This is a genomic window from Paenibacillus haidiansis, assembly GCF_036553665.1.
Classification (GTDB): domain Bacteria; phylum Bacillota; class Bacilli; order Paenibacillales; family Paenibacillaceae; genus Fontibacillus; species Fontibacillus haidiansis.
The window spans coordinates 1-115,343 of the sequence record NZ_JAZHPZ010000003.1 but is presented as its reverse complement, the minus strand read 5'-3'; the positions used below and the strand labels follow the sequence as shown (position 1 = coordinate 115,343).

General features: G+C 50.3%; 112 protein-coding genes, 5 pseudogenes and 1 other annotated feature (1 of these 118 running past the window's edge). Of the genes and pseudogenes, 51 read left to right on the top strand and 66 right to left on the bottom strand.

Features of this window, described 5'->3' with window-relative positions; translation table 11 throughout:
* Positions 1-630, bottom strand: partial view of a helix-turn-helix domain-containing protein gene (locus tag V3851_RS07655; RefSeq protein ID WP_331845933.1) — the 5' portion only. Its footprint begins 231 nt before the window's first position; the window shows 630 of its 861 coding nt (coding positions 1-630); it begins with the start codon at positions 628-630; its stop codon lies off the left edge, out of view.
* A gap of 217 nt (positions 631-847) precedes the next feature.
* Here V3851_RS07655 and V3851_RS07650 point away from each other — a divergent pair, with 217 nt between their 5' ends.
* The 7 genes from V3851_RS07650 (at position 848) to V3851_RS07620 (ending at position 14,397) form a co-directional block, all read left to right on the top strand.
* Positions 848-2,551, top strand: coding sequence for an ABC transporter substrate-binding protein (locus V3851_RS07650; protein WP_331845932.1), 1,704 nt, complete (start codon positions 848-850; stop codon positions 2,549-2,551).
* Between the two features lie 102 nt (positions 2,552-2,653).
* Positions 2,654-3,079: a ferritin-like domain-containing protein gene (locus tag V3851_RS07645; protein ID WP_331845931.1), complete on the top strand. Its 426-nt coding sequence runs from the start codon at positions 2,654-2,656 to the stop codon at positions 3,077-3,079.
* Between the two features lie 314 nt (positions 3,080-3,393).
* On the top strand, positions 3,394-3,957 hold the full coding sequence (gene ahpC / locus V3851_RS07640; protein ID WP_331845930.1) for an alkyl hydroperoxide reductase subunit C: 564 nt from the start codon (positions 3,394-3,396) through the stop codon (positions 3,955-3,957).
* Between the two features lie 14 nt (positions 3,958-3,971).
* The gene (gene ahpF, locus V3851_RS07635) at positions 3,972-5,501 is read left to right on the top strand and encodes an alkyl hydroperoxide reductase subunit F (protein ID WP_331845929.1); all 1,530 of its coding nucleotides are present in this window, start codon (positions 3,972-3,974) and stop codon (positions 5,499-5,501) included.
* 345 nt (positions 5,502-5,846) lie between these two features.
* A complete protein-coding gene (locus tag V3851_RS07630) occupies positions 5,847-6,974 on the top strand; it encodes an NAD(P)/FAD-dependent oxidoreductase (RefSeq protein ID WP_331845928.1) in 1,128 nt (375 codons plus the stop codon).
* A 167-nt stretch (positions 6,975-7,141) separates the two neighbouring features.
* Complete coding sequence (locus V3851_RS07625; protein WP_331845927.1) at positions 7,142-9,745, top strand: LuxR C-terminal-related transcriptional regulator; 2,604 nt, start codon at positions 7,142-7,144, stop codon at positions 9,743-9,745.
* 257 nt (positions 9,746-10,002) lie between these two features.
* On the top strand, positions 10,003-14,397 hold the full coding sequence (locus V3851_RS07620) for an S-layer homology domain-containing protein (protein WP_331845926.1): 4,395 nt from the start codon (positions 10,003-10,005) through the stop codon (positions 14,395-14,397).
* A 391-nt stretch (positions 14,398-14,788) separates the two neighbouring features.
* Here the strand turns inward: V3851_RS07620 and V3851_RS07615 are convergent, their stop codons facing one another.
* A complete protein-coding gene (locus V3851_RS07615; protein WP_331845925.1) occupies positions 14,789-16,933 on the bottom strand; it encodes an alpha-amylase family glycosyl hydrolase in 2,145 nt (714 codons plus the stop codon).
* 479 nt (positions 16,934-17,412) lie between these two features.
* On the bottom strand, positions 17,413-17,922 hold the full coding sequence (locus V3851_RS07610) for a GNAT family N-acetyltransferase (RefSeq protein WP_331845924.1): 510 nt from the start codon (positions 17,920-17,922) through the stop codon (positions 17,413-17,415).
* Between the two features lie 141 nt (positions 17,923-18,063).
* Between V3851_RS07610 and V3851_RS26945 the strand changes: the two genes are divergently transcribed.
* From V3851_RS26945 to V3851_RS07580, 7 genes and pseudogenes are all read left to right on the top strand, one after another.
* Positions 18,064-18,303, top strand: coding sequence for a LysR family transcriptional regulator (locus V3851_RS26945; RefSeq protein WP_414859281.1), 240 nt, complete (start codon positions 18,064-18,066; stop codon positions 18,301-18,303).
* Positions 18,189-18,932 (top strand): LysR family transcriptional regulator, encoded by a 744-nt coding sequence (locus V3851_RS07605; RefSeq protein ID WP_331845923.1) that lies wholly within the window; start codon positions 18,189-18,191, stop codon positions 18,930-18,932. The genes V3851_RS26945 and V3851_RS07605 overlap by 115 nt, the downstream gene beginning before the upstream one ends.
* 252 nt (positions 18,933-19,184) lie before the next feature.
* Positions 19,185-20,018, top strand: a complete 834-nt coding sequence (licT, locus tag V3851_RS07600) for a BglG family transcription antiterminator LicT (RefSeq protein ID WP_331845922.1) — start codon at positions 19,185-19,187, stop codon at positions 20,016-20,018.
* 119 nt (positions 20,019-20,137) lie between these two features.
* Positions 20,138-22,048, top strand: coding sequence for a beta-glucoside-specific PTS transporter subunit IIABC (locus V3851_RS07595; protein ID WP_331845921.1), 1,911 nt, complete (start codon positions 20,138-20,140; stop codon positions 22,046-22,048).
* Positions 22,049-22,087: 39 nt separating this feature from the next.
* Positions 22,088-23,551, top strand: coding sequence for a glycoside hydrolase family 1 protein (locus V3851_RS07590; protein WP_331845920.1), 1,464 nt, complete (start codon positions 22,088-22,090; stop codon positions 23,549-23,551).
* 50 nt (positions 23,552-23,601) lie between these two features.
* Positions 23,602-23,877, top strand: coding sequence for an HPr family phosphocarrier protein (locus V3851_RS07585; RefSeq protein WP_331845919.1), 276 nt, complete (start codon positions 23,602-23,604; stop codon positions 23,875-23,877).
* Positions 23,878-23,945: 68 nt separating this feature from the next.
* Positions 23,946-24,302: pseudogene (locus V3851_RS07580) on the top strand (putative PEP-binding protein); the annotation flags it as partial.
* A gap of 175 nt (positions 24,303-24,477) precedes the next feature.
* Here the strand turns inward: V3851_RS07580 and V3851_RS07575 are convergent.
* From V3851_RS07575 to V3851_RS07505, 15 genes and pseudogenes are all read right to left on the bottom strand, one after another.
* A pseudogene (locus V3851_RS07575) lies at positions 24,478-24,939 on the bottom strand (YfbR-like 5'-deoxynucleotidase); the annotation flags it as partial.
* A 111-nt stretch (positions 24,940-25,050) separates the two neighbouring features.
* Positions 25,051-25,185, bottom strand: a complete 135-nt coding sequence (locus V3851_RS07570) for a CD1375 family protein (RefSeq protein WP_331845918.1) — start codon at positions 25,183-25,185, stop codon at positions 25,051-25,053.
* On the bottom strand, positions 25,185-25,367 hold the full coding sequence (locus tag V3851_RS07565; RefSeq protein ID WP_331845917.1) for a hypothetical protein: 183 nt from the start codon (positions 25,365-25,367) through the stop codon (positions 25,185-25,187). Before V3851_RS07565 ends, V3851_RS07570 begins: the two co-directional genes overlap by 1 nt.
* Positions 25,364-27,232 (bottom strand): Ig-like domain-containing protein, encoded by a 1,869-nt coding sequence (locus tag V3851_RS07560; protein ID WP_331845916.1) that lies wholly within the window; start codon positions 27,230-27,232, stop codon positions 25,364-25,366. The genes V3851_RS07565 and V3851_RS07560 overlap by 4 nt, the downstream gene beginning before the upstream one ends.
* Positions 27,204-28,274 (bottom strand): reverse transcriptase domain-containing protein, encoded by a 1,071-nt coding sequence (locus V3851_RS07555; protein ID WP_331845915.1) that lies wholly within the window; start codon positions 28,272-28,274, stop codon positions 27,204-27,206. Before V3851_RS07555 ends, V3851_RS07560 begins: the two co-directional genes overlap by 29 nt.
* Before the next feature lie 255 nt (positions 28,275-28,529).
* On the bottom strand, positions 28,530-28,877 hold the full coding sequence (gene avd / locus V3851_RS07550) for a diversity-generating retroelement protein Avd (protein WP_331845914.1): 348 nt from the start codon (positions 28,875-28,877) through the stop codon (positions 28,530-28,532).
* A 233-nt stretch (positions 28,878-29,110) separates the two neighbouring features.
* Positions 29,111-29,422, bottom strand: a complete 312-nt coding sequence (locus tag V3851_RS07545; RefSeq protein WP_331845913.1) for an inorganic polyphosphate kinase — start codon at positions 29,420-29,422, stop codon at positions 29,111-29,113.
* Entirely contained in the window at positions 29,409-29,735 is a 327-nt protein-coding gene (locus V3851_RS07540) for a hypothetical protein (protein ID WP_331845912.1), read from the bottom strand. The genes V3851_RS07545 and V3851_RS07540 overlap by 14 nt, the downstream gene beginning before the upstream one ends.
* Positions 29,732-30,463 (bottom strand): hypothetical protein, encoded by a 732-nt coding sequence (locus V3851_RS07535; RefSeq protein WP_331845911.1) that lies wholly within the window; start codon positions 30,461-30,463, stop codon positions 29,732-29,734. Before V3851_RS07535 ends, V3851_RS07540 begins: the two co-directional genes overlap by 4 nt.
* A gap of 6 nt (positions 30,464-30,469) precedes the next feature.
* A complete protein-coding gene (locus V3851_RS07530; protein ID WP_331845910.1) occupies positions 30,470-31,606 on the bottom strand; it encodes a baseplate J/gp47 family protein in 1,137 nt (378 codons plus the stop codon).
* On the bottom strand, positions 31,603-32,013 hold the full coding sequence (locus V3851_RS07525; RefSeq protein ID WP_331845909.1) for a DUF2634 domain-containing protein: 411 nt from the start codon (positions 32,011-32,013) through the stop codon (positions 31,603-31,605). Before V3851_RS07525 ends, V3851_RS07530 begins: the two co-directional genes overlap by 4 nt.
* On the bottom strand, positions 32,013-32,291 hold the full coding sequence (locus V3851_RS07520; RefSeq protein ID WP_331845908.1) for a hypothetical protein: 279 nt from the start codon (positions 32,289-32,291) through the stop codon (positions 32,013-32,015). The genes V3851_RS07525 and V3851_RS07520 overlap by 1 nt, the downstream gene beginning before the upstream one ends.
* 12 nt (positions 32,292-32,303) lie before the next feature.
* Positions 32,304-33,056 carry a serine/arginine repetitive matrix protein 2 gene (locus tag V3851_RS07515; RefSeq protein WP_331845907.1) on the bottom strand — a complete coding sequence of 251 codons (753 nt, stop codon included), beginning with the start codon at positions 33,054-33,056 and terminating at the stop codon, positions 32,304-32,306.
* Between the two features lie 13 nt (positions 33,057-33,069).
* Positions 33,070-33,693, bottom strand: coding sequence for a transcriptional regulator (locus tag V3851_RS07510; protein ID WP_331845906.1), 624 nt, complete (start codon positions 33,691-33,693; stop codon positions 33,070-33,072).
* A 10-nt stretch (positions 33,694-33,703) separates the two neighbouring features.
* Positions 33,704-35,998 (bottom strand): phage tail tape measure protein, encoded by a 2,295-nt coding sequence (locus V3851_RS07505; RefSeq protein ID WP_331845905.1) that lies wholly within the window; start codon positions 35,996-35,998, stop codon positions 33,704-33,706.
* Positions 35,999-36,073: 75 nt separating this feature from the next.
* Between V3851_RS07505 and V3851_RS07500 the strand changes: the two genes are divergently transcribed.
* Positions 36,074-36,313: a hypothetical protein gene (locus V3851_RS07500; protein ID WP_331845904.1), complete on the top strand. Its 240-nt coding sequence runs from the start codon at positions 36,074-36,076 to the stop codon at positions 36,311-36,313.
* Positions 36,314-36,531: 218 nt separating this feature from the next.
* On the opposite strand, the gene V3851_RS07495 is transcribed toward V3851_RS07500, so the two are convergent.
* From V3851_RS07495 to V3851_RS07340, 32 genes are all read right to left on the bottom strand, one after another.
* On the bottom strand, positions 36,532-36,873 hold the full coding sequence (locus tag V3851_RS07495; RefSeq protein ID WP_331845903.1) for a DUF6848 family protein: 342 nt from the start codon (positions 36,871-36,873) through the stop codon (positions 36,532-36,534).
* Positions 36,874-36,934: 61 nt separating this feature from the next.
* Entirely contained in the window at positions 36,935-37,369 is a 435-nt protein-coding gene (locus V3851_RS07490) for a hypothetical protein (RefSeq protein WP_331845902.1), read from the bottom strand.
* Between the two features lie 3 nt (positions 37,370-37,372).
* Positions 37,373-38,797 carry a DUF2586 domain-containing protein gene (locus tag V3851_RS07485; RefSeq protein WP_331845901.1) on the bottom strand — a complete coding sequence of 475 codons (1,425 nt, stop codon included), beginning with the start codon at positions 38,795-38,797 and terminating at the stop codon, positions 37,373-37,375.
* Positions 38,790-39,020 (bottom strand): hypothetical protein, encoded by a 231-nt coding sequence (locus tag V3851_RS07480; protein WP_331845900.1) that lies wholly within the window; start codon positions 39,018-39,020, stop codon positions 38,790-38,792. Before V3851_RS07480 ends, V3851_RS07485 begins: the two co-directional genes overlap by 8 nt.
* On the bottom strand, positions 39,007-39,522 hold the full coding sequence (locus V3851_RS07475; RefSeq protein ID WP_331845899.1) for an SON protein: 516 nt from the start codon (positions 39,520-39,522) through the stop codon (positions 39,007-39,009). Before V3851_RS07475 ends, V3851_RS07480 begins: the two co-directional genes overlap by 14 nt.
* Positions 39,523-39,525: 3 nt before the next feature.
* A complete protein-coding gene (locus tag V3851_RS07470) occupies positions 39,526-40,026 on the bottom strand; it encodes a phage virion morphogenesis protein (RefSeq protein ID WP_331845898.1) in 501 nt (166 codons plus the stop codon).
* 2 nt (positions 40,027-40,028) lie between these two features.
* Complete coding sequence (locus V3851_RS07465) at positions 40,029-40,481, bottom strand: gp436 family protein (protein WP_331845897.1); 453 nt, start codon at positions 40,479-40,481, stop codon at positions 40,029-40,031.
* A 43-nt stretch (positions 40,482-40,524) separates the two neighbouring features.
* A complete protein-coding gene (locus V3851_RS07460; RefSeq protein ID WP_331845896.1) occupies positions 40,525-41,412 on the bottom strand; it encodes a Mu-like prophage major head subunit gpT family protein in 888 nt (295 codons plus the stop codon).
* 64 nt (positions 41,413-41,476) lie between these two features.
* A complete protein-coding gene (locus tag V3851_RS07455; RefSeq protein ID WP_331845895.1) occupies positions 41,477-41,872 on the bottom strand; it encodes a hypothetical protein in 396 nt (131 codons plus the stop codon).
* 27 nt (positions 41,873-41,899) lie between these two features.
* Entirely contained in the window at positions 41,900-42,928 is a 1,029-nt protein-coding gene (locus tag V3851_RS07450; protein WP_331845894.1) for a phage protease, read from the bottom strand.
* Between the two features lie 112 nt (positions 42,929-43,040).
* The gene (locus V3851_RS07445; RefSeq protein ID WP_331845893.1) at positions 43,041-43,784 is read right to left on the bottom strand and encodes a phage head morphogenesis protein; all 744 of its coding nucleotides are present in this window, start codon (positions 43,782-43,784) and stop codon (positions 43,041-43,043) included.
* Entirely contained in the window at positions 43,781-45,346 is a 1,566-nt protein-coding gene (locus tag V3851_RS07440) for a DUF935 domain-containing protein (RefSeq protein WP_331845892.1), read from the bottom strand. Before V3851_RS07440 ends, V3851_RS07445 begins: the two co-directional genes overlap by 4 nt.
* A 14-nt stretch (positions 45,347-45,360) precedes the next feature.
* Positions 45,361-47,127, bottom strand: a complete 1,767-nt coding sequence (terL, locus tag V3851_RS07435) for a phage terminase large subunit (protein WP_331845891.1) — start codon at positions 47,125-47,127, stop codon at positions 45,361-45,363.
* Positions 47,120-47,671, bottom strand: coding sequence for a phage protein Gp27 family protein (locus V3851_RS07430; protein ID WP_331845890.1), 552 nt, complete (start codon positions 47,669-47,671; stop codon positions 47,120-47,122). Before V3851_RS07430 ends, terL begins: the two co-directional genes overlap by 8 nt.
* Entirely contained in the window at positions 47,671-47,994 is a 324-nt protein-coding gene (locus V3851_RS07425) for a hypothetical protein (protein WP_331845889.1), read from the bottom strand. Before V3851_RS07425 ends, V3851_RS07430 begins: the two co-directional genes overlap by 1 nt.
* Positions 47,981-48,259: a hypothetical protein gene (locus tag V3851_RS07420; protein ID WP_331845888.1), complete on the bottom strand. Its 279-nt coding sequence runs from the start codon at positions 48,257-48,259 to the stop codon at positions 47,981-47,983. The genes V3851_RS07425 and V3851_RS07420 overlap by 14 nt, the downstream gene beginning before the upstream one ends.
* The gene (locus V3851_RS07415; RefSeq protein ID WP_331845887.1) at positions 48,259-48,681 is read right to left on the bottom strand and encodes a guanylate kinase; all 423 of its coding nucleotides are present in this window, start codon (positions 48,679-48,681) and stop codon (positions 48,259-48,261) included. Before V3851_RS07415 ends, V3851_RS07420 begins: the two co-directional genes overlap by 1 nt.
* Positions 48,682-48,756: 75 nt before the next feature.
* The gene (locus tag V3851_RS07410) at positions 48,757-49,110 is read right to left on the bottom strand and encodes a Mor transcription activator family protein (RefSeq protein WP_331845886.1); all 354 of its coding nucleotides are present in this window, start codon (positions 49,108-49,110) and stop codon (positions 48,757-48,759) included.
* Between the two features lie 45 nt (positions 49,111-49,155).
* Positions 49,156-50,055 carry a DUF1906 domain-containing protein gene (locus tag V3851_RS07405; RefSeq protein ID WP_331845885.1) on the bottom strand — a complete coding sequence of 300 codons (900 nt, stop codon included), beginning with the start codon at positions 50,053-50,055 and terminating at the stop codon, positions 49,156-49,158.
* Positions 50,056-50,070: 15 nt separating this feature from the next.
* Positions 50,071-50,277, bottom strand: coding sequence for a hypothetical protein (locus V3851_RS07400; RefSeq protein ID WP_331845884.1), 207 nt, complete (start codon positions 50,275-50,277; stop codon positions 50,071-50,073).
* Positions 50,264-50,515, bottom strand: a complete 252-nt coding sequence (locus V3851_RS07395; protein WP_331845883.1) for a hypothetical protein — start codon at positions 50,513-50,515, stop codon at positions 50,264-50,266. Before V3851_RS07395 ends, V3851_RS07400 begins: the two co-directional genes overlap by 14 nt.
* Positions 50,512-51,387, bottom strand: coding sequence for a hypothetical protein (locus tag V3851_RS07390; protein ID WP_331845882.1), 876 nt, complete (start codon positions 51,385-51,387; stop codon positions 50,512-50,514). The genes V3851_RS07395 and V3851_RS07390 overlap by 4 nt, the downstream gene beginning before the upstream one ends.
* Positions 51,388-51,439: 52 nt before the next feature.
* The gene (locus tag V3851_RS07385; protein WP_331845881.1) at positions 51,440-52,294 is read right to left on the bottom strand and encodes an ATP-binding protein; all 855 of its coding nucleotides are present in this window, start codon (positions 52,292-52,294) and stop codon (positions 51,440-51,442) included.
* Positions 52,179-52,553 (bottom strand): hypothetical protein, encoded by a 375-nt coding sequence (locus tag V3851_RS07380; RefSeq protein ID WP_331845880.1) that lies wholly within the window; start codon positions 52,551-52,553, stop codon positions 52,179-52,181. Before V3851_RS07380 ends, V3851_RS07385 begins: the two co-directional genes overlap by 116 nt.
* A 236-nt stretch (positions 52,554-52,789) precedes the next feature.
* Entirely contained in the window at positions 52,790-53,194 is a 405-nt protein-coding gene (locus V3851_RS07375) for a regulatory protein GemA (protein ID WP_331845879.1), read from the bottom strand.
* 9 nt (positions 53,195-53,203) lie between these two features.
* A complete protein-coding gene (locus V3851_RS07370) occupies positions 53,204-53,716 on the bottom strand; it encodes a host-nuclease inhibitor Gam family protein (protein ID WP_331845878.1) in 513 nt (170 codons plus the stop codon).
* A complete protein-coding gene (locus V3851_RS07365; protein ID WP_331845877.1) occupies positions 53,704-54,060 on the bottom strand; it encodes a hypothetical protein in 357 nt (118 codons plus the stop codon). Before V3851_RS07365 ends, V3851_RS07370 begins: the two co-directional genes overlap by 13 nt.
* Before the next feature lie 11 nt (positions 54,061-54,071).
* Entirely contained in the window at positions 54,072-55,043 is a 972-nt protein-coding gene (locus V3851_RS07360) for an ATP-binding protein (RefSeq protein WP_331845876.1), read from the bottom strand.
* 16 nt (positions 55,044-55,059) lie between these two features.
* Positions 55,060-57,003 (bottom strand): Mu transposase C-terminal domain-containing protein, encoded by a 1,944-nt coding sequence (locus V3851_RS07355; RefSeq protein ID WP_331845875.1) that lies wholly within the window; start codon positions 57,001-57,003, stop codon positions 55,060-55,062.
* A gap of 126 nt (positions 57,004-57,129) precedes the next feature.
* Positions 57,130-57,468 (bottom strand): hypothetical protein, encoded by a 339-nt coding sequence (locus V3851_RS07350; RefSeq protein WP_331845874.1) that lies wholly within the window; start codon positions 57,466-57,468, stop codon positions 57,130-57,132.
* Positions 57,469-57,484: 16 nt separating this feature from the next.
* The gene (locus tag V3851_RS07345) at positions 57,485-57,700 is read right to left on the bottom strand and encodes a helix-turn-helix domain-containing protein (protein ID WP_331845873.1); all 216 of its coding nucleotides are present in this window, start codon (positions 57,698-57,700) and stop codon (positions 57,485-57,487) included.
* On the bottom strand, positions 57,657-58,058 hold the full coding sequence (locus V3851_RS07340) for a hypothetical protein (protein ID WP_331845872.1): 402 nt from the start codon (positions 58,056-58,058) through the stop codon (positions 57,657-57,659). Before V3851_RS07340 ends, V3851_RS07345 begins: the two co-directional genes overlap by 44 nt.
* 260 nt (positions 58,059-58,318) lie before the next feature.
* Between V3851_RS07340 and V3851_RS07335 the strand changes: the two genes are divergently transcribed.
* Positions 58,319-58,768 carry a helix-turn-helix domain-containing protein gene (locus V3851_RS07335; RefSeq protein ID WP_331845871.1) on the top strand — a complete coding sequence of 150 codons (450 nt, stop codon included), beginning with the start codon at positions 58,319-58,321 and terminating at the stop codon, positions 58,766-58,768.
* Positions 58,769-59,290: 522 nt separating this feature from the next.
* Here V3851_RS07335 and V3851_RS07330 read toward each other — a convergent pair.
* From V3851_RS07330 to V3851_RS07315, 4 genes and pseudogenes are all read right to left on the bottom strand, one after another.
* Positions 59,291-59,467 (bottom strand): annotated as a pseudogene (locus tag V3851_RS07330) (YfbR-like 5'-deoxynucleotidase); the annotation flags it as partial.
* Positions 59,468-59,684: 217 nt separating this feature from the next.
* Positions 59,685-60,185 carry a glutathione peroxidase gene (locus V3851_RS07325; protein WP_331845870.1) on the bottom strand — a complete coding sequence of 167 codons (501 nt, stop codon included), beginning with the start codon at positions 60,183-60,185 and terminating at the stop codon, positions 59,685-59,687.
* 194 nt (positions 60,186-60,379) lie between these two features.
* Positions 60,380-60,598, bottom strand: a complete 219-nt coding sequence (locus V3851_RS07320) for a TetR/AcrR family transcriptional regulator (RefSeq protein ID WP_331845869.1) — start codon at positions 60,596-60,598, stop codon at positions 60,380-60,382.
* A gap of 265 nt (positions 60,599-60,863) precedes the next feature.
* Positions 60,864-61,802 (bottom strand): AraC family transcriptional regulator, encoded by a 939-nt coding sequence (locus V3851_RS07315; RefSeq protein ID WP_331845868.1) that lies wholly within the window; start codon positions 61,800-61,802, stop codon positions 60,864-60,866.
* Between the two features lie 190 nt (positions 61,803-61,992).
* Here V3851_RS07315 and V3851_RS07310 point away from each other — a divergent pair, with 190 nt between their 5' ends.
* Together V3851_RS07310 and V3851_RS07305 are read left to right on the top strand one after the other, a co-directional pair.
* Positions 61,993-62,730 (top strand): SDR family oxidoreductase, encoded by a 738-nt coding sequence (locus tag V3851_RS07310; protein ID WP_331845867.1) that lies wholly within the window; start codon positions 61,993-61,995, stop codon positions 62,728-62,730.
* Between the two features lie 134 nt (positions 62,731-62,864).
* Positions 62,865-63,908 (top strand): cysteine peptidase family C39 domain-containing protein, encoded by a 1,044-nt coding sequence (locus V3851_RS07305; RefSeq protein ID WP_331845866.1) that lies wholly within the window; start codon positions 62,865-62,867, stop codon positions 63,906-63,908.
* Between the two features lie 63 nt (positions 63,909-63,971).
* On the opposite strand, the gene V3851_RS07300 is transcribed toward V3851_RS07305, so the two are convergent.
* On the bottom strand, positions 63,972-64,415 hold the full coding sequence (locus V3851_RS07300; RefSeq protein ID WP_331846309.1) for a spore coat protein: 444 nt from the start codon (positions 64,413-64,415) through the stop codon (positions 63,972-63,974).
* A gap of 547 nt (positions 64,416-64,962) precedes the next feature.
* Between V3851_RS07300 and V3851_RS07295 the strand changes: the two genes are divergently transcribed.
* The 5 genes from V3851_RS07295 to V3851_RS07275 all read left to right on the top strand — a co-directional run bounded on the left by V3851_RS07295 (position 64,963) and on the right by V3851_RS07275 (position 71,046).
* A complete protein-coding gene (locus V3851_RS07295) occupies positions 64,963-67,110 on the top strand; it encodes a peptide ABC transporter substrate-binding protein (RefSeq protein WP_331845865.1) in 2,148 nt (715 codons plus the stop codon).
* Between the two features lie 75 nt (positions 67,111-67,185).
* The gene (locus V3851_RS07290; protein WP_331845864.1) at positions 67,186-68,148 is read left to right on the top strand and encodes an ABC transporter permease; all 963 of its coding nucleotides are present in this window, start codon (positions 67,186-67,188) and stop codon (positions 68,146-68,148) included.
* 40 nt (positions 68,149-68,188) lie between these two features.
* Positions 68,189-69,088, top strand: a complete 900-nt coding sequence (locus V3851_RS07285; protein ID WP_331845863.1) for an ABC transporter permease — start codon at positions 68,189-68,191, stop codon at positions 69,086-69,088.
* Position 69,089: 1 nt separating this feature from the next.
* Positions 69,090-70,076: an ABC transporter ATP-binding protein gene (locus V3851_RS07280; RefSeq protein WP_331845862.1), complete on the top strand. Its 987-nt coding sequence runs from the start codon at positions 69,090-69,092 to the stop codon at positions 70,074-70,076.
* Positions 70,066-71,046 (top strand): ABC transporter ATP-binding protein, encoded by a 981-nt coding sequence (locus V3851_RS07275; RefSeq protein ID WP_331845861.1) that lies wholly within the window; start codon positions 70,066-70,068, stop codon positions 71,044-71,046. The genes V3851_RS07280 and V3851_RS07275 overlap by 11 nt, the downstream gene beginning before the upstream one ends.
* A 55-nt stretch (positions 71,047-71,101) precedes the next feature.
* Here the strand turns inward: V3851_RS07275 and V3851_RS07270 are convergent, their stop codons facing one another.
* The 3 genes from V3851_RS07270 to V3851_RS26940 all read right to left on the bottom strand — a co-directional run bounded on the left by V3851_RS07270 (position 71,102) and on the right by V3851_RS26940 (position 72,118).
* Complete coding sequence (locus V3851_RS07270) at positions 71,102-71,587, bottom strand: DinB family protein (RefSeq protein WP_331845860.1); 486 nt, start codon at positions 71,585-71,587, stop codon at positions 71,102-71,104.
* Between the two features lie 131 nt (positions 71,588-71,718).
* On the bottom strand, positions 71,719-72,036 hold the full coding sequence (locus tag V3851_RS07265; protein ID WP_331845859.1) for a LysR family transcriptional regulator substrate-binding protein: 318 nt from the start codon (positions 72,034-72,036) through the stop codon (positions 71,719-71,721).
* Positions 71,990-72,118, bottom strand: coding sequence for a hypothetical protein (locus V3851_RS26940; RefSeq protein ID WP_414859280.1), 129 nt, complete (start codon positions 72,116-72,118; stop codon positions 71,990-71,992). Before V3851_RS26940 ends, V3851_RS07265 begins: the two co-directional genes overlap by 47 nt.
* A 251-nt stretch (positions 72,119-72,369) precedes the next feature.
* On the opposite strand from V3851_RS26940, the pseudogene cls reads away from it, so the two are divergent.
* From cls to V3851_RS07250, 3 genes and pseudogenes are all read left to right on the top strand, one after another.
* Positions 72,370-73,810, top strand: a pseudogene (gene cls / locus V3851_RS07260) (cardiolipin synthase).
* A gap of 163 nt (positions 73,811-73,973) precedes the next feature.
* Positions 73,974-75,011: an ABC transporter substrate-binding protein gene (locus V3851_RS07255; protein ID WP_331845858.1), complete on the top strand. Its 1,038-nt coding sequence runs from the start codon at positions 73,974-73,976 to the stop codon at positions 75,009-75,011.
* Between the two features lie 10 nt (positions 75,012-75,021).
* Positions 75,022-77,085 carry an iron ABC transporter permease gene (locus V3851_RS07250; RefSeq protein WP_331845857.1) on the top strand — a complete coding sequence of 688 codons (2,064 nt, stop codon included), beginning with the start codon at positions 75,022-75,024 and terminating at the stop codon, positions 77,083-77,085.
* Positions 77,086-77,162: 77 nt separating this feature from the next.
* Here V3851_RS07250 and V3851_RS07245 read toward each other — a convergent pair whose 3' ends face one another.
* A complete protein-coding gene (locus tag V3851_RS07245) occupies positions 77,163-78,293 on the bottom strand; it encodes a glycosyltransferase family 61 protein (RefSeq protein ID WP_331845856.1) in 1,131 nt (376 codons plus the stop codon).
* 213 nt (positions 78,294-78,506) lie between these two features.
* On the opposite strand from V3851_RS07245, the gene V3851_RS07240 reads away from it, so the two are divergent.
* The 3 genes from V3851_RS07240 to hfq all read left to right on the top strand — a co-directional run bounded on the left by V3851_RS07240 (position 78,507) and on the right by hfq (position 81,151).
* The gene (locus V3851_RS07240; RefSeq protein ID WP_331845855.1) at positions 78,507-79,517 is read left to right on the top strand and encodes an ROK family protein; all 1,011 of its coding nucleotides are present in this window, start codon (positions 78,507-78,509) and stop codon (positions 79,515-79,517) included.
* Between the two features lie 82 nt (positions 79,518-79,599).
* Entirely contained in the window at positions 79,600-80,799 is a 1,200-nt protein-coding gene (locus V3851_RS07235; RefSeq protein ID WP_331846308.1) for an MFS transporter, read from the top strand.
* A gap of 112 nt (positions 80,800-80,911) precedes the next feature.
* The gene (hfq, locus tag V3851_RS07230; RefSeq protein WP_414859279.1) at positions 80,912-81,151 is read left to right on the top strand and encodes an RNA chaperone Hfq; all 240 of its coding nucleotides are present in this window, start codon (positions 80,912-80,914) and stop codon (positions 81,149-81,151) included.
* Between the two features lie 70 nt (positions 81,152-81,221).
* Here hfq and V3851_RS07225 read toward each other — a convergent pair whose 3' ends face one another.
* From V3851_RS07225 to V3851_RS07215, 3 genes and pseudogenes are all read right to left on the bottom strand, one after another.
* On the bottom strand, positions 81,222-81,863 hold the full coding sequence (locus V3851_RS07225; protein WP_331845853.1) for a DUF2306 domain-containing protein: 642 nt from the start codon (positions 81,861-81,863) through the stop codon (positions 81,222-81,224).
* 27 nt (positions 81,864-81,890) lie between these two features.
* A pseudogene (locus tag V3851_RS07220) lies at positions 81,891-82,458 on the bottom strand (type 1 glutamine amidotransferase family protein).
* A gap of 16 nt (positions 82,459-82,474) precedes the next feature.
* A complete protein-coding gene (locus tag V3851_RS07215) occupies positions 82,475-82,681 on the bottom strand; it encodes an SHOCT domain-containing protein (RefSeq protein ID WP_331845852.1) in 207 nt (68 codons plus the stop codon).
* A 209-nt stretch (positions 82,682-82,890) separates the two neighbouring features.
* Between V3851_RS07215 and V3851_RS07210 the strand changes: the two genes are divergently transcribed.
* Together V3851_RS07210 and V3851_RS07205 are read left to right on the top strand one after the other, a co-directional pair.
* Entirely contained in the window at positions 82,891-83,601 is a 711-nt protein-coding gene (locus tag V3851_RS07210) for a response regulator transcription factor (protein WP_331846307.1), read from the top strand.
* Entirely contained in the window at positions 83,579-84,913 is a 1,335-nt protein-coding gene (locus V3851_RS07205) for a sensor histidine kinase (protein ID WP_331845851.1), read from the top strand. The genes V3851_RS07210 and V3851_RS07205 overlap by 23 nt, the downstream gene beginning before the upstream one ends.
* 16 nt (positions 84,914-84,929) lie before the next feature.
* On the opposite strand, the gene V3851_RS07200 is transcribed toward V3851_RS07205, so the two are convergent.
* The gene (locus V3851_RS07200; RefSeq protein WP_331845850.1) at positions 84,930-85,364 is read right to left on the bottom strand and encodes a MarR family winged helix-turn-helix transcriptional regulator; all 435 of its coding nucleotides are present in this window, start codon (positions 85,362-85,364) and stop codon (positions 84,930-84,932) included.
* Between the two features lie 246 nt (positions 85,365-85,610).
* On the opposite strand from V3851_RS07200, the gene V3851_RS07195 reads away from it, so the two are divergent.
* From V3851_RS07195 to V3851_RS07170, 6 genes are all read left to right on the top strand, one after another.
* A complete protein-coding gene (locus tag V3851_RS07195) occupies positions 85,611-86,591 on the top strand; it encodes an aldo/keto reductase (protein ID WP_331845849.1) in 981 nt (326 codons plus the stop codon).
* A gap of 203 nt (positions 86,592-86,794) precedes the next feature.
* Positions 86,795-87,085, top strand: coding sequence for an RNA polymerase sigma factor (locus tag V3851_RS07190; protein WP_331845848.1), 291 nt, complete (start codon positions 86,795-86,797; stop codon positions 87,083-87,085).
* Complete coding sequence (locus tag V3851_RS07185; RefSeq protein WP_331845847.1) at positions 87,078-87,224, top strand: hypothetical protein; 147 nt, start codon at positions 87,078-87,080, stop codon at positions 87,222-87,224. Before V3851_RS07190 ends, V3851_RS07185 begins: the two co-directional genes overlap by 8 nt.
* 214 nt (positions 87,225-87,438) lie before the next feature.
* Positions 87,439-88,185 carry an ABC transporter substrate-binding protein gene (locus V3851_RS07180; RefSeq protein WP_331845846.1) on the top strand — a complete coding sequence of 249 codons (747 nt, stop codon included), beginning with the start codon at positions 87,439-87,441 and terminating at the stop codon, positions 88,183-88,185.
* 16 nt (positions 88,186-88,201) lie between these two features.
* The gene (locus tag V3851_RS07175; protein WP_331845845.1) at positions 88,202-88,555 is read left to right on the top strand and encodes a type 2 periplasmic-binding domain-containing protein; all 354 of its coding nucleotides are present in this window, start codon (positions 88,202-88,204) and stop codon (positions 88,553-88,555) included.
* A gap of 437 nt (positions 88,556-88,992) precedes the next feature.
* The gene (locus V3851_RS07170) at positions 88,993-89,886 is read left to right on the top strand and encodes a hypothetical protein (RefSeq protein ID WP_331845844.1); all 894 of its coding nucleotides are present in this window, start codon (positions 88,993-88,995) and stop codon (positions 89,884-89,886) included.
* 52 nt (positions 89,887-89,938) lie between these two features.
* Here V3851_RS07170 and V3851_RS07165 read toward each other — a convergent pair whose 3' ends face one another.
* Entirely contained in the window at positions 89,939-90,772 is an 834-nt protein-coding gene (locus tag V3851_RS07165; RefSeq protein ID WP_331845843.1) for a nucleotidyltransferase domain-containing protein, read from the bottom strand.
* Positions 90,773-90,970: 198 nt separating this feature from the next.
* On the opposite strand from V3851_RS07165, the gene V3851_RS07160 reads away from it, so the two are divergent.
* The 5 genes from V3851_RS07160 (at position 90,971) to hprK (ending at position 96,048) form a co-directional block, all read left to right on the top strand.
* Positions 90,971-91,561: a TetR/AcrR family transcriptional regulator gene (locus V3851_RS07160; protein WP_331846306.1), complete on the top strand. Its 591-nt coding sequence runs from the start codon at positions 90,971-90,973 to the stop codon at positions 91,559-91,561.
* A 77-nt stretch (positions 91,562-91,638) separates the two neighbouring features.
* Positions 91,639-92,847 carry an MFS transporter gene (locus V3851_RS07155; RefSeq protein ID WP_331845842.1) on the top strand — a complete coding sequence of 403 codons (1,209 nt, stop codon included), beginning with the start codon at positions 91,639-91,641 and terminating at the stop codon, positions 92,845-92,847.
* Positions 92,848-93,090: 243 nt separating this feature from the next.
* Positions 93,091-93,732 (top strand): FusB/FusC family EF-G-binding protein, encoded by a 642-nt coding sequence (locus tag V3851_RS07150; protein ID WP_331845841.1) that lies wholly within the window; start codon positions 93,091-93,093, stop codon positions 93,730-93,732.
* A 212-nt stretch (positions 93,733-93,944) separates the two neighbouring features.
* A complete protein-coding gene (locus V3851_RS07145) occupies positions 93,945-95,006 on the top strand; it encodes a suppressor of fused domain protein (RefSeq protein ID WP_331845840.1) in 1,062 nt (353 codons plus the stop codon).
* A gap of 124 nt (positions 95,007-95,130) precedes the next feature.
* A complete protein-coding gene (gene hprK, locus V3851_RS07140) occupies positions 95,131-96,048 on the top strand; it encodes an HPr(Ser) kinase/phosphatase (protein ID WP_331845839.1) in 918 nt (305 codons plus the stop codon).
* Positions 96,049-96,079: 31 nt separating this feature from the next.
* Here the strand turns inward: hprK and V3851_RS07135 are convergent, their stop codons facing one another.
* Positions 96,080-96,826 (bottom strand): EcsC family protein, encoded by a 747-nt coding sequence (locus V3851_RS07135; RefSeq protein WP_331845838.1) that lies wholly within the window; start codon positions 96,824-96,826, stop codon positions 96,080-96,082.
* Between the two features lie 475 nt (positions 96,827-97,301).
* Between V3851_RS07135 and V3851_RS07130 the strand changes: the two genes are divergently transcribed.
* From V3851_RS07130 to leuA, 9 genes are all read left to right on the top strand, one after another.
* On the top strand, positions 97,302-98,153 hold the full coding sequence (locus tag V3851_RS07130; protein ID WP_331845837.1) for a hypothetical protein: 852 nt from the start codon (positions 97,302-97,304) through the stop codon (positions 98,151-98,153).
* A 38-nt stretch (positions 98,154-98,191) separates the two neighbouring features.
* Positions 98,192-101,455: a hypothetical protein gene (locus tag V3851_RS07125; RefSeq protein ID WP_331845836.1), complete on the top strand. Its 3,264-nt coding sequence runs from the start codon at positions 98,192-98,194 to the stop codon at positions 101,453-101,455.
* A 20-nt stretch (positions 101,456-101,475) separates the two neighbouring features.
* Positions 101,476-107,601, top strand: a complete 6,126-nt coding sequence (locus tag V3851_RS07120; protein ID WP_331845835.1) for a hypothetical protein — start codon at positions 101,476-101,478, stop codon at positions 107,599-107,601.
* A gap of 163 nt (positions 107,602-107,764) precedes the next feature.
* A complete protein-coding gene (locus tag V3851_RS07115) occupies positions 107,765-108,688 on the top strand; it encodes a tyrosine-type recombinase/integrase (RefSeq protein WP_331845834.1) in 924 nt (307 codons plus the stop codon).
* Between the two features lie 116 nt (positions 108,689-108,804).
* Positions 108,805-109,584: an S-layer homology domain-containing protein gene (locus tag V3851_RS07110; RefSeq protein WP_331845833.1), complete on the top strand. Its 780-nt coding sequence runs from the start codon at positions 108,805-108,807 to the stop codon at positions 109,582-109,584.
* Positions 109,585-109,820: 236 nt separating this feature from the next.
* Complete coding sequence (locus tag V3851_RS07105; RefSeq protein ID WP_331845832.1) at positions 109,821-110,831, top strand: helix-turn-helix transcriptional regulator; 1,011 nt, start codon at positions 109,821-109,823, stop codon at positions 110,829-110,831.
* A gap of 114 nt (positions 110,832-110,945) precedes the next feature.
* Entirely contained in the window at positions 110,946-111,740 is a 795-nt protein-coding gene (locus V3851_RS07100) for an SDR family NAD(P)-dependent oxidoreductase (protein WP_331845831.1), read from the top strand.
* A 166-nt stretch (positions 111,741-111,906) separates the two neighbouring features.
* Positions 111,907-112,677, top strand: a complete 771-nt coding sequence (locus V3851_RS07095; protein ID WP_331845830.1) for an isocitrate lyase/PEP mutase family protein — start codon at positions 111,907-111,909, stop codon at positions 112,675-112,677.
* A gap of 49 nt (positions 112,678-112,726) precedes the next feature.
* Positions 112,727-112,993, top strand: a binding site (T-box leader).
* An 80-nt stretch (positions 112,994-113,073) separates the two neighbouring features.
* A complete protein-coding gene (gene leuA / locus V3851_RS07090) occupies positions 113,074-114,750 on the top strand; it encodes a 2-isopropylmalate synthase (protein ID WP_331845829.1) in 1,677 nt (558 codons plus the stop codon).
* A 75-nt stretch (positions 114,751-114,825) separates the two neighbouring features.
* On the opposite strand, the gene V3851_RS07085 is transcribed toward leuA, so the two are convergent.
* Positions 114,826-115,224: an IS3 family transposase gene (locus V3851_RS07085; protein ID WP_331845828.1), complete on the bottom strand. Its 399-nt coding sequence runs from the start codon at positions 115,222-115,224 to the stop codon at positions 114,826-114,828.
* Positions 115,225-115,343: the final 119 nt, after the last annotated feature.

Genomic DNA, 115,343 nt, shown 5'->3' with positions numbered 1-115,343 from the left:
CGACTTGGCCGCGATTTCCTCCAGGGTGATCGGCTGGAGATAGTGGTCCTCGATATATGAAATGGCACCGGCCAAATGCATCAGTCCGCTGTCGGCATCCTTCTCCAAATGATCGTACTGCCGGGATAAATAAACGACGAGTTCCATAAAGCGGGAAGCCAGCATCGTCTGATAGCCCTGCTGCTTGGCTTCGTATTCCTCGATCATGAAAGAAATGAGCGAAGAGACATACTCCAGGCTTGAAATCGACATATTCAATTTGCTTTTATAAGGATTAATACTGCGATAGAACGGTTCCAAAATAAACAACGCCTGATAACCGTTCAAGGTCCGCAGATCGGGGCCGGCGGACTTAAGTATCTCGGGCTTGAACATAATATTGCAGATTTTAAAATCGTAAGGCTCTTTATAGGCATGCTTCGTTCCGCCGTTGATCACAAAGACATTTCCCTTCTTGATGAAGGATTCTTCGTTGTTGACGATATGGGTGGCATGTCCGTTCAGCACGATGACCAATTCGGAGAAATCCACATGATGATGATAGGAAGTGTCCTCTTCATGCCCTCCATACTGAATGAAAAAGGGGAAATGCTCATCCGTCGTAAACCAGTTCAAATATACATCGCTCAAAATAATCCCACCCGACCGTGTTGGCTAATGTCTATATCATGCTATTGAATGACTTAAAAATCAAGGTTCGCCGTGGAAGCGTGCGATAGAATGATGAATGCAAGCATGTGAATCGCCTGCGGGAGTGATGCCTCTCAAATCATTGGCCAATAGATTTGTAAGCGCGTTCAATAGGGCGGGAAAATTAACAGCGATGCATAAGGGGGATTGAGTGGTTATGAAGAGAAGCTTGAGCAAAAAATTAGCAACCTTGGCGCTGGCGAGCCTGCTGCTCATAATGGCGGGCTGTGGCGGTTCAGGGAATAATTCCGCGAGTCCGGCAAATGAGAACAGCGGGGATGATACGAGTCCGATTACGTTCACGTTTTTTGGAGCGGATGCGAGTCCAAGCTGGAACAACATGCAGGATGACGTGGGGAAAGAAATCACAGCCAAGACCGGGGTTACCCTTGACGCGGAATACGATGTAGGCAGCGGCGGGGGACAAAGCAAAATCGCCCTGATGGCGGCGAGCGGCGATGTTCCCGACCTGATTTACGCTAAAGGCGAACTAGGCAAGCTGGTGGATGCCGGACTGATCTTGGATCTGACGGAGCTGATCGACAAATACGCGCCCAATATCAAAAAAGTCATGAGCGAAAATATGAACCGCATGAAATACAGCAACGAAGATCAGGCTATTTATTCGATTACGACGAATATCGGAGTCGACCAGCAAAACTTTGATGTTACCAATGGTTTTCAAGTTCAACATCGCGTGCTCAAGGAACTCGGTTATCCGGAAATCAAAACGATTTATGATTATGAAAACGTACTCAGGGAATACGCGGAGAAACATCCGATGACGGACGGGCAGCCTACGATTCCGCTGACCTTGAACGCCGACGACTGGAAAATTATGATTACGATCACCAATCAAGCCAATAACACAACGGGCGGCATGAATGACGGCGAATATCATGTCGATCCCGAAACTTATGAAGCGATGCTTCACTATAAGCGCCCGGTAGAGAAAGAATATTTCCGCTGGTTAAACAAGCTTTACAATGAAGGATTGCTCGATAAAGATACCTTTGTCCAAAAAGAAGACCAGTACAAAGCCAAAATCGCCAGCGGCCGCGTGCTGGGCCTGACTTCGGTGGACTGGGAATACGCGGACGCCGAGAACGCCTTGAAAGCCGCGGGCAAATACGATTACACATACGCGCATTTTCCGGTGACGATGGGCGAGCAATATAAGGATCACGCTATGCAATCTTTCGGGGTTGACGGATACGGGATCAGCATCACGACCGCCTGCGAGGACCCGATCCGCGCGATCAAGTTCCTGGATTGGCTATCCTCGGAAGAAGGCCAAGTGCTACGAAACTGGGGGATCGAAGGCAAGCATTATAACGTTGAAAACGGCACCCGTGTCATTCCCGCCGACGTGCTCGATAAAAAAGTCAATGATGCGAGTACATTCGCCAAAGAAACGGGCATCGACCTGTACTCCGTCTTTGGAGTCCGGTACGGAGATGGCGTGAAAGATTCCACCGGCAATTACTATACGACCAAATTTCCGGAACAAATCATTGCGAGTTATTCGGACGTCGAGAAGGAAACATTGGCCGCCTATAACGCCACAACCTGGAAGGATCTGTTCCCAAGCGAGGACGAGTTGCCCGTTAAAGAATGGGGGGCATTATACAATATGCAGGTTCCGACGGACGGAGATTACCAGGTCATCTCCCAGAAGACTCAGGACATCGTTCGCAAACGGATTCCGGAAGCGGTTCAGGCCAAACCGGCTGAATTTGACAAAATTTACGACGACTTTATCGCCGAATTGAACGCGGTCGGCGCCGAGAAGATGGAGAAGGAATATACCGAGCTGGTGAAGGCGAGAGTAGAGCTTTTCACCGGCAAGGAAATTCAATAATAGAACGGAATCCGAAGTTTGGCACCTCGAATGCCATGGTACATCCGCCTATCTTGTTGAATACATTGAATGCGATAATTCAATTAAGATGGGAGTGTTTATATGTATTATTATTACTATCGTAATAAAGAAGCCGTCATCGGCATGATCCGGGAGTCCATTGCAGGGGAACGAAATGACGAGCTTTTCTATGATTATCTGATCAAAGCGGCACCTACCGAGCAGGAGAAGGAAGTTATCAGACGTATTCGCGACGACGAAAGAAAGCACCGCCGCATGTTCAAAACCATTTATACGCAATTGACCGGACAACTGCCCGTGGAGAAGCAAGAACCTGCGGAAGCATTGCCTGCAACCTACCTGGAGGGATTGGAAAAGGCACTGCTCGGCGAGTTAAGGGCATTTGAAAGATACAGAACCATTTATCTGCAGATCGGCCCCGAATATCGCGACTGGATATTTGAAATCATGACCGATGAAATCAAGCATGCCGGATATTTCAATTGGCTTTATACCAAAAATAAATAGCTTCATAAACCTAAGATCAAAGCAAACAGCAAAGCAGCCCCCTTTGGGCTGCTTTTACCTCTGCCAGGGGCAGTAAGCAGGCGGAGAGATTACTATAATAGAAAACGCTGAAACCGGGTGGTTTATTTTCGATCCGGATTGAATAAGAATTTAAAAGAGAATTTGTTCACATAATGGTCAAACTGTCTTCATGTATTCTTCATGCAAAAATGGGTAAGTAATGATATTATTTAAATTAACAGCAGATGATAATCATTCTAAACTGCTAATGGTTCTCAATTAAATATTAAAATTAAACGGGAGGAATTTAAACTATGTCACTGATTGGAAAAGAAGTACTGCCTTTTAAAGCGCAAGCCTACCAAAACGGCAAATTCTTGGAAGTAACCGAAGATAATTTCAAAGGCAAATGGAGCGTTGTATGCTTCTATCCTGGAGATTTCACCTTCGTATGCCCGACTGAACTCGGCGACTTGCAAGAACAATATGAAACATTGAAATCCCTTGGTGTCGAAGTTTATTCCGTATCGACCGATTCCCACTTTACACATAAAGCATGGCATGACTCTTCCGAAACGATCGGTAAAGTCACTTACATCATGATCGGCGATCCTTCGCACGTGATCTCCCGCAACTTCGACGTTCTGATCGAAGAAGAGGGCGTAGCTGACCGCGGTACATTCATCATCGATCCGGACGGCGTTATTCAAGCGCTTGAAATTAACGCAGGCGGCATCGGCCGCGACGCCAGCGCGCTGATCAACAAGATCAAAGCCGCTCAATACGTTCGCAACAACCCAGGCGAAGTTTGCCCGGCAAAATGGCAAGAAGGCGGAGAAACACTGAAACCTAGCCTTGATCTCGTAGGTAAGATCTAAGGAGGGGATAAGCGGTGTTGGATGCTGATATCAAGCAACAATTAAACCAATACCTTCAGCTCCTTGAAGGAGACTTGCTAATCAAAGTTAGCGCCGGCTCCGACGACGCATCCAAAGACATGCTGGCTTTCTTGGACGAACTCGCCGGCATGTCCTCCCGGATTACGGTGGAACAAGCTCAGTTGGATAGAACCCCGAGCTTTAGCGTAAACCGGGCCGGTGCGGAGGACAGCGGAATCGCCTTTGCCGGCGTTCCGCTTGGACATGAGTTCACTTCGTTGGTCCTCGCTTTGCTGCAAGTCAGCGGACGGGCGCCGAAGGTTGAAGATAGCGTTATTGATCAAATTAAGAGTATTCAAGGCAAATATGTCTTCGAATCTTACATCAGCCTGACTTGCCATAACTGTCCTGATGTCGTTCAAGCATTGAACATCATGAGTGTCCTGAATCCGGGCATCTCGCATACGATGATTGACGGCGCCGCCTTCAAGGACGAGGTGGAAAGCAAGAACATTATGGCGGTTCCATCCGTTTACCTGAATGGCGAATTTTTCGGCAGCGGGCGGATGTCGATTGAAGAGATCGTCGCCAAAATCGCCGATGCTCCCGATGCTTCGGTATTCACCGATAAAGAGCCTTTCGACGTACTTGTTGTCGGTGGCGGTCCGGCCGGCGCCAGCTCCGCGATCTACGCGGCGCGTAAAGGCATCCGCACGGGTATTGTCGCCGAGCGTTTCGGCGGCCAAGTGCTGGATACCGTCGGTATCGAGAACTTAATCGGCATCAAACATACCGAGGGCGCGAAACTCGCGGCGAACCTGGAAGAGCATGTGAAGGAATATAATGTGGACATCATGAAGAACCAGCGTGCCAAAGGGCTGGAGAAGAAGGAGTTCATCGAAGTTGAACTCGAGAATGGCGGTGTGCTGAAGAGCAAAACCGTGATCCTGTCCACCGGCGCCCGCTGGCGGAATGTTAATGTTCCGGGCGAAGCGGAGTTCAAGAACAAAGGCGTTGCCTATTGCCCGCATTGCGACGGCCCGTTGTTTGCCGGCAAGCATGTTGCCGTCATCGGCGGCGGCAATTCCGGGATCGAGGCGGCGATCGACCTCGCGGGAATCGTCAGCCATGTAACCGTGCTTGAATTTGCGCCTGAACTGAAGGCCGATTCCGTGCTGCAGGACCGCCTTTACAGCCTTCCGAACGTAACGGTGATTAAAAATGCTCAGACGAAGGAAATTACCGGAACCGATAAGGTCAACGGAATTACCTACGTCGAGCGCGACACCGGTGTTGAACAGCATATTGAACTGCAAGGCGTGTTTGTGCAAATCGGTCTCGTGCCGAACACGGATTGGCTCGCAGGTACGCTGGAACGCACACCGATGGGTGAAATCATCGTCGACCGCCAAGGCGCGACGACGATCCCCGGCGTGTTTGCTGCGGGCGACTGCACGAACAGTCCTTATAAGCAAATCATTATTTCGATGGGCTCCGGCGCAACCGCAGCCTTGGGCGCTTTCGATTATCTCATCCGGAACTGAGAGTTCTTAGAGACTATGGAGCTTTGATTATGTACTAGCGCAGGTTTCGAGGTTGAATTACCTCGGGACCTGCGCTTTTTGGCTTGGCGGCCGAAGAAGGATGCATGAACGATTTTTAACGGACATTCATGACCATTAGAGGAGTAAACTTTGAAATTTTCGGATATTAACGGACGCGGATGACCGTTAGAGGTGATTTCACCCGAAAAAACTTTGTTTATTTGCCTTTAACGGTCATCTATGTCCTTTAAAGCCGGGATAATATAAACCGAAGCCTCTAATGGTCATAGATGACCGTTAAATTTCCTGAATATTACATTACATCATTAAGGAAGGGATGCATCCATGAAGAGAGTCATTGTCGTTGGAGCCGGAATTGCCGGGGCTTCGGCCGCGTACCACTTGGCCGGCCTGGGGGCGGATGTCCTGGTCGTCGACCGCAAAGATAAAGGCCAAGCGACCGATGCCGCCGCAGGCATCATTTGCCCTTGGCTGTCACAGCGGCGCAATCAGGCGTGGTACCGGCTGGCGAAAGCGGGCGCTCATTTTTACCCGGGGTTGATAGAAGAACTGATAAGCGAGGGCGAGACGGAAACGGGTTACGCCCAAGTAGGCGCGCTCAGTATTCATGAAGACTTGGAAAAGATCGGAAAAATGGAGGAGCGGGCTCGGGCAAGAAAACCGGATGCGCCGGAAATCGGTGAAATCACGCGAATGAATTCCAAGGAAACTCATGAGCTGTTTCCCTTACTGGCTGAAGGCTATCACTCCGTACATATCAGCGGTGCCGCCCGCGTCGACGGCCGTGCACTGCGCGACGCGCTCTTAAGGTCGGCGCAAAGACGGGGGGCCGTGCTGCTGAACGGGGATGCCGTACTGCAATATCGGACGAACCGCGTAACGGGCGTTGAAGTCGGCAATGAACAGTTCCCGGCTGACGCGGTTATCGTTTGCGCGGGGGCTTGGGCGAACGAACTCCTGCGGCCTTTGGGCATCGATTTCAAAGTCCGCTATCAAAAAGCGCAAATCATGCATTTGCAAGTTCCCGGGCGGCAAGATACAGGCACCTGGCCCGTTATCATGCCGCCTTCCGATCAATACTTGCTGGCGTTTGACCGGCAAAGGATCGTGATCGGGGCGACGCATGAAAACGAGGTGGAGGGCTACGATACCAGAGTAACCGCGGGCGGGATGCAAGAAATTCTGAATAAAGGCCTGACATTAGCGCCGGGATTGGCAAACGGCACTTTTCAGGAAGTAAGAGTCGGCTTCAGACCTTTCACGCCGGATTTCCTCCCGGTAATCGGACACGTCCCCGGCTGGGACGGCCTGCTCACGGCAAACGGACTGGGAGCGTCCGGGTTGACGATGGGGCCGTTTATCGGCGGCCAGCTCGCCAAACTGGCGCTTGGAATGGCCGCGGACCCCGATCTGAACGATTATGATGTTCGAAAAGCGATGGACAAATTATAAAACCGAATTGAATAGGCCGAGATCGTCGTCTGGTTTTCCGGATAATGGAATGATACTATTTACATATAATAGTATTTACTAAAAGAGAATCAGTCTTAAAGAGTAAGAGACGAAATGCAAAGCGGTTCTTGGTGGAGGATTTATCGTGTAAGGAGGGGCGAATGCCATTGACAAGCGAAACACGGGGTCTGCTCTTGTCCAAATTGAAGTTGCCCTCGTCCCTGTCCGAAAACTTGCCGCGTCCGCGGCTTGTTAAAAGGCTGAATGAGGGGTTGATCTGCAGGGCGACTTTCCTAACCGCCCCAGCCGGCTACGGGAAGACGACCTTGGTCGGACAATGGGCCAGCCAACTTGACGGACCGGTCGGGTGGATTTCCTTGGATGAACGGGATAATGATCTGGTCCGGTTTTGGAATTATGTGATCAAGGCGATGGAGCCGGTATGGGCGGAATCCGGCGCCAACCTAAGCATAGCGATGACAACGCTTAGCCCCGGTCTATATGAGCCGTTCATAGTTTCCTTGTTAAACGAGTTGAACAGCTTTAACAGCTTCAAGCAGAAGAGTCCCCCGTTTGTCCTGATCTTCGATGACTGGCATGCGATTCATAACACGGATATTCTGGAGTCCGTATCTTATTTCCTCGAATATTTGCCGCCGGGCGTGCATCTTTGCTTCGCATCCCGCAGCACGGGGAGCTTCCTCAAGGCGAGATGGATCAGCCGGGGCTGGGTCCGGGAGATTGGGGCGGGACCACTCTGCTTTGATTTTCAGGAAACGGCGGAATATTACCGTTTGACCGAGAAGAGAGAGCTTCACCGCGATTTGATCGAAGGCATTTTGCGGCAGACCGAAGGCTGGGTGTCGGGTCTTAAGCTGTACTCGCTCGCGATTCGCTCCGGCGGCGGGCCGGGGGCGATGATACCGCGGCACTCCCTGAACGGAAGCGTCGAACAATTATTGTTCGAGGAAGTGTTCGATTCGTTAGCCGACCCGATGCGGCGGTTTCTGCTGGATATCTCGGTTTTACGGCAAATGAATCATCCGCTCTGCGTGGCGGTGGCCGGGGAAGACGGTGCGGGCAGGCTCGAGGAGCTGATCTCGCTGAACCTGTTTGTGATTCCGCTTGATGAGCATGGGAGCTGGTACCGGTTCCACCATCTGTTCGGCGAGTTTTTGCGCAACCGGCTGGAACGGACGGCTCCGCACAGAATAAACGTACTCTATCAATCCGCCGCCGCCTGGTGCGAATCGCAGGGGCTGCTCGAGGAAGCGGTCGATTACTATTTGGCCGGAGCAAGCTACCCGGAGGCGATCGGTCTGCTGGAGCGGATGAAAAGCTTGCTGATCCGCAGGGAATTTTCCACCATGAAGGTTTGGCTGCAGGCGATCCCCGACGATTTGCTGATGCGTCATCCTTACCTTTATTTCTCCTACACCTATTCTTTACTATGGGGACAAGAACCCGACCTGGCGGAACGTTATTTGCAGCAAGCCGAACGGCATTGCGAAGCTAACGGGAACCTATGGCAACCGGAGGACAAAAACCGCTTTTTGGGCTATCTGTATTATGTAAGGAATTTTAAAGCGACCCAATACGATATGGATATGAACAAAGGACTGGAATATATCCGTCTCTCTCTGAAATATAGCCCGCAAGGAACGGATCTGATCTTCGCCTCTCCACAAATGCCGCTTTGTCCGTCCATTTACAGGTCCTATAACGGCAAGCGGGGCAAGCATTTGCCCCGGCAGCTGGCGGATTCGTTCTTCACCAATATGATCGAATTCATGAAACAAATGGGCCTGCAAGACTCGATTTTGGTGTGCTATGGCGAGCTCCTTTATGAACGCAATGAGCTGAAACTGGCCGAGGAGTATATTAAAACGGGACTGTACGGCCGCAGTCAGGCTCATTTTCAACCGGAAAAGGTGTATGTTCCCGCTTGCCTGTTCCTGTCCCGGATCGGCAAAGCGCAGCGGGACATGTCCCAGGCCGAGCAATGGCTGGAGGAAGCTTACCGGAGGGCGGTAAAAGACGGCGCCCAAGAAGCTCTGATCCTGATTGAAGCGGAAATGGCCTTACTTTGGCTGGACCAGGGGGACGGTTCGAAGGCGGCGGAATGGCGGGAGCGCTATGGGATTTCCCCGGAGGATCCGGTATCCGTCTATCAGTTGTTTGTTTATATCTGTCTCGTTAGATTGCTGATAGAAACGGGAAACATCCGGGAAGCCTGGAGTTTATCCGAACGATTGCTGTCCGTTGCGATCAAGGGATATCGCCCGATGGATGCCCTGGATCTCCTTATTTTACAGGCGATGATGCTGCGTTTGGAGGATAGGCCGCAAGAGGCGATACTCAAGCTGGAAGAAGCGCTTAAGTATGCGGAGCCCGATGATTACGTCCGGGTGTTCACGGATAAGGGCGGAACGGTAGCCGAAATGCTGGCGGACTATGTGGAGCACCGGCAAAAAGGGAACCTGCGCGACAAAAACGCGCCTACGCTTAGCTTTGTGCGAAAAATTATGATGGCCTTCGAAGGGGCCGGCGAGCAAGCTTTTCCCGGGAGAACTACATTGGAAATGCTGCTTACGCCGCGCGAGCTTACGATTTTCCGCTGCATGGAAGAAGGAATGGACAATAAGGCCATCGTCGATACGCTGGGCATCGGCATGGGAACTTTGAAGGCGCACATCAACCATATTTACAGCAAGCTGCAGGTAAAAAACCGGATAGAAGCGATCAAGCGCGGCAAGGAACTGCAGGTTTAAATCGGATATATGAAAATAGGATACGGACAGTCTCGCTGTTTAGCGGGGCTGTTCTTTTTTTGTGGCGGGTATAACCGGGCCTATAACCGGGGTTAGATTCAAGGGCTCGTAAAATTTAATATAATTTTTCGAGGCGGCATAAGAAATTAGAGAAAGGAGGAAGAAACGGTTTGAAACGATTTTGCGGTTTATTTATGACATTGGCTCTTATCCTTGGGGTATTCCCTTACCCATCTGCGGCGGAGGGGGACTCAGGTATGACCGGCGACGGATCGGCCGACAATCCTTACGTGATTACCACGCTGAAGCAATTGAACGATGTGCGTAATGATCTATCCGCCCATTATATACTCGGCGCGGATATTGACGCCTCGGAAACGGCGGCGTGGAATAACGGCGAAGGATTTGTCCCGATCGGCATCAATGCCTTGGGTAGCGGCGCCTACGCCTTCGAAGGCGTATTGGATGGCCGCGGATATGTGATCCGTAATTTGACCATCGATTGGTCGGGGAGCGAAAGTGTCGGTTTGTTCGGAACCGTCGGCAATAACGGAGTTATCCGGAATGTCGGCCTGGCCGGAGGAACCGTCAAGGGAAGTGGCACCGGTACGGGCGGACTGGTCGGATATAACCAAGGTACGGTGGATAACTCGTACAGCAGCGCCAAGGTATTCGGTAACCATTATACAGGCGGACTGGTCGGATTCAATGATCGCACAGGCGAAATAACGGATTCCTATGCGACCGGGAACGTCACGGCCAGCGGTTACGATGCCGGAGGATTGACGGGGGAAAACGCCGGCGACATCGAATTTTCCTACGCCTCGGGTGAAGTCGGCGGTACTTATAACGTCGGAGGGCTGGCGGGTAACAACGCGGCCGGAGTCATTAATCAATCCTATGCCGCAGGCAAAGTTGCCGGCTATAGTAACATAGGCGGGCTGATCGGGACTATGCATGGCGGTAACCTAAACGACGCTTATGCGATCGGCGACGTAAACGGGTCCCTGGGGGTTGGCGGTCTAATCGGGCAGACGATAGATTTAGGCGTGATTAAGAATTCCTATGCCTCCGGGTACGTCAGCGGAATTAATTTTGTCGGCGGGGTCATCGGGCACAATAGCAGCGCTTATTTCCTGAACATTTATTGGGATGCGGATACAACCGGGCAAGCTGCAATGTGTGGATCCGACCCTCACTCGGGATGCGGCGGAAACGGCTTAACGACATCGCAGGCTTTGACCCAGGCGAACTATACCGGTTGGGATTTCTCGAATGTGTGGTACATGGCCGGCGGAGCGACCCGGCCGTTTCTGCGGTCGGAGTGGTCCGCCGAGATCGCAAATGCCCATCAGCTTCAGTTGATTGCACTAAATCTGGACGCTGATTACAAATTGGCCGAGGATATCGATTTCGGCGATACATTTGTTGACGGCAGCTCGGATATGTGGGCGACAAGCGGCAGCAGCGGCGGCGGCTTCATCCCGCTAGGAAGCACCCTTAACGGATGGTCCTCTTTCACGGGCAGCCTGGACGGACAAGGGCGCACCATTACAGGGCTCTATATAAACGGCAATGTCTACCCTGGTGGAAATGCCGGATTGTTCAGCTCGATTTACGGCGAGGTGAGCCGCCTTCATCTGATCGACGGCCAAGTCACTGGAGGTAACCGCATCGGCTTGCTCGCGGGGGATAACGGGACAAGCGGGCGAATTGCCGATGTCCATGCATCCGGAGAAGTCACCGGGGGGATTTTCGCTGCCGGCGGGCTAATCGGTTACAACGTTGGCTCAATCGGCAATTCCTCCTGGAACGGCAGCGTTCAAGGCATGAGTGCGGTTGGCGGACTGGTCGGATGGAACAATTCGGGAAGCGTTCTCAACGAGGTAAGCGCGATCGGCAGAGTGGGCGGTATCAGCGACATTGGCGGACTGGTCGGCAACAACGCCGGGATCATAAATCTGTCTTATGCCGACAGCAATACGAGTGGAACCACCATTGTCGGGGGACTTGTCGGAAGAAATGCCGCCGGCGCGATGGTCTCCCAATCTTTCGCCTCGGGGAACATTACCGGAAGTGATTCCGTCGGCGGGTTGGCCGGCACCAACATCAGTAATATTTTCAATTCGTATGCGACCGGTTCGATTCAGGGTTCTTCCAATATGGGCGGACTGGTGGGGCAAAATACCGGTATTATCCAAAACGCCTACGCCGTAGTGACATTCTCGGGCGGGGACGAAATCGGCGGTCTTGTAGGGTTGAACATCGGGTTGGTAGGAGCAAGCTTCTATAATACGGAAACGACCGGAAAGTCCGATACCGGCAAAGGCGAACCGCTATCGACAGCGGCTATGAAGCAAAGTGCCGCTTACGGCAGCGGCTGGAATTGGGGCGGATTATGGGGAATTCAAGAAGGGAAATCTTACCCTTTCCTGCAGGGAATCGATGCTGCGGCCCAACCCGATATCGCGTCTCCGACCGTCGTGGACGCGATGATATTGGGCGAGCACCCGGATCAAATTGCGCTGACTTTGGATGAAGAAGTTGAGGCTTCCGGTGGGTCGGGTCTTTCCGTTATGGCCGGAGGAGAGGCCGTTCCGCTGACGCGGGTAGAGGGGACGGGGAGCAAAACGCTGGTTTTGACTTTAACTCAAGCGATGGATCCGGGGCGGCAAACGTTTCTGTCCTATGATAACGGAGTTGGAAGTATCGCCGATCCGGCAGGGAACAGATTGCTCGGTTTCGAGAATATGCCGGTTGAATTCATTCCGGACGCCGATACCGAGCCGCCAACAATCGAAATTTCGATGACGAAGACGGACGGAAGCGGGTATATGGACGGGGAATGGACCAATCAAAGCGTCGGCGTTCATGTGGAGGCATACGATAGCGGCAGTGTCACCTCGGTTACGTATTCGACGGATGGCGAAGCGACATGGAATCCATACTTCGATGACATCGTTCTGAATGAAGACGGTACTTATCATCTTGCATTCAAAGCGGTTGATGCGGCGGGAAATGAGGCGGCAGAGCGGCGTACGGTCAACATCAGTACGTCGGGCATCCTGTTGACGCCTACCCTGGTCAACGCGGACGGAAGCGAGTACGCGAATGGGGAATGGGCGAACGCCAGTGTCACCGTCAGCGTATATGCCAAAGCGGGCGACCTGGGAATCGCGAGCTTTACCTATTCGCTGGATGGAGGAGATTTACAGCCGTATGCAAACAGGGAACCTATAGCGATTTCGGACGATGGCGTTCATAATCTTCGCTTCGAGGCGGAGGATGAGGCCGGGAACACGCGATCACTGGAAATCGCGGTGAACATCGACAAGACGCCGCCATCGGTCGCCTTGAATCCGGACGGCCGCGAAACAGCGTCGGCGTCGGCTGCCACGGCAGTCACGGTTTCGGATACCTTAAGCGGACCGGATGCTTCCTCGCTGCAATATGTCTGGACGACGTCCGGCACCGCGCCAACCGAAGGTTGGGCTCCGTTTGTGAACGGATCGGTCCTGAAGATCGATAATGCGGATGGCGACTGGTTTGTGCATGTCCGGGCGCTCGATCGGGCCGGCAACGAAAGTAAAGTTTCGTCCAGGCGGTTCCGCTTGAGCGGCCAAGAGACGAATGAACCCGGTGGGAACGAATCGGACCGTTCAAGTCACTCTGGCGGAAGCCGGGCATCCGGCAGCGTCTATCCGGTCGGTTTGGAAGGAAGAAAGATCGATTTCCCGGGGGGCCGGCTCATTATCCCTGCCGGAGCGCTGAATCGCCAATTCAATGTGAACATTGACGAATTTGTCGGGATCGGCTCGCTTCCATTTGAAGATGGAGAGCGGTTGATCGGCAAAGTGATCGAATTGAAGCTGGATGCGGCCGAGAAGTTCGACAAGGCCGTTACGGTCCATCTATTCTTCGATCCTGAATCCGTTCGGAAAGAAAACGAGGAACTCGGGCTTTATCGGCTGGACGAGGAGGCGAAACGCTGGACCAGGCTGGATCAGGTTGACGTGGACTGGGAGCAAGGCATGGCCGGTGGCAAGACCGTCCTTTTCGGAAAATTTGCCATCATCGCCAGCGGGAAAGCGGAAGAGCAACACCCCGAGCTTCAGACGGGCAGCCGATTTACGGATGTCCAGAGACACTGGGCCCAAAATTATATTGAAAAGCTCGCTGATACGGGGGCGGTAAACGGTTTTCAGGATGGCAGCTTCCGGCCGGACCACAATATCAGCCGGGCCGAATTTGCCGCGATCCTGGTTCGGGCGCTTAACCTGACCGATACGGAAGGCAAGACGTTCACCGACACAAAGGGCCATTGGGCGGAAGAGGCCATTGGTGCGGCTTATTCCCACGGGATCGTTAAAGGCTATGCGTCCGGCAATTTTGGGCCCGATGATCCGATAACGCGAGAGCAGATGGCAGTGATGCTTGTCCAGGCTTTGCATTTGCCTGATCCTGCCTCAGAGACGTCGTTTGCCGATCAGGACCAAATCGCCGGATGGGCACGAAATTCCGTCATGGCGGCGGCAGGGGCCGGGCTGTTAAGCGGTTACCCGGACAACACGTTTATCCCCGAAGCCCAAGCTACCCGTGCCGAAGCCGTGGCCGCGATCTGGCGTGCTGTTGAAGATTGGAAACGACTGTAACGACCAGTCGTAAAGCGTTAGATAGGAGAGTGCGGGTTATCATGAAGATAACCTGCGAATTAGACAACCAATCAAGCTCATACCTTTACAAAAAAGGGTGAGGGTGAGAACCATATTGAAACTATACAAGAAGCAATGGATCATTATTTACACCATAAAAGGATCAACCATCAAAAAATTCATACTGATTGATCTCATTTTAGGGACCGGGTTGTATTATGCCGCCAAAATGAATTCTTCAAGTATACTGGTTGCGAGTATAGCAAGTTTTTTGGGAACTGAAAGTGTTAAAAGGTTAAGAAGTTAGACGTGGGAAAAGATGAAGACATACATTAGCCAATAGAAGGCCGGCCTATTATTCAAGGCCGGCCTTCTGTATACTCGGTAGATTTTAATTTTGCCAATCCACCGTTACCGTAGCTACACCGCTGGACGGCGTCGTATACGTATGATTGTTTCCGCCTTCCCAGGTCACCGTACTGCCGTTGACCTTAATGAATTTGAACTGCAGCGCCGTATTTGCCGGGACGCTGACGTCGAAATACCATGTCGGGTAGGAGGCTTCGACGACATTGTACATCGGGCCGATCGCACTCGCGGTGTTCCAGGCGCCAAGCTCGGCGACATTGCCCACCAGGTATACATTTGTTCCATAGGTTGTGGTCGCATTGTTGACTTTGAAGCGGACGGTCACCTGATCGGCGGTCAACACGTTGAAATTGTTGAAGTTGCCGCTTGTAACATTTGCGGCCGTTTTGACCGAAACGGTCGTTTTTCCGGCGGTTACGCCAGGGATCTTCACTTTAATTTGCGTGTCTTCCCAGCTCACGATATTCGAACCGGTGACAGCCGTAGTTCCGAAGTAGACCGTCCCCTTCGCCGCGCCAAAGCCCCGGCCGTCGATCGTTACCGTGTTGCCCGGCTTGCCCATCGTCGGTCCGACATTGGCGACGATCGGCGAAGTCTCGGACGCCGTGTATTGCCAAACCGCCGTGCCTCCGGCCGCCAGCGTAAAGTTCGTGACGGCGCCGCCGGAGCCGACGGTAATGGAATTGCCGCTTAACAGCCCGCCCAGCGTGTCGGTGTAAGTACCCCCCGGCAGCGAAGTCAGCAAGCCGGAAATCGGATACGACGTCGAAGTGTTACGGTTGATGGCGATAAGGGCGACGCTGCTGCCGAATTTGCGTTCATAGATGAACACGTCGTTATTGATCCAGCGCTCCGTAGTCGTCCCGTAAGCTAGAGCGGGGTTGGATTTGCGCAGCGGCGCCAGCGCTTGTATTACCTTATAGGCCGTCGTATTGGTATCGAACGAAGTCATCATCGCCCGGTTATTGGGATCCCCGACGCCGGTCATGTATTGCTCGGTACCGTAGTAAATCGCCGGCACCCCGCGGGAGGTCAAGGTGAGCGCCAGGGCTTGTTCGGTCGGCCGTGTACTGGCGCCGGCCACCTGGAAGCGGTCCATGTCATGGTTGTCGATGAACGTCACCATATTATTAAGATAATTATAGCTGGAGGCGGTGGAGTTCAGCACCGAATTGAGATCGTTCATCGTTTCGCTCTTGTCTTTGAACACTTCGCGCACTTCCTGCGCGAAGGCGAAGTCAAGCAGGTTCATGCCGCTGTTGTTGGCGAAGTTCATATTGTCCGCGCTCGTTTCGTCTACGCCCAGGAACCATTCGCCGAACGTAAACACCGGATGCGAGCTGCCGTAGATGGAAGAGACGTAGCTTTTTTGCCAGCCGAACGGCATATGCTTCACCGCATCGAACCGGATGCCGTCAACCCCCATGTTCAGCCACAGCTGAATCGCCTCTTTAAAGTAGTTGTCAGTGGTGTTGTTGTTTTGATTGATATCCGCGAGGTCATAGAGGTTGCGGTAAATGCCGTCTTCGATCGTGGAGAAGTCCGTGCCGCCGTTGTGGTGGAACAGACCGCCGGAATCGCTGCCGTAAGTCCCGAGCAGCGAGCCGTTATTGTAGAGCGCGCCGTTTTCGGCGAAGCTGGAGTCGGTGGACGAAGCCGGGCTGGTGTGGTTCGGCGCAAAATCGATGATCACCTTCATATTGTTGGCATGCGCCGTGTTAATTAGGTTTTGAAAATCGGTAAAGCTCCCGAAGGCGGTATTGGTCTTTTTGAAATCGCGGGCCCAATAACCGTGGTATGCCGTATTGTTCACTCCGGAATAATTGATGACTGCGGTGATGTTCTCCACGGGCTGAGAAATCCACAGGGCCGTGACCCCCATACCGGTGAGATAGCCGTCATTGATTTTGTCGATAATGCCTTGCCAGTCTCCCCCAAAGTACAGCTTCAAATTAGAGCGATCGCCGCTGAAGGCCGAGCCGGTCGGATTGTTGGACGGATTGCCGTCCGCGAACCGGTCCGTGACGATTTGATAAATGACGTCCGTGCTGTAATTCAGTTTGTTATCGACGCTTGTATCGGGCGAAGCCCATGCGGGAAGCGAAGAACCAAGCAGCAGGCTGATAGAAAGTGACAGGGTGGCCAAAAACTTTGAATACGATTTCATAAACCAACTCTCCTTTCTAATTTTAGCATCTTGGAAATCGGGCCTGCTCTGCTTTGAGGAAAACGGTTGCGCACCCGCTTTGCGAAGCACGGCAGGTAAATCTAACAGAAACGGCTACTCACTTCTGCGAAATCTGCCGTTTGACACAGATCTTGCATCGGTAGCGGTTTAACTCTCAAGGCTACAGATGCTGCAAACAGCGGGGTGTCCAAGATTTTAACAGCAGCAGGGAAATCGTTTGCACAAAACGTCGAAGAAACCGGTTTCATTACAAAAATACCATTTCGTCCCAGAAGAAGTCAATACCTATTATGTTAATTAATAACAAAAGAGCTATGTTACCATGTTACTGTTGGTTGTTCATCGACGCATAATAGAGAAGGGTTACGGTGGACCGGAAGATAGAATTTCAGGTCAATATAAAACAAGGAGCAAACTGTAATCGGCAGTTGCTCCTTTTTTCCCGCTTTCATAAGGAATTAATCCAAACACTTGTAATATAGATTGGTCGCATCCAGTTTGCCGTCCGCGGATTTTGCAAAGCGTGGAATAGTTCCGCCCTTCATATAGCCGAGGGATTCATACAGCAAATTCGACGGATCGCCATCTCTCGTATCGAGCACGATTAAATTTCGAGCTTCCTGTCTTGCATGCATTTCGGCTGTTTGCATAAGCGACCTTCCCAACCCTTTTCGCCTGTAGTCCGGAGCGGTCATCAGCTTGGCGATTTCGGCCCGGTGGAGGCCGTTTTCTTTCGTGCACAAATGCAATTGTACGGTCCCGACTATGCGGTCTTTCGACCGGGCAATCCATAATAATACCTCGGGCTGATGAACATGACCCCAGTATTCGGCTGCATTGGACCGTTTCAGCGGCGGCAGAAAACCGAGGGACGCCCCGCCGTCAACCACATCGACCAGAAGTTCGGAAAGTCCGTCGATATGCTCACCAACCGACGAAATCCGCTCAATTTTGAAATCCTTCAACATTTTCCGCACCTCTTTCTAACTTTGAAGTCGTATAATCGGACAGCTTCCGATAGTCAAATCATATCTAAACCAATATAATTTGTATAACGAATCTTACATATAGCAATAATTAATAAAACGAATTATTAAGGGGATCGGGCTATGGATTTTTTTCAACTCGAAGCATTTCTTGCGGTCTGTCAAACCCTCAATTTTACAAAAGCCGCCGAACATTTGCATATTTCGCAATCTGCGGTTACCGCCAGAATCAAATCTCTCGAGAATCCATGGGAAAAGCTTTATTGCTGCGGGATAACCGGAATGTCAGTATCACTCAGGCGGGGCTTGCCTTTCTTCCGTACGCGGAACGAGTGGTCCGGTTGTTTCAGGAAAGCCGGCTGACCCTCTCTGAACAATTCGAGCATTATATCGTGTTAAGCGGACCGGGCGTTGTTTGGCACTATCGTTACCTTGAATCCATATTGGCTTTTAGGCGCTGCCATCCGAACGTTGCCGTTAAATTTCTCAGCTATATCGATGCAAGCTACATGATCCGTGATCTCCTTCTCGACGGTACGGTGCATGTGGCTGTCAGATATGACCCTGCCGATCACCCCAAGGTTTCCAAAGTACTGTTGTTTGAAGAAGAAATTATTCTCGTATCCAATGAAAAGGGCAGAAGGGTGAATAAAGCGGATTTCCGTTCCGCGGATTACTGTCATACCGAGTGGGGCGGGCCTTTCCCGGAATGGTTTGCCGAAATGGTCGGACCCGGGTATATTCCCGCCCTCCAGACCGATCATTCCTCGATTATGCTGACGATGCTTCTTCAAGAACGTATTTTCGGATTCATGCCGAGGTCGGTGGTCCAGCCGTATCTTGACAACGGTTTGCTTTTTGAGGCCGATTCGGATATCCATCCGCCGGCCGTAAGTGTTTACGCAAGTTATCTTACCGAAAAACAGGAACAGCCCAGCGTAAGATTCGGCTTGCAATTGCTCGGCATTCAGCTTTCAACGGAATTGAACTAACAGAAAGGGGATTAATTGCCTAACGGATGAAGCATACTATGTTTGCAGCAGAATAATTGCATCGGAACGGTACGGGTCAGGGATATTTTGCCATTAATTTATTGTGGACAACGCTTTCACGATATGATATCTTTGTGTCGAGGCTTGTTACCGGTAACGCGGGCAAAACCACAATAGATGCAAGTACATTTGTGCTTGATCTCTGTTGTCGGTTTTGCCCGCTTTTTATTTTCCTCAAAATAGGTGGTAGCTATGATTATCAAACAGATTTTTAATAACAATATCGTTAGCTCGCTGGATGACAAGGGAAGAGAGCTCCTGATCCTCGGCCGGGGCATCGGGTTCAACAACCATGTGGGCGACGAGATCCAAGAAAGTCAGGTTGAGAAGGTCTTCCATCTTCAGGATGAAGCTATCTATGAAAAATTCAAGGCGACGCTGATGAACACGCCCATCGAGATATTGCAGGTGACCGACGATATTGTCAGTCTAGCCCGCATGCAGCTCGGCAAAAATATCAGTGACGGCATTTACATTTCGTTGTCGGACCACATCCATTTTGCCATCAAGCGGATGAAAGAGGGCATGATTATCCGCAATCCCTTGTCTTGGGAAGTGCAGCACTTCTACAATGCAGAATATGATGTGGCCAAAGAGTCGATCACGCTGCTGCGCGAGCGCCTGGGCATCGATTTTCCGAAAGAGGAAATCAGCAACATCGCCCTGCATTTCGTCAACGCGGAGATCAACGATTCCATGAACGATGTGGCGCATCTGATGCAGCTACTGCAGGAAATTTTGAGTATTATCAAATACCATTTCCAGGTAGATCTTGACGAAGACAGCGTCAATTACTTCCGGTTCATCACCCATTTGAAATATTTCGGACAGCGGGTTATCACCCATACGAGCCACGATGATACGGAAGAGTACCTGTATGATATAGTGCGCAAAAATTATCCGCAGACATTTGCCTGCATTGAGAAGATCGAGAGCTTCATTATGAAAAATTACGGATACCGCATGACGCATTCAGAGCAACTCTATCTGACGCTGCATCTGGAACGTTTGATGAAAAGGAAATAAGGCCATGGGCTTGTTACTGTTCAATCAGGCAAAACCCGAATGAGAGAGGCGACGGAATACTTCCGTCTTGTCTTTATCGTTCGGGTTTTTGGATTAACAAATAATATGGAGGGGTCAGCTTGAACTACCAAGAAACGGCAAAAAAAATCGTTGAAGGAGTCGGCGGTAAAAGCAACATTAATTCCGTTTATCATTGTATTACCCGTCTGCGCTTTAACCTGAAGGATAACGACAAAGCCGACAAGCGAGCGCTGGAAGGGCTCGACAAAGTTATGGGCACCAACATTGCCGCCGACCAATATCAAGTGATTATCGGCAATGACGTCTCCAAGGTGTTTGACGCCTTGGTGAAGGAATATCCGGAGTTGCAGGAGAAGAAAGCGGCTGAAACAAGCGAGAAAAAGTCCAAAAACGCGATCTCGAGGTTGTTTGACTTCATTGCAAGCGTATTCGCTTCCATTCTCCCGGCCATTGCGGGTGCGGGTCTCTTAAAAGGATTTATCGCTTTGTTTGTCTCCCTGGGCTGGATGACGGCCGGTTCCGATACGTACCGGATCATTTCGGCCATCGGCGACGGCGTCTTCCATTACCTGCCGATGCTGATCGCTTTTAGCGCGGCCCGTAAATTTAACGCCAACCCGTTCGTCGCCGCCGCGGTCAGCATGGCGCTGATGTACCCGGATATCACAACGCTGCTGTCGAGCGGCGATCCGGTTTCTTTCCTGGGAATCCCGGTTACGCCGGTAACCTATGCGTCTTCGGTTATCCCGATTCTGCTGTCCGTTTGGCTGTTGTCGTATGTGGAGAAAGGCTTTAACCGCATTATTCCGGCTTCGTTAAAGCTGTTGTTTGTGCCTTTGCTCAGTCTGCTTGTCGTTGTGCCGATTACGCTCATTGCCATCGGCCCGCTCGGCACTTTTGTCGGCGATGCTCTTTCGGGAGGCATTAACTGGCTGATTATCAAAGGCGGTTTGCTATCGGGTATTGTGCTTGGCGGAGCCATGGCTCTGATTGTAATGACGGGGATGCACTATGCCCTGGTTCCGGTGATTCTGGGCAATCTGGCGACGGCCGGATTCGATAAATTCCTGCCGCTGACTTATATCTCCAACATGGGACAAGCCGGCGCGACCGTCGGCGTTTTCTTCCGGGCCAAAGACAAAAAGCTGAAATCGCTGGCCCTGTCAACCTCCTTAACCGCGCTGATGGGCGTAACGGAACCGGCGATGTATGGTGTGAATATGCGCTATAAGAAACCGTTCTTGGCCGCTATGATCGGCAGTGCGGCGGGCGGGGGCTTCGCGCTCATGTTCGGCGTCAATGCTTATGTACTTGCAAGCAACGGAGGGATTCCCGGCATACCGGCATTCATCGGTCCTACTTTCTGGTATGCCATCGCAGGCATGGCTATAGCTTTCGTGGTATCGCTCATCGCTTCCGTTATTCTCGGCATCAACGAAGAAGCCGGTGCCGGTGGTGAGGTCACAAAGGAGAGCGCAAGTGACAATGCAACGAACAGCGCAACATCGGAAGCCGCTTCGGTTGTAGTGGTGGAAGACGAGCAAATTGAAGTTACGAATGAAACGATCGTTTCCCCGATGCAAGGGAAAGCGATCCCGCTGACTGAAATGGACGACCCGACCTTCGGCGAAGAAATGATGGGCAAGGGCGTCGCGTTCGTACCTGTAGTCGGAGAACTGGTATCTCCGGTCAACGGAACGGTTAAAAATGTGTTTAAAACCAAGCACTCGCTGGTCATTCGCAGCGAAGAGGGGGCCGAATTGCTGATTCATGTCGGCATCAACACCGTGAAGCTGCGCGGCCAGTATTTTGAGGCGCATGTCAAGGCAGGTGACGTTGTGCGGGCAGGCGATAAGCTGCTGACGTTTGACCTTGTGAACATCGCCAAGGAGTACGATATTACGACCGCGATGGTGGTAACCAACACAGCGGAGTATACGAAGGTTGAACCGGTGAAGCTCGGGGAAATTTCCATGAACCAGCCGGTGCTTAAAGTGGAAGTTCAGTAAGTTAAATATCATCCGATTTCATTGAAGGAGCTGATAACTGTGAGTACTGTCAAAGGATTCCCGGAGCATTTCCTGTGGGGCGGGGCCATCGCGGCCAATCAGGCGGAAGGTGCGTTTGACGCAGACGGCAAGGGCCTGTCGACAGCGGACATGGTGCCCTATTTTGAGAAGAAGGATTACGTGAATCTGAAAGAATTGATGCATGTCACGAGCGAATCCATCGAGAAAGCGATGGCGCACAAGAGTGCGGCCGGATACCCGAAACGGTACGGCATCGACTTCTATCACCGGTACAAGGAAGATATTGCGCTGTTCGCCGAGCTGGGCTTCAAGGTATTTCGCCTGTCGATCAACTGGCCGCGGATTTTTCCGAATGGCGACGACGCGCAGCCGAATGAAGCGGGCTTGCAGTTCTACGATAATGTGTTCGACGAGCTGCGGAAATACAATATCGAACCGCTTGTTACGTTGTCGCATTACGAAATGCCGATGGCGCTTGTGCTTAAGTACGGGGGCTGGGCCAACCGCAAAGTCGTTGACTTCTATGTGAAATATGCCGAGACGGTAATGAACCGTTATAAGGACAAAGTAAAATACTGGCTTACATTCAACGAGATCAATACGACACTGATCGAGCCGTTCACCGGAGGCGGGATCGTGGAGGACCGGTACGACAATTTCCTTGAGGCGTCCTATCAGGCGCTGCATCATCAATTCGTAGCGAGCAGCATGGCCACGAAGCTCGGCCGGGAGATCAATCCTGAGTTCCGCATCGGTTGCATGCTGGCGCGCATGATTCATTATCCGGCGACGAGCAGCCCGGATGATGTGCATCAGGCGCTGGTGGACAACCAGTTCAACCTGCTGCACACCGATGTTCAGGTGAGAGGGGAATATCCTCCGTTCCTCGCCCGCTATTTTGAGGAAAATGGAATTCATCTTATCAAAGAACCCGGTGATGATCAGCTCCTGCGCGAGAATACCGTGGACTTCATCTCCTTCAGCTACTATACTTCGCTCGTATCGACCGTAACCCCGGAGAAATATGGAGTCACGGGGGGCAATCTGTACAGTACCGTCAAAAATCCACATCTCGAACGCAACGAATGGGGCTGGCAGCTTGATCCGGTCGGGCTGCGTACCGTGCTGAAAGAGATGTATGACCGTTACCGCATTCCGCTGTTCATCGTCGAGAACGGGCTTGGGGCCAGAGATACCGTCGAAGCGGACGGATCGATCAACGACGATTACCGGATCGACTATCTGCGTCAGCATCTTACGCAGGTCAAGGAAGCGATTCTGGACGGGGTGGATGTGATGGGGTATACCATGTGGGGGGCCATCGACATTATCAGCGCGTCTACGTCGGAAATGTCCAAACGTTATGGGGTCATTTACGTCGATCAGGACGATCAAGGTAATGGTACGTTGAACCGTTACCGCAAGAAGAGTTTTGCCTGGTATCAGAAGGTGATCCGGACGAACGGTGAAGACATGCTGTGAAAAAGATTCTTATCTATATATAAAATGTAAGAAAGCGAGTGGAGCGTATCATGCAAAAAACATTCAGAATTATCGACGAAGACGGAATTCACGCACGTCCGACGACGGCACTTGTGAATACAGCCAACAAATTCAAGGACGCAGCTTCCTTCGCGGAAGCGGGCGGCAAGAAAGTGACTCTGAAGTCCATTCTCGGTGTGTTGTCGTTGGGTCTGGAAACCGGCGATATCCTTACCTTGATCACGGAAGGGACGGAGGCTGCCGAAGCGCTCGATGCGTTGCAGGAAATCATGATCAAGGAAGGACTGGGAGAGCTTCATGAGTAGAATTTCAGGCATCGCGGCCTCCGCCGGAATCGCTATCGCCCGTGCCTTTATCCTGGAGCAATCGAGGAGGCACTAACGACCTGATTCAATACACGATGGCGGCCGACCGGATGAACGAACAGGTATCCTACCTCTATCAGCCGTACAATCCGGCGATCCTGCGTTTGATCAAGCATGTGATCGACGCGGCACATGCCGAAGGCAAATGGGCAGGCATGTGCGGCGAAATGGCCGGGGACGCTACGGCAATCCCGCTGCTGTTAGGCCTGGGGCTGGATGAATTCAGCATGAGCGCCACCTCCATTCTCCCGGCGCGCAGCCAGATCGCGAAGCTGTCGACGGCCGAAATGAAGGAACTGGCAGCCAGGGCACTGCAGCTTGGCACCGCCGAGCAAGTGGCCGAGCTTGTCCAAAGCATTCAATAATTTATTTCTTTTAACCCCGTTAATTTTCTACTATGCACTTTCCAATTAAATCATAGCGGCTCCCGTTTAGGGAGCCTTTTTTGTGAATGACCATGCCTTGTCAAAAGCGGAAATTTAGCGGATACGGGCAAAGATAATAGAAGAATTGAAATATAGAAGAGAAAAAAGGGGGGCGTTACGATGCCAATGCCTCGTTCGTAATCTTCTTGATATCTATGGGAGAAAGGGACCCTTCACTGACCAGATCGGGTAAAATATGCTGCAGGAAATAGTCGACGCAATGCAGTTTGATTCCTTTAATTTTGATTAGAGCATTCCGGTACATCACGGCGAACTCCTTCTCGGTATTTCCCCGTACCAGCTCCGTATAGGCTTCGTAAATCTGATCCAGTTTATCCGCCACTTCCAGTATTTGTCCCTCAACGGAATCGTCTTTGCCCTCGCGCAGCTGTCTGCGGAAAATAGCTTTAAATTCCTCCGGAATATGCTCGTCGATAAAATGGGCGACCATTCCTTCTTCCACTTTTTGCAGCATAGCCCGAAGCTCCAACGAATAGTGCTTCACAGGCGTTTTGATGTCGCCGATAAATATTTCGCCGTAATCATGACTGCTCGTAATTTCGTAAAGCTTTTTGTAGCCGCGCAAAAAATTTGGCAAACTTTCTCACGAATTTTGGCAAAAATTTCAGCCTTTTTAGACGTAATGAGAGAGTGGCCAGCGACGGCTCACCCTCTCATTATCATTCCCTCAAACTTGATTGTCTAGCTCGGCGAGATATTCGGTCACAGGAGCTTGGTATTCTGGCGGAAGTGACTCGATCGTCCTTCTGCCGCCTTTGACCAGCATCGCGTAAGCATGAACCATGTACGCCTTGACCTCCATCAGCTATTGCCTCCCTTCAGGGCAGCCAGTTCGTCCTTGAGCCGTTGATTCTCCTCCTGGACAGCCGCAAGTTCTTCGCCGATTGTGGCGATCGCCTCATACAAGTCAAGCAGCGGGGCGATGGTTTGCTGCTCCTTGTCGGACTTAATCTCCGAAATTGGCTTTGGGTTTACGATAATCATTCAAACGCACCTCCAAACCCTCGAATTTCTACCGGCCCTGTGTACTCGGGGTACTTCGAAATCCGGAAGCGAATACTGATCCCCCAGCGTTCTGACGTTTTAATCTCGTTGGTAAAGTTGAAAAGCCGATTAATCATGACTTGGGCGGTCATGTCCTCCCACGTTGGCGAGTCGTCGAAAGCGTTGTTGCAGACTTCTACATGGGCGTCAGCGCCTTCGATGTTCCAGCTTGGGGTAATCAGGATCTTCGTGGCTCTGCTGTCCGTTTCAAACGGGTTTTTGAGCTCGAATAAAATCTCCGTCTCATGTTTGGTGAATGAATACGATCTGATCGATGTCGCGGCATTAGAGTCCGTCGCTTCAACTGTCAGGACATGCGATCCATTCGGGAGCTTGATCCAATCATCGAATGAAAGTGTGACCTCATTGTCCGCTCCGAGTGCAGCCACAAAGGAGTTAAACATGACGCCGTCGATCTTCTCCTGAACAACTACAGTGTCGCCCTCTGCATCAGTGATGGCGTAGCTTCGAGAGAATGGAGCTGCAATCGTCCCGAGATCCTCGTCGGCTCCAGAAATCAATGGAGCGGTATTAGTGCGCCGGAATGTATAAGTTCTGTATGCCACGCCGCCAGCCGGATCACGGGCTTCGATCGTGATGGTATTGGTGGAATTTAGTTCTAGGGCGTATACTGCCGCATCGGCAAAATCAATAGTGATATTTTGGCCTTTGGGGGCATTATTCAGCGTCCTTAAAATGTTACCGTTCAACTTTTCCGTGACTGTGACTTCGTCGCCGTCGGCGTCGTTCACCTGGTAGATCACTTGAAACCCTTTGTTTTTATCTCCCAAGCTTTGATCTTGCCCCGAAATCGTCGGTGCTGCATTCGTCCGGGTGAATGTAAGTGTTCTTGTTGCCGTTCCGCCTTTTCCATCGGAAGCTGTTATGGCGATCGTATGAGTCCCTAACGCAACCGAATTGATGCTGACATTGATCGTATAATTGAAGGATCGCTGGGCGGCGGGGATCGTCCGGATCGTTTGGCCATCGAGCTTTTCAGTAACCGTCAACGTATCCGCTGCATCCGTGTCATTTACCTGATACGTAACGCTGAAATCGGCGTTTTTGTTGCCCAGGTTTCGGTCTGAGTCAGAAATCAGCGGGGCAGTATTCAGAACTTCAAGGACGGGCCGCCAGCCCACGTTGACGCCGCGATTGGACGACGTGCCGAAGTCCCAGTAGCGGGCCGAGTAGTAGCCGCGACTCGCGCGGTAAGAGGCGTTCCCGGTGTACGTTTCCTGCGCCCACGAATACATCCCCATCCAGTTCCAAGTTTGGTTGTGAGAGCTGGCCTGATCTGTTGTGTTCAAAGTGGTATCTAGGTCGTAAGAGGACGGGGTTGGGAGACCGGTGATCGCTTCCTCACGGGTGACGAACCGATCCCATTCATTGTTTGTCGGCGTGCCTCCGGCATACGAATTTCCGTTTCTGTAGTCCGATCCGCCTGTCATCAGTCTGCAAAGGTATTGCTGTCCGTCGATGGTGATCGTCTTACCGGTGACAAGGCTCTGTCCGTTTAGATCGTCCCAGCTGACCCTCGCAAGGATAACACGGTCGGCGACAAGCAGCGTCTTCGTTCCGTCTTTGATTTTATGCCAACGCAGCTTTTGCGAAGAAGTTGAGGGGGTATTCCCGATTGTCCATTTTGACATGTCGGTCAGGGTGTTAAAATCCGGAATATCCCCAATGCCAATACCGCTAATCGGTTCGCTGTCAATCCTCCATGGTCTTGTGGGTCTGTTCTGAATTGCTCCGTTTTTGTACAGGCCGCCTAACTCAACTAAACCCAAGTATTCTGCTGCCAAATTGATTCTCTCCTTCCAGCTTGATATAAGGGTACTTTGCAAAAATCCTCTTGCAGAGGTTATAGCTGTTCGAGTGCCTTGCGTGTCCCAGCCAGCTATTGACCGCCTGTTCGATCCGCTTGAGCTCGATTTCGTTGTTCTTCAGCTTTCTGTCCATTGCTCTCATTCGCCGCTTCATGGCTCGCTTTGATTGATCCCGAACAAGCCGGTGCGTCGTCCATATCTTGAATCCAAAGGCATTCACGCCTTGTCTTAAAGGGAATATCTTCGTTTTGGCATTCGTCTCCAGATTCAAGCGTTCTTTTAAGAACGTGGACGCTTTTTGCAGGCAATCCCTGGCTTGCTCTTTCGTCGGGAAAATCATGATGATGTCATCCATATACCGCGCATACCATTTGACGCCGAGATATCGGACGCAATACTGGTCCAGCTCATTCAGATAAATATTGGCGAAGTCCTGGGACGTCACATTGCCGAGCGGGATTCCGACTTCTCCTTCCGGGCTGGAGTCTATGATGTCATCGAGCAGCTTCAGCATGTCGGGATCTACGATCTTCTTTCGCAAGATCTCCTTGAGAATGCTTCGATCGATGGAATAAAAGAACTTTTTGACATCAATTTTGAGAATCCATCCGGTTTTATAACGCCATTTGCATAGGCGGAGGAAATGCTGAACATGATCAACGGCTGCGTGCGTTCCTTTCCCAACCTGGCAGGCGAATGAAGTTTTAATAAAGATCGGCCTGTACACTTGGGAAAGCACGTTATGGACGGCGAATTGAACAACCTTGTCCCTGATCTTCGGAGCGCTGATCATCCGCTCCTTGGGTTCATATACCTTGAATCGGATGTATTCGCCCACCTTGTACTGTCCGCTGCGCAGATCCTTCCAAATGTCGATCAGATGCTTCTCCCGGCACATATCGAACAGAATGGCTTCCTTCTTGTATTTCTTCGAGTCCTTCAGCACGTTAAAATAGCTGGATTTGATATTTTGAAAATCCGTAACCTTCTCGAACAGATCATGATGTTTTTTCGTCATTTCGGCATCCCTTTCTCTGGGCTTGGCAAATACGACTTGTCCATGTGTTTACACCGTAGCGGTGAAGGATTGGCTCTCCCTTGAAGTCAAGGACTGCCGATGCAGCCGTAGCGACATCGGACGAATACCTTACAAGGCGGGCCGCCAGCCCACGTTGTCGTTGCGATTGGACGACGTGTTGTTGTTCCAGTAGCGGGCCGAGTTGTAGCCGCGAATCGCGCGGTTAGAGGCCATACAGAGCCAACCCTATTGGTGCTATTTATTCATTCGGTGAGACTTGATTAGGCCGCCAGTAATCTTTCCCAGCTCCGAGATCTTCTCCTGCAATTCAAGCGCCTTGCGTTCAGTGATGTACTTCTGACCCCGGGCGATGCCGAACAGCACAAGCAAAAGCTTGAGGTCGGCATCGACCTGGTGCAGATATTGAATCTTGCCGTCAGCCTTCAATGAATTGTAAGTCATGGAGTTTCGAATGATCCGGTAGCAGGCTTGCTTCAGCTCTTGGCAAAGGCTGTACTTCTCAGCCTTTGGAAAGTTTCTCAGCAGGGGATAGATCGAATTTAGAAATACCTCCGCTTTCTTTTGCAATACGAGTGGCTGCATGGAGTAAACACCTTTTTCCTCGAATAGATTCCAATACTTCAACATCGCCGAAATAATCACAACCGTATTCCGTAACGCGAATGGTGGCCACCTCATTTGTACCTGTGACGATCCCCGATATGACCAGTTCGTCCTCGCCAAGAGCGTCCGACATCGGGCAAGCACATTCCGGAAGGAGCTCCTGAAACAGGTTGGAAATGAGGCAGCTCAGTTCCCTTTTGGTGCAGCCAACTTTATACATATATCTTCTTGGCCGCCGTGTCGTATATTCCGGTGGAAAGCTTGATGCTGTCCAGATTTGCGAAGTTCTCCAGGAATACGTTACTGGTCAAATTGTTCAGCGATGCGTTCTTCAGGATCTCGACTTCGGATCTCAAATCCCCGATCAAGGTAGCGTGTTGGTTCGCCGCTTCGGTCACACTGGCGACGCCTTCTTCGATATTGTTCAATGGCCGTGCTGCGATCGGCGTCCCTTCTTGAATGACTTCCCCGGTAGACATGTCCACAATGTGGTCCTGCCAAACCGTGCGATTATAATCCAACATCGGTGTCATCCTCCATTTCTACAAACTTGTATTTGAATGCTACATAAAGGCCTTTGGAAGCCGGTTTGACGAATGCTCGATCGGCTAGAGCCACCACGTCGCCGTCACGATCAATAAGCCTTATTTGCCCCATAGTTCCCGAGACGGAATCATCAAAGTACACGTACACCTTTACGGTTCCGTCGTCGTCAATGCTCGTCCGGAAGAGGTCGATATTCTTCACTGATCCGTCGATTTCGTAGGCAGCCCCGGCCAGCGAATCGACAAACCGTGTTGCCTGTTTACGTATGCCAATAGGGGTCAGAGTCTTCATTCGCTTTCATCCCTTTCCTGGTAGAATTTTTCCGAAGCCAGGATCGTGCCGGTCAGCGGATAGTATGTTTCGGAGACTTTAAATCCGGATTGATCCGCGCGAACCGACGCGAACAACTGGCCAAGATTGCTTTCAGATGACCATGTCCCGCAGATAATCGTGTTGCAGCGCGGGAATTCAGAATACCCGCTTCGAAAAGCGGAATTCACCTGGATCAGACTTCCCTCCTGGATGCCGTAGCTCGGCAGCGATCTGGCCGGTTTAACCTTCATGACCTCTTTATCGATCACGGATATGTCATTGATGCCGCTGGGGGACTGGCTTCCGAGGTAGATAATGAATTCGGCCCAGCGCTCCGGATCGAGAAGGTAATAGGGCTCGATGAATGATTGATCGTAGCCCATGGATCTAAGGGCAAGCAGGATGCCTTCCCTGGTTCCGGCCTGCTCGGCGATCACGTTCTTCATCATGAGCCGCATCCGGTAACTCTCGACTTCCTCGCCCTTCAGGCGGGGCATATCTCTTTCGCGGCCATGCTCACCCAGCATGAGCTCCGATGCCGAAATGATCATTGACTCCTCGCGGACTCGGAAGAGATCCTGCTTCGTCTGATCGAATAGCTTGCCGATCACCTTCAGGAAAATATAAAACTGGTTGTTCTTCTTGATGACTTTCTTCAAGGGGGCAAACAGCAGATAGAACATGTAGTCCACAAACTTCTCAAACATGGTCCGCTACCCCCTAATGACTGTCACATCGACCGTTCCAAGCACGATGACCTCGTTGTTCCCCAGGACAACGTCCTCCGTTGGAGTTGTGACTTTCACGTTCTTACTGATACTGATGTCCTTCCGGATCTCGAAGATGATGTCGGCGTGATTGAGCTCGTTCAAGTTTCGGCCTTTTTTGATTTGCATCAGATCCGTCAGGATGGCCGTCGCCTTGGCTTTGACTTCATCGTCGGAATCGGCAGCGTCGGACGGTATCCAGATTGTCAGAGCGATATCCTGCGTGACCGTGTTGGACGGCTTCGCCAGGACATTGTCGTCCGGTCCCTTGATTTTGTCAGCCGCCGCTTGCACCTCCGCAAGCAGGCCATCACTCGGCGCTCCGGCGGTCCCGGTGACGATGATATCCACGGTTCCTTGGCCGCGCGGATGAAGGTCATCCACCTGAACAAAGAGCACGCCAGGGATCGCTTCGCAAACCGATTTGTACTTGGCTGCAATAGGGAGAGTCGAAAGCTCGGACCAACTGTTCAGCGTGCGCGCCCGAAGGCTTTCAATGTCCTCCAAGTCGCTACCCTCGCGAGAGATCCAATCGGCTTCATTCATGATTTCGTCGATCCCTTCAATATGCGTCAGGGAGCGCCGGATCTGACCCGGCGGCACGTTGTAGGCCGAGCCCACTTTCTCAGCTTCCACCGGTACGCGATAGGCGAGGGCATCCGCTGGCATCGTGACGTTCTCTAGGACAACGAATCGGAGCTCCTCGCCCATGATGTCCGCTTCGGTTTTGAAAATATCGCCCTTGGCGATCCGGATCGCTTCACCGGCTGCCGCACGCTTCAGCGTAACATTGCCTCTGGTCTTCACCGGCTGCTTGCGCTTCTTGGAGAAGTCGGCAGCCTTCAGCTCCAGCCAATCGCCTTCAGCGTGAGAAACGAACATATTGTTTAAGACGTTTCGGAAGAGCGTGACCAGGTCGATCCGGATCTGAATGGCTATCATCATCAGCGTGTAGAATATGCCGCCAGGCGAGAAGTTCGTGATGCTGAAGCCCTCGTCTTGTAACTCCTCCTGGAGGGAGCTTGCGAGCTCGTCTCGATCCGGAACGGGGAGGATCTGATTCATCACCTGATCGTCGATCATACGATTTTCACCTCAACTTTCACTCTGTCCAGCTCGATGTCGAGCTGATATTGCAGATCGTCGCCTTGGAACTTGAAGGATACCTGGACGCCGATCTTGTCGTCGGCAAATTGAACATTGGCCGCGATCGTCTCCGAGTTGATTTCCTCGCGTCTGGACAGCTTCAGCTGAACGCGCTGGGCGATTTCAAGCCTTGTGAGCTCATCGTCCGTTGATTGGATAAAATCAAGCAGAGACCAGCCCCAAGTCTCGTCATAGAACAGCTCACCTTCTTGGGTCATCGCCTCTAGGCGAATGTCCTGAAAGAAACAGTCTGGGCCGAAAACCACAAGCGCATCGCCATTGGCCGCAGGAGCGAGCTGCCAATCCTCGTTTAGCAGGATGTCTGTGTCGTTTAATCCAGCCATCAGCTCACCACCTTGCCGACGATGTAGGGATCTAGCTGGCCATACATTAGCAGGATGGCCACCGTGTCACCCGCTTCAAAAGCTTGATCCGACTTCACGTTCGGGATCTCCGGGAATCGATCGTCGACAGCGCCGGTATCGTCCAGAATTTTGAGATTGTACTGGCCAGCGGCGGCGCGGGTAATCTTGGCCCGCATGGCTGCCGGATACAGAAGATGCGGATATTCGGTTTTCATGCGCTTGTCGATTGCCGCATTGGTCATTTCAACGATCGACATGGAAACCACCACCTAAAAATAGATTTTCGTCCGGATGAAGCCGGTGACCTCCGTAGTGAAAACCACCTTCTTCACCGCGAATTGGCCGGATACTTTCGGATGTGAGACATTGATTAAATGAGAGTGCCGCACAAATGGAGCGGCGACCGTTTCTAGCTGCCAAAGCCCTCCGAATTTTTCGAGGGAAACGATGTTCTCGGCATACTCGAATTCATAGATTTTGTCCTGCTCTTGCTGCTCGCCCCAGTAAAAGACCCCGGAAGAGAAGAAGAACGGCTCTTTGATCTTCCAGAGGGAATGAACGGTTTCGATGACCGAAATGACGTTCTTGCGAAAGATTGGCACAGAGGCTTTCTTTGCGTAAATCTTGGACGAGATCCTCGCTTCACTGATTCCGGCCTTGCCTAAACAAAAGGAAAGGATCTCCTGGGGCGTTGCATCAAGAAAGGTGTTCGTGATCAGCGTATCCTCAAGTAAAACCATGGCGTCCTTCAGGACGATCTCGTCCTGGTTGCTGCCGCCGGAATACGGGCTGACAACGAATCCCTGGAACACTTCGTCCAGATTGCCGTTATATCCGATCTCAACGACGGCAGCGTCCCTTTTAGCAACGGAGATTTGCTCCTGGAACCGGTCAGTAAATCGAACCTTACCCCAATCAAAATACGAGTCTGCCGAGGAGTACACTTCGATCTCAATTCCCTGTGAAAGTCCATAGGGGCCAAGCTCGACGTTGATTTCCGGATAGAACAGATCATCATCCATGGCAATCGCTCCTTTACATCGGCATCCGCAGGATTCCGTTTTTGTAGACCGAGGTGTTCTTGTTATCGACGGCAGCTGTTTTGGATGTCTTATTCGTCGTCTTTGGAGCCGCACCGCGATCGCTGGTCAAATAGCTCTTGTAATCGGCACTCAAGGTTGAGCTGGGCTTGGAGGCGGATTTGGCGGTCGTCTTTTTGCTTGAGCTCTTGGAGCTGCCTTTTTTGGTGGCCGTAATCTTTGTCGCTACGTATTGCCAGAGCTCAATAGTCACCGCGATCGACGAGGTATTGTTTTGCTCACGCGAGGTCAAGGACTTGAATATGACTTTATTGATCCCCCGAACGGAAGAGTGCGAGCTGACGAACGTATGCACTTCCGGCTTTGTCTGGCCAGGCTTCTGAAAGAGCTTCTGGATGATCTCCAGCCTCCGAAGCTTAGTCATGTTTGGGCTGTCCTCCAGGATCAACTCCAAGGTGATTTTGCCATCCTCGTAACCGGTGGCTTGTTTGGGCTTGGCCGTTTTGCCTTGGACTTCTTGCTCCTCGACCGTGGCTTCGCCTTTGACTTCCAGAGACTTGAAAAGGCCAGGGAGGACAACGCCTCCAACCTTCACGCCGGTATCGTCGACATAGATCATGGGTGTCCTCCTATCCAGCCGGGGCCGGTGTCGGCCCGTTGCCATTGTTGTAATCTTCGATTTCCTTCAGCAATGCGAACAGCAGCGGCAAGTCTTTCATCTTACTGATGTCCGGATTGATATTCAGGGTATGGATGTACAACCCCGATTCTTTCTCGGTCGTTGTATTGTTGCTTTCCGATTTCTCGGTAAAGGCCTCGCGCAAGTTGATTTTTTTGACTTCGCCATCGCGGCCAAGTCCCATTTGTCCAAAGGCCTTGTCCGTCATTTCAGCCGGAATATCCTGGCTTTGCTCCATGCCGGTTCCGATCGTTTCGAATACTCGTCGTCCGGATAGGGTCAGCTGCGAGAGCGGGCCGGTGTGCGCATCAGAGAAAGGAAGCAGCTCGCGGACTTTAGCCAAACCGTTTTTAACCATTTCCACCGGCTTGTTAATGACGCTCTTGATCCCGTCCGTAAAGGTGGTGATCACCTTGGAACCGGACTCGCGGAACCAGGTTAACGCGCCGGTGATGACATTCTTTGCCGCTTGGATTCCGTTCCGGAACAGGCCGGTCACGTTGTTCCAGAGGTTCACGAAAAAGGCTCGTATGCTACCCCAGTTGTTGATGATGAGCATTGGTATGCCTATGAACGGTAGGAAGGCGGCGATGGCCACCTGAAGCCATACCGGCATCCCGGCAAACAAGTTCTTGATCCAGTTAAACCCAGCGACGATGCCGTTAATCGCTGAATTCCACGCGCTCTTGATCCAGCTCGTGACCCGGTCCCAATTCGTCCATAGCAGGATGATCGCGGCAATCAAGGCGACGATGCCGATAACGATCCATGTGACCGGATTGGCCAGCAGGGCAGCGGTGAACGACCATACCGAAGCGATCATCCCGGGCAGGGCGCGGGCAGCGCTCAGAACGCCTTTGCCGAAAGCCTTTATGCCATCGCCAGCGTAGAGAGCCACAATCCTTAGGGTCGTAAACATATCAGGTATTGCCCTGAGTACAGTCTTGAATCCCATAATGATTCCACCGGCTTTAGTGAATATCAGCCCAACGCCACCTATCAGAGTCACTAAAGTTCCTATGGACGTCAGCAGAATCCCAATGGTCAAAATCGTTAATGCGATATATTTAGTTAGCTGCTGATGACTATCGATCCAATTTGAAACCCTCGATACAACTTGCTCGCCTCGATCGATAAAGGCGTTGAATGTCGGGAGGAGCATGTTCCCTACGTCTTCGCCGATATTATGGATTTTCTGCTGAAGCAAGTCCCATCTATCCGGGCTGGTATCATTGATTGCATTTGCCATTTCCTTGACTTCGCTGATCCCTTTACCCATGGAGTCATACAGCGATAAAATGCCATCTTGAAGATCTCCCGTTTTGTTGTACATGAGATCCACCATGGCTACGGCTTCGTCTGTACCGAATGCCTTCTGGATTTGCATCTTCTCGGCAGCGTCGAGGGTGTCGCCGAATTTGCCCCTGAGCTTATCAAGAATCTGTGGCAAGGAAAGAAGCTGGTTATTCGCGTCCGTGAATTTAAGCTTTAAGGTATCCCCGGCCCTGGCTGCCGACTGCAAGAATGCCCGGTACTTCGTCCCGGCCTCGCTGCCGCTCATGGTTGCCTGAAGCATGCCGAGAATGGCGAATTGTTCTTCCATCGGGACTTTGGCCGAAGTCGCCGCAGCTCCTAAGGAGGAGATCGCTTGCGCCATTTGTGGACCGTCCGTCTTAAAGATGTTGGCTGCATGGCCAATACCAGCCGCAAACATTTCTCCGAAGTCGATATCACTCATATCTTTGTAGAAGCCTTTGTAAATCCCGTAGCCGGTCGCGAACAACGAGGTCATTTCCGCGATGGTTGCCTTCGTCCCTTTGGCGGTAATACCGGCCATTTCCGTATATTTTGCAACGGCTTCGTCATTTAGGGATGCGATCCCTGATTTGATGTCATAGGCAGCGGAGATAAATTGAGCTTTCGACGTTCCGGCCCAAGTGTCGGAGAAGTTCTCGGATGCCTGCTCCAGCGCCTGCAAGTCCTTAACCCCAACGGACTTCAGTTCTCCAAGCGCTCGCTGCGTTTCAAACGTCGCTTCGACAGGGGCGAGGGCTGTGTTCGTAATTTGAGCGCCGAGCCCGGTCATGACAAGTCCCGTTTTGGTCATACTGCCGAAGCTTTGATTTAGCCTATCAATCCGGCTAACCGAGCCGTCCACCGTGGATGAGATCCGGCTCATAGGTCCGGTTAACTGGTCGATCATACCGACAATGACCGACAGCCTGAACACAGAATCGAGACTCATGTTATGTCCTACCCCCTTTCATTTGTGTATATTTGTGATATATTGGAAACAAAGAAGCTTTTAGGAGGAAAGATCATGGGTGCAATTTGGTTCATGTTTCAAGTATTGATCGCAGCCCTTTGTATCGGTGCAATTATCGCTTTTGTGTATTACATCCCGCTCGCTATATACATCATTCCTTATACACTTTGGGTTGGGAACGAGAACACAAAAGGAAAGCAGCTCGACAAGAAGAAAGAAAGTAACTGGAAATCAGCTAAAAATGCAACAAAGTTATACATAAGCTGGATTCGCCGGAAAAAGCCGTCCTTTTAAGGGCGGTTTTTTTTAATCCCCGAATACCCTCACAATCGCCTTCGCCAAAATGATCTCTTCAACTTCCTGAACATACCTCGCCTGGGCGAGTGTATGAATGAACTCCTCCAGATCCATTTGCCCTGGTTCGGTCTTTAGAAGAGCAGGAGGCAAAAAGCGATAGATTTCCAGTGTTCCGGATTCTATAACGTTGCCTTTTACCTCCTGAAGGGCACTCTCTAAAGCTGCTTTAAATTTACGTCTTTGCTAAGCCCAAGCATGGCCAGCAGTTTCTCGCCGATCGCAAGCGAGAGCGCCGGGTATTCTTCCAGATCCGCCACAAGCTTCGCGGCCTGTTCTTCCACGATGTTATCCAGGATGAAGTTCTTCAGCGCTTTCGTTGGGCTTTGCGCCGTGCCTTTTACGTACCGGTCATAGCTGGCCGTGGCGGGACGCTTGAAGCAATATTCCAGATCCACCGTAGTCGCGTCATCCGGTTCGATCGTTGCTTTGACCTGGTAGACCTTGCCGTACTTCGATTTATACTCCTCGACCTTGGACGCTTCTTTAGGATTGCTCATGAGTATCTCCTCCGAAATTTGTCATTTATTTTGATAATTTGATAGGTGGAAGATGAAGTCTTTAAACCGGCTTGACCCCGTCCCGATCGATGCCGTTCACAACGAGCAAGTCGAGATCCACCTTCAGGGATTTGTCGCCTTGTGCATTTTTCTGATCGGCCTTCGTAATCGTCACGGTATTAAGGACATCCGTTCTCGTCCTGCCGCCATCATTGGCGTAACTGACGACGATCTTGGGGATGACCAGCTTGTACAGAGGGACGCCTTGCGATTTGCAGTAGTCAATCAAATCGTCGAAGTCATCGCGAAGGAGAGACATCTTTCCTTCCGATTTGTAATTCCCTTCACCGTAGCCTCTCGGGCGCTGACCGCGACCATAGGCCACCTCTTTCTCCAGCTCGTCGTTGTAGCTGATTTCCTGGAGCTCAAGGTTCAGTCCGGGAACGGCCACCGTAACATCGCTCCAATCGTATACCTTGCCGTTAATAATCGACATGAATTAAGCGCCTCCTGTAAACGGATTTTCCATGCCAAGGTCGATATCGATTTCCCGAATCCGGCCAATGGGTACGAACCGAATGATCACCTTGAGCGTTTCACTGACCAGGATGTCCTGTTCTTGCGGAACGATGATCCGCCCGGAGGAGATCTCCTTGGCGCGGGCCATATCGTCGATCGGGGTTTCGATGAACTTAGCGATCGCTTCCAGGCTGCCCTGGACGTCCGACATATCCACCTGGCCTTGCAGCTGCTTCAGGGCTTCTTTCCGTGTCTCGCGGATCAGCTTGTTCTTGACCCGCACATCTTCGGCGTACCGGTAGTCCGATCCATCCGGCGCCATCATTCGAGCGTTCGTGACATAGAAGCCTTCAAGCCCTTCGTATTTCCGGAATGTGAGATACTTCTCGTCATCCAGCAGGCCGATATAGTCTTCGATTCCTTCCGGCAGCAGCTTCAGCATTTTGGACTCCGCAATACTGAAGGCTTTCGTTTCGCCAATAGATTGCTGCACACCGGCCAGCGAATACCAGCCGCATACGATCCCGGCGTTGTTGATGTCCATCGTCCGTCCATCGGACTTGGTATACAAGCTGCGGGCGGCGATGACCTGAACGTCGGTATGACTCAAACCCTTACGTTCATCCACAAGACGCTGATAGTACGCATCGACGGTTTCTCCCGCCTCTGGGCGCGGGGCTTCCAGCACGGCGAAAACAGGCTTTTTGTACGTCTCTTGCAGGGTAGTCAGCTCCGTGGCCACCGCAAACCAAAGCGCTCGGGACGAATCTCCGACAATATGGATGAATTCAAAAGAGATCGAGGCGTTCCGAAGCGTTGCCAAGGCATCAAGCACGTCCTGGTTGGACATTTGCGGCGCTTCGGATTTGACGCTAAACTCATCGCCAACCTGGAACGAATTCACCGGGTCGGTGGCTGCCTCCGTGAATTTGAAGGTCAAGCCCGTCTCCGGGATCACCAGCTCGCCACTTAACGGCACAGTCACTTCATCGCTGAAGGAGTATCCACCATCAACCGAATAGCGTAGGGCTGCCGTATTCAGGCCGCCGGACTCCGTGATTTTGACGATGATCTCATAGGCATCGTTGGGCTTCCCCGTAACCGTTACCTCGCCGGTCCCGGAGCCGGTCTTTTGTACCGCTTCGACCGTACCGTCCACGCTGGGCGTAACCGGGATACAATAGATCTTGCCCGATCCGTTATCGACACTGTCCAGGACGGCGTCGGCAAGCGGGGAGAGGCCGAGCAGCTGCTTGATTTTGGCTGGGCTCATCGTACCGCTGATCGTGATCGGAGCGGTGGACTTCACAGGGGAGACGCCGATCTTTACATGAACCCCCGTTCCCGATGCCGTCCCAACGCCCAGGCCTCCGTCGGTAATCGTTGTTTTAACATCTCTAAGCATTCTTCTTCACCTTCCTTTTGACCATGACCGGGCTCCCACAAAAACGTTTGATGGCCGCTTCAAATTCGGCCTGGCTTACTTGCCGCCCAGGTTTCCAGTTTTCTGCGGCAAGAATGCCCTGATAGATGCTATCCGGCACGTTAAGGCTTCGCTTCAGCTCGCCAATTTCCAGAATTTCAGGGGCCGGCCCCTGAGAAATTGACGCTTCTTTACTCGCTGCCATGTACATCCTCCTTTACTTGTTCAATGCTCTGCACGTTGTAATCCGTGACAGGAGCAAAGTCGGTGTCTTTATAAATGCCGCCGAGGAACTTCACCTTCAGCTGCACGGCGATTTTGGCGGCAATGATGCTGTCATCCTTATCAACCCAATCGGCTTCTTCGACTTCGATGGCCGTATAGTTCCCGTCGATGTAAATGCCGGTGTCCAGGGAGGCCATGAAGGAGCTGAAGATCCGATCGCATTTTTCCTGGTCGTACTCGCCGATCACAACCGTGAAGGTCATTGTTCGGTCGTACAGCTTCCGGCGTTTGTGCTTGCTCCCATCTTCAGCGAAATAAGCCTTCTTGGAAGAGGCTCGGGCGAAGACGTCGCCTTCGGGTATGACAGCCCCAACATGGCTGTCTTGATAAGCCTTTAGCGATTTCATGCTCGTCCGAACTTCCGACTTGATCCCGGCTTGTTTGAGCTTTGAAATTAGATACTCCTTGCACTCTGCGATCATGGTCTATTCCTCCGCCAAGGCATCTTCCAGCGTGCCTTTGATTTCCAACATGTCTTCCTCGCTGATCCCGAGGAACGGGCGGGCGGGGATTTTGATCGTGACTTTAACCTGTTGTTTACGAATCCAGCGCTCGCCGATCCGGAAGACAAGGCCCTTCGACGTCTTGGCCCGGATCGTGACCTCGCGGCCTTTCTCGCCGAATTGATGGGTGCGGGCATAGATTTTGTTCGTGCCAACCGCAAACCCGCTAGCGGAAACGCTGCTCTTGATCGAGTTCTTCAGGCCTGCCGTATCTGTCAACGTCGTGCCGCCGTTTTGGGAGGCTCGGATCGATGACTGCCAACCTTTGCCGTCCGGCCCTTTTTCCTCCTTGAATCGCTCGCGCGTCGAAGTCCGCATCGCTTCAGCCAAGACCCGGCCCACGCCTCGAATATCGACTTCTTCAAGCTGCCGCAGCCGCTTCATCAATCGCCGGACGTCGCCCTCCATTCGAATGCTGAACATGATCACATGCCCCGCATGCTATCTCGCGAGAACCGGCGTGGGCTTGAATGAGCGGAGAAGGCGGCACTCGCCTTTTGGGTGTTACCGACGCCGCTGACGCCGATATCGATCATGCCCTTGGCTACATTCTCAAAGAAGCGGATCGCGGCATTGTACCGGTTTAGGTAGTTCTTGTCCTTCTCAGACTCGTCAATGCCGATGCGGGAAAACAAGTTGTATATGGCGATGTCCTTGGCAAACTTGTTGATGGCCTTCGGAACGACGGAAAGGGGGACGGGGTATCTTTTGGCAAGATACCCGTCAATTTCCCCAGCGGCGTCAGCGATGGCCCCTTCGATGATCGGGGCGATCTTCAGCTCGCGCTCGTCCGGATCGTCGATATATTCGTTACCGATCAGTACGTTAAGCGCGTCGTCCTTGATCATGCCCCGAACCTCTTCCTTGGTGCAGTACATCAGAACCACCCTTTCATGCCGATAGTTTTATGGCTGAAGAGGATTAAGCCTCTTCGCCGGTAGAACCGTAGGCCATTTGCCAAAATCCATAACCGGCATTGCTGCGGCCATCCACGCCATAAAGGAACTGTTTCTTCATGAAAACGTTAGTGTCCGTTTCGTTTGTCAGAGAGACGAACTTCGGCTCTTTCCGCTTTTGGTAAATGAGCGGTTTGAGCGGGCGATTCGTGCAAAGCAGATACCAGGCGTCATCAGCACCGGCAAGTTCCGGAACAACGAGCAATTCCGCCGTCCCTTTCAAGGTGTTCGTCGTGCCGTCGATTTGATCGGCCAGTAGAATCTTGCGACCCTCGGCTTCGTTCTTCGGAGCCACCACTAGCAGATTGGGAACGAGGTTCAGCGGATTGTCTTTCTCGTCGGTGAGAGACATGATTTCCGTGCGGGCCGCGCTATACGACTCCGGGGAAAGTTTCTTCGTACCCTTATTACTGACTGTCTTCTTGCCTAGCTTGTGGTCTGCGGCGAAGAAAGGTTTCTTATCATAGCAAAGGTTTTTGAACCCGTTTCGAAGCAACCCGAATACAAGATAGTCCGGATGCGAGGCAGCGCTTTGGCCCATTTCTTCGACAATCGGGTTGTAGATGCCGATGCTGTCGTCCTCGATGTCGTTACGATCCACGCCGACCGTCAATTCATAGTCCTTGTTTTTGAGAGTATAGTCGGATGCTTCCAGGTTCTGAATTTCGCGGTCGCCAATCCATTCCCGCATTTTGGGGAATTTGCCCAGCCATTTGTAGTTCTCTTCGCGAGTTGTGCTAGGGACAAAGGTTGCGACTTTTTCCCATTTTGGTTGCGATTGTTCAAAGGCTTTCTGGAAGATCACCTTAAAGCTCGTATAGATACCCCGAAGGGTTTGTTGGTTTACGATCATATGAATCTATTCCTCCTTGATAGTTTGTTTTGATTGATCCAAACGGTTGTGATGAAGGGCGGGGCTACAAGATTTCCACGATGACTTCAGATCCTTCGAAGCCCAAGACTTTTCCGGCCACACTAGAATCCGTGGCTGTGACGGAAACCGTCTCGTCGTCTTCGATATAGCAGTTCTTCAGTACATCCTTTTGGGCGATAGCTCCCGTCGTCGAGTTGTTGAACGTGAATACGCCGCGGGCAACCCGGACCGTAGCTGCACCATCCGCCCCGGCTGCGTTATCGACGAATTCTTCGGCCCGACCGGCTGCCGTTAAGTCAGGCGCTTTTTCACCAGGGATTGCAAATCCGTCTGCATCAAGTGCGACCAGCGCCCCGTCAAAGATTTTGACCCCACCTTTTACGGGGAGTACGATCAATCTTCCGGCGAATTCCGTAGTATTTCTTCCTTGCGTCAGCATGTTATTAGCTCCTTTCAGAGGTTGGTGTTATTTGTCGCCGTATTTTTCGAGGTCTTCCTTAGAAACCCCCAGTTGCTTGCAAATGGCCAGCGTCAATTCATCATCGATCGGAGCCTTATCCTTATTGGCTTCGATGTCGAGCTCGCCGAGAGGAACCGTTTGCGGCGCTTTATCAACAAATTTGGCAAACCCTTGCGGATCTTTAAGTGCGTATTCCTCGGCCCATTCCTTTTGCGCTGCCGAGATCTTGCCGTCCTTCAGCGCCTTCGTGACCAGCTCATCCGAGTCTTTCTTATCCAGGCGGGCTTTCAAGGCCGCAAAGTCAGCAGCAGGGACAAACCCGGTCGGGTTTTTGAGCGCCATAATTGCGGCAGCTACGTCTTCCGTTTTGGCGTCCTCGGCAACGCCCAGAAGAGAAGTAATCGTTTTGTTGGCAACGACATCCGCAGCTGCGGACGTTTTTGCGCCGTCACACATTTCCTTGCACTTGGCCATGACCTGCTCTTCCGTTGCGTCTTCAGGCAACCCCAAGAGAGCGGCCAGCTTTTTCAGTAAATCCATTTCGTTTCCTCCTTGTTCATTTTCGATTTCTTCATACTCGGTTACGTCGATCGCGTTGACGATCGGGAACATGCCATCGATCGCCGGGGTATTGGTCAGCGCGACCGAGTGTAAAATAACCGCTTTGGTATCAGCTTTCCGGACCAGAACGACGGGTGACAGGTAACGGTATTCCTTGTTCTTCAGATACTCCGCAGCCTTCGGTGTCCACTCCACCTTGGCGGCGATCGCGTCGGGCTGAAGGATGATCTCTTTGATCCAGCCTCCTGCAGGAGCCTGAACATTATCGAGGGTTTGATGCTCGTAATCCACAACGATGTCCAGGTTCCGTTTTTCCATGGCTGCCTTCATCGCCTTGAAGGACTCGTCATCGACGACAAAGTCTCCTTTTTGCGATTTGATCAGCCCGAGGGGAAGGATCTTAACGATGTCCGGGACACCTTCGACCTCGGTGGCGGCAGCCGAGCAAACGAACAGTTTTTTGATTGTGATCACCTCCTTACCCGTCATTTGCATCTGTAACGACGTTAGAACGCGTTATAACGTCGTTAATAGATTCATAGCCACTATTCGGTAGTCAAAATAGAAAGGCGTCTTAAACGGCCTTCTAGGGGCTCGTTTTCGTTTTTCGTTTCTCTCGCTGCTCAAACGCCTTTCTAAGCGGTTCAGGGTAGCTGCTCACATCCGGTTTAAAAGCATCCTTGGCCGGGTTCGTCGCGAAGTTAGGATCGGGAATGATGTTCGTGAATCGCCCGTTCACTTCTGCCGATACCGGCGGCGACGTTTCGACCGTTAGGCCGCGCTCTCGGACTTGCCGCTCGGAAAGTGTCTTGACTCCGCAGCGGCAGCGGAAGCCGTTCGGAGGATACCAGGTATTCCAGATTGGGTCATCCGCCCGGAAGACCCGGCCATCCATCGCAAGGTGTGAAGGGCGGGTGTGCTGATCGTTCACCGCATCGTACTGCCAGTATGGCCGCAGCCGCAGAACGGACGGATCGGTCATTTGCTTGTAATGCCCGACGTTGTAGGCCGTCTGAACGTTGGTACGAAAGATATTGTCCGCCTGAAAGTTCGTAATCCCTTCGTAGCCTCTGCGCTCCAGAAAGTCGTTCATCCGATCCTTGAATTCCCGCATCGTCTTACCTTCCTCAATCGCCTTCAGGAGCTCGTCCTGAAACTTCTTGAGGACCTGAATCTTGCTATACCCCGAAACCGTAAATGCTTGATGCCGGTATTCCTCGGCCAACTGATAAAATTCAGTAGACTTCAGAAGGAGCTTGTTTCCGAAAAACTCGGCTGCCTCCTCAAACTTGAAGTCTGGCTCGGTCAGCAGTTCAAAGAGATCCTTCATGCCTCATCAGCTCTCCCCATCAGGTCGGCGTAGAACATCGACTTTGCTAGCAGCTCGTCGAGATCCTCGACGTCCATCATGGCATATAGCGAGTTGACGAAATCCTGATCCTCCAGCTTGGCCTTCAGCTCATCCAAGCTTTCGGCTTTGCCAACCATATTGAGAATCGGAGCGAAGATTTTAGCGAATACTCCGGCATTATGCTTGATGGCCATGTCGGCTAGGGCATCGATCTGCGCCTGCGTCGATGGGGATTTCCCTTGATCTTTTAAAACCCATAGATCGGAGGGCGACTCTTTGAGTGGAACCGGAGCAGCTGCGGCCACCGGCGGCGTAGCGATTTCCTCGTCAGCTTCGGGCTTCGGTATACTGAACTTCTTATAAATGTGCGATGTAGGAACCTTGAGCCCAACCTTGCAGATCAACGTGTCGTAGATCTCGGCGGTCTGCTTCAGGTCATCGGCTTCCTCACAATCGAACCGAAGGTAAGGAATCCGGCGATCCTCTCCAAAATTGAAGTAGACCAGCGGGCGAATGAGATCTCGCCGAAGTGTAGCCGCCAACGCTTTGCAATCGGCGACCGTCAAATCGTGCCGGACCTCGTTATGCGTTTTGGATTGGGAATACGATCCGCTTCCGGAATCCGAAGTCAGTGTTTGGCCAAGGATTGCCTTGGAGATCTGCTCATCGCAATATCTGGCCAGCGACTCATAGACATTGATGCTCGTCGTCTTGCTGGATTCCTTGAACTCGATCTCCGTACCGTTTGGAATGATACCGGCGGCGTCGGTCCCGATCTGGATCAAAGCACGCATCAAGGCAAGCTTGTCATCTTCCGAAGCGGACGGATCGTATTTGCCGAGCCGCAGCGGCATGCCAAACACTTCGCAAAAACTAACCCAGTCCTTCAGGTCGTAATTTTTGAACAAGTACATCCAGGCAACCACGCGCAGCACGCCCGCCCTGGACGGATGCCCGGATCTTGCTTTGTAGCGATGCACCACAAACTTATTAGCAACGAGTGGTATTCCGTTTGGAGATTCACGGGTCGCGATCTTCAATACATCGTCGTTATCCCACAAGAGGCGTTTCGGATGCCGCCATTTGATGTCCTGGATGACGGTATGGCCATCGTCGTATCCCCAAATGATTTCCGATACCGAAATGCCCTTGCCGATCGCATCGAGCATATCGATGAAAATGTCTTCGAGGTTTTCCAAAGCTTCGATCTGTTCCTTGACAAATTCGGCGATCTGTTTGTCGAGCTCATCGTCCGAAAAAGGGATGACCTCGTAGTCAAGTCCGGTCACGGCATTCTTTCGGGTCTGGAGCTGAGAGAACAGGTGAGGGTCCTTTTCCTCCATTTCCTCAAACAGCTCCATTTGTCGGAGCACATCACCGGCATCCGCTTCACGGAAGATTTGTGCAAGCCGCTGCGGGGTTAGCCCGTTTGAAGGGTAGCTCGAATATTTGTCTTGAACCTGGGCGACGCTGATTTCCGTCATATCCGGTTTGGGAATCGGGGCAGAGCGTTGTTGCTGCTTACCTTTACGTTTTGCCAATTCGATTCACCCCCTTAATATCCGCCGCGCCGAAATTTCAGCGCCCGGCTGATGACTGATTTGTAATCGACTTTGTTGGTCGTCTTGATGCTGAGTGCCAGGCGAACGGCCATTTCTAAACCGTCCGGACCGTCGTCGTTCCGGCCCATTGGAAACTCCTTGAGCTGCTGAAGCAACGTTTTGTGTTTCCGGGAAAACTTCAGGTATCGGTTCTTGATCAGCGGCTGCAAACTTTCGATCCGCATGAATTTGTTCTCTCGGCTCTGGATCTCCTCGATCGGGAGGTACTCGCCAGCTTCCGCCGACTTTTTAACCAGGACATCTTTGAAGTAGTGCTGGAATTGTACTGTTTCCACACCAAACCGATAGAATGACTTCTTCAGATCCCGTTTGGCCCGTTTCGACATTTCGATGGCATCGTCGATGATGACGTCAGGATGACGCTTTTCGATCGACGCTTCGGCCACATACATGTAGCCGGTGACGGTGTCCTTGGCGATGACGATAATCGAGCTGGTATCCGATTTCTTGTTCTTCCCAAGTGACGGGTCATTTGCCGCAACAAGAATGAATTTCGGAGCCGAGAAATCAACGGAAGGATCGTCATCGTAAAAGTCGAACCATTCCTCGTTGAAGGTGCAGCTGTCCGGATCAATCGGGTCATTTTGGATTTCCGAGTTAAAGGATGCGTCACCCTCGGAAAGCTTGATGATCATCAGGTCGTAATAAGAGAGTTTATCCTCCCACAGGACTTCCGTTCCTTCCAGCATGGCTTCCCGGTTTTCTTCGAAGTACGCAAGAGCGTCTTCTTCGCGAGCCGGGTTATCCAGGTCGTTATAGATGACTTCCCAGGCATCCCAGAGGCTTGTATCCTTCGCGAAGCTGATAACCCCTCGATATGTGACGCATTGGTAAGACGGGTTTTTCAGCACCTTAGACAGCAGGGAATCGTAATGCAAGATCGTCCCGATATACACGATGTCCGTGTACGTATCCCCGGCCTTGGAGACAGCTTTGTAAAACCAGCTCTCCAGCTTCTTTCGTTGCTCCGGCGTGTTGACGTTCTCATCGTTTTCGATATCGTCCAGTACCAGGAGATCCGGACGCCAGTTCCGATGTCTACGCCCGCGAATTTTCTTGCCGCTACCGATCGCCTCGACCTTGATGTCGGTGGAGGTCAGCAGTACGCTGCCCTTCCAGACCTTACCTTTCAAGCTGCCGAAGTCCTCAATGATGGCTGCATTGTCCTCCAGCTCGGTCTTGATGTCAGTCAGGAACCCCTCGGCCTGATCGGAACTATCCGACAGGATAATGGGGTAATGCTTGTATTCGTAGACCACAGCATGAAGCGTATCCTTGAACGTAAAGTTCGTTGATTTTGCATGCCCCCGGGGAGCAGCGGTTCCGCGATGGCAGCCCTTTGCCCGGGAGATCTTCTTCTTGTCAGTGATCGGGTTCAAGCCCTTCATAACGCCTTGGGTCCAGATACGATCCAGCTCGCCGTGAAATTTAGGCGACTCCCGCACAAAGTAATGGGGGAGGTACGCCCGGCCAAAGTATTCCAGGTCGATCGCGCCAAGCTTTTTCCGCAGCCCGTTCGGTCCGGTCAGCTCGTCGCCGTCCTGGTAGGCCTGCCAAAGTGACCGGCGATATTCGGCGTGTTCCTCGCTCCGGCAAACATAGCGTTCGAAGAGATCCCGCTGATAGGCAATGTTCTGGATCTGCTCCTTGGCTTCGTCGTCGTCTTCCAACTGACGGATATAATCATCCAACTTAATCATCGGCCATCATCTTTTCCTTGGCTTTTTGCAATACTTCTTTGAGTTGGGCGGCCAGAGCAGCGTCCGACTTGATCGCCGCCATGAGTTCCGACTCCATGCCCGAGAAGGCCAGGTCGATTTTCTTCTGCATGTCCTGGCGGACCTTGTCCTTGTAGATCTTGCTGCGAGATAGGGCGACCATCAGGCGACCGGCTTTATCCAGATCCATTTCGTCCCATTCTTCTTGGGCTTGTGCCATTTTGCGCGTCAGCTCACTGGCCATGATCTGCATAGCGCCTTCTGTGTAGTCGGCGTCCGGGTTCTTCTTGATCAGCTCGACCAAAGCGCGGGTCTGTTCCTGGGCTTCCATCAGGCGCTGGGTCGATTTGTCCAGCCGAAGCGCATAGCGGCCAACCGCCGATTTGCTGATCGCATAGCCTTGATTGTCCAGGTAATCAACGATTTCCCAATAGGTGATCCGGGTATCGGCCAGCATGGCATCGACCTGATCCTTGATATGCAGCGGAAGATCATCAATGAGACACCGTGTTCTGCGCTTTGCCATTAGAGCGTCACTCCCGGATCGGACGGCGTGGAGCCTTCCAGGAGATCGATTCCTTTGACGGTCAGGCGAATGACGGCATCGTTAGCGTATGCCGTGTATGAATTGATCGTCGAATCCGTAAATTCGATGTAACCTTTACCCTTCAAGTAATCCAGGTGTTTCGAGATATCCGGGCTAACGATCACGCCGTCATTGACCATGACATTAACGAGCTGGCGGCAAAGTAGGGAGTTATTATAGCCTTTGACCAGCGACCGCAAAATGTAGCCGCGAACCGCCTTATTGTGCTGTGCTCCGCGATATTCTTGTTCATCCAGTACCATGTTGGTTGCCTCCCTTCAGGAGCACGTCGTGGATCTTCTCCAACTTGTTGTCCACGTTGTTCATTGTCCTAATAAAATCCTCGCGGGTGGTGTAAATGAAGGGGAGATCCGACTTGAGGTTTTCAATCTTTTCCTCAAGTGCATCCACACGCTCTTCGGTCTTTTTGTTCTGAGATTTCACTTCGGCGAGCGTTGACTTTAGAAAGAAGCCGATTACTCCGATGCCGAGCATCGTGGCCGACTGAATGATCCAGGAGTAATCCACTAGGCCGCCTCCTTCAGCTCCAGAACCTTGGATTCGATCGTGTGCTGAATATAGGCGTCTACGTCGCCGAGCGTAGTCGTCAGGACAGCGAGATATTCCGGTTCCAGCGTTTTGATCACTTCGTCATAAGCTTGCCTGCCTAGTACAAGCAGATCATCCCTGGAAGTGGTTCCGCTCTTGACGCCTTCCCGGATCGCCTTGGCCGCTGTCTGTTCGATCGATTTGACCGTTTTCGTTGCGACATCATCCAGGCGATTGATGGCCGCAAGGACAAGGTTGCGTTGATTGTCGTCATCGATCTGCTGAGCTTCGGCGATAACCTTGGCCTTGGCCTTTTTGATGTAAAGCATGGCGTATGCGCAGAGCAGGGTAAGTACGCCGAGCGCAAGGTTTGTTAGTATGTCTTGGATGGAGTTTTGCATCGTGATCCTCCTTCTTTTTGAGAATAAAAAAACCAGTATAGGCAATGTCCTATACTGGTATCGTAACTTGCAGCGCTATTCGTTTTTAGAAGGGGTTCCCCACGTAAACGCCCCGTTTTCCACAATTAGGGAAAATTGATTTTCGTCAATAATGGCGGGTGGTTTCTCGCCTTCAACGATCTCCCGAATACGTCGTTCGCTGAGCTCATATTTCCTGGCTAAGCTCTTCTCGTTGTATCCCGTGTACTCCTCGCGAATACGCTTATCGCGAATGGGACGCCTGAAGAAATCAAGCGTGGGAAGATAAATTTCATCGCCGCCGGAGAGCTTCACGAGCTCAATCAGATTTTCGATGCCGATGGCCTTGGCGTAGGAACTGTAAGGTTCCGGGATCATGTCGATCGTCAATTCCTTAATCCAATCTTCCACGGGATTTATCACCTCCCATTATAGCAGGGTCTTTTTATTTGGCAATCATTCCTCCTTCAGCCCAGCTGCCAGCCGGACCTCATTGGCCAGGCGATTAAACTCATCCCGCGCATCTTTAAAGCTTTGCACAACGTACCAACCAGCTCCCAAAAATCCGATGATCTTCTCGGCATCGTCCGGTTTGATGTTCATCCCCCGGCGCAGCTCGTCCGCCAAACGGTGGAACTCTCCGGCCATATCCTTAGGCGGTACATTCCAACCGGCCCCAAGGAAACGAATGATCTTCTCGGCATCGGCGTCGGAAACCTTGTGTTCAGTCACGGGAGGGATGGAAGGCGTCACGGGCTTGTCCGCCTCGTTGGTATCCCACCAGCCTTCGCCGCCGTAAGATTCATTGAAATCGACGGTCATGCCCGCGAGAGATTGGCCGTTTTTGTGCTGATAGACATTGGCCTTTGAGCTCTTTTTCCCAGCGGACCAGGCATAGGTTTGCCAGAACGCCGATGCCGCTTTCCGCTGAGCCATTTCTTCTATGACTCGATAAGACCCATAGACGCCAACTTTGTACCCGGGGATCTGGCTTGCCGCCGCTTTGAGGTAGTCTTCGATTTTATCGAAGTCCTTGGCCTGGGCGTCATAGTCCACGGCAAAATAAATGACGCTGCCGACCGGCTGCTTGATTAGCTTCGCCTCCTTGAAGGCCTCAGCTCCATCTACCTGGCCAGCCGCCGATCCTCCAGCCGGACGTGAAGCCGAAGTCTCGAAGACAGAAATCACTTTCATTCCTGCGGCCGTAATGGCCTCGGCTTCAGCACGGTTCAGGCGTTTCCATCCTAGGCGCTGCGGCACTAAATACCGAGCGGCAAATGTGTAACCGGCTGCCGCGATTTTTTTGGCATTCGCCGTCGTGATCGGGGCGGCGCAGTCAATTCCTTTTGTTGTCATGAGTTTTTTCTCCCTTCATTCAAGGCCACGAGCCTTAATAATTTCAAGTGCTTGTTTAGCGTCAAAACCGGCAGCTGCAAGGCTGTCGAATCTCGCTTTAAGAAGTTTGGCTTGTTCCGCGAACATTCTCACCATATAAGGAAAATCACTAATCATTTGATCGATAATCATTTCATATTCGATTGGAGATAACTTGCCTGGAACTTTATCATTCTGTCCCACGTTCAGGACTCCTCTCATAATGAATCTCCATTCTTAACGCCGCCGAGTCATAAATGATTTCCTCGATCCTGCGCTCTGCTGGCTGCTTGCGTACCTGCTTGAGCAGGCTTTCCAGGCTAACGGCTGCCGATCCGGCGGTCAGCAGCCTGCTAGGAAACAACACGAACGAACGATTGGGATCAACGGGTGAGGCCAAGGTGATTGGCTCGGCCTTCTCCGTTTTCTTAGCGTTCTTCATACGTTTACCGGCGACGTAAACTTGACTTCAAGGCGGCGAGCTGCCGGATCGTAATGGATCGATTCGACCGTTCGGTCCGTGATCGTCAACGAATCGCCTTTCTCGCCAACCTGATACAGAATACCAGGGCCTCCGGCCTTGTCCTCGGAAGGATGTTCAGGGGGCAGTTGATCAGTGTTCAGCACTTCAAGGGCGGGCCGCCAGCCCACGTAGCCGTAGCGATTGGACGACGGGTAGACGTTCCAGTAGCGGGCCGAGTAGTAGCCGCGAACCGCGCGGTAAGAGGCGTTTTCTACATAAGCTTCCTGTACCCAAGAGTACATCCCGAACCAGTTCCATACCTGGTTATGCGCCCCTAGCTGATTCGTCGAAAACTGGTCGGTGTCAAGTTCCGAAGCGGTAGGGATCGGAAGGCCAGTAGCCGCTTCTTCGCGGGTAATGAACCGGTCCCATTCGTTGTTAGCCGGACTACCGCCAGCGGAAAAATCATCGTCTCGAAAATTGCTTCCTCCGGTCAGCAGTCTGCAAATGTATTGCTGGCCGTCGATGGTAATCGTCCTGCCTGTAACCCAACCTTGACTGTTCAGGTCGTCCCAACTGACCCTTGCGAGGATAACCCGGTCGCTGATCAGCAGCGTTTTCTCGCCAGTTTTAATTTTGTTCCAGCGAAGTCTTCGCGAGGATCGCTCCGGCGTATCCCCGATCAGCCATTTCGTCATGTCCGGCAACGTCGTGAAGTCGGGAATATCGCCAACTCCAATACCGGAAACGGGTTCATATTTGATTCTCCAAGGCTTTTCCGGTCTTCTCTGGATGTCTCCATCCTTATACAATCCGCCTAACTCAACGACGCCTAAAAATTCCGTGGTCAATCTAATCTCTCCCTTCGGATATAAATGTGATTTTGCCAACATTTTTGAGAAATCAAACCAAATCTTTGAATCGATAATTCAGCAGCAGCGGATCTTCCTCAGCGCCAAGGAACATCTGGCCAATATACTTTTTCCCGGTCTTGGCGCTCCGTGATTTTTCGAATAACCGGCCAGCGGTGGCCTCCGAGAGGAAGCCGATCAGATCCTCGAAATATTCGCTGGTGTAGATGATCGGCAGCCCCTTGCGATAGCGAAAATCCACAATGCCGTAAAACTCCTTGACCCAGGTGTCCTTCTGGCTTTCCTTGCAAACGTCATCCACGATCAGGATCTCACAGTTATAAAGCCGCTTGCGGATCTCGTCCACCTTGTAAGCTTCATCCGGGATGTTGTAATAGGCCATCCACTCCGTGAACCCGGAAACCCAGTTAAAGAAAACCGGCTGAACGCCGAGCTCGATGAGCGGGACGACGGCAGCCGTTGAAAGATGGGTCTTGCCTGATCCCGACTTCCCCAAGATGCCCAGCCAGGGAACCCCTTGCAGCCCTTGGCCTTTCTTTACGCGAGCGACCAGTGTATCCGAATACTCCTTGACTAGCTTGTACGCTTCGGCCACCCGGACGTCCACGCTTTGAACGTCGAATGTGTCGAATGTCTTATGGACAAATTCCTCGCTGATGTTGCTGGACTTGAGCATCCGCTGGACCCGCTTTCGCTCCTGGCATTTGCACTCTACGGCGAGGTTCCGTTCCGGATAGAAGATGATGCCTTCGTCCCGGCAGAGCGGGCAATCAAAGGCCGGAGAGTCTTCGGCGGAAGGCTTCTTGGGCGTCTGCGTCGCGCCCTGGGCTCGCAGCGCCTCGACCCTTTGCAGCAGGTCGGGAAGGTATTGGCCGATTGCCTTCATGAGCTGCGCCTCCTTTTTGGTTCCGCTTGTTCCGCATGATGCCCCGGGTGTAATCCTCCCGGTGGGTCGGATATTTTTCGATGTGCGTGGACAGAGACAAAATCACGACGTCGGATTCGAACTTGTCCCAATACTCATATTCGCGTTGCTTGATGTTCTCGGAGATTTTCCCGGAGCGACGGGTGAAGCGGATCGTTTCCCAATATGCTTCAATGACCTCCCTTTGCGCGAGGGTGTATCGATCCAGCAAGTTTGCCATCAGCGCGAACTCCTTTCGTAGACCAGCGGTATCCTGGCCAATCTCTTTCAAAGATGAACTGCCGCAGCTGCTCGTCCGTCTTGTCTTCGATTTCATTGAGAAGAAAAGAGCAGGGCTCCCCGACAAGTTCTGCGTAACCCACGTAATCCCGGGCCGTCTGGAGCAGATCCTTGCGACTGAAGCGCCGAATGATCTCTCGCAGCTCCCGGCTGTCCGAAGGTGTGAGAGTGATACGGTTAGCCATTGACCGACGATCCTTTCTCGCGAGCACGGCGTTTCATGTTCTTTAGCGCCTCGATCGTCTTGCTGGCTGCTTCCGGCGTGAGGTAACTCGGGTGACTGACATGGAGCCGGTTCTCAAGGAAATGCCGAAGCCTGCGGGGATCGTTATTCCAGCCAAGTTCTTCGGCCAGTTTGTTGATTTGCCAGATTTGGTTCGGAGTTGCGCGAGCCGGTGGATGACCTTTGAGAAGCGAAGCCAAACGGTCGATGACTTTAATGGCCTGATGCTTGCTCAGCGCCTTAATGCTAGTAGACCTGGTCACAGCTTTGACCAGGTCATGCAGTTCTTCATCATTCAATTTGGCCTGCTTGGCAAGGCCGTAGATCTTCTTGATTTGCGGATAGGTGATCTTCTCCATGTCCGCACCTCACAGATCGGCCAGCTTCTCGCGGTCTACCTCGTACCAAAATGTATCCTCGACCGTGAGCGTCGCACCGACTTTCAGGATGTCATTTTCCGGGTACTTCTTCAGGTTGTCCTTGTCGATCTTCTCCGGCGGTTGGATGATACAGTCGGTCATCCCAAACTCCTTGATCTTGCGGATCACTTCCGCCAGCTTGGAGCCAGCGCGTGGGAGTCCAATCTTCGTGCTCTTGCGATAGCCCGTCCGACCGAAGTTGATTTCCTTCGTTTTCCGATTGCCCAGGTCGTCGCGGTTCGCCTCGACATACTCCTTCATCTGTAGCTCCAAAAGCTTGATGCGTTCCTTGTGAGGTTTCGCCTCCATCTCGGCGGCGAGCTTGAGGTCGGAGATCTTCGTGTTCATGTCCGCCTCGATACTCTCGATGGCGAGCTGACACTCGCCGATTTCCTTCAACGTCAGATCCACGTCGTCCCAACTTTTGAGCGCCGGAGCATCCGGCAGTTTTACCCTTGCCATGCAAATTCCTCCTGTTCAATTTCAATGAATGTATGGATAGGCTGGCCAGCTGCGCAGCTAAAGGCGCAATGCTCCTCGCGGTACAGCTGGTCGGCGTCAAACACGGTAATCACTTCCCAAAGATGGCGTTCCATTTCCTCCACGTTTTGCTCGAAGGGATCTCTGACGCGAATCTGGCCATCGTTGACAAAATAGTCCGGAGATCCGGAAAGAACGATCTCGACCTCATAATCCGTGAGACCGGATATAATCGCCGCCGGTCTTACATCGACCGGCAGCGCAACATGATCTAAGAGTGCGAAAAGGCGAGCGATTGGTTCAGTTGGATTTTTAAAGGCAGTCATGGCCGCACCTCCTACAGCATCATCATGGCCGTGGCGTTTTTCACCGTTTCGGCGGTGATCAAGCCGCTGCCGACGCTGGCATCGTCCAGGCATTTCTGGAGCAGCTTGGACAGCCAGCGAATGCCGCCCTTGGATGTACGGGTGATCAGGCTGACGATTTGCGATTTTGCCGCATCGTTCATATCGTAGTCCTGGAGGATCGAGAGGATCTCATCGCGAGACAGGCCTTCCGTTTTGTACAGGTAATCAATGCGAGAATCGATCTGCCCGTAGTTTTCGCCGATGGTCCGCTTTTTGAGTTTCTGTTCCACCCATACCGGACCGGCCATGATCAAGCTGTTGCCGTAGTCTTTGGTTTCGTCGTGGATCGTTCGGAGGATCTCGATCTTGGTAATGTTCTTGGCAGGCATCAGTTGCTCGATCTCGTCGATGATCAGAACGCGCGGGGTTTCCCGCAACGTCTCGATGATATCCTCCAGCATTTCCTCGCCGCGCCCGGCAGGGGTGGCTCCTACAGCTTTGGCTATGGCTTTCAGTAACCCGGACCGGCTCATCATCCCGTTAGCCCGGATGAACACCGCTTTGTCATTCCGGGATGCGTACTCCTTGAGAGCGTGGGTCTTGCCGGTTCCTGCATTCCCCAGCACCGCGCCGATACCGTTCATGGTTTCGGTCGCGACGCACAGGCCCAAGATGTTACTGGCGTCTTTGGTTTTGACGAAATCGGCCCTTTTGGTCGCGGCCACTTCAAGGGTCGCCGGTTGTGGTCCGATCGTGTCATACATGTACTTTTCCAGCGCGGTCAGAACCTCCTCAGAGGCCTGGCCGGTTTTGCGGAAATTCCAGATATATGTGTGCGACTTGCCGATGGCATCAGCGATTTCCTTCTGCTTTACGCCCTGGCGATCGATGCGGTCTGTCAAAAACTGTTGAAGCGTGTCGATCCGTTTGGTTTTATTCATATCAAGAAGAGCCATTCCCATAGTTAATTCCTCCTTGTTATCTCACGTTTTGAAGGAACGCCTCGCCGATCTTGCCGAAGAAACTGCTGGCTTCGGTGGAGGTCGATCCTTCGGATTCTTCATCCAGCTTTTTCATGTCGTTTGCCATTTTGCTTGTCCGATTGAGGCGCACCACATTCGAAGCGGCAGCCGGTTTCTTCCGGGTGTTCTTCCCGCAAACGATGTCGAGGATCTCTTCGTCGTCGGTGTAATCCTCTAGGACCATCCGCCGGGCTTCAGCCGCAGTAACGCCGTAACTGTCCAGGGCCTCTTGCGTGGATCTGCGAGCAGCCGCTTTTCTACGCTGGAGTTCCTTGTGTTGTTCCTCGGTCGCGAACATGGACAGCATTTCTTTGGTCTGCGCTTTGCAATGCAGTTTGCCGTTGTGGTACACGTACAGCTCGTCCAATCGGTTCGGATCGTAGCGAACCGTAACCGATTCGCCTTGCAGATTGTACAGCGCGTCGTCGTGGAAGAATACGCCGAATTTCTTGATATCCCCGCCCGAGGTAACGGCGGCTTTGTCCGACTTCATCATGAGGAGATCCAGTTCTTCTTCCTGCGGCATGTCCAGACGATAACGCTCCTCGGATTGATAGACCTCAAGCGGCGTCATGCCGTTCAGACCAGCATGCGGGGTATTGTTGTACTTCTTCATGTACCCCTCGATCAGCGTGGCAACCTGGTCGATGGTCAAGCCTGATATAAAGAGTTCCTTCTCGTTCAGATCATGGGGCCGTTCAGCTGGTGACTCTCCGCAAAAGCCAAGCACGTAACGGCTCATCCGATCGGAGAATGTCCGGAATGCCCGTTCGATCGGTTTGGCTTTGGCGTTATACGGAAGCGCGAACCGTGTTCCGATCTCCAGGGATTTGAATAAGCCTTCCTGCTCCAGGGAAAAGTCGTGTAGTGGCGTCCGCTTGCCGCCGTTCAGGTGCTTGTTCTTGTATTCCTTCCCGTTATCCATGTACACGTAGCCCGGCAGCCCCCATATTGGGGAGTCCTCCTTCGGAAGGATCGCATGCCGTATGGCCAATCCGACAATGTGACTGCTTCCGTGGGGGCCGATACACCAGCCGACGAAAGCTCTCGACCGCATATCCATCCAGGCCGACAACGTAAAACGCTTGATCGTGTTCCGATGCGGGACGAGGATCGCGATCGTGTGACCGTCTCCGACCCATATCTCGTTTGGCTTGAGTAAGGTTAGATCGCGCGTCGCCTGCGGCAGATATTTCGCTTCGAAAGCCTTCTTGCCATCCCGCGCCAGCGACAATTCCGGTTTAGGTATCCGGGCTATCTCGCGGTACATGGTCGCCTGAGAGATCGGCTCCCAGCCTTCTTGCCCGCACTTCTTCAGGTATTGTTCGTATACGATGGAGCCCTTTGGCTGAAAGGGCTGCATGTAGAAACCGCGAATGAAGTGGGCTTCCTCCCGGCTTAGCTTCCGGGATCTGCCCCGGGTTTCGTGCGGCTTCCGAAGTAAAGCGGAAAGCCCGCCCTGTTCATAGTCATCCATCCAGCGATACAAGGATCGTTGGCTTACTCCGTACTCATCGCACAAGGCTTGAATAGCGGAAACCTTAGCCCCGTGCGGCAGCGCCTTGACTTGTTCAATCAGGTCGATCCGGCGAAAGGCGTCCAGCAAATACTTTTCCATTTTCTCCTGGCCGTAGATTTGCTGAAGCTCGCCAAGGGTGTACTGCTTTTTCTCGTCCTCGATGTCGGCCTGTTCCGCCCGGTCCTCTTTACAGTGTTTGCGGAGATATTCCCGCTGCATGTCCGCCGGAAGGGATGTCAAGTCGATCTGATAAATTTTCCGGTTCAGGCGGTTCGTCTTTTCCCTGGTGCGAAATTGACCTTTTTGAGCCCGTATCTGCACGGCTCTTTCCGTCAAATTGTATAGTTCGGCCACATCTTTAATGGGCAGCCATACGCTCACGCAATCACCTTCTTTATTTTCAAGTTCGCATCGTCTATACTGAGAAAGAGAGTATAGATGATGGTGTTACGATTCCGGGAGCGGCTTTGTCGAAAGGGGCTCCCGGATTCACATTTGCCCGTCAGTTTATGCTCTCTCTTGTTGTTCATTGAGCGTCCCTCGCAACTTCATTTTTCTTTGGTTGCCTTCCTCTCTTCCGATCTCATATCCAACCGTATGAAGCATGTTCTGAACCGCTGCGATCTTCGCGCTCAGTTCCACGACAACCTGATTAAGCTGTTCCTTCAGCGCCTTTTCTTGTTCCTCCAGAAATGCCGCATAAGATTCGAGCGCGGATTTCTGAGCCTGGGAAAAGATCATTTGATTGAACTCGGATTGGAGGTTTACTCCTCCGAGAATCTCCTTTACGATCCCCATCGCCCGCTCCGTCTGAACAGCCGTAACATCGATCGGCTCTTTCGCCATCTGATATATCACCTCCTTACGCAATCATTTGCAGATTTTCAAGGTCGAGTTCAAGTATCCGTGCGATTTTCGGGAGGTAGTTTCGACCCGAACGCGCGCCATATAAAATAGAATTGAGGTATTGTTCACTCGTACCGATCTCTTCGGCGAGTTGCCGGTGTGTCTTCCCAACTTCAATCAGGCGCTTCTTAACTGCTTTGCCGATCGGTGTCAGTTGGCGTTTCTTCCTCATGCTGTTCACCCCTTTCGGCGTCCCCCTCGTCCGCTTCTTCGGCAAATGCCATCTTACTGGTTGCCTTGAAACTTTCATCTATCCATAGCAAGTGTTCTTCAAGCTGAACCAGGTAGGCCATTTTACTATTCGCACGGACCAGGAAACGCTTGATTTCATTTTTTAGTTCTTCTCGTTCCTGGCGGATGATGTGGAGCTGCTGATTATTCACCTCCCGGTAAGTATCGACCAAGACATTCGCTGATTCGGTCGTAAAGGTATCGACCCGTTCCACGAACTCCGCGATATAGGAGAAACCTTGTTTATACAAGGAAGTGAACTGTTCATCCTCGATGAGCCCGTCCTTTTTTCTGATCAAAATGATTCACCTCCTGCTTGCACGAAATCGATTGAATCGGTATTGCTATTCATTTTTCAAAGAGCATACAGCCTGCTGCTGTGCAAGGCGGCGGCTATTTTAGCACGTCTGTTGCGGGTTCGTGATGTGTGTTAAAATCTGTTGTATTGGTGTAGTTCTAAAGCATACTTTAATTCTAGTTTAGATATCTAAACATGTCAACCCGATAAGGATAGAAATCTTAACTTTTGTTCAGAAATCAAAACAAGGAGGTTTAGAAGATGGAAACAATCGGAGAGCGCATCAAGTATTTGAGAAAGCGCGAGGGGCTGAAGTCGGAAGAGTTGGCCGAGAAAATTGGTTTGAAAAAAGGTAGTATAAGTAGCTATGAGAATGATCGTTATGATCCGTCTGCAAAGACGATTGTCTCGATCTGTCAGGAATTTAGCATATCGGCAGACTGGCTATTAATGGGGAAGGAAAGCAGTCAGAAGCCGATTCCTGTACAGGTAGAACAAAAGAGAAGTAACTTCGATATAAGCCCTGAAGAGTATGACTTGATCATGAAACTACGGGCGCTAGATGTTGTCAACCAGCAGGAAGCGGTAGAGATAATTGAAAGGAAGTATGCTCGACTGCATCAAGAAAGCCTCCCCGGGCAGAAACGTTCGATGAACTTGCAGCATGGAGGGAACGACGAAGAGGCCACCACAAGAAGTGAAACTGCTTAATTTTTTTCTCAAAATGATTTAGTTTTATATCACAATTCAACTTTGGGTATAGATTTCTAAACTTCATTTTTTCGAACGTTTTTTCGCTTTTCGCATTTTCGCATTAAAAATCTGATTTTAATCTCATTCAAAAAGCCGCCAGCCCTTTGCTCACAAGGGATTAGGCGGCTTTTCGCATTTAAAAATAAAAACGTGCCGGTTTTTCGCATTAGAATCGATCATGATACAATCGAAAAGGGTGAGAAACGGCGACGTTTATTGATTGTGATTAGTTCGAAAACCCTGTAGTAACAAGCTTCTAACGATCTAATAACGAATTTCTAACGGAAGTTGTAACAACTCGGAAGAAGGGCGGCGGCATTTTTTCAAAATCATGAACTCGAAACTAGTTTGCCAATTTTAATGAGAATTTTTTTCTGACCCTCTCGTCCCGTGAAATCCCTAGTAGAATCGGGTTTTCCCACGTTTTCCCGGGTCGTTTTTTGGTTTCTCTGTTTTTGTCACTATATTTGATAAACTACACTTTTTCCAATCTATCGCTACCCCACGGCTTTCTTCGATATCGGCAAGGGTTTTGGCGTATTGAACTACCTTCCAGGAGTGGGCGGAAACGCTGTGTTCTTCAAACTTGAATCTGCCGGGGCAGCGGATAATCCGCTCCAAATCGTTTAGCGATTGAAAATACGTATGAATCCCCATAACATGCTCCTTTTCGAGATAATTGATTGTACTAGCTTAAAGACATTATAAATTTTGTTTGTAAAATCATTATTAACTTCGGGACTTGCAATTAACCGTTTTCGTCGTCGTATACGATCACATTCAACTGAGCATAGCAAAAATCCCGTTACGGACATGCCGGTAACGGGATATTATTATAATGCCAATATCATGCTCGGATGACGATCGCTGCCGACTAAACTTGCGCCGGCTTCGGTTCGGCCAGCAATCGTTCGAGGTCGCTTACAATCTTATCCGGCGTCTCATTGGGTGCAAACCGTTTTACGACATGACCTTCCCGGTTGACGAGAAATTTCGTGAAGTTCCATTTGACCGATTTCGATCCCAGCACGCCGCGCGCATTGTCGCTCAAATAATTGAACAGCGGGTGCGCCCCTGGGCCTTTTACGTCAATCCTGGCAAACAGGGGAAAGGATACGCCGAAGTTGAGCTCACAGGCCTGTTCGATTGCTTGGTTATCCTCCATCTCCTGGTTTGCGAACTGACTGCAAGGGAAACCAAGCACCGCGAAGCCTTGCGGGCCGTATTTGTCATGCAGCTGCTGCAGGCTCCTAAACTGCGGCGCAAAACCGCATTTTGTCGCGGTATTCACGATTAGCAGTACCTGACCTGCATACTCGGCCAACGTTTTCTTCTCTCCCCGGATCGTTTTTACTTCATATTCGTAGACGGACATTGTGATCACCCACCTTGATTTGTTTTGACTTAATCCCATTGTACCTAATATGATCCAAACGGCCAATGCATCGGTTTATTTCGTCTTCTCTTTGGATTTATAACGCACCTGAGGTAATGATAACAGAGCCACACTCGTCAGCCGCAGCGCCAGTTCGGAGGAGGAACCCTTTAAATCTTCATTCAACCAGCGTCCTATGCAACCCACAGTGCCATATGCGGCAAATGAGGCATCGTGATTTGTTCTGTCAACTGTTCCAGCAAGTCCAATTTGTCTTTAAAGTGCAAGTAGAACGTCGATCGGCTGATGCCTGCCTTTTGCACAATATCGCGTACTGTGATTTTGTCAAAGGAATTATCCGCAAGCAGACCAGCCATTCCGCAGGAAATGATGCCGGGCTTTTTCAAAGTCATAAGCTATATTTCCCCTATGTTTTACAGTGTGCATCTGGATTATAATGTGCTGTTCGGCGGCGGCAATACCTCGCAATACATGACCGGGTTGGTGCTTATTGCCGTGGTAGCTCTAGCAATCAATACGTTAATTCATGGACTTAAACGGGTCCGGCCAAAAAATTTCGATACTGCCGCAGCACCAACGATGTAGTTTCTTGATTTATTCAAATATGGAGCTCTAAGCCGCGATAGCCGCGGCTTTTTGTTATCTCATTAAACAAAATCAGTCATGTAGTACACCGGAGCCGGCAATGGAACCCCGAAGCTGCTGAACATCCAGCATCGGCGGACGTCCGTACATCCGGGCATATTCCCGGCTGAATTGGGAGGGGCTCTCGTAACCTACGCGGTAAGCAGCATCGGAAGCTTGCATGGATTCTGTCAATATTAAGCTACGGGCTGCTTGCAAACGAACCGTTTTTTGGTATTGCAGCGGACTGAGCGCCGTGACGCGTTTGAAATGCTTATGAAACGCCGATGTGCTCATGTTCGCGGTCTTTGCCAGCTCCTCAATGACGAGCGGGCGGTCAAAATGCCGGTTTATTAACTGAATAGCTTGAGCGATATGGTGCGCTTGGCTGCCGATGACGGCGAATTGGGAGATGACCGCGCCTTGCTCGCTTTGAAGCACCCGATACAGAATCTCGCGGGTCACCAGCGGGGCCAGAATCGGAATATCCTTAGGTGTGTTGAGTAAATCCATTAGTCTGACGGTGGCTTCGAGCAATGCGGGAGACATTTCATTTCTGGTTATGCCGCGACAGGTATTCGCTTGTACGGGAACGTCGCGGTTCATTTCTTTCGCGATGTCCAGAATGACGTCGATGTCGAAGCTCAGCTTTAAGCTTAGATACGGGATCCCGGGCGATGCTTCGACGATTTTGCCGATAATCGGCAACTCGACGGAAGTGATCAGATAATTCGAAGGATCATACCTGTAGGTCTCGCGGGCGAGTGTGGCCGTTTTCGCTCCTTGCGCCACTACGCAAATGGATGGCTTATAAACGGATTCCAGCGGTTCTGCCAACTGTGTGGCTTGCATCAGCTTCAAAGAAGGAATGGCCGTTTGATGCGTCCCGTCCGACGGGGCGTGGCGGCGAATCAAGATTGCCAATTGACGCAAAGCCTGCTCCATGCGCGGGAATTCATTCTTGGACTCCATATTTTGCGGTTTCCTTTCCGGATTGGAAGTAGTTTTACTACTAATAATAGCGGCAGGGAAGAGAAATAGGCAAGAATCGAACAGTTATGATATAACGGAATTATACGAACATTTACTATAATCAATTTGCAAGGTCGAAAAAACGGCGGGTAACAAATCTATCGAAAACAAAATAAAGGAGAGAATGTATATGAGTTTGAACGGCAAAGTTGCGATCGTAACCGGGGCGTCCCGGGGGATCGGACGGCAAGCGGCCATCCAATTGGCGGAGTCCGGAGCGAAGGTGGTCGTCAATTATTCCGCGAGCCAAGAGAAAGCGGACGAGGTGGTAAAGACGATTGAGCAATCCGGCGGTGAAGCGGCTGCGATCCGCGCCGACGTGAGCAAGTTAAGCGAATTAGAGATATTGTTTGCGAAGACGCTCGAGCGATTCGGGCGCGTGGACATTCTGGTCAATAACGCCGGAATTATGGAAAACAAGGCCATCGCGGACGTAACAGAGGAAATGTTTGACCGGCATTTCGCAATCAACGTGAAAGGGACCTATTTCGCCTGCCAACAGGCGATGAGGCATATGGAAAAGGGCGGTACGATTATCAATTTCTCGACCTCCGTGTCGGGCACGATGCTCCCGACGTATAGTGTCTACGGGGCGACGAAAGGTGCGGTCGAGCAGTTGACCCGCCAATTGGCCAAGGAATTCGGGCCTCGTGACATCATCATCAATTGCATTGCGCCGGGGCAAGTGTCCACCGAGCTGTTCCTGAACGGCAAATCGGAGGAACTCGTCGATTCATTCCGCCGAATGAACGGGTTTGGACGGCTAGGCGAACCGGTAGATATCGCGAATGCAATTGAGCTGCTCGTCAGCGACAAAGCCCGCTGGATAACGGGACAAACGATTCGTGTAAACGGAGGGTTTAACTGAATCATCAAAAAAGCGGCTAAACGGCCGTTTTTTTGATGCTGACAGAAGGAAGCCTTGCGCCTATGGGAGCTTTATAAATTGTTGTCTAACCGCCTGTCAAGGAATAACATGGAAACTAAAAGGAGGTATAGCTTTTGCAAAAAATTCTGCCGTATGCCGAACCGATCGTTAAGGGATACCAAAATATTGCGTTTCCTCTGTCGGTATCATTGCTGAACGAAAATTTTATGCCCTGGTTCTACAGCAACTTTATTCAGATCCGCTGCAGGACGGACGGTTTTCCTAACCGGGAGCTGCGGCTCAACTTTTACGGACACACCAATTATTACAAGTACCCGAATTTGGAGGTGAATACCATAAGCAAAGACCTTTATTCAATCCTCTCAAACTCGGTGATTGAGTTCGTTATTCAATGCATCGACCTCGGTTTCTATGTGAAGACCAATTGGGACGAATATTATATTCCTGAGCGGTTCTATTACCTGAAGGAGCATTTTGATCATGATGTGCTTGTTTACGGGTACGACCGAACGGAAAAAGTTTTTTATACGCAAGGCTACAACAAATACGGCCAATATGGCGTTTATAAGGCGCCCTTCGATGTTTTCGAGCAGGGCTATGCGGCCGGGGGGCAGCATACCGTCTGTTTTCGCAATAAAAAGAACTGGTCCGCTCCGTTCAATTTGGATAACGTCAAATCCTTGCTTCGCCAATACTTAAATGCCGAGGATACATCGCAAATTCAAAACGATTATGAAAATAATGATCGCCAATATACATATGGTATGGGTGTGTATCATTTTATTGACAATTATTTGGAAAATTTATTGCCCCGCCGTCTGGCCTTTGACCGGAGAGTTTTATATTCGCTATGGGAACATAAAGCTTGTATGGTTTCCCGGCTGAAATATATGAGTGAACTGGGCTACACGGAAGATGAACAATCCTTTCAATATGAAGAGATCGAAAAAAAAACCCGCACGCTGTTGAACATGTTCCTGAAAGCGGGGCTGTTGGCGGGAACGAACCTATCCGAAGCGAAGCGGCTGATTAAAAACGTCCGCGTAGGCATTCAATACATCTCGGAGTTTGAGCAACATTTTTTTGAGAAACTTCTGGCAAGCCTTTCATCACAAAATTCACAAGCTTCTTATGTTAATAAGCGCTTACATCGGTAGATAAAAAAATGGCCGGCTCGATTCCGAGTCAGCCATTTTTTGAGATAAGGGGAACAAACCGATCTACATATTCAATGCCATATTCGCATTTTGAACGTCGGTCGCAAGCAGTTTATCCAGGTTATAGGACGGGTACAATCCGCGTTCAAGCATAAAGTTGAATATTTTGGCGTGCAGCTTGATGGCGTTATTCAACTGCTTTTGAAAGGTGTCCCTGAGCTGGGGAGTCGACGTTTCCGTAATCGCGATCGCGTAGCTCCGGACGGCCGTTTTGGCAAAACCGAGCAAATGCCCGGCATAAAATCCGGTCATATCCCCTTTGGAACCGCCTCTCGCCGGGTGGGGCGCGCTCGGGTAAAACTGCAAAAGATCTTTTAAATTTTGTTCCAGACCTTGAATCGTCTCCACATATAAAGCATGGAGCTGCGGATCCTTCACATCGGGCAGCTGCATCTTAAACCCCATCAAGTTATTGGCTTGAAAGGCGACGAGCTCGTGCAATTCCATGGTTTCGTGCCAAGCCAGATGCTGCTTTGTTCCTCTATAGCTTGAATACAAATTTATCCCTCCAACTTAGTGTTAGGATAGCATATGCCCAATTAGCCCAGATGGTGTGGGGGAGCCCGAAAAGCTGCGATAAACGGAGAAGATCCGGACCGAAATATTGTAGAGTTATTTTCGATAGCCGCATAAACTAAATAACCGTTCGTGGAATTTATGAAGATTATGCTAAATAAACTATTCTAAGCAGGATAATACCGTATCGCATAAATAACATGTTAGTTGATATTATGAATTAAAACCTAACATAAATACTAAAAGGTATTTTAATTATTGACAGAACCTAACTCAAACTCTAAAATGAAAGCGATTACTACTATGAATTTCTTTTGTCGGAAACTGTTGGATTTGTTTGGTTTTTGCCTTGTGTTTTCCGGGGTTTCTTTCTATGGAGGTGAATAATTTTGATTACCTAGACGATAACGGGTTAGATAACAAAATAATAACTTGTTAGGTGATTCATTGATCAAAATTACGGGGGGACCGTTTGAGGATGAAAAAAAAGAAGGCAATTTTGGCTTTAATTCTTTCCTGCGCACTGTTATCCATGACCGCTTGCAGCAACAATTCCTCCAATACCGCCAATGGCAACGATGCGAAATCTGCCGACAAGAGCAATAACGCCGCGAACACAACCAGTAATACAACGAATACGTCGCCAAAGAATGTTAATACGTCCGATCCGGAAATTAAGGCAGGCAGTTCGGTAACCGTTTTCAATCCGAAAATGCCGACCTTGGACCCGACGCAATGGCAAGGGCAAATCCTGGTGGGGCAAGGAACTCTGCTTGAAGGGCTTTACGGCTACAATCAAGACAATGAGATCGTTCCGAAAATTGCGACAGGCTATACGGTCTCCGAAGACAAAAAGACCTGGACATTCACACTGCGTAAAGATGCCAAATGGTCCAACGGCGATCCGGTAACGGCGCATGATTTCTATTATTCTTACATGTACCAAATGGATCCGGCCAACACGACCGCTCAACTTTGGCTAAGCGTACTGAATTTCGTGAAGAACAGTTACGCCTATCATGCAGGGGCTGTCAGCAAAGAAGAGGTCGGTGTGAGGGTTATCGACGACTACACGCTGGAAATCGAAACCACGCTGCCTCACGCGCTGCTCGGCAGTCTGGTGCTCGCCGGGTCGATGCCGATGAACCAGAAGAATGTCGAAGCGCATCCGGGCAAATGGTTCGAGCCGGAAAATTTTGTCGGCAACGGTCCTTACATGGTGAAATCGTTTATACCTAACGGCGAACTGGTCATGGTCGCCAATCCGAATTATGTCGGTGTGGCTGGGCAGCTCAACCGCGGAAATGTCGAGACGATTCATGTGCTCCCGGCAACCACGGTTCCGGTTCAGGACTACATGTCCGGTCAGGCGGATGTCGTGCTCGTTCAGACCGCTTCGGATTTACAGTATGTTAAGACTACCGACTTGAAATCCCAGGTCTACTCCGCACCGAACTATGCCATCAAATATCTGGCGTGGAGCAATCCGACAACGGAATCCCCTTATGATAAAAAAGAAGTCCGCCAGGCCATCGCCAAAGCGGTGCAGCGCGCTCCGATCGTCGATTCGGTGCTGAACGGCCTGGGAGGCGCAACGAATATTTTCGCTACGCCGGGTTGGCCGACCGAATCGCTGGAGAAGGGTATCGACGAAGATATTGAAGGCGCCAAGCAATTATTGAAGGATGCCGGATACGAAGGCGGCAAGGGCTTGCCGACATTGACGCTGTATATCGGCGTCAAACAGATCGACGCTCAGGGCGAACAAATCGCCTTGGCACTGGGCCAAATCCTGCAGCAAAATCTCGGAATCCCTACGGAGATCGTACAGTTGAATGAAGCTCAGTTCAACGCTTACCAGTACAGCGGACCGCAGGCCGATGCGAAGCCGGGCTTTATCCTGGCGTCCGGCGCCACGAACTGGAGCGAACCGGGAACGTTGGATATGGGGGCGACCCAACAGCTTTATTCTCTGGGAACGCTGGATGCTCCGCTGGAATCAACGCAGAAATTTGTTGATTGGAGCAAAGATGTCTATTACAAGCCTGCCATCGAACAATACGGCGATCCGGAAGATCCGAAAGTGGGTATTGAATGGAGCGATTGGGCGGCTTTAGAAAAAGCGGCGAAGGAAAACATTGCTTACCATGAAAAATGGATTACCGAACAACCCGCGGAATGGCAGCCTTATTTGAAGCAAGACGGAGTAGCTTCAGTGGGTGAGCAATGGGAACAAATCGTCGACGTTTGGAAAAACGCCAAAACCGATGAAGAGAAACACGGCGCTTTTGTAACGGCATGGACTTTTGTCGCGCCGAATGCGCCGGGTGGCAAGTTGAATCAAAACGCACTGGATGTTCTGGTTTACTACGACAAGATTACATCGGAAACGGAAGGATTGACCGATCAGAGAATGTGGCAGGCGCAATTCGTCAATGCCTTGACCACCGAGGAAGCTGCTCCGATTGCAGCCAAGCTTGTCAATTCCCTGTTGGAAGACGCCTATGACATCCCGCTGTTCTATCAAGTGCAATATTTCCTGGTGAAACCGGGTATTACCGGGGTGCAATCGAACCCTTGGGCATGGGGCAACTTCTATAATCTTCATTTCCTGAATGTAGAGTAGTCATACGAAGTTGAATAATTACCGGTTGAGGGCACCCATTCCGGTGCCCTCGAAACGGTAAAGGAGGCTCGGGTATTGGCCATATTAAAATTCATTTCCAAGCGCATCGTCCAAATCATTATTACCTTAATTTTGGTCATTACGGTCAGCTATATCATGATGTACTTTTCTCCGGGCGGATTCATGAATACCAGCACGATGGCCACGGCGCTTGCACCGCTGCAAGGGCAGAATCCCGTGCTTTATCAGGAAGTCATGGAGCAATTCCAAAGCCGTTATGGCCTCAATTTACCGCTCTGGCAACAGATTGTGAAATATATTTGGCATGAACTGACGTTTGATTTCGGCAATTCGATGCAAAATCCGTCCCTGACGATAGCATCGCAGCTGCAACGGACTTTGCCGGTCAGCGTCATATTGGCCTTCGGTTCCGTGCTGTTGGCGGTGGTTGTCGGGGTTCCGCTCGGCATTATCGCCGCGCTCAAACGGAATACCTGGATCGACTATCTTGTCAGCACCGTATCGCTTGCGGGGCAAGCGATCCCGGCGTTCGTACTCGCGGTTATTTTGGTTTTGTTATTCGGCGTTGTCTTTCAAGGAATATTGCCGGTCACCGGCTGGGGGGACTGGCAGGAAGCGATATTGCCCATCATTTGTTTATCCGCCGCGAACGTCGGTGTTGTGGCCAGGTATATGCGCGGCAGCCTGATCGAAACCCTGAGGTCCGATTATATCCGCACGGCAAAGGCTAAAGGAGTCAAATATTGGCCAATGGTGATGAAGCATGGAGTGAAGAACTCACTGACTGCGATGATTACCGTCATCGGACCGCAATTTGCTTTTACCGTCATGGGAACGATCTGGGTCGAACAAATCTTTGCCATCCCGGGACTCGGCCAGGTCATGCAGACGGCATTCACCAGCTTCGACTTCCCGCTGGCGATTACCTCGGTCTTCCTGCTGGGTTCCATGATCATGATCATGAATTTATTGGTTGACATCATATATGCCTTGATTGATCCGCGGGTCAAGCTATAAACAACATGGCATTTATACGATCATAGGAGGGGGCGCAATTTTGACTAGCACCGCTTACGAAACTCAATCGGACGTTGTCCTGAAGAAGAAGAATATCCGTAGATCGGAGTTTTATCAAGGTTGGAAACGCTTCAAAAAGCATCGCCTCGCCGTGATTGGCCTGGTATGGGTCGTCATCTTCTGCCTCGCCGGCATCATCGGGCCTTGGGTGGCCCCGTATGATTACCGTACAGGCGATTTTCTGGCGATCAATCAAGCCCCGTCATTGAAGTATATTTTCGGTACGGATAATGTGGGGCACGACATGTTCAGCCAGATTCTGTACAGCATCCGAAGCGCGCTGATTATCGCTGTAGGGGCGACCCTGGTCAGTTTTATTATCGGCGTTATATTGGGACTGTGGGCAGGCTTGCGCGGCGGGATCGCCGACGTCATCATTATGCGCGCCGTAGATTTTATGATGACGCTGCCCGGTTTTCTGTTCGCCTTGATTCTGGTTATTATGCTCGGACGCGGTTACTTGTCGCTGATTCTCGCCATCGGAATACCGGGCTGGGCGGGTTATGCCAGACTCATCCGCAGTTTGGTGCTTAGCATGCGGGACAGCGAGATGGTGGAAGCGGCCAGAGCATTGGGGGCATCCCAGGCGCATATAGCCAGACGCTATATGTTGCCTAATGTGGTCGGCAGCATGGGCGTCGCCCTTGCCTTCGGCATTCCGGGCGATCTCGTACAGATCGCCGGTTTGAGTATTTTCGGCATGGGGCTTCAGCCGCCGATTCCATCGTTCGGGAATATGATCGCCCAAGCGAGCGAGAACATTCTCGGGTTTCCGTGGCTGCTGTATTTTCCGGCAGGCATCTTTGCGATTACATTGCTATCCTTCTTGTTTGTAGCAGACGGTCTCCAGGAAGCATTCAGTCCAAAGGGGGGCAATTGACATGAGCGAACCGCTGCTTTCCATTGAGAACCTTCAGGTGAAATTCTCCAGAAGCGAAGATGAAGTATATGCCGTCAACGGCGTCAGTTTTGCGATTCATGAAAATGAAACATTAGGGATCGTCGGCGAAAGCGGGTCCGGCAAGTCCGTCACCTTGATGTCCTCGATCGGGCTGCTGCGCGAAAACGGAAAAATTACGTCAGGCAAGGCCATGTTTCAAGGAAAGGATTTGCTCAAATTACGCCCAAAACAGTTGGAAGACATTCGCGGGCGCGACATCGGCGTTGTGTTTCAGGACCCGATGACCAGTTTAAATCCGATTATGCGCATCGGGGATCAGATTATGGAAGCGATGCTGACGCATCAATACGCCGGCCGGAAGGAAGCTTTTGAACGAACGATTCAGCTGTTGCACGAAATGGGGATTCCTGATCCTCACTCCCGGTTCAAGAGTTATCCTCACGAGTTCTCCGGGGGCATGCGCCAGCGCATCATGATAGCGATCGCGCTCGCTTGCGAGCCGCAGCTCTTGATTGCCGACGAACCGACGACGGCACTTGACGTCACCGTCCAGATGCAAATTCTCGCCCTGCTGCAGGAGCTGCGCAGAAAGCGGGGAATGAGCGTGGTCATGGTGACGCACGACTTCGGTTTGGCCACCAACTTTTGCGACAAGATCATCGTCATGTACGGCGGTCAAATCATGGAGGCGGCGAGTACGGATCAGTTCATTCGTGAAGCTACGCATCCGTACTCCATCGGGCTGAAACGCTCCATTATCGAAGTCGGTCACAAAGGAAAAGAGATTATGCCTATTCCCGGGGCGGCAAGGACACTTACGGAGGCGCCGGCCGGTTGCCCGTTTGCCGAGCGCTGCCCGTACCAGACGGAGCGGTGTCATCACGAAGTGCCCGAGCTGCGCCCCTTTGGTGCAGATCATCACATAGCCTGCCATCATGCCGAGGAGGTCGCTTCCTATGCCGTCTAATCCGCTGCTGCAAGTAGAGAATGTCTCAAAAACATTTCGTGTGCACGGGAAAAAGCTGCATGCCGTCGAAAATGTTTCGTTTACCCTGGAAGCGGGGAAGACGCTGGGGATCGTGGGCGAAAGCGGTTCGGGAAAGTCGACGCTCGGCCGGATGGTCCTGCGCTTATTGGAATCGGACAAGGGCAGGATCATTTTTGACGGAGTCGATCTTTCCAGAGTCAAGAAAAAGGAACTTCGCGCTTTGCGTCAGAATATGCAAATTATTTTTCAGGATCCGAGAGCGAGCTTGAATCCGAGAATGTCGGTGGGAGACGCCATCGAAGACGCCATGGCGATTCATAAAATAGGAACGAAAGCGAGCCGGCGCGCACGCGTCGTCGAACTGCTGGAGCGGGTCGGTTTGCCCGACGAAATCCAGTATGCCTATCCGCACGAGCTGTCCGGTGGACAATTGCAGCGGGTAGGGATCGCGCGGGCGCTGTCGCTCAATCCGAAGCTGATTATTTGCGATGAACCGGTATCGGCGCTCGACGTATCCATCCAGGTTCAGGTCATTCAATTACTTCGCGATCTGCAGGAGGAGTTTAATCTTACTTATATTTTTATTTCGCATAACTTGGCGGTCGTTGAATATCTAAGCGATGAGATTGCCGTGCTTTATTTGGGAGAAGTGGTGGAGCAAGCGCCGGCGGATGAATTGTTCCAAGCACCGACGCATCCCTATACGCAAGTGTTGCTCAATTCGATCCTGAAGATTCCGGATTCGCCGGAGCAGAAACAGGAAATGCAGTCGATCCAGGGTGAGGTGCCATCGCCGCTTAATCCTCCGAAAGGCTGTACGTTCCATCCGCGTTGTCCGTTCGCCATGGATGTCTGCAAAACCGCCAAACCGGATAAGAAAGCCGTTTCGGAAGGACATTATGCAACTTGCCATCTGGTAGGACGGAGTGAAGCGGCTCACGCGAATTGAATAAGATAAAAAGAGCGGTTCCCCACATGTTTATGGGAACCGCTCTTTTTGATCGTCACGATAAGCTGGTCCATCGATCCTTCAGCTGCTCCTTGGCGATATATACGATTTGGCCCGTGTGATAGGCATAATGGTAGAGGCTTTTTTCGATCGCCTCAATCACGGTGAGCGGCTTGCCGTAGATATAAATCTCCGTTAGCAGCTGCGGTTCTCCGATGGCTTCGAGCTGTCCCAGAAACGCCTCCCAACCACGTTCCCAACGCTCCAGCAGGGCCTGGCGGGTCGGTTGATCGGGTATAAACTCCGCCTCGCGGTTGCGGTCCGGCTTTTCCCCATCCGTTGTAAAAATATCGGTCCAACGGGAAATCATATGGCCGCTCATATGTTTTACGATAACGGCAATGCTGTTGGATCCCTGGTCCGGCGTCCAAGACAAGCCGGTTTCGTCCAATTGCTCCAAGGCCGCTTCCGCCGTCCGCTTCATTTCATGCAAGCGGGCTTGCACTGCAATTTTATATGCGGTAAAAAGTGATGATGTCATATCAAAGCCTCCTTTTGGGCCAGGTCACAGCGATTCAAATGTCCTATGGAAACAGCATATTATAATATTTTGCATAAAACCAATATATATATTAAGCTCTTTCATCAAAATAATTTATGATTTAATATTCGTTAAGCGAGGGAGATTCCGTATCCCACTTTGACGGCCTCGATAGTTTCGTACATGCCTTCGATGCTGAGACTAGCCCTCGGCTTTGGCGTTTCATGGGCATCGCACAAGGAAAGAAGCTTTCTGCGAGTATAGCTGCCTTCCTCCCGGAGAATAAAAGTCTCCTTCATTAATTCCTCGAATGTGATCGTTGAACCGGCCAATGCATGATTCCGGTGAACGATAAAGACGAACTTATCCTCGAGCAGAGTAACATAATTCAATCCGGGTTCTTTATAAGCTTCTCCGCAGACAATTGCAATGTCCGCCGAATGGTCCAATAGCCAATCGCGCTCCGGCATCCGTCAATTGGATGGAACGGCCCTTGGAAGCGACCAGCTTCATTCCCAATTCCTGTTCCAAGTTCCGCAATTGAGCGGTAGCCGCGGGCTGGCTGAGCAGCAGATTTTTGGCGGCGCCGGGTCACGTTGCCCGTATTGGCTACTTCCGTAAAGATGCGCAGCGCATGTAGATTCATGATTATTCCTACCTTTGTCTTGGTATGTGTATGGCGCATTTGCTAGACTTATCCGCGATAAGGTAAACTGATTGATAATTGAAGGAAAAACAGAAAACAGAATACCACGGCAACGAAATGAAAGGAGTACATACTGTTGGATTTCGGCAACCTCGTAACACTGATTGTTTCTATTATAACGGTGAGCAATATTCTGTTGGCCGCCGCCGTCGTGTTTATCGAAAGAAGGGACATCGGATCGACCTGGGCCTGGTTAATGATCTTATTTTTTGTGCCGATCGTCGGATTCGTCTTTTACATTTTCTTCGGACGGCAATTAAAACAAAAAAATTTCTATAAGCTTACATCCGAGGAAAGCAATTACCTTCAAGCCGCGGTTCATGAGCAAGCGATGAATATTCGCCGTCTGGGCGGGAACTTAACCAAGCACGAGGATTTAATAAGATTGAATTTGCGATCCAACGCGCTCGTCACTACGGACAATGATATCGCTATTTTCCATGACGGCAAAGACAAATTCGATTCGCTGTTTCGGGATATCCGAAAGGCAACCAAAGAAATCAACGTTCAATATTATATTTATCAGCCGGACGGATTGGGGAAGCGGTTTAGGGACGAGCTGACGGCGAAAGCGAAGGAAGGGGTAAAGGTTAGGGTTCTATATGATGAAATCGGCTTCCAGGCGGATGAAGCCTTCTTTTTTTAAGGAATTGATCGCGCATGGGGGAGAAGTGGAAGTCTTTTTCCCTTCCTTCTTTAGGCTGATTAATTTCCGCATCAATAACCGGAACCATAGGAAGCTTTGTATTATCGATGGCGAGGTAGCTTATATCGGCGGCTTTAATATCGGGGACGAATATTTGGGCTTGGATAAAAAAATGGGCTACTGGCGGGATACACACTTACGGATTGCGGGAGGAGCCGTGAATCAGATTCAAAGCCGGTTTATTCTGGATTGGAACAAAGCGACGGACCGGAAGGCAAAGAGCCACGACGAATTTTGCTTCAAATTGGACAGCTCCAAAGGAGATAGCGCGGTACAGATTGTTTCCAGCGGCCCCAATTCACAAACGGAACATCTCAAAAATATGTATCTCAAATTGATCATGTCGGCGAAGAAAAGCATCTACATACAAACGCCTTATTTTATCCCCGATTCCAGCTTTATGGACGCCTGCAAAATCGCGCTGTTATCGGGTGTGGATGTCCGCATTATGATTCCGAACAAGCCGGACCACCCGTTCGTATATTCGGCGACTTTGGCTTATGCCGGAGAACTGTTGCCGTATGGTGTGAAAATCATGCAGTACGAGAAAGGGTTTATGCATGCGAAGACGATCGTGGTCGATCAAGAGGTCGCGTCCGTCGGCACCACGAATATCGACACGCGCAGTTTTCACTTGAATTTCGAAGTGAATGCGCTCGTGTACGATGAGAACATCGCCAATCAACTATTTGAATTGTTTACGAAAGACAGTGAGGCTTGCTCGGAGCTGACCCTGGAACGGTATGAAGCACGGGGCAATCTGCAAAAATTCAAAGAGGCGGTTGCGAGATTGTTGTCTCCAATACTTTAAGTTTTGAGCCTTCAATAAATCGTACTATCAAAATTTTATTTAATCTTTGACTTTTCCGGAATTTGCATATATGATTTCTAATATAATTGGAATGATAATCATTATCATTTAAACGATAATAATTATCATTAAGAACTCATATCGAAATTCAGGGGGAAGAGAGATGCACAAAAGAATATGGAGTTTATTCCTGGTTGCCGCGATCGTACTGGTGGTGGCAGGATGTGGATCAAATCAATCGAACGGCCAGGGATCAAGCGGGAACACGGCCGGAAATGCCGATGCCGCCAATGCGGGTGCCGCAAATGCCGGTAATGATACCGCAACCGGACCTATTGTCCTGAAAGACGCCAAAGGCGAGGTTACGCTGGATAAGCCCGCGGAAAAAGTCGTCGTGCTGGAGTGGACCTATACCGAAGATATTATCGCGCTTGGCATGCAGCCGGTGGGTAACGCCGATAACGAAAACTATGGCATCTATGTAACTTCCGAAGCTCCATTGGATGCAAGCGTGACGGACGTCGGTACGCGCGACGAGCCGAATCTGGAGACGATCGCCGCGCTGCAGCCGGATTTGATTATCGGTGTTACCGATAGTCATGAGCCGATTTATGATCAATTGCAAGGCATTGCGCCGACGCTGCTGTTCGACCTGTATCCTAAGGAAGGTCAAGGCGATCAGTATACGATTATGGAGGATACCTTCAAAACGATTGCGGCGGCTGTAGGGAAAACGGCGGAAGGTGAAAAGGTTCTCGCCGACCTCGATGCGCATTATGCCGAAGCCAAGGAGAAGCTGGCCGCCGCCGGCAAGGACGGATTGAATTATGTGCTGACCCAGGCGTTCAGTTACCAGAATGCGGCGACGTTGCGCCTGTTCATGGACAACTCGCTTGCCGTTCAAACGCTGGATCGCATCGGTCTGAAGAACGACTGGAAGCCCGAAAACTTTGAGGCTTACGGATTTACTTCTTCGACCGTGGAAGCATTGCCTGCTGTTCAAGATACGAATTTGATATATATCGTCCAAGAAGATGATAATGTATTCTCGAAGGAACTGAAGGATAATGCGGTTTGGAACGGTCTTAATTTTGTCAAAGAGAACCGTACCTACGCTTTGGACAGCACGACCTGGGTGTTCGGCGGTCCGGTTTCCTCCAAAGTGATCGTGGATGAAGTTGTAAAAACATTGACGAAATGAGTGCTTGTTGATGAATGGGAAGAGTAGCGCAAATACAGCCTCAATCGGAATGACTTGGCGGCTAATCGGAATATTTGGGGGCGGCATTGCCGCCCTTTTCGTTCTATTTATTGTGAGTCTCGGATTCGGAGAGGCCAACATCCCGGCGGCTACTGTAGTGGAGGGGCTCCTGCACCGCCGCGATGTGATGGAACACAATCTGCTCTGGGGAATCCGCATGCCGCGTACGGTGATCGGTATCCTGGCCGGGGCGGCGCTTGCCGCGGCCGGCGCCTTGTTGCAGACTATAACGAAGAACCCGCTCGCCGCCTCGGATACGCTGGGCATCAACGCCGGGGCTTATTTTATGGTGGTCCTGGGCATGGTTGCCTTTCCGGCCCTACAGCAGCAGTTTCCTTTTTTGCTGGCGGTCGTAGGCGGACTTTTGGCCGCGCTGGTGGCTTATCTCTTGGGCGGAGGCCGGGCGTCCACGCCGGTCCGGCTGGCATTATCGGGCATGATCGTATCTATGGTGCTCGGAGCGTTTACGTCGGCCTTACATATTTTCAATCAAACCAAAACGCAAAATTTATTTCTTTGGGGTGCCGGTTCCCTTATTCAGCTGGACTGGGACGGCGTCGTATTCGCCTGGCCATTTGTCCTTGCACTGCTCGTGGCGGCGATATTTCTGGGCAGACAATTCGATATGCTGGAGCTCGATGAGTCGACCGCCCGTTCGCTCGGTCAGCGGGTGGGGCTTGCCCGGGCGGTAGGCCTCGGTATGTCGGTATTGCTGGCCGCGATCGTCGTCAGCGTCGTCGGCCCGATCGGCTTTGTAGGCCTGGTCGCGCCGCATCTGGTCCGGCTCAGCGGCATCCGCAAGCATCGCCTGCTGATCCCCGCAAGCGCTTTGTGGGGCGCGCTGCTCATTACCGCGGCCGATACGCTGGCGCGCATGGTGCGGAGCAATGTGGGGGAGATGCCGGTCGGCGCGGTCATGGCGATCATTGGAGCGCCATGGCTCATTTGGCTGGTGCTCACCAAGGTGAAGAACATATCCGGCTCGGGCGAAGGGCAGTCGTCCATGAGTATAGGAGGGGCCGCCGCCAAGCGTGTTCGGTTTGTTCCGCTGGCGTTATTCATGGCCGTACTGCTCCTGGTAACCATTATTGTAAGCATGTCGTTCGGGGGAACGAGAATACCGGTCAGCGAGCTGCTGGCCGGCATTACCGGCGGGGGAGAGCAAAAGTATTCCGTTCTGATGAATATCCGGCTTCCGCGCACCCTTGTGGCGGCGGCGGCCGGGATCGCGCTGGCCGTCAGCGGCGTCTTGATTCAAAGCGCCGTGCGGAACCCGCTGGCTGACGCCTCGATTATCGGCGTGACTTCGGGTGCCGGGTTTTGCGCGATGATCGCCATGGTCATCTGGCCGGGACTAACGATCGTCGCCGTGCCGTTCGCGGCGATCGCGGGCGGGATTATCGCGGCCGCCTTCGTATTTTTCCTGGCCTGGCGCAAAGCCTTGAATCCCTCCGTGCTCATTCTGCTCGGGATCGCCATATCGGCCATCGGCTCCGCCGGGATCCAGGTCATGATCGTCAAAGCAAGTCTTTGGAGCAACAGCTCCTATATCTGGCTGACCGGTTCGACTTACGGCCGGAGCTGGAATCAGCTTTATACTCTGCTTCTTTTTCTGCTTGTGCTTCTGCCGCTGGCTTATTACTTAGGACGAAAATTCGATCTGCTGGCGTTCGGCGACGAGAGCTCGACCGGTTTCGGTTTGGAAGTCCGGGGCACGCGACTGTTCGCGATGATCCTCGGCGTTCTGCTTGCGGCCGGTGCCGTCGCTTGCGTAGGAACGATCGGATTTCTCGGGCTGATGGCGCCGCATGCGGTGCGGATGATGATCGGGCATCACACGCGGCGGTCGATCGTTTTGTCGGGACTGCTCGGCGGATTGCTGCTCGTCCTGGCCGATACGGTCGGAAGAACCGTGATGGCGCCTACGGAGATTCCGTCGGGTCTGTTCATCACGCTGATCGGAGCTCCTTACTTCCTGTTCCTGATGTACCGCTCGCTGGCAAGAAGAGGGTAGAGGATTTGAAATGTAAATCAGAGAACAAAATGATAGAAACAACCGTTTCGCGACAGGCGAAACGGTTGTTTTTTCTTTTACAGCTCCGCCAACTGCAGCGTGCGCTTCAGACGCTCCGTATCCACATAAATATCTTCAAGGCCTTTAAAACGAACGGCGTGGTCGGGACATCCCCGTCCGTAAAGCATGTAATAATCCAATGCATTATGGTTGCTGATCATCCAGTACGTCGGGACAATATGCTCGTTATGAAACAGCTCGATGACCCGGGTTCCGGGACGGCAAAAAGCAAGATTGGCCAGCCCGGCGCCATGCGGCCCCACAATCGCCTTGGCCTCGGCGAACAGTTGGATTTGCTCGGCCACCGTATATTTCTCAAGGCAAACCGAGGCAAAGCCGTACTCTTCCAGACAGCGGATCACCTGATCTTCATTGACTACGCGCCGCGTGTCGGCTTTACTGCGCGAAATATATATACGCTCGGGGGCGGCAATCGCCGCATCTCTAAACGGTAGCATTAAACGGCGCAGTGTCTGCGTGGCCCAAGGAGGATAATGGGAATTCATCATCAGGGACGGGACGACCAAGCGCTCGGGCCGGATGTACAACTCGGGGCTTGCCCGGATGACCATGTCGCCGGATATGCCCAACATCGACCAGGTTTGCTCCACGAAAGGTCCGTAAGGATTCGGATTCATAATGATAGCGGAATAAGGTACCGGGCTTGCCTGAAGCATCGCGAATCTGGGGAGAACATCATACAGCCAGTGAAAATAATTATAGCTTCCGCAAAACGTCAATACGGCCGCCGTTCCGTTCAAATCCTGAAGCTCCGGATCGTTCCAACGGCGAAACACCGGATGCTCTTCCGCTTCCAGCATTCTGTATTGCTCGGCGTCATATTCCTGCGACAGATCAAAGATCAGCTTTCCCTCAGACGACAATATCGCACCCGAACGGCCCCATACCTTACCGCCCGGAATGATCGCCAAATATCCGCCGAACGGTCGCAGACGGTAGGGCGTCAGATCGGGGTGGAGGTGCGTTTCAATGCTTTTGGGCGCGGCAAACTCCGCCACCCCGCCGAAATCAAACGGAATTACTTCTCCGCTTTCACCATGGGTTCCTTCCCGTTCCGCTGCCAGATCCCAATCGGAAATGTCACGATAATAATCTTTAGGTGGATGTCCGTTAGCCAATAAAATCATCGTTTCACCTCTTGCGCCTAATAGTGCTCAAACCGCCATTACGCTATTTTATGAAACAACGGACCCAGAGACACGATTCCTTCAGAAAAAGGCAAATGTACAGATACGGGGTCTTGTTGAGCAGAAAGATTATTTGTTGACGGCGAATTAGAGAAGTATTATAATCCACTTATTAAAATAGTTTTAAAAACTATTTAAAAAAGAGGCGATCATATGCAGCCACTTTCTTATAACTCGATTCAAGTCAAAAAAATGAATGTGGAGCTGGTAAAAAATGCGTTAAAAGCCCAGGGGACCGGAACCAAAGCGTCGATTGCGAGTTTTACCCGTCTTAGTGTGGCTACATGCGGGACAATCCTTAACGAGCTTGTCGCCGCGGGAGAGGTCATCGAGATGGAGCCGGACGAATCCAGCGGCGGCAGGCCCGCCAAACAATATAAGTATAACGCCGATTTTGGCTGCGCCGTTTGTTTGCTGGTCAAGACGGAAGGAGGCATTCATTCCATCAGCTACAGCATCGTCAACCTCATCGGCGATACCGTCAAGGAAGCCACCCTTGAGCTGCAGCTGATCGATGTCGAAGCCATTGACCGGTTAATCGAAAAGCTCTTGGGCGAAACCGATAATGCACTGGCCATCGGGATTGGAATACCTGGTGTCGTCCATCAAGGAATCATCGGCGTTTGCGATGTGCCGGAGCTTGCGGGCAAGCCGCTGGGGCCCTATTTGGAAGAAAAATACAAAATGTCGGTCATCATCGAAAACGATATGAACATGACGGTGTACGGTTTTTACCATTTGCAAAACTACGAAGAAGAGAAGACATTTGCCGTCGTTACGTTTCCGAAAAACCATTTTCCCGGCGCCGGCTTCATTGTTGACGGACGAATATTGTCCGGCAACACCCATTTCGGGGGAGAGGTTTCCTTTTTGCCGTTCGGAATATCGCGGGAGGAGCAGCTGCGGCAACTGCATACCGTCGAAGGTTTCATCCGGGTGGCGGCATCGACGCTTGTCGCGATTATTGCCATCATCAACCCGGTGACGATTGCGATTACGGGCGAGCTTCCCCGTAAATCCCAGTTGCCCGAATTGTACCAGCGTTGTTTGAAGGACATTCCGGAAGAGCATATGCCCCGGCTTATCCTGCAAAACGATACGCACCGTGAATACATGAAAGGCCTGGTAACGGCTACCTTGGAAAGCTTAGCCTACCGGCTGTAAGTCCACGAAAAGAGATAACAAAGGATGGGGAGAAGGACGAAGAGTGGAGAAAAGTAAAGGTAAATTCAACAAGATTTATGCTATGCAGTTGGCAACCATATTTTTGGGATTCGTCATCTTCGGGTTTTCGGAAAATATCAAAGGACCGGCCATCCCGCGGATACAATTTGACTTTATGCTGAACGAATCGCAGCTCGGCACTTTATTGTCCCTGAATGCCCTGGGGTATTTGATCGCTTGTTCTTTTACCGCTTATTTAACCAGACTGTGGGGAATCAAGTGGGTAACGGTTACGGCTTTCGCCTCCATGGCCGCCTCAGGCATATTTATATTTTTCGCGCATAACTATCCTCTGTTCTCCGCCTCCTACTTCCTGATGTACATCGGAAACGGGATGCTGGAGATCGGCCTGGCTATACTCAGTGCCCGGATCTTTGTTAAAAATACGGGGACGATGATGAATTTGACGCATGGCTTCTACGGCCTTAGTTCGACAGTGGCTCCGCTGATCGCCACGGGTCTGATGAAAGTTACGATCAACGGCTATACATTGGATTGGCGTGGTATGTATCTTGTCATGCTCTTATTGTCCATCGTTCCGATTATTTTTGCGTTATTCAGTACTTTTCCGGGGGACGATATCCAGCATGACGAACGTGTTCCTTTTAAAGCTTTGCTAAAAGACCGGGTTATCTGGTTAATGGTGCTTATTCTTTCATTTGGCGTCGTATCGGAGCTGGCCGTGGGCGGCTGGCTTGTCAACTTCCTGGAAAAAGCTTATAACTGGGATACGGTATCCGCTTCAGGGATGCTGTCCGCCTTTTTCTTATGCTTTGCGCTGGCGCGTCTTTTCCTGGGCGCTTTAACCGATCGCATCGGTTTCACCTTATCGCTTATTCTCTTTTCTGGATTTTCGGCCCTGTGCACCTTTGCCGCCATCCTGGGCGGAGAAAGCTTAGCCTTTCTGTTTGCCGCGGCCGGCATCGGCATTGCCATGATTTATCCGACGGTGATGGCTTTTATCGCCAAAAGATATCCGAAGGGAAGCGATACGGCCATAACATTTACAGTTACGATGATGGGACTCGGCAGTGTCATCGGCAATTATGTCATCGGGGGCGTCATCGAGCTCGTCAAAAGCATTTTCGGCGCGGAAACGCAGCTGGGATTGCTTCGCGGGCTTCAGGCCGGTTACGGATTTATCGGCTTATGCGCGGCGTTAAGCGCTGTTTCCGGCTTGATTTTATACATTTATTTGTTCAAACGGAAAGAGATCATTTAAGTCTTCCCTCGCAAAATAAATCCCTTGACTCTAGAAGGAAATATAAGGGGACTTGACTTCCGTGTGCTATAGTAGAAGATGAAGTCAAGAAAATCCTTATAAAGAGAGAGGGATGGAAATGAAAAAGAAAGACGACACTTTTGAAACCAGTCAAGATCATAGGTTGAACAACTTCCGGAAAAATCGGACCGAGTGCACGATAATCACCACGAATGGAGTACCCTTAAAAGGAACGATTGAAGCATTCGACAAATACGCGGTATTGCTGCGTACACCATCCGGAAGGCAGAGTATGGTCTATAAGCATGCTATTTCTACAGTCGTATCACAGGAGCAGAAAAAGCGAACATGAGGTCATAAAACGCCCGCAAACCTTGGTTTGCGGCTTTTTTATTTCTTAATAAATTAGAAGGGGCACAACTCTAGGTTGTGCTCCTTTTATTTGTTCCTAAAGCTCCTATGATAAAGGAAGGAATAGTAAGCAGCAGGATGATGGAGCCGTAGACGCCGACGGTGTAGCCGGTGGCATAGTCGAACCCGAAGCCCCGGTGAACAAGGGCGGTGATCAGATGAATCAACAGATTCGTAAAACAGAAGGCGTAGCTGCGGATCATCCAGTTCCGATGGCGGATGATCCGCTTCTTTTTGATTTGGACTAGCGCGGTCACGGTTATAAGGAGCCATATTATATTAAGCGCGTTGAACCCGATGCCGGTTATTTTTCCTCCGGTGGCGTAGGGCGCCATATAACCGGAAGTCATCACGACGAGAAGCACGGACACCATATAAACGTAACCGTTAATGCGATGAAATGTCCGGTTTTTCTCGAAGATACGCCGTGAAAAATTGAGTAATCCCGCCGCCGTGGCGATACAGGCAAACGCAACGTGTATGTACATCACGTTTAGCCAAACCGGAACGTTAAGTTCGCGTTTAAGCCCGGTTTTATGACTTAAAAATTCCTTGGCTCCGGGATCGATGATGAAATTGTCCGCCAAGGCGTAAATAATAAAAAGAACACTGACACTTGCCAATAATCCGTATAACAGTTTGCGGATATTCATACGGTCGAAGCACCTCCCAAATCCCGTTTAGGTCACTCGCTTCCCGGTTAGTTTGGAGGCCGGGAGCACACCGGCTTTGGCGATGCCGGTCATCAGGTCCCCATCGGCGGAAACCTCGAATTTCAGATTTAAGCGCATCGGTTTGGTGATGCGTAACGACCAGGCGAGTTTGTCGTCCAGAAGTAAGGGATTCTCAAACCGGGCGGTCTCATCGCCTTGTATCGCCGTGCCTCGAATCGTACCTCCATCGGTTGCGATCGAGAGCTTAACCTCCAGCTTCCCGACCGGCGTTGCGATGATCGTATCCCATTCACCGTCGAAGAATCGCCGGAATCGAATCGGGGCCGTCCCCCTCGACATTTCCGGACGCGCCGGGCACGAGAATGATTCCCGCGAGTTCCGGGTTCAGCCTGCCGCCGGCTTCGATTCGCAACCCGTTGATGCCGCTCGTCACCGATCGCGGTCCTTCGGCGGTGACGAATTCTACGCTTAACGCGTTATCGCTGTTCATGGCTGCCGCGCAAAACACTTCGTATGGCGCAATCGCATCCAGCAGGTCGAAGCCGTCAAAAAGTACGATTTGAATCGTGCGCATGCAAGAATCCTCCTTGTTATTTGGTCAGCAGCTCTTTCAGCCGGCGATATTCCGTCTCGTCCAATTCCCCTTTAGCCATCCGGTTTTTTAGGACCATCGCGATGTCGCGGTCGTTTGGCTCTCCATTTTTAGAGTGATGACGAATCGCGTAGATTCGCACCCCCACAAAACAAAACAGCGTGAGACAAAATAATGCTCCGAACGGAAAAAATGAAAACCCCATCGGAAAACCTCCTTATATCTGTACTGCGCAGGACGTGATGTTTGCTTTCGGCATTCCCAGTCCGTTTGCGCATATAGAATGATACCCGCCGATTATCTCAAACGAGGCTATAAAAAAGTAACAAAACAATAAACAAAGCATCACAGATTGTTCGGTTCGATATGCTGCCGTGGAAAAAATGTTAAACTAGGAGGCAAGGTGGGATGTACATGAATCCGTATATTACGATACTGGTGGTAGACGATGACCAAAGCATCGTCGAATTGTTAAGGGATTTTTTGGAGAACGAAAATTATCGGGTAATTACCTCATGCGATAGCGCCGAGGCATGGAAGGAATTCCGAGAGAACGCCGTTCATTGCATAGTCCTGGACATTATGATGCCGGGGGACAACGGGTTCGAGCTGTGCCGCCGGATACGGACGGAGAGCGACGTGCCGATTCTGTTCTTGAGCGCGCGCAGCGACGATGTGGACAAGATTCGCGGACTGACACTGGGCGGCGACGATTATATCGTCAAGACGGCTTCGCCGGGAGAGATCGTCGCCAGAGTAAAAGCCGTGCTGCGGCGTTCCGCTTCCGGCAAGCCAATAGATGAACGAATTCTGGACTATGGTCGCCTCAAGCTGAATCTATCAACAAGAGATGTAACCGCGGACGGAAAGAGCGTAGTGCTTACGCCGAAGGAATATGAGCTGCTGCAATTGTTCGCCGAGCATCCCAGATATGTTTTTTCATATGAGCAATTGTTGGAGAAATTTTGGGATGGGGTAGGAGACAAGCATACGATCCGGGTTCATCTCAGCCGATTGCGCGAGAAAATCGAAGCGGATCCGAATCATCCGCAACATCTGGTCAACGTCTGGGGAATTGGGTATCGCTTTGAGGGAGGAAGACATGAGGACGCTTCGCATTCGTAAGTTTACATTGCTCTGTTTATTGTTCATCCTCTCGGTGCCATGGATATTCTATGTTGCCGCTCATTTTATAGAGACGGGAACGCTTAGCCTCGGTAAAAGCCGGACGCAAAACGCGCACCTGCAACAGGAGTTGACCGAAACGGTCCAGATGATCGAAGCGGGTTCGGCCGAATGGAACGATCCGACCTGGAGAAACCGATTGCAAACCCAATTGCGGAAAACGGAGATGGAAGCGATTATCTTAAACGCATCCGGCCAGGAAATTTTCCGGTCCGATTCACAACGCGGTGGTGTAGGGGCTTCAATTGAACGGTTTTCTATTTTAGAGAACGGTAGCTTGATCGGAAAAGTAGTCATTTACCTGCCGAATTCAAGAACGGTTCCGATGATTTCCGCGTTTGCCGGACTTTTGCTCGCTATCTTTATCATTGCGATGGAAATGCGCAGATTTCTGCTAAAGCCGCTCGAGAAAATGAGTCTGGCGGCCAGGCAAATTGCCGCGGGAGATTGGGAGGTGCGGCTCCCCTTATCCAGGATCGCGGAAATCGCCGAGGTGCGCGACGGATTCGAGGTTATGATGAAGGGGCTGCAAAGATCGCATCGGAAGCAAGCGGAACTGGAAGAAGAACGCCGGTTCGTGATCGCCGCCGTTGCGCATGATTTGCGGACGCCGCTCTTCGCTTTGCGCGGGTATTTGGACGGGCTTTCGCAAGGGATTGCGCAATCCCCGGAGCAAATCGCCAAATATGTGGCGGTCTGCAAAGAAAAGTCGGCCCAATTGGACCGGCTGGTGGAAGATCTTTTCACGTTTACGAAGCTGGAGTATGTGGAAACCAAACCGGACTACAAAACAGTTGATCTTAAACTCATACTGCAGAAGTCGATAGAAAGTCTGAGCCCGCAAGCCCGGCTAAAGCACATCTCCATTTCGCTTCGTTCCGCGGGCGATTGTATAGTAGGCGGGGATCCTCACTTATTGGAACGGGCCATGAACAATCTGTTGGATAATGCCGTCAGGCATACCCCCGCCGATGGCGAAATTGAGATTCAATGCTTTACGGAAGACTCCAAAGTCATGTTTACGGTCCGGGATACGGGCCTGGGCTTCTCCCCGGATGAACAAGCGCGCGTGTTCGAACCTCTCTATCGCGGTGAAGTGTCCAGGAACCGTTCGACCGGAGGCAGCGGATTAGGGCTGACCATCTCGCAAAAAATTGTCAGAGGACACGGAGGAGAGCTTGCCGCAGGCAACCAGCCCGAGGGGGGAGCGCTGCTCACCGGTTGGGTACCCGCTGCTCGATCGGACGGATGAGCGGAATGACTATTGCTTATCCGGAATGTTTCTCCATACAGTCGTTCATGAGTTGAATCGAACGCAAGACCGTTTCTTTTTCAAATTCGCTCATATGCGAAAAAATCTCATCCAATTGCGTGTTCATTTGATGATCGATGCTGTCCGCCGCGATTTTTCCCTCGGTTGTCAAGGACAAAATGTAGACCCTGCGATCGGCGGCATCGGGGGTCTTTTTCAATAAGTTCATTTTAATTAAGGTTTGAACTTGCCGGCTGAACGTCGTGATATCCACGCCCAATGTTTCCGCAATTTGCTGCATGGACGGTTGATGCCGGCGGTCAACCTCAAACACAATATGGCTTTGGACAGAAGAGAGATCCAGATCACCAACCTTACAGCAGGTTTTATTCAATAAACTAAAACGCCGGTTCAATATATGAAATAATTCACGGGCATTTGCATTTTCCATGTTGTATAACTCCTCAACCTTCAGAAATGTTTCCTCCATTGTTCGGAAATAAGAGGCGCCTATAATTATAGACACTGGTTCGATAATGTATCAAGAGCTATGGCTTTGCCGGTTTATTGATATCAATTAATTAACGGAAGAAGGGACTTTACGGTTAAATATCGAACAAGTAGATAAACGGTCTTTATACGCTAATTCAATATCCAATTTGAATCGATAAAAAAGCCAAAGGAGCGGATCGGTTAAGTGGAATACGTAAAACTTGGAAATACCGGATTGGACGTGTCCCGGATATGCCTTGGCTGTATGGGCTTCGGCGTTGCCGAGCGATGGGTGCATCCATGGGTGTTGAATGAAGAGAACAGCCGGCCTATCATCAAAAAAGCATTGGAACTCGGTATCAATTTCTTCGATACGGCCAATGTATATTCCGGCGGGACCAGCGAGGAGATCCTTGGACGCGCGCTTAAGGATTACGCCAACCGGGACGAAATCGTGCTTGCGACCAAAGTTCATTTCCGCATGCATGAAGGCCCCAACGGGGCCGGACTTTCCCGCAAGGCGATCATGAGCGAAATCGACAAGAGCTTAAAGAGGCTGGGAACCGACTATGTCGACCTGTACCAAATTCACCGCTGGGATTACAATACGCCCATTGAAGAGACGATGGAAGCCCTGCATGATGTGGTGAAGGCCGGGAAGGCGAGATACATCGGCGCTTCGGCCATGTACGCCTGGCAGTTTCTGAAGGCGCTGCATGTCGCCGAGAAGAACGGCTGGACCCGGTTCGTATCCATGCAGAATCATTACAATCTCATTTACCGCGAAGAAGAAAGGGAGATGCTGCCGCTTTGCAAAGCCGAGAAGATCGGGGTTATTCCTTATAGCCCGCTCGCATCGGGAAGATTGACCCGCGACTCGTCGGAGGCAACGCATCGTTCCGAAACCGACCAAGTGCAAAAATCGAAATACGACGCCACAGCCGATGCCGACCGTCTGATTGTGGAACGGGTCGCGGCCATCGCCGAAAAACGCGGCGTTCCGCGCGCTCATATCGCGATAGCCTGGCTGCTGCAGAAGGAACCGGTGACGGCTCCCATTATCGGCGCTACGAAAATATCCCATCTCGAAGATGCGGAAGCGGCCTTGTCGGTACAGTTGTCGCCGGAAGAAATTTCGTTTCTGGAGGAGCCGTATGTTCCCCATTCCGTAGTCGGTCCCGAGTAACCGGGAGAACAAGAAAGGCCGCCCAGAAGGCGGCTTTTTTCTATGGAGGATAATCGGGTGTTCTGGCGAATAGAGAAAGAAATTATAAAGAATGATTTTTATCTAAGATTAAAAACTATGTGCAAATTTCGCACCCTTGTGTTCAAATCGGTTATGCAAATGGCATCCATTATTATAGGACGACAAGATGCAAGGAGGAAATTATGGGCGGCAATGCGGAGGGAAGATATAAAGAAAACAACCGGGGCGGGACTTCCGGTTTGGCGTCCAACGACCAGGATCGGCTGCTGGTTGAAAGAGCACGACAGGGGGATACCGAGGCAATGGGCGTGTTGCTGGAACAGCACCGCAAAAAAGCCCGCGGCTGGGCAGAGCGGCTTACGCGGGATTCTTACATGGCGGACGACGTGGTGCAGGATGCGTTAATACGCGTTGGCCTTCCGCCTGAAAATCTCGGACTATACGACATTTGCGGACGGACTTTATATGTTTGATTGGCGAGCCACGCTGGAGAGGCTTATGAATGATTTGGGTATGGGATGGGTCAACTGTGTGCCGCACTTGCGGAAGCAAGGCGCTTTGCCGCTCAATACACACAAAGTGTGCCATTCCGGCAAGAAGCACTTCAGCTGATGTCGCTTGTTTCGAAAGCCTATGACCAAGCGGCGGATGCTCTGGATGAACTTAGTCGGCTTGTTCCGTTCGTGAAGTCTTCGTAACCAATGTCCCCGGATACCATTGATGCTTGCGTGATACTGTTGGAAAAAGCAAAAGATTTTGAAAGCGCCGCAATCGGTTATTTGGAACAAAGTATTTCACTACAGATTCAAGAAGAGGAGAGCGGTCAATGACAGAACTGCGATTCATGACGGAGATCCCTCATTATATGCATGTTCTTAAAGAAGCCAAGGAATCCTTCGAACGGGTCCACCCGAATTTGAACATAATTATTCAACACGCCGTAGACAGTTTCGAAATGACCCGGGCGCTGGATTCGGACGAAGCGCCGGACATCATCGAATTAGGCGGGTTCCCGGCCGGTAATGTCGATGATTTGTTTATCGACCTGTCCCCTTATGCCGCGGAAATAGCGGGGTTAGAGACCGACTGGTATTCCGGGTTGCGCAAGGCTATCCATTATAACGGGATCTTGCCCGCATTGCCGCTGGAGATCATGCCGCCGCTTATCGCTTACAACCGGGAATTGTTCGACCGGGCCGGATTGGCTTACCCGACGGATGATTGGACATGGGACGATATGGTGGAGATTGCCAAGAAGCTGACGTTGCGGAACGACCGCGACCAGATCACACAGTACGGATTCGAAATCGGCGCCGATATCGAGTGGTGGGAGCCCTTCGCTATGCGAAACGGAGGGGGCTATGTGTCACCGGACGGTTCAACGGCGTACGGCTATGTGGACAGTCCCGCCACGATAGAGGCTTTCCGGAAATTGATCGACGCCTACCGTGTGCACAAGATCATTCGAATGCCCGATCAACCGGCGGGCATGGCAGGATTCGAGCCGGAAAACGCCGCGATGGGCTTCTTTTTCGGGTGGCACTTCATGCATCATCCCCGACTCGCAAAATAAGTACGGCGTTATCGGATTGCCGAAAATGCCGGGCGGAATAGAAACCAATATGCTTTACATGGCCGGTGCCGGGGTCACCCGGACATCGAAACACCCGCGTCTGGCTTGGGAATTTTTGCGGCATTATATTTTGGCCAGCCGAAATTGGGTGCTTCCCAATACCCGCTTGCAAGCAGCGGAGCAAGGCTTGACCGATCATCCCATATGGTCCCGCTACCTCAAAGAACTGGAACATGTGGAGCTCGGTGCGTTTTTTCGCAGTAGAAAATGGAATGCCGGCAGGCAGTTGATCAATGAGGACATCCGCCGGATGATTACCGAGGGTGCCGACATTGCCCAAACCGTCCGCTCTTGGACGCGGTTCGGATAATTACCCGCCCAATATCGTATAATTCAATACGCGAAATCAATTCTTATCCAAAATTGATGAGGTGAAGCCGTGGCAGAGCAACAAGGCCGGTAATCTTGAGAAAGCCCGCGCAAGTGTCATGGAGGCTGGCGGGAAGGCGAGAGATATTGTAACTTTCGATGAAATCTCGTTTTTTGTTTTTGAGGATTCAGAAGGAAATCGAATCATGATCGTTAATCATTGATATTTTCCCCCTGGGTCAAAATGAACGAAAACCCGGGAGATACGGTTTAATAACGGATGCTTCCTCCAATTCCTTCCTGGCCATCAAACGCACAGCATACTTTTATATTGATGGGAAGAAATATATGAATATGCCTATGTCTGTTAAAGGTAAAATCTTCTTGTCTATTTTCCCGATAAATCTTGGTAAGGTAGATAAGAGGTGATGAGTTGCAATGTTGAAGAAACGCTGTTTGTTTTGCGATGAGATTGTTCCCGTGAAACCGGAAGGCGAGTACGACCGGTTTATCGGCTGTTCCTGCGCGCCCGGCGAGGCCTATAATTTGCTGAGAGACAGCTATGAGCCCATTAATTCGTTCCCGCACCCCAAGAAGCGCGAAATTCTGCATGTAATATCGGGTCATATCCGCGAGTTGACGGATTGTGATGAACAGGTTGCGCTTTCCGCCGAGGATTTGGAAGGTATCGTAAATTCCTCGGACATTCCCGTGACCATTGAAGATAAAGGAACACGCTTGCTTCAGTATTTGTACAGACATTCCGAAGCGCCGGGGGAACCGGTTATCATTCAACCGCTCTCCAAAAATTACAATCTGACGTATTCTCCGAATCTGCAAGAGCTGGTATATATTATTGATAAACTGGGAGCCGAGGATTTGCTGATCAGGGAAGGGATGTCGTTCCAGCTGACGGAGAAAGGATGGAGGGAAGCGGCCGCCGGCGCCGGAGGCAAAAAATTAAAACCATGCTCCTTACTAATTTCGAGCGAGGAGGATTGGGGGACGGACTGGCTGGATAAGCTGCTGCCTAAAATCGAGCAGTACGGTTATCTGCCGCGCCTGTTTGCTCATAAGGAAACAAAAAACTGTGAAAAGTACTCCTTGGAGGCTATAGCGGACAGCAAACTCGTCATTGCGGATTTAACCGGCCAATCTCCCGAGGTGTATTTTGCGGCGGGTTATGCGCTCGGTATGAACATCCCGGTCATTTGGACCGTGAACAGAGGGGATGCCGACAATCTACTGGTAAATATGAAAGAAATCCGCCCCATTGTTTGGGATACGACGGAAGAATTGGCGGTGATCCTTCAGCAACGGCTGGGGTTATAGAAAAATTTACAGGGGTCTCCCGGGTGAGGGGAGGACCCCTGTTTTTCGGATATTAGCGGAGCAAAGATTCCGTGTCCGCAACGAGCTCTCCCAATTGTTCAATACTTCGAACGGTGCTGGTCTTATCCGAAGAAATCAAGGTAATGATTTGATCTACCCTTCCCTTGTAATCCATAGGCTTCGTTTGAAAACCTTCAATCATCCGAACCGCCTTTTTCTCATTGATGCAATATTGTTCATTCAAGGCGAACAAGACCTGGTTTAAACATGAGATCGAACGGAAGACGTGACCCGTTACATAGGAAATATCATCCTTGTCCGCGTTGTTTTTTGCAAATATGAAGGAGAAGGAAGCCTCAAACATGAAATAGCCGATTATGGCTTCTTTTAACGGTTTGGGATACGGTGTTGTTTTGGCTTGAAGCCTGGAAATCCGGCCGGCAGGGTCGGATAGTATTCGGCAAATGGAGATTTCACCCATATACATGACATTCAGGTAGGCATGCGGATGCCCCGTTTGATAATGCGGGGAAACCTTGCCTTCCAAGCAATCATCGATGACCTCGGACACTCTCTTTATATCGCGAAAGATGAAATCCACATGATAGCCTTGGACGATCAGCCATCCTCCGCCGTTGACCCATGGCCCCCATTCGCCTAAAGAGACGATCAAATTTTCCCGATGCGCATCATCGATTTTCGTGGCGATTTTACCGACTTCCCCGACTTCAAAGCCTTCCGATTCATCATAGTAAATCCCGATATCAATATCGGACGCGGCGTGATGGATGCCTCTTGCTCTTGAACCCCCCAATACTATACCCACAATACCGGGAACTCCAAATAATTCATTATTTATTAGATCAATTACCCGTTCTACGGTCATAATCCATCGGCTCCAAATTGTCATTTGATTGTATAATTGTACCATCCCGCGAGCTTATGCAAGAGTGAATCTTTGGTTTAAATCGAATTGGGTTGTTGATAATAATTCATTAAGCTTACGGATTGCCAAGATCGTTTGGATCGCCTATAATATACTGAATGAACGTTCAGTATTATTGTTCGAAGGGAAGTGGGAATGTTGAACAAAAAGAAAGAACAAAGCGATCATACGAAGGAAAAGATAGCCGAAGCGTCCAGAGCTTTATTTATAAAAAAAGGCTATAACGCCACTTCCATCGGAGATATTGTGAAAGCGGCGGGCTGCAGCGCCGGAAATATTTATTACCACTTCAAGAGCAAGGAAGGGCTGTTCTTGCACCTGATTGAGGAGTGGGACCGGGAATGGGAAGAGAAATGGCTGACCAAGGAGGCGCAGTATCCGACAACGATCGATAAGCTGTACGGCATGGCCGAGCATTTGGCGGTTGAACAAATCAACCATCCGTTGACTCAAGCGATCGACGAGTTTTACAACAATTCGGAAAAAGACTCGGAGGTCGTAAACCGGATCGAGGAACTGGTCAGAGGATACATTAACTTTAATACGCAATTACTGCAGAGGGGTATCGATAACGGCGAATTTAAAATGACGGACGTTAACGGACTCGCGGTCATTTTGGACTGTCTATGGATCGGTTTAAGTCAACATTCACGCAAGATGGACAGAGAAGAGACGCTGGCGGCTTACCGGCTCGCGATCGATGTATTTTTGCGCGGAATCGCCAAATAGTCTGCCGGCTTTTTTTTGCTTTCATTTAGAATGAACGTTCAGTATATTTGTTAAACAACTAGGAGGATTACAGAATAATGACCGTCTTATTAAAAAATCGGGGAGCCTTGCTCATCCTGATGTTCAACCTTTTTTTGGTTTTTACCGGAATCGGCCTCATCATACCGATTATGCCAAAATTCATGAATGAGTTGGGGATTGGCGGAAGTATCGTCGGCCTGCTGGTGGCGTCCTTTTCGCTCACCCAATTCCTGTTTTCGCCTTTAGCAGGCAGACTGTCCGATACCTTCGGAAGAAAGCGGATGATCGTCCTCGGCATGATCGTATTTGCTCTATCCGAAGTTCTGTTCGGGATAGCGAGTTCTCCGGTCCTGCTGTTTATTTCGAGAATGCTCGGCGGCATCAGCGGCGCCATGATTATGCCGGCGGTGATGGCTTACGCGGCGGACATCACGACGAATGAAGAGCGCGCGGCCGGAATGGGTTTTATCAACGCGGCCATTACGACAGGTTTTATTATCGGCCCGGGGATCGGCGGATATATCGCGGAATTCGGAATTCGGGTGCCATTCTATAGCGCCGGCATCGCGGGAATCGCAGCCGCATGCATCACCGGATTCGTCTTAAAGGAATCAAGGCCTGCGGCGAAAGACAAATCCTTACCCAACGCTCCAGCCGCCGAGAAACAACGGGGCGGTCTGTTTAGCCAGATTATGAACTCTTATAGGGAACCGTATTTTTTAAGTTTGATTATCGTATTCGTCATGTCTTTCGGGTTGGCTAACTTTGAAACGGTCTTCGGGCTGTTTGTCGATCATAAATTCGGGTTTGATCCCAAAGATATCGCCTTTATCATCACCTTCGGCTCCGTAGCCGGCGCCGTAGTCCAAGCCACGGCCTTCAGCTGGATTTTGCGCCGCTTCGGCGAGAAGCTCGTTATCTCGGTCTGCCTGTTCTTTGCCGGCGCGTTCATTCTTGTGATTCTTTTTGTCCACAAATTCTGGCTGATTTTTGCCGTAACCTTCATTGTTTTTCTGGCGATCGATATTTTGCGTCCGACGATAGGCACCCAAATGTCGAAGCTCGCCAATGATCAACAAGGCTATGTGGCCGGATTGAATTCGGCGTTCACCAGTCTGGGGAATATCGCGGGGCCGATTGTCGCCGGATATTTGTTTGATATCAATATCAACTATCCGTATACGCTCGCCTGCGTGATTATGCTGATTTGTTTCGGTTTATCGCTAAGAGTCGGAAAAGGGAAGGATACCGCGCGGATGTTATAAATTGCGCCTGTCGGCATTAGCTGCTATACTTCTGTTTGTATGATATTGGAATGGGGGTATTACCGTGGCAATGCTGGATTGCTCATTTGCTAGGAAGTCCTCATGCAAAGCCTGATCCGGGGCGATACTTTGCGTGGGGTGCGATAGGATATCATTCAATCGCCCGAACTTAAGCTATTATCGTTTCTAATAACAGGCTTTGCACCTTATTATTATTCATTAAAAATAAGGGGCTGAAGAGCTATGAGTACAACATTTATTAGAAACCATCAATTTAATGTGATTAAGAAACAAGCGGAATTCCTTCTGAAAACATTGCGAACCGTTGCGGACCGGAGGGTCTTGGATACTGTAAGATATACGGCTGTAACGAACATTACCGGAGCATTTCCCGATCTGACACAGGATCAAAAGCGAATGTTGGAGCCGATTTCGACTTTCGAGACAGCCTATGATTTCCAAAGATATCTTGACGCATTGGAACAGTACCTGGAGCCATTTCCGCCGATCACGGAGAAACAAATTCAGAAGCTGTTCCCTAAAAATAAGAAGCTGAAAGTGCCTGATTTGGGATCCATCGATTTTCGATATATCACGTATTTGAGCTGGATCGATATCGCTTCAAACCGATTGTTCCTGGTTTATCCGTTTGAAGGCAAGTTTATCGGCATCGAGGGGAGAATTACACCGACAAACAAGAAGGGGTATTGCCTGTTCTGCAACCGGCACCATGAGCTTGCCTTCTTCTCGGTCAGAACGAAATCCGCCTTGCCGGATAATTATTCTTCCTATGGTCATTACGTGTGTTTGGATAACAATGAATGCAATCAGTCCATCACCGATACGGGCTCACTGGAGAAGTTTATTCTTTCGGTCAGCAAATAATGTAAAGCGGAAAGAAACGGCGGTGCCAAGGAATCTTCCTTGCATCCCGTTTCTTTTTTAGTATCTGCATACTTTGTACCTTTCGTTTCCTTACCTTTCCCGTGTATGATGTTAAAATAGCAGCTATACATAAGAAGAATATTCAAATAGAACCGGTTTGGAAGATGCGTTGTTTTGCGATAATACAAAAAATATATGTTGGAGGGACATTGATGAATGAGGAAGTAATCACATCCGGGTGGGATGCCATCGAGGAGCAAATGACCAGGCTTTACGGAGCACAGGAGCCTAAACATTACGGGACGCTGATCCCGTATAGGGTGGGAGGGAATGACCCGCTGGACGGGATTAGTGCTTATAAGGCCGATAAGCCGTTCCCGCACTGGCATCTCGTCACCTTCGGTTTTTCCGAACTCTACGATAAGGAATCGGAAGATATCGATTACAGCGGATACGGGTTCGAGCTTACATTTCGGGTCGCCCGCGAGGAAACGGAGGAGGAGCCTCCGGCATGGGCGCTGAACCTGCTGCAGAATATGGGGAGATATGTGTTTAAAAGCGGGAATATCTTCGCTGCCGGCGATTATATGGATGCAAACGGTCCAATTTGTCTGGATGCCGATACGCAATTGACCGCGCTGGCCTTTATGGAGGACCCCGAACTTCCCGCCATACATACGCCGAATGGAAGAGTCGAATTCCTGCAGATGGTCGGCATCACGGAAGATGAGCTGGAAGCGATGAAAACCTGGAATACCCTTGGTCTGCTGGAAGCCTGTCAAGAGGCTCTGCCGGGGTATATTACCGATTTGTCCCGCGACTGTTTGCTGCAGATTCCCGCCGTTTCCGAAGCGGTCAATAGCGGCATAGAGCGTGACGGTTCCAATACCGGATTTTTATATATCGATCAATTATCTTGGGAACCGGGCAAGAAACGTTTGTTCAATAAGACGCCGGCCATCCTTACCCTGGGGGCAAAACAGGCCGGAACGGTCGGCAAGCTGCTGCGCGGCCGCCTGCTGAAAGGGAAGGATCTGACGCTGGCGGGTCCAGGCTTGCGGATCGTTCTGGAACCGACGGAAGCCACTGATTACGAAGCGGGAGAGAACGAAGTACGGCTGAAGCTGGATGAAGCGGCAGCATCCGAATTGGCGGAAGGTTTGCGGCCGATAGAAGAGATGGTCGGAATTTCGACATACAAAGGTATGGTGATTCAAGTCGTTAAGACCTTTATCAAGGACCAGGAAGGAAATGTGGTATCCACGATCGGGTAATGCTTCGAGCCCGAGCGTATGATGCAGGAATATCCCTCCCGGTCGTGGAATATATCCGAAAACCCAAAGCATTCGATTATCGGGCATATTTTCAAGTACGCCCTAGCTATAGGAGGAGAGGCGCATGAAGTCGGTCACCGTTCAAAGTCTTACCAAAGCGTTCCAATTGGAAGTGCTTGCGGGAGCCAGCGGTATGGATCGCCCGATTACCCGTCCGCGGACGCACAGACCGGGGCTGGAGTTTGTCGGGTATTTTGATTTTTTCCCAATGGAACGGGTGCAAGTGCTCGGCCGCAAGGAAATTACCTATTTATTGACGCTTAGCGTGGAGGAACGCAAGTTGCATATCGGGAACATTGTCAAATATCATCCGCCGTGCTTTATTGTGACGTCGGGACAGCAGGAGATTCCTTTCCTGACCCTATTCTGCGATCAGGAGGGGATCCCGCTGTTGCGGACTCCGGAAGCGACAACGGAATTTATCGCCAAGCTGGACAGATACCTGGTGAAGGCTTTGGCTCCGGAAGTATCGATTCACGGGGTGTGCGTGAATGTATCGGGCATAGGCATTCTGCTTCGGGGCAAATCCGGGATCGGCAAAAGCGAGACGGCCCATACGCTGATCCGCAGAGGCCACCGGTTCGTGGCGGACGATATTGTGGTGCTCAAGAAGCTGGGGCCGGCGACGCTCCTTGGAACCCACAACGAGACTACGCGCGAGTTCCTTGCGCTGCGCAGCATTGGACTGATCAATGTCGTGCGCCAGTACGGGCGCAGGGCATTTCAGGACGAGACGCGGATTGTGCTGGACATCGAGCTGTCTCCGTGGCGGGAAAATTCACTGAACAACGAGCTTGAGGTGGTGCCGCAGTTTACGGAATATCTCGGAGTCCAAATTCCGCATATCGAAATCCAGCTTCAACCGGGTCGCGACGTGGCCGGGTTGATCGAGGCCGCGGCCAACAATTGGTATCTCAAGCAGCTCGGTTACAGCGCCGCCGAAGAGTTTATGAAGCGGATCGAAGATGAGATGCAGGAGTAAGAGGGATGTCTATATAGAGACAGAGTGAGGATTAACCCAGAACCATGAAATCATCGTACAATCTGCGGATGCGGTAAGCGTTCATGGCGAATTCACGCAGCTCCTCGAGAATGGTGTAATTCGCCCATGCGCCCGCGAAAGCGCCGATTCCGGGCATCATCTGCAGCATCTTCCGGAAGTCGATGGCGTCGCGATACTCTATCTGAAATGTCTCCCAGTCCATATTGCGGGAGTATTCGGCGTCCGATTGCCATTGCTCCTTTTCAATATGCCAATTTTTGATGGAATTGAGCAGCCTGGCCCGGCTTTCCGGCCCGGAAAAGGCCATTTGAAATACCTTGAGGATAAATACCCGCTCAGAAAAATCTTTGGTATCATAGCCATAAACATGAGCTAACTCGAACAAAAATTTCATCTTTATCGCAATTAACGCGGGAAAGTCCACCATGCCAAGCACAATTCCGCCGGCTCCGGTGCCTGCGCCTTCGGCAACCGCGATTTTTTGATATAGGGCGAACAGTTCTTTCGCTTCCTGATCGGCAGACTCCAGTTCCGGAGTGCTGTTTACCGAACGGCTAGGCGTATATTCCGCGCCGAACAATGCCGTACGCACGATCGATCGTATGGTGGTCGTAATGACGTTGTGTACCTTCGGAGGGATGAATTGGTTGATTCGACTGCTGATGGTTTTCGATGTTTTTTCCAGCCATCCCGGCGGTTTGAATATTTTTTGTTCCCAATCGGCAATTTCCCTCTGTACTTTATATTCGTAATTCATCCTCCATCGCTCCTCCAAAAGACTTAGCTATATTTTAACCAATATCTCCGTAATTCGGAACTGGCCCCCAGCAGGTAAAGGACCTCGACTAAAGTCCGGTATCGCATAGGATAGGAATGTCAGAGGACAAGAACTTGGTCCCATTGCCGAAAATGTACAAGAACATGGCACTATTGCTGATTTGATAAAAATTTAAATAACCTGTACAAATTCGAACGTCGGATCTGAACTCAACAAAGTTTAGCTTTGTTACTTCGGATTATGCCATTAAACTCGCAGATTTTTGGACGGAAAGAGGCTGTCTTGAATATGAGGAGTAGAGAAGTTGAACTTGAATCGGGTCAATCGAAAAACGCCTCTTAGTCCTAGTTAGATTATTAAAACTGAAACTATTAGCTTGTACACGTACCAAATAGGCTCTTTTAGCATATGAATAGACCGAAGCCTTGCACTTAAGGCGAGAGGGAGGTCCCCTATGAATAAAGAACTGGCGAATCCAAGACAAATTCCTCCGTGTAAAGATCCATTAATCTGCCGGACCGTGATAGGTAAGGGCGATCATGAAATAGAGGCTATTGTATATCTCTATTCTTTGGGAGGTTACGAGATCGATTTAATTAAAGTTCAATTTCGCAAGAAATCCTCGTTTATGATGGTGCAGGGAACGTCCGAAACCCGGGTTTTGTTGGATCAGGATAAATTGGAACAGGACGCATGTTTCGTTTCCGGATTACGGGATTGCCCGCAGACTTTCCGGGTACGCATCAGCTATGTTCCTGATGTGGGGAAGACCGGCGGCAGAGTGTTTGTACAGGGAATCTTGACCGACCATTTCGGAAGATCTCCCCAATCGTTGACATATTTAATCGCAGAATGGATAGGATTTACACTTGATTGTTCGGATACAGCAGGTATTCCAAAAAATATAGAACGCACGCATGAATGCGGACCCCTCAAAATTTTCGTCGATATTCATCAAAACGTGCCGGGAGGTTTTTTAAATGTTGCCGAAATTTTCTTCTCGGATTTGTCCACTAATACTTACTTGGTAAGGGACTACAAGCAAGGTTCCAGAAATGAAGATCCCTTGATCCTGTTCAATCAAAATATAGAAGAACATGATGTTCTTCTGTGCCCGGTAAACGGAATCCACTCCAAAAGCAGGGTCCAGCTAGTCTGGATTAGAAGTATTGACTTGTTCATCCCTCAATTTAATGTTTGCGGCAAACTATGCATAGACGGTATGTTTATGATTAATAATATCTGGCATAACATCCACCCACGGATATTAGCAAAATGGACTTATGATGGCAATGAATGCCCATAGAACATCAAGAAGTTTATACACACACGGGGTGACATTCAATGAAATCTGCTCTACATTACTTACCCACGGATCAAACATACAGCTTCTATGCTGCCGCAGAAACGGATACAGTAGGATGGCGGGGATTTCGGCCTAGAGGAACACTTCGTTCCAACTCCTTGTCTTTAGGCGAAGCCTGGAATAACATGGGGATATTTGTGTTTGCTGCTGCGGAGCCGAATTATGATGATCTAAATGAGGCTATAAAGCTGTTGGGTGATCAACATGACGAAACCTGGCTTCTATGGCTCCATCCCGATGGCTCTATACAACGGCCTTTTGTAAGATTAAAGCCTATTCAACTGTCGGACTATTTAACTGCAATGGATTATAATGTATCGTTAGGCAACAGTATATGGTTAAGTATTAACGGCAACACGGCGGTGAAATATAATTCGGGTAAAGAACAACTTGAGTTTATATTTAACAAGGAATTTAAAAATATTAGATTTATGGAAGGTCGAAAAGATAAACCGCTTATCCAAAGTGCTGCTGTACTGTTACCCTTTGGCGGCAAAGATGGAGGGACGTTCCGGTTTACCGTTAAAATTGCGTCGGAAGAACTTAATAACAAGTTAAACTTGGGTTTGAAATACTTTTACCTCAAAAAAGGTCATCCCGTTCCAACCGCCACTGAGCAGTTCTATCCTGTGTTTGAACCGACGCCAGGATTAAAATTGATATTCCACGTATCCCTGGATCCAACCGATCCATATAACCGCGAATTTGCACGGCTTCCTCATGCCGGCCTGCGTTCTTATCTGGCATTTGATCGTACGGAAGAATCAATAATTCCTAGGTTACCCAGTCATTTCCGCACCTCTTTCGGGCATAAGATTACGCTTCTTCCGCAGCTCGAGTTTGACGAACAATCGATATCCGAGGAGCCCCGCCCCTTGGCAGGCAGTGCCTTACTGGTATTCTCCTCCGATTATAATCAAGAAGCTTATACAATCCCTCAAGGGCATTTCTATTTATCCATTGAGCACGCCGTTCCATCAGCAAATCTTCTCTGCGGTACCACAGGAACCGAGACCGTAATTTTCAATCCCGCTTTCGGTACATATGCAGGCGATCGGATGTTGTTTGTGCCCGGCTGCGCTGCCTTTTGGCCTGCCGATCCGGCACATTCCGGGGAGTTGTTGTCAGTTCCCGAATTAGGGAACTCCGCTTCTACCGCCTGGATATCGATTAGGCCAAGCGAGAGCAGGCTGCCGGAATCGCCGCCGATCGTTTACTCCTCACAGCCAGAAGAAGAACCTCATTACCGTCCTCTAGTGGATGGAGTGAGCAGGTTCCATGAGCCGAAACTATATGATTGGATGGAAGAAGCCCATAGTGTGCCTCTAGTTCCATTTCAAGGAATCCAGAGAGAAAATGACGCAGCCATGAAGTCAGCATTGAACTTTGAGCGGTTTGCCATCGCCCCTAACCGAAAACGATACATGGACCGTTTCTCTGAGTCAGCAAGAGCCGCACGGACAGCGGATTCATCATCGGAAAATGGATGGTCAGCAACTCCACAAGGGTTGCTCGTCAGTGAATCGGCGGGTTCATGGGATACTCTTGTGCTTGGCCAGAATGACAGGAATCCCGATTCGTCAACACTAGGACCGGAGAGAGAAAGACTTGAATTTCTGGGGCTTTCGAATGCTTTTCGCAACACCATGCTGTCCAGCCGCCTCTTTCTCGTGATGTCCATTAACAGCAAAACGCACTGGAGTCAGTTTAATAACAAAATCTCTATTTCGGATTGGCCGTTTCAAATAAATATTCCGGAATCTCTTCCGGGAGATCCCGAGAACCGCGATAACCGCAACATTGTAATTATGAAGTATGCCCCCGGAAAGCTGGCCGATTGGCTGAAACAGCCCGCCCTCTGGGGAAATCCGGAACAATTTAACAAGCAGCAGCTCGACAAGCTCTCCCAAGCGCTGGTAAGTTATTGCCGTGTGGATGAGGAAGAGGATCAACTGCCGCCGGAGCTTATTCCCTTTCACCGCCTATGCAACAAACCGGATTGGACAGGCATATTGGCATTAAATGTGGATATTAGGAAAGAAGATATGCCGAAGGAGCTAATTGGATTGCTCGGCGGCATCAATCCACTGAAACCGTTCCGGGCTCATCATATCGGCCTGAATGGCGGCAGGGTCGAATGGAAAGCTGACGGATTAAGCATGGACAAGCTAAGTTCCTGGTTTGGATTTATCCACTATCAAGATGATGCCAATGTTTGGGGGAGCCAACCGTTCGGATTTCGGGTGACCGAGCTAAAAGCGCGTTTTGAAAACTCCAATATCGAAACCTTTGAATCCAAAATGCAGCTTCTCATTCGGAAACTGTATGAAACCGAGATTGTTATCGAGGATGCAAACCAGGACCCGGTTGTGACATTAACCGGCTCTATTGAAAGGCACGAAGGAATCCCTTCCTATGTTTTTCAAACGGATAGTGCAACTATTGCCAAAATGAAAGGTAATCATCCGATTTTAGAAGCTATAAAGATGATCAAGGTCAGCTTTCAAACTACGGACGCGACAGATATAAAGAACATTAAATCGCGGTTCTCGGTTTGGGGCTGGAAGTCCTTTATCGAAAAATTAATCGGTCCCATTCACAACATGGACATATTAGGATATGGGGAGGGCGATAACGGTTTATTGTTCAATAATTTGGGAATCACCATGGAGTTTAGTGTAAGTGATCCTTTTACTCCACCGACCTTTGACCTTGATCCTTTTCATATCGAATTCGACCCTGATAAAAGCGCTCAACGCATTCATAGCCTGGCCGATCATTTTCCGCTACGCCTGCGCAAGTTAATGGTTGCAAAAAACATAGATGAATGGAAGCAAGCGGGGTATATGGAAATAAAACTAGACGGTGTAGGCGATTCTCATCATGATGATAACTGGTACGGGCTTGAATATGCCATCAATTTGGGAACCTTGGGAAAGTTGGTACCGGAAGGTGCATTAGTCGGCAGTTTCCTTATTGGATGGAATGCATATGAAGAAGTCTATTGCGGAATAAAGATCCCCGGAGTAGATCCAAGCCGCAGGACGATGGTATTGCAGGAAATGCTGAATTTGGTCATGCCGAATGCCTTCAAATTGTCGGTGAATAAAAATAGTATTTACTGTATTGTGACCGAAGCTTCCGTAAATCTGTTCGGAAAAAAATACGATTTCAATTTAGGATTCTATGAAGATCCTCAAAATAAGAAGCGACTTGGTTGGTACACAACGACAAATATTTAAGCCGAGAGGAGTGTAAGGTCGTGAAAGAAGAATTTGCAGCGTTAGGGCAGTTTATTACTTCGGATGAGCTGGATGAATCCCGTTCAGTCGAAGCTACGGTTAATAAGATGGAGGAAGTATTTGGGCCTGCCGGTGACTCTTTCCCGAAAGATCTAAAGTATGACCCCAACAGCGGATGGATTGCCGGTCTAAAGTTTCAACCCCTTCGCTATATCAATTTGGCCGCATTGTTCCAGGACCTGCATAATCGCTACGGGCTTTTTGTCGGTTTGGACGATGATGGAATGGCAGGGCCGTTCAAGGGCCTGCAAGCAGAAGTGCAGTATGAGAAAAGAGAAGGGGCACCAGGCCGTTTTTCTGGAGCAATTCAACTTCCCGACGCACAACGTTCAACGAATATGGGAGCCGTGAAAATGGTCATTCCTGAGGTTTCCTTCGATTTGTATCGTAACGGTGACTTTAAAATAGATATCGGATTCCCGGCAGGCCTGGATTTCTCACGGTCTCTCTGCATTGAAGCGCCTCCGTATATCGGCTGGGGAGGACTTTACTTTTCGCGCAAGAGTAATGAAACCTCGGCATATGCCAATGTCCCCAAAGTTGAAGGAGATGTAGGCCGCTTTGAATCCATCCTTGAAGCGGGAATAGCCGTGAAGCTCGGTTACGGCAAGTCTTTCGGACAAGGGATTCTGGAAGCGGGTTTGAGTATAACTGGAGTTGGTATTCTTGAAGGGACTATCGCCACATTTAGATCAGCCAAAGACAGTTCGAAACACGACAAATTTAATTGGTATAAGGGCGTGCTTGGACTAGCGGGGAATATTTTTGGGCGAGTCGATTTGGAGGTCTTGACGGCGGAAATCGATTGTGAAGTAAGTACAACCGCCGATATAATCATGGAGGCCTACAGAAGCTCAAATATTGCCTTTGATTTCAATGTTGACGCTTCAGGCGAAATTGAAGTCAACTTCGGATTTACCAAAGGAAAGATAACGAAAGAATTTCATGAACATTTTAAAATGGACTTTACGATGGGCGAAGATCGACCCGAGGATGCTCCATGGTATAGTCCTGCTCTAATGTTGGATGCACCGGAATTTCGGGATGAAGATAAATTGGTCTGGAAGCGGGTTTACCCAAAAAGCGGAAAAGAGAAAATTACACTGTATTTCTTGCCGCATCTGTCTATACGAGACGAAGGAGGCACTAAAGATTCCCAGTGTGCAGCGATGCTATACATGTCTGCTCCGGGTTCTGAGGTAACAGATTCTTCCTTCCAGAAGTGGATCGAAGGATTATTTCTATGGGCGGTGAATGCGTATTTATTCGGGAGGGACACCCGTTATGATGAATTAATGAATCAGAACATCAGTGGACAACAGCTGAAGAATATTCAAGATTTATTAATTAAGGACGGGATTTCGCAATCTCCAATTGATTATGAACAGGATATTGTTCCTTTTCTAAATGAATATTTCGAATTTCATGTATGTCCTCCCGAGGTAGATGACTGTACGGAAGACCCTGAGAGAGAAACACAATCGTTCGTGTTTTTCCCTATGCTTCCCGATCTTAAGTTGACCCTGGAAAAAACGAAGAATGATGGAACGATTGAAAGTGAGAAGTGGGATTATGACATAAGAGGTTCCCGTTCGAAACAAAATATCCAAAAAATTAAGAACCATATGTACAAAAGTATGGCGGATCAACGAACGGATTCCCAACGAAAATATGACGAGTCTCTTCTAAAGCCAAGCATCCATGTATCAACCGGTTCAAAGACTATGAGTGTACATTGGATGCAAGACGCGGTAACCCTGGTCATCAAGTCAATCATTAACTTGGCTGTGAAGACCATCGGCAATAGAACAGAGCGTATTGAAGAATTTATTAAAGAATTGCCAGAAGTTAAGTCGGATGATGGCAAGACTCTTATTTCCAATCTGGCCGCCATGAAATCCCGGTTTGCGCTGTTTGGTCTGCGCGTCACAGAGGGCGGTACTCAAAAATCCATTTACTCCGACATCGGACAATTATTTGCCATCCAACCGGATGAAATCTCGAAATTAAAGTTTACCCTTGAGAAGGGAAACAAACTAACGGTAAAAATGAATACATGCACGGAACCTCCTGGAGAGGAAGATAAGCTGGAGGTCACTTTCCCGGATTGTGAACTTCAACGGATGCGGGATTTGTTGGATGTAGCAGTTCCATCGCCCGATCAAGAATGGCCATGTATACGACCGCTCACGTCTTATACCGAAGTGCCTCAATCTTTCCCGGCCAAGCTCGGAGCTAACTGGAGTATTAACTCCGGACCAAGTAAGGGCCTCCATGTGTTCACGGCAGCGCTGGGCCGCAGGCTTATAAGCGACCTTCCCTTACTAAAGTTGTACCGTAGAGATCAATCAGAATGTAAGGAAATCCAACGCTCGGAGTATGATTTGGCGACGTTCGTGGAAGTCAAGCTGGTCAAGACACAGTATGACAATCTTTATGAATTGAGCGGTGCAACCGGCTATGGGCAAAAGCTTCTCGAACGGCTGGCCCGGAAACTTCCGACAGATGACTTTCCGGCGGATGAGGTATACTTACAAAGTGTTCATATCCTGCATCGTGACAGCCAGACAAACGATTGGGTTTCCAGTGATGAACCCGTGATGATTTTCCGGAACAATCTTACGACATTCAGTGAACCAAAAGATAGCGAAGGGCTAGTTCCAACGATTAGTAATGAATTGGATATTTTCGCCTCTTCGCTTTATAGAAGCGGCACCGTGAATTCCGGCGGGTTTTTTCTAAAATATACGTATAGCGATTGGTCCCATTACCAGAACGGTGATGCCTTCGAGGCTCAGCTCCTATTGAGCTACGGCTTACAGGCGGCGCTTGCCCCGTACATGAACGCTGTAGTTATATCCGAACCTCTATCGGGCAATTCAAAAAGTTATTTTTTCCTGGATGAGTTAATATACAAGAAGGTGCCTGTACTCCAGCCCGGTCATGTAGGTTTGGAAGTATATCGTCCGCATCCCGCTCCAACTACGGCGGGTTCTTCCGATCCGACCGCCTATCTACGTCGTATGTTTCATTTGATCGGTACGAAAGTAGAGGGGAACGGAGATTTTGACGATCAGGATGCTGCAGATGTGCCCATTGCGCCTGTGTCGGTCGTTAATAAGCTCCCATGTCCCATAAATTCAAATCAAAATGAACCGAAGGAATGGCTGCAGTACCGTTCTGTGCTTCGCATAGAGAACAAACCGCCCGTATCTGGCCCAGTAGATGATTGTCAGGAGCCTGCATACAATCCATACTCCCATATTGGGGAGAACTTGCGCCTTAAGCTTACTCCCCGGGACGGATTCGGGAATGTGCTTGATAGCTGGAGTAAGCATTATGAAATGCCCATTCTATACCGGGACTTTGTCGTTCCGGCCCATCAATGGCCGGGAACAACGATGACATACCGTTTGGACAAGGGTATGTCGTTAAGCGTCACGCTCCATTTTGATCCGCGGGAACTGGCGGATCCGGAAGTGGCCCAGGATATTTATGCTACGGCATATCACCATCTGTCACGCAGTGATGTGCAGGCATATTTAAGTTCTTCGATCGGTAATCATCAAGCCACGGTAACGGCGGATTTGAAGCAATATGCTCTGAATTGTTGGTGCAGCCTGATGACATCAACGTCTCCGAACCCAATAACAACACAATTATCTGCAACAATTGATGTGAATTGGGATATTAAAGAGCCCGTTTTTGAATTCACTGTGGATCTGTCGATCAAACGAACCGATGAAAAGCTAATCGATCCGGAGCTCCTAAGCATTTCCGAAGCGATAAGCGGAAGCAGCCGAATTGCGCACGAATCCGTAACCCAATTGACCGGCGAGCCCGATCAACCTGGAACCTATGTTCAAGACAAGCAAACTTTGAAGCAACTGGCCGATGTGATAGAGGAGAACCAAAAATACAAATTAGCCCGTGGAGCATGGATTGAGGGGGAGGACGCCAATCGATTGTGGATTGTCGGCATCGGTGAGCAAGGCAACATCAAGATCGAGCTGCAAACCGATACGTACCTGTACGCGGCCGCCCCTTTAGAAACCGTGAAACATAAACGAAGCTTTCTTGTACAAAACTATGAATCATTTGCGGAACCGGGAGGATCCGTTAGTGATCCTACTCTATTTGCCGAGCAAGAGGCAGATTTGGACCAATGGACATTGGAAATGTTTGAGTTTATCGATGAAATGCTTCGACCGCCATTTCTTCAGGTTATCGGGGAGATCGATCAGGGTCTCACTTTAGAATCAATTCTAAAATGCAAGGAGAAAATCGCAAATTCGTTCACAAGCAATGTCAACCACCTAGGGAAGTTATTAAAAGAGTCAAATTCCAGTCAAGATGACTTACCTGCCGCCCGGAAACGTTATTTGGACGCCATGCTCGTGCAACTGTCCGCTTCCTACGATCAAGACACGATTATTCAGCAGTCGGTACGCGTCGAATTAGAGAGCGGGGATCCCGAACGGATGAAATCCATTGGATTTTACGGCTCGATTGCGGCGAATGTTACCGAGATAGAGGAGAATCCAGAGCAACCTAGCGACACAATGGTACAGGCTTCTTTTTCTAAAGCCAAGCTGTCCCTATCGGAAGGGATTAACCTATTGTCGTACTTATTCAATGTCAAAGATGCCGGAGGATATTCCAGGTATAAGGCGGAAGGAATTACTTATAAGGTTAGTCATATTGAGCATATCACAACGGATGAGAAGAGATTCAAATCCTCTGCCTGGATTAAGTTAATCAATCCGTATGAACTCAAATTGGGGAATCGAATGATACCTGTTGTGCTTAAAGGACATCCCGTCCCTCCTGAATTAACACGGCACGAATGGTCCGCTCCGGAGGACTCAAGTAATTTGGAAGAGGTCAGAAAATGGGACTATATCTTTGGCTACAAATTAGGACACGACGCACCCGCCCAGGACGAAATGAAATACGAAATCGAATGGAATGAAGATGGCTCGCCGGTTCACTTTACTGCGGATGACAATCTTCCGCAAGCGATGGCCCAGCTTCGGCATATTATGAAAGATATCCGAACCCATATGCTTCTTGACTCGGGCAAAGTAAAAGCAGCCGCTTGTTTGCTTAAGGCAGTTCAAGGTATCGCGGACAGTTGGTCGTCACGGTCAAAGCGACTTCCTAAGACCAAATCTTCCGGTTTGTTCACTACATTTCATACATGGTCACGAATTGTTGATCAAGCCGAGGCGGAGGATGGGAATTCAACATTGGAAATGGTGATTGACTCCGTAACCGGGCCTATCCCGGCCTCGGATATCCAAATTCGGCTTGCCGGATATCAGTCCGAAACAATATCGAAATCTGATGATCGTTCGATATTCCGATTTTTCGTCGAAGAGACGTTAAACGACGCGACAGTCAAGCGGTATTTAACGAATAAGGAAAAGCTTCATCTGGCGGCGGACATAGAACAGACCGTTACGATTACCGGGATCGATATTCTTAGCGTTCGGAGCGCTCGCGCTTCTTTGTACAAGACTCGGAACGAGTTGTTGCTTAAAGGCAGTTCCACCTACCAAGAGGCTACGGCGGAAGCGTTTGTGTATCGTACTCCCAAAGTGATGCCCGCAGATCCTGTAGCGCCTGTTATTAAAAGTAATGCCGGCATTGATATTTCGGCGTTAAAGTCAAATGTGTCGACCCAAACGGTGGAGGCCCACATTCAAACGCTGCTCCAGGAATTGTTCAAACCCGGGTCGAATGAGATTTATTCTTGTACGCTTGTTTGCTCGGCCGTTTATCGATACCCGTATTTATGGGTACAAACAACCCGCCCCTTAATGGATGAAGGAGATGAGGCGGAGGTATCAATCCCGATTTGCTTGAAGCACCCTTTCCTTTACACGGATGATGATGCTTCCGTAAAGGCATTTTGCAGCGAGCTTGAGTATTGCATGAAGAGGGAGGACGGACCGATCGGGGAACAAGGAAGGTTCGTAATCAATCTCAAGGTTTACCCCCACCATCCAGAGGTTACCAATACGAAGTCTGTTCTTTCCTTAGGTAGGCTTGAACTCCCATTGAATAAAATTGTGCACAATTAATCAGGAACTGAAAACAAGGAGAATGCCGATATCCCGTTATTGGGATGTCGGCTTATTATTTTGATTCATGATTCCTCCCAGGGAACATATGTGCTATAATAAGTGCGCCAAACACGTATTTTGCGTACTTTTGTTTTAGAGTGAATTGTTTTTCTAGTGGGGGATGACATCAATGAATAAGCATTACATCGAAGAGATCTATTCGGAGCCCATTCAAGCGTTTACGATTTGGATGAAGCAGTCGGGTTATACCGAGGCGACGAGAAAAGAATATATGAGAGAGGTCTATGATTACTTGAACTCGCTGGATGAGCTGGCGGTTGAGCGGGCCGGGAAATTGAATGTCGTCAGCTTTCTAGTTTCCAAGCGGGAATCGGCCGGGTATCGGACGAGGAACCGCAGCCTGTCGGCGATTCGTTCATTTTATGCTTCGCTCATCGATTTTGAGTTGGCCACAAGGAACCCTGCCATGGAGGTGAAGAAATCAAAGACCGAGAAGAACAAAAATCCGGTCTATTTGGAAGAGCGGGATCTCCGAAGCGTCTTGACCTATATAGAGGGCCGTTACCGTGACCGAAACTTGGCTATTTTTCTTTTAATGGGCTATTGCGGCTTGCGGGTGGGTGAGGTGCATCGGCTGAATTTGTCGCATTTCAAGAAAGAAAAGGGAACGCTCGAGGTGTTGGGCAAAGGCCGGAAATGGAACGAGATCCCGCTGCCCGATTTGGTCGCTGAATATCTTATCAAAGTGGAAGCGGAGCGAATACAACCTTACAGCTCGAAAGAAGACGCCTTCTTTGTCTCCCAGAAAGGGAGAAGACTCTCGATCCGTCAGATCCAAAAAATCGCCGCCCAAGTCTTTGACGCCTTCAAACGGGATCATCCGCAGATGACCGATATGAAATTATCCTGCCATAAGCTGCGCCACTCCTTTGCCACGATGCTGCTGAATAATAACGTCGACATCCGGATCGTGAAGGAATTGCTCGGCCATGCGTCGATTGAAACGACGATGATCTATACGCATATCAATGACGAGCAGAAGCGCAGCGCCATGACGACGATCGAGGTGCCGAGAGTCGGATAATTGGCAAGCCGTTATTTTCATGTGTAAAGTAATTAAAATTTGTATTTAAAATGCCGATATAATATGAGTCTAAAGAACTATTAGAAATATAATTTTACCAAAGAGAAGGGGAAAGAATGTTAAAAAAGAAATGGTTTATCGCCCCGCTGGTTGCGGTCTCGCTGTTGTTCGGTCAGTCCGCATTCGCGGCAGCTGCGTTTCCTGATGTGGATGGGACAAAATATGACTGGGCTGTCGATTCGATTTCTACGATGGTCGAAAAGGGGGTTGTTACCGGTTATAAGGACGGGACCTTTAAGCCGGACAAACCGATAACGAAAGCGGAATTCGTACATATGTTTCATAAGCTTTTTCCGGAAATCGATTATTCGTCCGGCGAACCTTCAGACTTTGTGGATGCGCGCAAGCACTGGGCCAATCAAGATTTTGCCGCAGTTTTCAACGGGGAAAATATTTGGCCGTTTGCTGTAAATTTTGGAGGCGTCTATCCGGATTATAAATTCTATATCGGACCCGATAAACCGTTGACCCGCTGGGATGTAATGATGCTTGCATCCATTCGGACGGATTATACCAAGCAGACGCTCCATCCCGAGGTGGAGGAAGTGGTTTCCGCTGCAGGGCAATACAAGGATATCAAAGTTAGGCCCGCCGAGGGTGATGACGATTTCTCGGTCAACTATCCGGTATTGTATATTAGCGATGAATACCAGGGAGTGTTGGACTATGACGGGGATTTCCAGGATCAAAAGGCGGAAGCCTTCTATACCATAACTCAACTGGGGATCGTTACCGCAAATGAAGAAGGGAATCTGCGCCCGAAAGAAATAGTCACGCGTGCTGAAGCTGTTACCATTTTACAGCGTTTGTACGAAGCTACAACCAGTGATCAGTAAAATATAAGAAGCCGCCAAATTGGCGGCTTTTTCGTTACTATGGACCATGTAACAACATAACTTATATTATGTAAACTTAACTCAATTGTTCGGGAATCTATATTTTTAGTAGACCGTTTTCTTGCCGAAACTAAACCACTTGTATATTCCTACCAGTTACAGAGCGTAATGGGCGAGGTACTATATTAGTTATCAGACCAGAACCATGAATATAAATACAAAGGAGGCCCAAGCCCATGAAGACTCATACCTCAGATCGCATTAAAATCCCCCTGGGATTTTGGGCCGGATTGCAGCAATTAGGCATTTCAGAATACGAAGTAGCCCGCAAAGCGGGACTGCCGCTGACCGTCATAACGGATTCCGTTGTCACTTCCGCCGAATATTTCGCGATCTGGCAGGCTTATTCCGATCTTATCGGTGACACGGCTCAAGGAATCATTGAGCTTGCGACCGTCTTTGAAACCGTGAAGTACCCGCCGACCGTTTTGGCGCCTTATCATGCTCGTGATTACCGTGACGCTCTGTATCGAATGGCCCGGTACAAACAGCTGTGCCCGCCCGAAAGCCTAAGCATTGACGAAGCGGATGGACGCTGTACAATCGAATTGGACTGGCAATTCAACGAGGAGTCCGGTCCGCCGCTGCTGGTTGGGATTACGCTGGCATTTCTTTTGGAGCTTGGGCGTCGGGGCACGGGTCAACCTTTGACCGCGCAGCTCGTTGAGTTTTCGCATTCCATGGGCAATGTGCGGGCTCTTGAAGCTTATTTCGGCTGTCCCGTCCGGATTGGCGCAAAATGCAACCGACTCACGCTGCATCGAAGCGATCTGGATCGTCCCTTTATCTCATACAATGCGGAGCTGCTGGATATTTTGACTCCCGTTCTGGACCAATCGCTTAATGAACAGCAGGGCAGCCGCTCAATTACCGATACGGTGAAATGGATCATGAAACGCAGCCTTTCGGGGGGACGCCCCGACATGCAGGATGTCGCGAAGGAGATCGGTATGAGCGACCGGACCTTGCAGCGCAGGCTCACCGAAGAAAATACGAGCTTCAAGCATCTTTTGACGGAGGCCAGACATGAGCGGGCCTTGGAATACTTGGCAGACCCTTCGCTCGATATTAAAGAAGTGGCTTTCTTAATCGGATATGAGGACCAGAACTCGTTTTATCGTGCCTTCCGTCTTTGGGAAGGGGATACTCCTTCGCATTGGCGTATTGCACACTTGGGTGCAGACTAAATAAATTTTACCCAAATGGCGCGTATAGCAAGAAGTTTGGCGCAATGTGCTAGTTACCGGCCGATTCAATTAAGATAATATAATCCCTATTCGGAATAAAAGGAGTAATGAATAATGGATATGGGATTAAATAATAAAACGGCATTAGTCACAGGGTCAACAAGAGGGATCGGGAAAGCCATTGCCGTCGAGCTTGCCAAAGAAGGCGTGAATGTATTAATAAATGGTCGAAACCATGAAGAGGTAGAACGAGTTGTTAATGAAATCAAGTCGGCTTACCCGGCTACTTCCCCTCAAAATGCCGCAGCCGATCTCGTGGATATGGAACAAAGAGAAGCCTTGTTTGAAGAATATCCCGATATAGATATATTGGTTAATAATATGGGAATCTATGAAATTATGCAGTATGAGGACGTGGACGATGCAGTATGGCATAAGTACTTCGACACGAATGTGCTTGCCGCAAACGGATTATCCAAATTTTATTTGCCTAAAATGTTGAGCAATAATTATGGCCGCATTATCTTTATCGCGAGTGAAGAAGCGGTCATGCCGTCCGGACAAATGCCGCAGTATTGTATGACGAAATCCATGCTTTTATCGTTGTCAAAAAGCTTGTCCAAATTAACGGCGGGAACGGAAGTTACCGTCAATACGATCATGCCCGGACCGACACTCTCCGAAAATGTGCAGCAGATCATTGAGAGTGTATACTCGAATGAAGAGATGACTTTTGCCGAAAAAGAGAAAAAATTCATGACCTCCAATCTACCGCAATCCGAAATACAGCGGTTTATCAGACCCAGCGAAATAGGCAGACTAGCTGCATTTGTATGCAGCCCATATGCCTCCGCTTTTAGAGGTTCTCCAATCCGTATGGATGGGGGAATGGTACCGACAATCATTTAGTGAATCCCCGTGGGAGGGTTCTTGTTCGACATTCATGAAGATGGAAGTGAAGCTTATCCGGCTTCACTTTTTTGTCTTAAATTCAGAGCATAATCGCAATATTGAGGTCGAAATGGAGGCCCGTTACTTGTTATTATTGCTTTAACAAGTATTAGGAGGAAGTCGAATGAGCAAAATTCAAGATTTCAATGAAATGCATTCGTCGCAGGAATTATTATTTTTGGGAAATGCCTGGGATTTGCTTTCCGCCCTGACTCTCGAAAAGGCGGGATTCAAAGCGATCGGTACAACCAGTTGGGGCATCGCGAACTCCTTGGGGTTTACGGACGGGGAATTGATTGATTTCAATAGTCATTTGGGCATCATCAAAACGATTACGGAGAATGTAAAAATACCGGTTTCGGCCGATATTGAGTCGGGATACAGTGAGGATACGGACAAAATCATTACGAATGTCTTAAGGACGGCCGATGTCGGGGTAGCTGGGATCAATATTGAAGATTCATTAAAGAAATCAACGGGTTTAAGAGAGATCACCCAGCACTGTAAACTCTTGGAGAAAATAAGAATAGCGCTGGACCGGTATGGTTATAAAGGCTTTTTCATAAATGCCAGAACCGATACTTATTTACAAAAGGAAAATCCCTTGCCGGAGACTCTTGAACGGGTGAAAGCCTATGTGGAGAGCGGGGCCAGCGGAATTTTCGTTCCCGGTTTAAAAGAAGATGACGAAATCAAAGAAATCGCAACCAGTATCAGTGCTCCACTGAATGTAATGTCGTTGCCGGGACTGACGAATTGCCATAAGTTAAAAGAATTGGGCGTGAAACGTTTTAGTTTCGGAAACGCGTTATCCGATAAAGTAATCGCTTATTTGGAAAAGAATGTTATCCAATTAGTGGAGACCATGGATACCTCCCATTTGTATGATTCGTAAAAAATCATTTGACAAAGACGGCATAGGTGTTTTAGGATTGACTTTAATATCTAATACGTTGAAGAGGAATAGTACGCTTTTCCAAGCGAACAGAGAGCTGTTGGTTGGTGCGAAACAGCCGTAAGGAAAAACGGAACTCACCTTGGAGTTGCTCGCTGAACAGTGGAGTAGGTGGAGCCGGAATCCTGACCGTTATCTTCAGGAGGATATAAGGTTTACCGGGCAGGTCCGGGAACCCCTATCCGCGGAGTGCATGCCGATTATGGCATGAATTCGGAGTGGTACCGCGTAAGATGCCAAGTCTTTCGTCTCTGTATAACAGAGATGGAAGGCTTTTTTGCGTTATACCGGACCTTGACAAACCAGTTACATAAAATGATGGAAGGATGGATACCCATGAAAAACGTCGAGAAATACGCCAGAGGATACTTTATGCCGCCGGAGGCGAGCTTGAATTGGACCCGGAAGGAATATATTGCGGAAGCTCCGATTTGGTGCAGCGTCGACCTGCGTGACGGAAATCAGGCGTTGATCGTTCCGATGAATTTGGAGGAAAAGCTGGAGTACTTCAAAATGCTGGTGGAGATCGGGTTCAAGGAGATCGAAGTCGGATTCCCCGCCGCGTCGGAAACGGAATTCACCTTCCTGCGCACATTGATCGAGCAGGATTTGATTCCGGATGATGTCACGATTCAAGTGCTTACCCAATCGAGGGAGCATATTATCCGTAAAACCTTTGAATCGCTGAAAGGCGCGAAAAAGGCGGTCGTGCATTTGTACAACTCGACTTCTTTGGCGCAGCGGGAGCAAGTATTCCGCAAATCGAAGGAGGAAATTATCGACATCGCTGTGAGCGGCGCCAAGCTGCTCAAGGAATGCGCGTCGGAAACGGAAGGAAACTTCCAGTTCCAGTATTCGCCGGAAAGCTTCACGGGTACGGAGGTCGATTTTGCGCTGGACATCTGCAACAGCGTGCTGGACGTATGGCAGCCGACGGCGGAGAACCCGGTCATCATTAACTTGCCGGCAACGGTATCCATGTCTATGCCGCATGTCTACGCCAGCCAAATCGAGTACATGAGCGAACACTTGAAATACCGGGAGCATGTTATTTTGTCGCTGCATCCGCATAACGACAGAGGAACAGGCGTAGCCGATGCCGAGTTGGGGATGCTGGCCGGAGCCCAGCGCGTGGAAGGCACCTTGTTCGGAAACGGCGAGCGGACGGGGAACGTGGACATTGTGACGCTGGCGCTGAACATGTTCTCGCACGGGGTCGACCCGAAGCTGAATTTCGAGAATATTCCGGCCATCATTTCCGTTTATGAGCGGCTTACCAAAATGAAGGTCAGCGAAAGACATCCGTACGGCGGTGAGCTTGTATTTACGGCTTTCTCCGGTTCGCATCAGGATGCGATTGCCAAAGGAATGAAATGGCGCGAAGAAAAGGATCCGCAGCACTGGTCGGTCCCTTATCTGCTCATCGATCCGAAGGATATCGGCAGACAATACGAAGGCGATATTATCCGCATCAACAGCCAGTCGGGCAAGGGCGGAATCGGTTATGTGCTTCAGCAAAAGTACGGGCTAGATCTTCCGCAGAAAATGCGCGAGCATTTCGGATATTACGTCAAAAACGTATCCGACCAGCAGCAAAAAGAGCTGCTTCCGGATGAAATATACAACCTGTTCATCAAGGAGTATGTAAACCTTAAAACGCCTATCGAGTTTGTGAAATACCGCATTAACGACGACGAGGATTTTCAAACGATCGTGGTGTTGCGGACGGGTGATGGAGTGGAGGAAATTACGGGGACGGGGAACGGTAGACTCGATTCGATCAGCAACGCGCTGCAAGCGTACCTTGGACTTCAGTACAGCGATCTGGTCTATACGGAGCACGCTTTGGAAATCGGCTCTAAATCGCAAGCCGTCTCTTACATCGGCATCACGGCCTCGGACGGCAGCGTATATTGGGGCTGCGGCGTTGACGTCGATATTATGACTTCTTCGATCAAAGCTCTCTTTAGTGCCGTGAATCAAATGAGCCGCAGGACTAATGGGAACCATTAATTCCCGCGTGTTTGCAAAAGACCATCCCTTTGAACTGCACCCCGTCAAGTAGACAGTGTAAAAAATATAAATCATCTATGCGGCCTTGGTCCTGAATTCCATCGGACTGAGGCCGTTTAGTTTTCTCTGTAATCGTTCGTAATTGTAGAAGTGGATATAGTCCTCAATGTCTTTCTTTAACTGTTCAAAAGTTCGGTAGGTATGCAAATAATATTTCTCGCATTTTAGCGTCCCCCAGAAAGACTCCATCGGTCCATTGTCGATGCAACGACCAACTCGAGACATGCTCTGTTTCATGTCGGCGTTATCCAACATCTCTTTAAAGCTTATCGACGTATATTGGTAACCTCTGTCGCTATGAAGCATGGGCGTACTGCCTGACGCAGCTTCCTGCGCCAGCTCCAGAGTTCTTGCATAGAAGCTGTATGCTGAGCGACTCTGCCTGTTGCACGGCTTGTATTTCGAGATAGACATTCTCCTGTCGATGCTGGCTTAGCGTCGCCTCCTTTGGAACTCCTGTAACTTTTTTAAGAAGGCATTCTCCGCTCGCAGCCGCTCAACTTCGTACTCCAACTTCTTCATGGCTAGCTTTT

Coding starts and splice junctions, on each gene's coding strand:
- V3851_RS07570 (WP_331845918.1), bottom strand. CDS start 25,185: ATGGAGGTCAAGGCGTACATGGTTCATGCTTACGCGATGCTGGTCAAA.
- hprK (WP_331845839.1), top strand. CDS start 95,131: ATGAAGTCGGTCACCGTTCAAAGTCTTACCAAAGCGTTCCAATTGGAA.
- V3851_RS07535 (WP_331845911.1), bottom strand. CDS start 30,463: ATGTTTGAGAAGTTTGTGGACTACATGTTCTATCTGCTGTTTGCCCCC.
- V3851_RS07565 (WP_331845917.1), bottom strand. CDS start 25,367: ATGATTATCGTAAACCCAAAGCCAATTTCGGAGATTAAGTCCGACAAG.
- V3851_RS07475 (WP_331845899.1), bottom strand. CDS start 39,522: ATGATCGCAGAGTGCAAGGAGTATCTAATTTCAAAGCTCAAACAAGCC.
- V3851_RS07200 (WP_331845850.1), bottom strand. CDS start 85,364: ATGGAAAATGCAAATGCCCGTGAATTATTTCATATATTGAACCGGCGT.
- V3851_RS07530 (WP_331845910.1), bottom strand. CDS start 31,606: ATGATCGACGATCAGGTGATGAATCAGATCCTCCCCGTTCCGGATCGA.
- V3851_RS07520 (WP_331845908.1), bottom strand. CDS start 32,291: ATGTCGATCGTTGAAATGACCAATGCGGCAATCGACAAGCGCATGAAA.
- V3851_RS07615 (WP_331845925.1), bottom strand. CDS start 16,933: ATGAAATCGTATTCAAAGTTTTTGGCCACCCTGTCACTTTCTATCAGC.
- V3851_RS07510 (WP_331845906.1), bottom strand. CDS start 33,693: ATGATCTATGTCGACGATACCGGCGTGAAGGTTGGAGGCGTTGTCCTC.
- V3851_RS07235 (WP_331846308.1), top strand. CDS start 79,600: ATGCAGTTGGCAACCATATTTTTGGGATTCGTCATCTTCGGGTTTTCG.
- V3851_RS07490 (WP_331845902.1), bottom strand. CDS start 37,369: ATGTCGATTATTAACGGCAAGGTATACGATTGGAGCGATGTTACGGTG.
- V3851_RS07100 (WP_331845831.1), top strand. CDS start 110,946: ATGGATATGGGATTAAATAATAAAACGGCATTAGTCACAGGGTCAACA.
- V3851_RS07540 (WP_331845912.1), bottom strand. CDS start 29,735: ATGAAGACTCTGACCCCTATTGGCATACGTAAACAGGCAACACGGTTT.
- V3851_RS07495 (WP_331845903.1), bottom strand. CDS start 36,873: ATGAGCAATCCTAAAGAAGCGTCCAAGGTCGAGGAGTATAAATCGAAG.
- V3851_RS07545 (WP_331845913.1), bottom strand. CDS start 29,422: ATGTTGGATTATAATCGCACGGTTTGGCAGGACCACATTGTGGACATG.
- V3851_RS07345 (WP_331845873.1), bottom strand. CDS start 57,700: ATGAGGAAGAAACGCCAACTGACACCGATCGGCAAAGCAGTTAAGAAG.
- V3851_RS07150 (WP_331845841.1), top strand. CDS start 93,091: ATGAGTACAACATTTATTAGAAACCATCAATTTAATGTGATTAAGAAA.
- V3851_RS07485 (WP_331845901.1), bottom strand. CDS start 38,797: ATGCTTAGAGATGTTAAAACAACGATTACCGACGGAGGCCTGGGCGTT.
- V3851_RS07270 (WP_331845860.1), bottom strand. CDS start 71,587: ATGACATCATCACTTTTTACCGCATATAAAATTGCAGTGCAAGCCCGC.
- V3851_RS07155 (WP_331845842.1), top strand. CDS start 91,639: ATGACCGTCTTATTAAAAAATCGGGGAGCCTTGCTCATCCTGATGTTC.
- V3851_RS07515 (WP_331845907.1), bottom strand. CDS start 33,056: ATGGATGATGATCTGTTCTATCCGGAAATCAACGTCGAGCTTGGCCCC.
- V3851_RS07240 (WP_331845855.1), top strand. CDS start 78,507: ATGCAGCCACTTTCTTATAACTCGATTCAAGTCAAAAAAATGAATGTG.
- V3851_RS07445 (WP_331845893.1), bottom strand. CDS start 43,784: ATGAAGGATCTCTTTGAACTGCTGACCGAGCCAGACTTCAAGTTTGAG.
- V3851_RS07380 (WP_331845880.1), bottom strand. CDS start 52,553: ATGGCAAACTTGCTGGATCGATACACCCTCGCGCAAAGGGAGGTCATT.
- V3851_RS07585 (WP_331845919.1), top strand. CDS start 23,602: ATGCAAAAAACATTCAGAATTATCGACGAAGACGGAATTCACGCACGT.
- V3851_RS07500 (WP_331845904.1), top strand. CDS start 36,074: ATGGGTGCAATTTGGTTCATGTTTCAAGTATTGATCGCAGCCCTTTGT.
- V3851_RS07360 (WP_331845876.1), bottom strand. CDS start 55,043: ATGGGAATGGCTCTTCTTGATATGAATAAAACCAAACGGATCGACACG.
- V3851_RS07415 (WP_331845887.1), bottom strand. CDS start 48,681: ATGCAAAACTCCATCCAAGACATACTAACAAACCTTGCGCTCGGCGTA.
- V3851_RS07385 (WP_331845881.1), bottom strand. CDS start 52,294: ATGAAGGCAATCGGCCAATACCTTCCCGACCTGCTGCAAAGGGTCGAG.
- V3851_RS07465 (WP_331845897.1), bottom strand. CDS start 40,481: ATGTACTGCACCAAGGAAGAGGTTCGGGGCATGATCAAGGACGACGCG.
- V3851_RS07630 (WP_331845928.1), top strand. CDS start 5,847: ATGAAGAGAGTCATTGTCGTTGGAGCCGGAATTGCCGGGGCTTCGGCC.
- V3851_RS07430 (WP_331845890.1), bottom strand. CDS start 47,671: ATGGCAAAGCGCAGAACACGGTGTCTCATTGATGATCTTCCGCTGCAT.
- V3851_RS07405 (WP_331845885.1), bottom strand. CDS start 50,055: ATGACAACAAAAGGAATTGACTGCGCCGCCCCGATCACGACGGCGAAT.
- V3851_RS07460 (WP_331845896.1), bottom strand. CDS start 41,412: ATGATCGTAAACCAACAAACCCTTCGGGGTATCTATACGAGCTTTAAG.
- V3851_RS07525 (WP_331845909.1), bottom strand. CDS start 32,013: ATGGCTGGATTAAACGACACAGACATCCTGCTAAACGAGGATTGGCAG.
- V3851_RS07350 (WP_331845874.1), bottom strand. CDS start 57,468: ATGGCGAAAGAGCCGATCGATGTTACGGCTGTTCAGACGGAGCGGGCG.
- V3851_RS07505 (WP_331845905.1), bottom strand. CDS start 35,998: ATGAGTCTCGATTCTGTGTTCAGGCTGTCGGTCATTGTCGGTATGATC.
- V3851_RS07320 (WP_331845869.1), bottom strand. CDS start 60,598: ATGACTTTGAAAAAGCCCGGCATCATTTCCTGCGGAATGGCTGGTCTG.
- V3851_RS07185 (WP_331845847.1), top strand. CDS start 87,078: ATGTTTGATTGGCGAGCCACGCTGGAGAGGCTTATGAATGATTTGGGT.
- V3851_RS07135 (WP_331845838.1), bottom strand. CDS start 96,826: ATGAATTACGAATATAAAGTACAGAGGGAAATTGCCGATTGGGAACAA.
- V3851_RS07085 (WP_331845828.1), bottom strand. CDS start 115,224: ATGTCTATCTCGAAATACAAGCCGTGCAACAGGCAGAGTCGCTCAGCA.
- avd (WP_331845914.1), bottom strand. CDS start 28,877: ATGCAGCCACTCGTATTGCAAAAGAAAGCGGAGGTATTTCTAAATTCG.
- V3851_RS07310 (WP_331845867.1), top strand. CDS start 61,993: ATGAGTTTGAACGGCAAAGTTGCGATCGTAACCGGGGCGTCCCGGGGG.
- V3851_RS07225 (WP_331845853.1), bottom strand. CDS start 81,863: ATGAATATCCGCAAACTGTTATACGGATTATTGGCAAGTGTCAGTGTT.
- V3851_RS07250 (WP_331845857.1), top strand. CDS start 75,022: ATGAATGGGAAGAGTAGCGCAAATACAGCCTCAATCGGAATGACTTGG.
- V3851_RS07300 (WP_331846309.1), bottom strand. CDS start 64,415: ATGGAATTGCACGAGCTCGTCGCCTTTCAAGCCAATAACTTGATGGGG.
- V3851_RS07210 (WP_331846307.1), top strand. CDS start 82,891: ATGAATCCGTATATTACGATACTGGTGGTAGACGATGACCAAAGCATC.
- V3851_RS07125 (WP_331845836.1), top strand. CDS start 98,192: ATGAAATCTGCTCTACATTACTTACCCACGGATCAAACATACAGCTTC.
- V3851_RS07190 (WP_331845848.1), top strand. CDS start 86,795: ATGGGCGGCAATGCGGAGGGAAGATATAAAGAAAACAACCGGGGCGGG.
- V3851_RS07365 (WP_331845877.1), bottom strand. CDS start 54,060: ATGACTGCCTTTAAAAATCCAACTGAACCAATCGCTCGCCTTTTCGCA.
- V3851_RS07105 (WP_331845832.1), top strand. CDS start 109,821: ATGAAGACTCATACCTCAGATCGCATTAAAATCCCCCTGGGATTTTGG.
- V3851_RS07325 (WP_331845870.1), bottom strand. CDS start 60,185: ATGTCCGTCTACGAATATGAAGTAAAAACGATCCGGGGAGAGAAGAAA.
- V3851_RS07255 (WP_331845858.1), top strand. CDS start 73,974: ATGCACAAAAGAATATGGAGTTTATTCCTGGTTGCCGCGATCGTACTG.
- V3851_RS07165 (WP_331845843.1), bottom strand. CDS start 90,772: ATGACCGTAGAACGGGTAATTGATCTAATAAATAATGAATTATTTGGA.
- V3851_RS07480 (WP_331845900.1), bottom strand. CDS start 39,020: ATGGCAGCGAGTAAAGAAGCGTCAATTTCTCAGGGGCCGGCCCCTGAA.
- V3851_RS07555 (WP_331845915.1), bottom strand. CDS start 28,274: ATGACGAAAAAACATCATGATCTGTTCGAGAAGGTTACGGATTTTCAA.
- V3851_RS07425 (WP_331845889.1), bottom strand. CDS start 47,994: ATGGTACTGGATGAACAAGAATATCGCGGAGCACAGCACAATAAGGCG.
- V3851_RS07395 (WP_331845883.1), bottom strand. CDS start 50,515: ATGAAGAACGCTAAGAAAACGGAGAAGGCCGAGCCAATCACCTTGGCC.
- V3851_RS07130 (WP_331845837.1), top strand. CDS start 97,302: ATGAATAAAGAACTGGCGAATCCAAGACAAATTCCTCCGTGTAAAGAT.
- V3851_RS07115 (WP_331845834.1), top strand. CDS start 107,765: ATGACATCAATGAATAAGCATTACATCGAAGAGATCTATTCGGAGCCC.
- hfq (WP_414859279.1), top strand. CDS start 80,912: ATGGAAATGAAAAAGAAAGACGACACTTTTGAAACCAGTCAAGATCAT.
- V3851_RS07275 (WP_331845861.1), top strand. CDS start 70,066: ATGCCGTCTAATCCGCTGCTGCAAGTAGAGAATGTCTCAAAAACATTT.
- V3851_RS07620 (WP_331845926.1), top strand. CDS start 10,003: ATGACCGGCGACGGATCGGCCGACAATCCTTACGTGATTACCACGCTG.
- V3851_RS07110 (WP_331845833.1), top strand. CDS start 108,805: ATGTTAAAAAAGAAATGGTTTATCGCCCCGCTGGTTGCGGTCTCGCTG.
- terL (WP_331845891.1), bottom strand. CDS start 47,127: ATGATTAAGTTGGATGATTATATCCGTCAGTTGGAAGACGACGACGAA.
- V3851_RS07280 (WP_331845862.1), top strand. CDS start 69,090: ATGAGCGAACCGCTGCTTTCCATTGAGAACCTTCAGGTGAAATTCTCC.
- V3851_RS07645 (WP_331845931.1), top strand. CDS start 2,654: ATGTATTATTATTACTATCGTAATAAAGAAGCCGTCATCGGCATGATC.
- V3851_RS07370 (WP_331845878.1), bottom strand. CDS start 53,716: ATGGCAAGGGTAAAACTGCCGGATGCTCCGGCGCTCAAAAGTTGGGAC.
- V3851_RS07215 (WP_331845852.1), bottom strand. CDS start 82,681: ATGGGGTTTTCATTTTTTCCGTTCGGAGCATTATTTTGTCTCACGCTG.
- V3851_RS07095 (WP_331845830.1), top strand. CDS start 111,907: ATGAGCAAAATTCAAGATTTCAATGAAATGCATTCGTCGCAGGAATTA.
- V3851_RS07205 (WP_331845851.1), top strand. CDS start 83,579: ATGAGGACGCTTCGCATTCGTAAGTTTACATTGCTCTGTTTATTGTTC.
- V3851_RS07610 (WP_331845924.1), bottom strand. CDS start 17,922: ATGTTGAAGGATTTCAAAATTGAGCGGATTTCGTCGGTTGGTGAGCAT.
- V3851_RS07470 (WP_331845898.1), bottom strand. CDS start 40,026: ATGTTCAGCATTCGAATGGAGGGCGACGTCCGGCGATTGATGAAGCGG.
- V3851_RS07245 (WP_331845856.1), bottom strand. CDS start 78,293: ATGATTTTATTGGCTAACGGACATCCACCTAAAGATTATTATCGTGAC.
- V3851_RS07335 (WP_331845871.1), top strand. CDS start 58,319: ATGGAAACAATCGGAGAGCGCATCAAGTATTTGAGAAAGCGCGAGGGG.
- V3851_RS07455 (WP_331845895.1), bottom strand. CDS start 41,872: ATGCTGACGCAAGGAAGAAATACTACGGAATTCGCCGGAAGATTGATC.
- V3851_RS07295 (WP_331845865.1), top strand. CDS start 64,963: ATGAAAAAAAAGAAGGCAATTTTGGCTTTAATTCTTTCCTGCGCACTG.
- V3851_RS07605 (WP_331845923.1), top strand. CDS start 18,189: ATGGGAAAAGCTTTATTGCTGCGGGATAACCGGAATGTCAGTATCACT.
- ahpC (WP_331845930.1), top strand. CDS start 3,394: ATGTCACTGATTGGAAAAGAAGTACTGCCTTTTAAAGCGCAAGCCTAC.
- V3851_RS07180 (WP_331845846.1), top strand. CDS start 87,439: ATGACAGAACTGCGATTCATGACGGAGATCCCTCATTATATGCATGTT.
- V3851_RS26945 (WP_414859281.1), top strand. CDS start 18,064: ATGGATTTTTTTCAACTCGAAGCATTTCTTGCGGTCTGTCAAACCCTC.
- V3851_RS07315 (WP_331845868.1), bottom strand. CDS start 61,802: ATGGAGTCCAAGAATGAATTCCCGCGCATGGAGCAGGCTTTGCGTCAA.
- V3851_RS07170 (WP_331845844.1), top strand. CDS start 88,993: ATGTTGAAGAAACGCTGTTTGTTTTGCGATGAGATTGTTCCCGTGAAA.
- V3851_RS07145 (WP_331845840.1), top strand. CDS start 93,945: ATGAATGAGGAAGTAATCACATCCGGGTGGGATGCCATCGAGGAGCAA.
- V3851_RS07375 (WP_331845879.1), bottom strand. CDS start 53,194: ATGGAGAAGATCACCTATCCGCAAATCAAGAAGATCTACGGCCTTGCC.
- licT (WP_331845922.1), top strand. CDS start 19,185: ATGATTATCAAACAGATTTTTAATAACAATATCGTTAGCTCGCTGGAT.
- V3851_RS07650 (WP_331845932.1), top strand. CDS start 848: ATGAAGAGAAGCTTGAGCAAAAAATTAGCAACCTTGGCGCTGGCGAGC.
- leuA (WP_331845829.1), top strand. CDS start 113,074: ATGAAAAACGTCGAGAAATACGCCAGAGGATACTTTATGCCGCCGGAG.